Origin of the sequence: Burkholderia sp. SJZ089 (genome assembly GCF_007828315.1) — a bacterium.
Lineage (GTDB): Bacteria > Pseudomonadota > Gammaproteobacteria > Burkholderiales > Burkholderiaceae > Burkholderia > Burkholderia gladioli.
Genome location: NZ_VIUM01000005.1, coordinates 227718 through 341731, shown reverse-complemented (window position 1 = coordinate 341731; position 114014 = coordinate 227718). Strand labels below are relative to the sequence as shown.

Genomic DNA, 114014 nt, shown 5'->3' with positions numbered 1-114014 from the left:
TCAGCTCGGGATGGCGCGAGATCAGTTCGCTGGCTAGCTTGTCAGTCTCGCGCGAGGCGGTGCCGTTGCCGATGCTGATCAGCTCGGCCTGGGTCTGCGCGGCCAGGCGCGCGAGCTTGGCCAGCGAGCCGTCCCAGTCGCGGCGCGGCTCGTGCGGGTAGATCGTGTCGGTGGCGAGCAGCTTGCCGGTGCGATCGACCACCGCCACCTTGACGCCCGTGCGCAGGCCCGGATCCAGGCCGATCACGGCCTTCGGGCCGGCCGGCGCGGCCAGCAGCAGATCCTTGAGATTGCGCGCGAACACGCGGATCGCCTCGCTCTCGGCATCCTCGCGCAGCTTGGTCAGCAGCTCGGTTTCCAGGTGCGGCTGGACCTTGACGCGCCAGCACCAGCGGCACACGTCGGACAGCCATTTGTCGGCCGGGCGGCTCTGGTTGGCGATGCCGAAATGGCGCGCGATCATCGCCTCGCCCGGATGCGGCACCTGCGCGTCGAGTTCCTCGCCCAGGCCCAGCTTGACCGTCAGCACGCCGGCGTTGCGCCCGCGGAACAGGGCCAGCGCGCGGTGCGAAGGCACCGTCTTGAGCGTTTCCGAATACGTGTAGTAATCGCGGAATTTCTCGCCTTCCTCGTTCTCCTTGCCTTCCACCACGGCCGAGGAGACCACGCCCTGGCCGTGCAGGTAGTCGCGCAGCTTGCCGAGCAGCTCGGCCGTTTCGCCGAACTGTTCTGACAGGATGTCGCGTGCCCCGTCGAGCGCGGCCTTCACGTCGGCCACGCCCTTGTCGGCATCGACATAGGCGGCGGCCTCGGCCTGCGGATCGAGCAGCGGATTGGCCAGCAGCGCCTGGGCGAGCGGCTCGAGGCCGGCCTCGCGGGCGATCTGCGCGCGGGTGCGGCGCTTGGGCTTGTAGGGCAGGTAGAGGTCCTCGAGCACCTGCTTGCTGTCGGCGGTCTCGATGGCGCCGCGCAGCTCGTCGGTCAGCTTGCCCTGTTCCTCGATGCTGGCGAGGATGGTGGCGCGGCGTTCCTCGAGTTCGCGCAGGTACAGCAGGCGCTCCTCGAGCTGTCGCAGTTGCGTGTCGTCCAGATTGCCCGTCACTTCCTTGCGGTAGCGGGCGATGAACGGAACGGTGGAGCCTTCGTCGAGAAGTTGCACGGCTGCCGCGACCTGCCGCGGCTGGACCGCGAGTTCGGAGGCGATGCGTTGAACGATCTTGAGTGCTACGGTTTCCGTCATGGGTAGTGAGTGCGTCTACGGCCTGCTGGAACGCCCGTGGCCGGCGAACCGGGCCGGGCGGGTGAATGGAGCGGGGCATTTTGCCATAAATGCATCGGGGCGCCGCCGCGAGGGCGGCGGCGCGGTGTTAGAATTTGCCCCATGTCCCGCAGCTTTCCTACGACGTTGCCAATCTCCCGTTTACTCGTTGCCGCGCTGGCCCTCGCGCTCGGCGCCGCTTCGTCCGTGGCCGCCGCGCAGGCGGCCGCGTCCGATGCAGCCGTCACGAGCGACTCTGTCGCCGCGGCACAGGATCGCGATTTCGATGCCCGCCAAAAAGTGCTCAATCAGCGCACGGCGGAAAACAATTATCGTTATGGCGTGGCCCAGCATGACTGCTACAGCAAGTTCTTCGTCAACAATTGTCTGACCAAAGCGCGTGACACGATGCGTGAGGAGCGTTCGAGCATCAGCCAGCAGCAGCTCGCCCTGAACGACGAGCAGCGCGCGGTGCGCGCCAAGCGCCGTGACGACGAGCTCGCGCTGAAGGCCGCGCAGCAGCAGGCCGAAGCGCCGCAGCGCGCCGCCAGCGAGGCCGCGAGCGCGGCCGCCTATGCCGACAGGCAGCGCGAGAACGAGCTCAAGCGCGCGCAGCGCGATGCCGACGCGCCGCAGCGCGCGGCCAGCCAGCAGGCGTACGATCAGAAGCAGGCCGATTTCCAGAAGAAGCTCGACGATGCCCACGCACAGGCTGCGCAAAAGGCGCAGGAGCGGGCACAGAACGCCGAGCGTTACGCGGACAAGCAGCGCGAGGCCGAGCAGCACAAGGCCGATGTCGAGGAGCGGCAGCGCCAGGCGGCCGAGAAGGCCAAGGAAAAGCAGCAACAGCAGCAACAACAGCAGTAGGGCGTGCCGCGCACGTCGTCACGCCAGACAGCCAGGGGTGGGTATTTCGTTCGGACAGCCAACCCGGCGAATCGCGAGCGGCATCGAAAGGCCGCTGCGTCGAGCCGGTTCTTTTGAGGAGGCGAGCATGCAAACCCGTCAAGCAGAGCTGAAGCAGGAATTGCGCAACCGGCTGGTATCCCTGCAGGAGCAGCACAGTCAGCTGGCACGCGAGATCGAGCTCAAGGAAATGCGCTCTGACATCGACGATCTGGCGCTGCACCGGCTGAAGAAGGAAAAGCTGCTGGCCAAGGACAAAATCATCATGCTGCAATCGCAGCTCGAACCGGATCAGCGCGCCTGAGGGCGGCCTGGCAAGCGCCGGGGCCGCGTCAGGCACCGGAAATGAGGAACCGCTTGCCTTGAATTCACCGCTAGAAGCACCCGCTGACACGCGGCGCGACGAATCGTCCGCCGCGTCTTCGCGCGCGGGCGCCCCCCATCCCCTTGCCACCCCGAGCCGCAAGCGCGTCAATGAACTCGACGCGATCTTCGGCGAGGGCGGCCTGCTCGCGCGCGTGCTCGACGGCTACCGGCCGCGGGCTTCGCAGATCGACATGGCGCGCGCGGTGGCCGCCGCGATGGAGGCGTCGGCGCGCAAGCTGCCCGAGCCCGAGATCTTCGATGCGCGCAAGCGCCCGGCCCGCAAGCTGCAGGCGGGCGAGACCGCGCCGGCCGGCGACGATGCGCGCGGCGACAGCGCCGCCACCGCCGGGGACGACGGCGCCGACAACACCCTGATCGTCGAGGCCGGTACCGGCACCGGCAAGACCTATGCCTATCTCGTGCCGGCCATGCTGTGGGGCGGCAAGGTGATCGTCTCGACCGGCACCAAGCACCTCCAGGACCAGTTGTTCCAGCGCGACATCCCGACCGTGCGCGACGCGCTCGCCGTGCCCGTCACGATCGCGATGCTCAAGGGCCGCTCCAACTACCTCTGCCATTACTACCTGCAGCGCACGGCCGACAACGGCCGCCTGCCGACCCGGCAGGACACTGCCTACCTGCAGGAGATCGTTCGGTTCGCCAAGCTCACGCGCAGCGGCGACAAGGCCGAGTTGGCCAGCGTGCCCGAGACGGCGCAGGTCTGGTCGATGGTCACCTCGACGCGCGACAACTGTCTCGGCCAGGACTGCCCGCACTACAAGGAATGCTTCGTGATGCAGGCACGCCGCGAGGCGCAGCAGGCTGACGTGGTGGTGGTGAACCACCACCTGTTCTTCGCCGACATCATGCTGCGCGATACCGGCATGGCCGAGCTGCTGCCGAGCGCGAACACCATCATCTTCGACGAGGCGCACCAACTGCCGGAGACGGCCACGCTGTTCTTCGGCGAGACGCTGTCGACCACGCAGATGCTCGAGCTCGCGCGCGACACCGTGGTCGAGGGCCTGGCCCATGCGCGCGACGCGGTGGAGTGGGTCAAGCTCGGCGCCGCGCTGGAGCGCGCGGCGCGCGACGTGCGGCTCGCCTTCGCCGACGGCGGCATCGTGCGCGTCTCGCTGGCGCAGCTCGGCGAGGATCATCCCTTGTTCGCCGCGCTCGACGATGTCGATGCCGCGCTCGACGCGCTCGCCTCGGCGCTGGCCGGGCAGGCCGAGCGCGCCGAATCGCTGGGCGCCTGCCTGCGCCGCGCGCGCGAGCTGCAGGGCATCCTGGCCGGCTGGGTCGCGCCCGATGCGGCGGCGGCCAGCGCGGCGAAAACCGTGAAGGAGGTGGCGGCGGGTGGCGAGGCGGCCGAGGCGAAGCGCGACGACCCCGACGAGAAGGTGCGCTGGGTCGAGGTGTTCTCGCAGACGGTGCAACTGCACGAAACGCCGCTGTCGGTCGCGCCGATCTTCGCCAAGCAGCGCGCTGGCGTGCCGCGCGCCTGGATCTTCACCTCGGCGACGCTGTCGGTGCGCGGCGACTTCACCCACTACGCGGCGCAGATGGGGCTCAGCTCGCGTCGCTCGATGACGCTGCCCAGTCCCTTCGACTATCCGGCACAGGGCCTGCTCTATGTGCCGCGCGACATGCCGCAGCCGTCCTCGCCGATGTTCACCGACGCGGTGTTCGATGCGGCGCTGCCGGCCATCGAAGCCTCGGGCGGCGGCGTGTTCATGCTCTGCACCACCTTGCGCGCGGTCGACCGGATCGCCTCCAAGCTGCGCGAGACCATCGAGGCGCGCGGCTGGAACATGCCCCTGCTGGTGCAGGGTGACGCGAGCCGCACCGAATTGCTGGACCGCTTCCGCGCCTACGGCAATGCGATCCTGGTCGGCAGCCAGAGCTTCTGGGAGGGCGTGGACGTGCGCGGCGACGCGCTGTCGCTGGTGGTGATCGACAAGCTGCCGTTCGCGCCGCCCGACGATCCGGTGCTGGCCGCGCGGCTCGATGCGTTGACCAAGAAGGGCCTGAGCCCGTTCGCCGTGCACCAGCTGCCGCAGGCGGTGATCACGCTCAAGCAGGGCGCGGGCCGCCTGATCCGCGCCGAGACCGATCGCGGCGTGCTGATGATCTGCGACACGCGGCTGGTCGACAAGCCTTATGGCCGGCGCATCTGGCAGAGCCTGCCGCCCTTCAAGCGCACGCGCGAGATCGACGTGGTGCGCGAGTTCTTCGAGGAGGGCGGGCGCGGCATTCGTGCCTGAACTCGCTTCGGCAGGCGGTTGCCTCGCCATCAAATAAAAAACCCGGCCATGGCCGGGTTTTTTTAGTGGGTGCTCGCGGCAGGCCGCCCGCAGCGGGGCAGCCGAGCGAGCGGGCTCAGAACTGCCACCAGGACTTCTTCTTCGCGCCGGGACGGGCATGCCCCGTGATGTACGGGCTGTCCGGGAAGGTGCTGGCCAGCACGCGCTTGGTGTCGTCGGCCAGTTGCGGCTGGTTCAGCCTGCCGTAGGACAGCACCATGATGTGCAGCGCGTCCTCGATCGCCGGCGCGTTCTTGTACTGCGTGATCGCCAGCTGGGCGCGGTTGATCGCGGCGACATAGGCACCGCGGCGGTAGTAGTAGTCGGCGGCGTGCACCTCGTGCGAGGCCAGCGCGTTGACGATGTAGCGCATCCGCGCGGCGGCGTCGGGCGCGTACTTGCTCTTCGGGTAGCGGTCGACGACGATCTTGAACGCGTCATACGATTCGCGCAGCGCCTGCGGATCGCGCTCGCTCATGTCCTGACCCGAGAAGCGGCCGAACAGGCCGAGATCGTCGTTGAAGTGGATCATCCCCTTCAGGTAGTAGGCATAGGCGATGTCCGGGTGATCCGGGTGCAACTGGATGAAACGGTCGACGGCCTGGTCGGCGGCGCTTGCTTCGTTATCCTTCCAGTTGCAGTAGGCTACGTTGATCTGCGCCTGCTGGGCGAAATGGCCGAACGGATCGCGGCCTTGCAGCGCTTCGAAATATTTCGCGCACTTTCCCCAATCGCTGCCGTTCAGGGCATCCTGAGCCTCTGAGTATAATTTGTTGTTCGACCAGGTCGCCGTTTCGTCGGTCTTCTGCGGCAAGCCGTGGCAGCCGGCGATCAGCGCGGCGGCCGCGGCCAATGCAGCCCACGCGGCCACAGGTTTTGCCACGCGTTTGGTCGAATTCATCATGGTGAATGTGGCTCGCATGTCCTAGCTTTCAGTCTCGGTGACCCAGTCTAAATGACCCGTTCAAGTTCGTTCCGTGCCCGGCCGGGCACGGCAAATGGCGACGATTATAGCCCAAGCTCCACCCCGTCCGACGCATCGGCGGGCGATTCGCTCGACGATGATCTGTCCGGCGAGTCGCTTGCCGCGCCGGCCTGCGCCGCATCGGGCGACGAGGCCCCGCGGGTGGTGGTGGTGCCTGACTCGCTCGCCGGCGAGCGCCTCGACAAGGCGCTCGCCCAACTGTTCCCCGAATTCTCGCGCAGCCGCCTGCAGGGCTGGATCGACGAGCAGCGCGTGCGCGTCGACGGCGCGCCCGCCAAGGTGCGCCAGCCGGTGCCGCTGGGCGCGACCATCGAGCTGGTGCCCGACCTGTTGCCCGAGCAGCTCGCGTTCGCGCCCGAGCCGGTGCCGCTGTCGATCGTCTACGAGGACGAAGCCCTGGTGGTGATCGACAAGCCCGCCGGCCTGGTGGTGCATCCCGCCGCCGGCAACTGGAGCGGCACCCTGCTCAACGGCTTGCTGCATCGCTACGGCGAGGCGGCGGCCGGCCTGCCGCGCGCCGGTATCGTCCATCGCCTCGACAAGGAAACCTCCGGGCTGATGGTGGTGGCGCGCACGCTCGCGGCGCAGACCGACCTGGTCCGGCAGTTGCAGGCGCGCACCGTCAAGCGGCGTTATTTCGCGCTGGTGTGGGGGCGCATGCCCGAGAGCGGCACCATCGACGCGCCGATCGGCCGCGATCCGCGCGAGCGCACGCGCATGGCGGTCGTCACGGGCGCCTCGGGCAAGCCGGCCCGCACGCACTTTCGCTGCGTCGATACGGTGCTCTGGCAGAACCAGCCGGTGTCGGCGATCCACTGCGATCTCGAGACCGGCCGCACGCACCAGATCCGCGTGCATTGCGCGCATACCGGCCATCCGCTGCTCGGCGACCCCGTGTATGGCCGCGCACGCGGCAAGCGCTCGGTCGCGGCGCTGCCCGGCGGTTTCGCGCGCCAGGCCCTGCATGCCTGGCGGCTCGGCCTGGTGCACCCGCTCACGGGGCGCTCGATGCAGTGGCGCTGTCCGGTGCCCGACGACATCGCCGAGCTGGCCGCCGCGCTCGGCTTCGGTGCCGAGGACGCCGACTTCGACGACGAGGACGATTACGACGACGATGATTACGATGGCGAGATCATCTACGTACGCGACGATCCGGAAGAGGACTGAATGACCACCATCACGCTGCCCGAGCTGAGCCTCGACGATTGCCTGCAACCCGACTGGCGCGTCGCGCCGCGCGTGCGCGCGCTGGTTTCGACGCGTGACGGCGGCGTGAGCGCCGCGCCTTATGGCAGATGGTCGGCGGAGCAGGGCGATGCGCCCGGCGGCATGAACCTCGGCCTTCATACCGGCGACGATCCGGCCGCCGTCGAGGCGAATCGCGCGCGGCTGCTGGCCTTGGCCGGCCCGCCGCGCGCGGCCTGGCTCGAGCAGGTGCACGGCACCGAGGTCGTGCGTGCCGACGCGGTGCTGGCGGCCGGCCCGGCGGCGGACGCGCCGGTTCGCGCCGATGCCAGCGTGACCGACGTGCCCGGCGCCGTCTGCGTGGTGATGGTGGCCGATTGCCTGCCGGTGCTGTTCTGCGACGCGGCCGGCCGCGCGATCGGTGCCGCGCACGCGGGCTGGCGCGGCCTGGTGGCGGGCATCCTCGAGCACACCGCGGCCCAGGTGGCGGACCTGGCCGGCGTCGAGGCGAGCGGCCTGCATGCCTGGCTGGGCCCGGCGATCGGCCCGCGCGTCTTCGAGGTCGGCGCCGACGTGCACGCGGCATTCGCCGATGCGGCGCTGCCGGACGAGCGCGAAGCGACCGCCCGCGCCTTCGTGGCGATCGACGGCGCGGCGGGCAAGCACCACGCGGATCTCTACGCGCTGGCGCGCCTGCGCCTGGCGCGGCTCGGCATCATGCAGGCGACGGGCGGCACCGCCTGCACGGTGACCGAGCGTCATCGCTACTACTCCTACCGGCGCGATCGGGTCACGGGTCGCATGGCCGCGATGATCTGGATCAACGACTAGAAGCCTGAGGAGCGGGCCGGCAGCACGGGGGATCGCCCCTCCACGGCCCCTCGCTCATATCGATACGGGTATTTCTTGCCTGGCCCGGTACAAATGCCGGGGGCTTTTTGCTGCGGCGCGTGACATGATTCCCGTCACGGAACCCGGTTAGGCTGAACCGGCTCCAAGCCACTCGCACGTCGCCTCGGGCCGGGCCTCGTCGACGATGTTGCGACGGATTGCCGCATAGTCGCGGCCTCGCGCGTTTTCCCCCGCGGCAGCGCATGGGGGAAAACGATAATGATAAAACTACTGCACTGCGGCAGAATCGTGAAGCCACCTCCAGCGTATGACGGCCGGCAGGTCGCGTAGCCGGCAGGTCGTTGACGCAGGATGTCCAGATGCACAGCCAGGAATCACCGGTAAGGCAGGTATGACAGCACCGAAAAATTCGTCGACTTCCTCACAAGCGGACTTCAATCCGGGGCGCCAGACGGCCGATGCGTCCCAGCCGATTCAACAGATGTTCCAGCAGTGGCTCGACGCATGGGGCCGCTTCGCGGAGCCCCTGCGCGCCGCGGCCGGTCAGTCTGCGCAAGCGAATCCGGCTGCTTCCTTTCCCTTTCCGTTCGCCATGCCCAAGCTGCCCGAGTGGCCGGCCGCGGGTGGTGCACCGTTTGCAGCTCAATTCGGCAATCCGTTCAGCGGCCAGTTCGGCGCGGCCTTTCCCGGCGGCGCGGCGCTGCCGGGCATGTCGCTGCCGGTCGCCTCGGTGCCGCCGGCACGGTTGCAGCAGCTACAGGCCGACTATGCACGCGAGAGCGCCGAGCTGTTCCGCAAGGCGACCGCCTCGCAGCTCGAGGCGCCCGAGCTGAAGGACCGGCGCTTCAGCGCCGAGGCCTGGAAGGCTTCGCCCGCGCATGCCTTCACGGCTGCCTGGTACCTGCTCAACGCGCGCTACCTGCAGGCGCTCGCCGAGGCGGTCGAGACCGATGCCAAGACGCACGAGCGGATTCTGTTCGCGGTGCAGCAGTGGACCGCGGCACTGTCGCCGAGCAACTTCCTGGCGCTGAATCCCGAGGCGCAGAAGAGCGTGCTCGACACGCAGGGCGAAAGCCTGCGGCAGGGCATGATGAACCTGCTCGGTGATCTGCAACGCGGCAAGATTTCGCAGACCGACGAATCGCAATTCGTGGTCGGCAAGAACCTCGCGAACACGCCTGGCGCGGTGGTGTTCGAGAACGACCTGATCCAGCTGATCCAGTACCAGCCGGTCACGGCGACCGTCTACGAGCGGCCCCTTCTGATCGTGCCGCCCTGCATCAACAAGTTCTACATCCTCGACCTGCAGCCCGAGAATTCGCTGGTCGCGCATGCGCTGGCCAGTGGCCACCAGGTCTACCTGGTGTCGTGGCGCAATGCCGATGCGTCGATCGCGGCCAAGGGCTGGGACGACTACATGAACGAGGGCGTGCTGGCCGCGATCGACACGGTCCAGCAGATCAGCGGCCGCGAGCAGATCAACGCGCTCGGCTTCTGCGTGGGCGGCACCATGCTGGCCACCGCGCTCGCGGTGTTGGCCGCGCGCGGCGAACACCCGGTAGCCTCGATGACGCTGCTCACCGCGATGCTCGACTTCACCGATACCGGCGTGCTCGACGTGTTCGTCGACGAGGCGCACGTGCAGATGCGCGAGCAGTCGATCGGCGGCAAGCACGGCACGGCGCCGGGCCTGATGCATGGCGTGGAGTTCGCCAATACCTTCTCGTTTCTGCGGCCCAACGATCTGGTCTGGAACTACGTGGTCGACAACTACCTCAAGGGCCGCACGCCGGCGCCGTTCGACCTGTTGTACTGGAACAGCGACTCGACCAACCTGCCGGGCCCGATGTACGCCTGGTACCTGCGCCACACCTACCTAGAGAACAAGCTGCGCGAGCCCGGCGCGCTCACCGTGTGCGGCGAGCCGGTCGACCTCACGCGCATCGACGTGCCGACCTTCATCTACGGCTCGCGCGAGGATCACATCGTGCCCTGGCAGACCGCCTACGCCTCGACCTCGCTGCTGACCGGGCCGCTGCGCTTCGTGCTCGGCGCCTCGGGCCACATCGCGGGCGTGATCAATCCGCCGGCCAAGAACAAGCGCAGCTACTGGAGCTTCGACGCGCCCGACGCCAAAGAACTGCCGGAACAGGCGCAAGACTGGTTCGACGCGGCGACCGAGCACCCGGGCAGCTGGTGGCCGGAATGGATCGACTGGCTCGACCAATACGGCGGTCGCAAGACCAAGCCGCGCGCCTCGCTGGGTTCGGCGCAGTTCCCGGTGATCGAGCCGGCACCCGGGCGCTACGTCCTGGTAAGGAATTGAAGCAGGAGCATTGACGGATCGCGACAGGCGGCGCACGCTGGCCGTCTGTGCCCCGGCATTTTTTCAACGGAGCGGGTCGCGGTGCGGGCCTGGAGGATGAAGACATGACTGACGTAGTGATCGTATCGGCCGCGCGCACCGCGGTCGGCAAATTCGGTGGTTCGCTGGCCAAGATCGCCGCGCCGGAACTGGGCGCGAGCGTGATTCGCGCCGTGCTGGAACGCAGCGGCGTGGCGCCCGACCAGATCAGCGAAGTGATCATGGGCCAGGTGCTGACGGCCGCATCGGGTCAGAACCCGGCGCGCCAGGCCGTGATCAAGGCGGGCCTGCCCACCGCCGTGCCCGGCATGACCATCAACAAGGTCTGCGGCTCCGGCCTGAAGGCCGTGATGCTGGCCGCCAACGCGATCATCGCGGGCGACGCCGAGATCGTCATCGCGGGCGGCCAGGAGAACATGAGCGCGGCGCCGCACGTGCTGCCGGGCTCGCGCGACGGCTTCCGGATGGGCGACGCCAAGCTGGTCGACAGCATGATCGTGGACGGCCTCTGGGACGTCTACAACAACTACCACATGGGCATCACCGCCGAGAACGTGGCCAAGGAATACGGCATCACGCGCGAGGCCCAGGACGCCTTCGCGGCGCTCTCGCAGAACAAGGCCGAGGCCGCCCAGAAGTCGGGCCGCTTCGACGACGAGATCGTGCCGATCGAGATCCCGCAGCGCAAGGGCGAGCCGATCCGCTTCGCCAGCGACGAGTTCGTGCGCCACGGCGTGACGGCCGAGTCGCTGGCGGGCCTCAAGCCCGCCTTCTCGAAGGAAGGTTCGGTGACGGCGGCCAATGCCTCGGGCCTCAACGACGGCGCCGCCGCGGTGCTGGTGATGTCGGCCGAGAAGGCCAAGGCGCTCGGCCTCACACCGCTCGCGCGCATCAAGGCCTACGCCAATGCCGGCGTCGACCCGAAGGTGATGGGCATGGGCCCGGTGCCGGCCTCGCGCCGCTGCCTGGAGCGCGCCGGCTGGTCGGTCGGCGATCTCGACCTGATGGAGATCAACGAGGCCTTCGCGGCGCAGGCGCTCGCCGTGCACCAGCAGATGGGCTGGGATACCTCGAAGGTGAACGTGAACGGCGGTGCGATCGCGATCGGTCATCCGATCGGCGCATCCGGTTGCCGGATCCTGGTCACGCTGCTGCACGAGATGCAGAAGCGCGATGCGAAGCGCGGCCTCGCATCGCTGTGTATCGGCGGCGGGATGGGCGTGGCGCTGGCGGTCGAGCGCCCGTGACGCCGCCGCGCGGCGCGGTGGGAGCGCGCCGCGCTTGAACCAGGCAGACGACGAAGGAAGCGCCGTCCGGCGCTTCGACAACGATAAATGGAGTGTTCAGTATGACTCAGCGAGTGGCTTACGTAACGGGCGGCATGGGCGGCATCGGGACGGGCATTTGCCAGCGTCTGCACAAGGCGGGTTTCAAGGTGGTTGCCGGCTGCGGACCGAATTCGCCGCGCCGCGCGAAGTGGATCGAGGACCAGAAGGCCCTGGGCTTCGATTTCTACGCCTCCGAGGGTAACGTCGGCGACTGGGAATCGACCAAGCTCGCCTTCGACAAGGTCAAGGCCGAGGTGGGCGAGGTCGACGTGCTGGTCAACAACGCCGGCATCACGCGCGACGTGGTGTTCCGCAAGATGACGCTGGAAGACTGGCAGGCCGTGATCGACACGAACCTGACCAGCCTGTTCAACGTGACCAAGCAGGTGATCGACGGCATGGTCGAGCGCGGCTGGGGCCGGGTGATCAACATCTCGTCGGTGAACGGCCAGAAGGGCCAGTTCGGCCAGACCAACTACTCGACCGCCAAGGCCGGCATCCACGGCTTCACCATGTCGCTGGCGCAGGAAGTGGCGACCAAGGGCGTGACGGTCAACACCGTGTCGCCGGGCTATATCGGCACCGACATGGTCAAGGCGATCCGTCCCGACGTGCTCGAGAAGATCGTCGCGACGATTCCGGTGCGCCGACTCGGCTCGCCCGACGAGATCGCCTCGATCGTCTCCTGGCTCGCTTCGGACGAATCGGGCTTCGCCACGGGCGCCGACTTCTCGCTCAACGGCGGTCTGCACATGGGCTGAGCCTGCTGGTGCGGCCGCCGTGTGGGGCAGGCCGCGCCGCGGGCTCGACAGATTCCGAGTGCGTTCCGTCCGGCCGCGCGCCGTCGCGGCGGCGAGCGCTGTCATCGCGCCACCCCGGCGCTCACAGGTGTTCCATGACTACTACAAAGAAGACTGCCGAACGACTCATCAAGAAGTACCCGAATCGCCGGCTGTACGACACCGAAACGAGCACGTACATCACGCTGACCGATGTCAAGCAGCTCGTGCTCGAGCAGGAGGATTTCAAGGTCGTCGACGCGAAGAGCAACGAGGACCTCACGCGCAGCATCCTGCTGCAGATCATCCTGGAGGAGGAAAGCGGCGGCGTGCCGATGTTCTCCTCGTCGATGCTCTCGCAGATCATCCGCTTCTACGGCCATGCGATGCAGGGCATGATGGGCACCTACCTGGAAAAGAACATCCAGGCCTTCATCGACATCCAGAACAAGCTCGCCGACCAGTCGAAGAATCTCTACGACGGCAGCAACGCGATGAACCCCGAGGTCTGGTCGCAGTTCATGAACATGCAGGCGCCGATGATGCAGGGCATGATGACCAGCTACATCGAGCAGTCGAAGAACATGTTCGTGCAGATGCAGGAACAGATGCAGAGCCAGGCGAAATCGATGTTCAGTTCGTTCCCGTTCAAGCAGCCGACGCCGTCAGACGATCCGGACAAGAAATAAGCGGCAGGGGGGCCATCGGATGATGGCCCGGTATCGAAACGGCCCGCCTGGTGCGGGCCTTTGTCATGTGCGGCGCTCGCATGCGAGTGCCACGCCATGGCCGAACGCGCCGCCGGAGAGTCGTCTGCGGCGGCGCGTTCGCTTGGGTTCAGGCCAGATCCTCGCTGAAGTCGGCGTAGGCCTCCACCTCGTGATGCCGGCGCCCGTGTTGGCGCTTCAGCGCACGCAGCTCGAGCGTCGCCTCGCAGAACGCGTCGCGCAGCCGGCGGATCTGATCCTCGAAATCCTGTCGTTCCTTGAGCAGGTTGGCGACGTAGCGGTCGACCGGACGCCTGGCTTCGTGCAGCGACAGCGATGGTTCGCAAGCGACGTCGATCGGTGCCAGCGAGGTGTCGAGCGTCGCGAGCGGGCTCGCGACGCCGGGCAGGGCGATCGGGGCGGCGGCGGGCGGTGTCGGCTGCGGCGCCTCGCTGCCTGGCGTGCTCGCCGTGTCGGCGCGATTGAGCAGGCAGCGGTAGCCATAACCGTAGAGCGAGAGGATTTCGCAGCCGTGGCTGCCGTCGAGCTGCAGTTTCTTGCGGATCCGGCTCACGTGGGTCGCGACCGTGCGCGTGTCGATGTCGCTTTGCAATTTCCAGATCCGATTCAATAAGGTTTCATGTGAAATCAATTGATCCGGATGTCGGAAAAAATAGGCGGCCAATTCGAATTCCTTGCGAGTCAGATTGACCGATTCGCCATGCAGCCGAATCTTCGCGGTTTTCGTGTCGAGCGAATAAGCGCCGAAATCGGCACGGTCATTCGAATCGCTTGCATATCGCATGGCCGCGGTCATGATGCGTGACTGGACTTCGGCCTCTCGCATCGGACGGACCAGATAATCGTCGGCGCCGGCTTTCAGCGCCTCGGCGGCCGATTGGCAGGTGTCGCGCGCCGTCATCGCGACGATCGGCACGTGCCAGTCGAAGTGATGCCGGGCCCAGGCGATCAGATCGATGCCCGACAGATCGGGCAGCACCGCGTCGACCAGCAGGAGTTCGAAATCGTTGCGCCTGAGCGCGGCAAAAAAATTATTTCCAGTCTTGAAGAATTCAGGCTGATGACCGTCATTTCGCAACCACGACTCCAGTTGCTTGGTTTGATTGGCCGGACCGCCGAGAATGGCGACTTTCATCGTTTCTCGCCTCGTTCGGTATAGATGCGATTGAAGATAGGAGCCGTTTTTTGCAGTATCCCGTCATGCTAAATCGCTTCGATTGGTAATTTGTAACAAAAAGATACAGGCTGTTGCAGGCATCGGACCCTGAAAGAATCGATGGGAAAATTCATCGCAAAATCGGAGGAAAGGCGCGCAGGCCAATAAACCGAGCGATCCGGGACAGCACGAACGCCTCGGGCATGTCCGTTGCGATGCGGCATTTTTCGTGCGGCGGCCGGTATTGGCGGGTCGAACCCGCTGTAACGAATCGTTGCAGTCTGGCGGGGCGCGCATGCGGCGGCGCAAAAGCCGGTCCCGCGCCGCGAGAGGGAGGGCGAATCCATCGCGCGGCGGTAGTGTCCGCTCAGTCTTCCATCGAGGCGCGGCCGTCGTTCAGATGCACGCTGGCCCGATCGCTTTTCACCAGTTCGGCGAGCAGGCTTGCGCGCGCCTCGGGCGTGGCCGAGCGCAATTCGCCGGCAAGCGCGCCCGATTCGGGCAGCCTCACCCAGCCGACGATCGCCGAATCCGGCACGCGCGTGGCATTGACGGTCGCGCCGGTCGGATCATCGTGCCCGTCGGCGGCTTGCCCGGCCTGCAGATGACCGGCCTCGGCCAGCGTATGGGTCAGGTCGTAGGCGCGATCGGTTTCGGCGAAGCGCCGCGTGTCGATCAGGTAGACGTAGCCGCGTTCGCCGGCGCCGCCGCCAGCGGCCTGGGATAGCGCCGTGGACGCGACTTTCGAGGTGGCGACGCCGGATTGCCCGGGATTGCCCTTGTGCTCGCCGAGTCCCTGCGCTTCCAGCAGGTTCGCGTCCTCGTCGAGCGGGCGGGCGCTGCGAAAGCCGCCGTCCTGCCGCAACTGGTTCGGCGAACGCGTATCGCCGCGATAGACGAGGCCGCGATAGCCATACAGTGTTTCCTGCCCGGGAGATACCGTCGAGCGGCCGAGCGCGATGGTCTGGCCCGCGCGCCCCGTTTCGGTGATGAAGCGCCGCAGGTCGGCGAGGCTGTGAATTTCGTCGGTTGCCTGCGCCGAACTCGAGGCGGCGGCGCCGGTCGCGAGGCGCGAAGACGAGGCCGCGGCCTGCGTGGTGGGCGGCGCGGCGCGACTGACCGCCGAGGCGGGCAGCAGGGCCTCGCCATCGGGCAGGTCGATGCCGACCGAGCCGAGCAGGTCCTTCGAGAAGGAGCCGAATTCCAGCTCGGGCAGCCAGTCGCGAGGCTCGTCGTTACCCGTGACGACGGCGTTCGGATCCTGGCGACGGCGCCCCGCGCGCAGCGGCTGGTGCGTCGTGTCTCCCGGCACGGCATTGGGCACGCGCGCCGAGCCGTTGCCGTGCGAATGCGAACGAGCCGCGCGTGCATCGTCGCCGGGCGCGTCGGACGACGTGCTGCCGTCGGTCGACGAGCTCGTGCCCGGCGGTTGCCGATCGGCCGGTTGATGCGTCGCGCCGAGCTTTGCGGCGTCGCCGCCATGCAGCACGAAGCTGCGCCCGGTCTGCTGATCGTGAACCAGCACGGCGGCGATCCGCGAGGCATCGGCGATGCCATCGCCACCCGCGATCGTCGGATGCCCGCCGCCCGAGGCCTTGACGATTTTCGCGGTGGCGCCCGGTTTGCCGAAGGTGGCGGCCGCGATCCGCACGATCGTGTCGGCATCGCGCGTCACGTCGACGTGGCGATCGGCCTGGCCGGCGGTGACCTCGGCCAGCACGCGCCGGCGTGCTTCCATCACCTTGCGCGAGCTGGCGCTCGGCGAGGGCGCCGTGCTGCCCGACAACTGCTGGTGCAGGGCATGCAGCATCGAATCGAGCCCGGGCGAGCCGGCGTTATCGATCACATGCGCGCCGGCCTGCTCGAGGCCAAGGCGCCAGGTCAGCGGTTCCCGCGCGTTCGCGGCGTGCTGCGGCATGCGCTCGGCCAGCCTGGTGGCGGCAGCCACACCACGCGGGTCGAGCACGGCATTCGAGAAGCGTCGCCGCAGGTTCTCGCCGAACAGATGCGAGTTGAGCCAGTCGGCGGCCTCGGCCGGCGGTTTGGCGGCGAGTTCCTGGATCTCGGTTTCGCTCAAGCGGAAATCGCGCAAGGTATTGCGCGCGTCCGCCGGGCTGGCCGTGCCGTCGAGTCCGGCCAGTTGCGCGGCGAACAGGCGGGTCGCGTAGACGGGATTGTCCTGCGCGAAACGCGTGGCGAGCTGCTCGGCAATGCGCTCGGGAGCTTGGCCCTGGTAGGTGCGCGTATCGAAGCCGAGTTGCGCGTCGAGGGCCGCGGTATTGCCGCCCGCCGAAAGCCGTTGCGCCAGCGCCGGCAGCGACGCCTTGGGATTGAGCGCGGCGCCTTCGAGGAAATGCCGATTCAGTTGCGCATACACCTGATCCGCCGTGGCGTCGGCCGCGACCTGCGCCAGTTGCGGATTGCCGCTCGCGCGCGCCTCGTCCTGCAGGAAGGTGCGGGCGGCTGCCTGTTGCGCGGCGTTGCCGCTCGCGCCCGTGCTCTGCTCGGCGAGCACGCGCAGGGCGATTCGGGCATTGGCGTCGGGCGCGTGATCCTTGAGCAGGGCCTGGGCCGCTGCCGTGTCGCCCGAGCGCTGCAGCGCGTCGAGCTTGCCGATCTGCGCCGGCGAGAGTGCCAGCGTGTCCTTCATGAACTTCGCGGGATCGGCGAGCGTGGCCGGATCGGCCTGGCCTTCGGCGATCCGTGCGTGGATCGTCGGCATCGCGCGCAGCAGGGCTTCCTCGCGCATCGAGGCGTCGATCGGCCGGGCCTTGCGCGCGTTGATCTCGGCGACGACGCCGCGCCGTCCCGCGTAGGCGAGGTAGACCGGGCTCATGACCGCGCGCGAGGCGCTGATGCCGGCGCCCGCGGCCGGATTGACAGCGAGCTCGGCGATCGTCAGCGCGCCGATGGCGGTGCCGTAGCCCATCTGGATCTTCGCGTGCCGCTTCTCCTCCTTCAGCGAGTCGAGCTTGAGGTCCTGGTGCGCGAGGATATGCGCGCGCAGCGTATCCGGCACCGCCGGGCGCGCGTGCGTGCGACCCGTCTGCAGCGGCAGCACCTTCTCGTTGTAGCGCAGCTTCAGTGCGGCGAGGCGGTCGACGCTGGCGCCCTTCGCGAACTGCGAGACCAGCGCGGCGCGGATGTCGGCGCGTTGCGGCCTGGTGGTCGGCAGCGTCGCGTCGGCTTTCCAGAATCGCCACGAACCGAAGTGCAGGGCGGCGTGCAGCTTGCTCCTGTCCTCGGCCGGCAGGGCCTGGTAGTGCTGGATGAAGCCCGCCGCGTCGCCCGATGCCGCGATCGCGCGCAGGCTGCCCGGCGCGAATTCGGCCGTGTCGATCCCCGCCGCGCGCATCTGCGTCTCGACGGCCGCGACCGCCGGCGCCATCGGCCGGCCCAGCGCCTCGGCGCGCGCCGTCTTCAACTGGTCCATCACGGCCTCGGTGCGCCCCGGCCGCACCTCCATCCCGATGAAGGCGTCGATCACCGCCTCGCGCGCGCCGCGCCGCATGCTGGCGGTGTTGATGTTGCTGGTGCGGCCCAGGTTCAGCACCTGCATCATGTTGCGCTCGCCGCGAAAGTGCAGGAGCTGGCGCAGCTTCTGCTGGCCGGCCAGGCCGAGCGTGGCGTGATGCTCCAGGAAGCGCGCGATCTCGGGTTCGCTGCGCGTGCGCAGGATCGAGTAGACGTTGGCGTCGAGCTTGTCGCTCGCGAACAGCGCGTCGAGCTGGCGCGTCGCGGCGCTGCCGACATCCTGGCGGGCGCTGGGCGGGCGAGTGACGGCCGAGCGCAGCGCCTGCATGCGGTCCACCGATTGGTTGACGCCGCGGTTCTGCAGCGCGCCGGCGCCGATGTAGGCGGCGCCGCCGGCCAGGCCCAGGGCCCCGTCGGCCGTCAGGGCGCCGCTGCCGTAAAGCGATTTGCCGTGGTCCGCGGCGCTGTGGATGCGGCCAGCGAGGCCGGCGGCGCCGAGGCCGACATCGCGGATCGCGCCCGGGGTCGCCTTGGCCAGCGCCTCCTTGGCTTGCGCGTGCGCGCTCAGCGCATCGTTGCCGGCGAGGGTGCCGGGCCGGGCCTGCTTCGCGTCGGCGTGGGTCTGCGCGACCTTCAGTGTCTTGTTCGCGTAACCGACGCCGGTCGAGACGATATCGAGCGTCTGCGGCAGCATGCCGACGCCGTTGGCGGCGCTCGAAACGGCCTGGGTGGCCGGGTTGGCGCCGTGGAAGGTGCTGACTATCCCGTTGACGGCCGAAGTGGCGTTATTGGCGGCCCAGAGTTCGTAGCCGGCGGAGGCGGTCGGGCCGATCACCGCTTCGGTCTTGTCGAGCGCGGCGCGCGTGCGGTGCGGGTTTTCCTTGCTGCCGCGGTTTTCGTCACCGGCCGCCTTGCGGGTGCCCATGCGCGAGGCCAGGCTGGACAGTGCGTCGAGCGGGCCGCGGCGTGACTGCTGGCTTGGGGCGGGGGCGGCGGGAGTTGTCGACGAGCCCGGATGGGCGGTGCTTGCGGCGGGATCGCCAGGGGCGGTCGCCGACGGCGAAGACGGCAGGCGATTGACTGGCGGCGGCATCCGGGCTCTCAGATGGGCATCGATGTTGGTATGGGCGCCGGACTGGGCGGTGCCGTGCGCGTATCACCAGAGAGTGGCGCACGCCGAAAAACATGTCATCCGGATGACAGGAAGCCGTGTCGCGGGATGCGAAGCGGGAGGCGTCTGTGGATGGCCGGGATGCAGGCTGGTTGTAATCGGTGGTCGATTTGCCGTCTGGCCTCACCGGCTGGCGCCGATTTTGGCTCCCCGGACATAAATCGCTGTAAACTCTCGCTTTTGCCGCCACACCCCCACAGATTCCCGATGTCCCATACCCCTAAAGTAGGGTTCGTATCGCTCGGCTGCCCGAAGGCCCTGGTCGACTCCGAACAAATCATCACCCAGCTGCGTGCCGAGGGTTATGAAATCTCCGGCACCTATGACGGCGCCGACCTGGTCGTCGTCAACACCTGCGGCTTCATCGACGATGCCGTGCAGGAGAGCCTCGACGCGATCGGCGAGGCGCTGACCGAGAACGGCAAGGTGATCGTGACCGGCTGCCTGGGCGCCAAGAAAAGCGCGAGCGGCGCCGGCCTGATCGAGGAAGTGCACCCGAAGGTGCTGGCCGTCACCGGCCCGCATGCGCTGGGCGAGGTGATGCAGGCGGTGCACAGCCACCTGCCCAAGCCGCACGACCCGTTCACCGACCTGGTGCCGGCCGCCGGCATCAAGCTCACGCCGCGCCATTACGCCTACCTGAAGATTTCCGAAGGCTGCAACCACCGCTGCACCTTCTGCATCATCCCCTCGATGCGCGGCGACCTGGTCTCGCGCCCCGTCGCCGAGGTGATGCTGGAGGCGGAGAACCTGTTCAAGTCGGGCGTCAAGGAACTGCTGGTGATCTCGCAGGACACCAGCGCCTACGGGGTCGACGTCAAGTACCGCACCGGCTTCTGGAACGGCCGCCCGTTGAAGACGCGCATGACCGAGCTGGTCGCCGCGCTTGGCGAGCTGGCCGCGCAATACGGCGCCTGGGTGCGCCTGCATTACGTCTACCCGTATCCGCACGTCGACGAGGTGATCCCGCTGATGGCCGAGGGCGCCTCGCGCGGCCACGTGCTGCCTTATCTGGACGTGCCGTTCCAGCACGCCGACCCGGAAGTGCTCAAGCGCATGCGCCGCCCGGCGAATGCCGAGAAGGTGCTCGACCGGGTGCGCAAGTGGCGCGAGATCTGCCCGGACCTGACGATCCGCAGCACCTTCATCGCCGGTTTCCCCGGCGAGACGGAAGCTCAGTTCGAGACCCTGCTCGACTTCATTCGCGAGGCGGAACTCGATCGCGTCGGCTGCTTCGCCTATTCGCCGGTCGAGGGCGCCACCGCCAACGAACTGGACGGCGCGCTGCCCGACGAGGTGCGCGAGGAACGCCGCGCGCGCTTCATGGAAGTGGCCGAGGAAATCTCGGCGGCGCGCATCGAGCGCAAGGTCGGCCAGACGCTGAAGGTGCTGATCGACGAAGTCAACGCCGAAGGCGGGATCGGCCGCACCGCGGCCGACGCGCCGGAAATCGACGGCGTGGTCTATGTCGAGCCGGCGCAGGGCGCCAAGCGCTACAAGGTCGGCGATTTCGTGCCGGTGACGATCACCGGCGCCGATGGCCACGATCTGTGGGGCGAGGTCGGCGCGGCATGACGGAGTCGATGGCGCCGCGGTGCCCCGAAGTCCTTGCCTTCGGCGAGGCGATGGTCGAATTCAACCAGTCCCAGCCGGGGTCGCCGCAATACCTGCAGGGTTTCGGCGGCGATACCTCGAACTTCTGCATCGCGGCCGCGCGCCAGGGCGCGCGCACCGGTTTCGTGTCGGCGGTCGGCGACGACCATTTCGGCCGGCTCCTGCTCGAGCTGTGGCGGCTCGAGCAGGTCGACACCGCGATGGTGCGCGTCGATCGCTCGGCGCCGACCGGCGTCTATTTCGTCTCGCACGGCGAGCACGGCCACGCCTTCGACTACCTGCGCGCCGGCTCCGCGGCGAGCCGCTACGCGAGCGGCGAGCTGCCGCTCGAGGCGATCGCGGCGGCTCGCGTGATCCATCTGTCGGGCATCAGCTTCGCGATCAGCGCGAGCGCCTGCGACGCGGCCTTCGCGGCGATCGACCATGCGCGCGCGAACGGCGTGCGCGTGAGCTTCGACACCAACCTGCGGCTCAAGCTGTGGCCGCTCGCGCGGGCCCGCGCGGTGATGCTGGAGGCGCTGCGGCGCACCGACATCTGCCTGCCGAGCTGGGACGACGTGACCCTGCTGACCGGCCATGAGGAGCGCGACGCGATCGTCGATGCGCTGCTCGATTGCGGCCCGGCGGTGGTCGCGCTGAAGCTCGGCAAGGACGGCGCCTATGTCGCCACGCGCGACGAGCGGCGCCTGGTGCCGGGCTTCGCGGTCGAGGCGCTCGACGCGACCGGCGCGGGCGACTGCTTCGGCGGCGCTTTCATCGCACGAATCGTGGCCGGCGACGATCCGTTCACGGCCGCGCGCTACGCCAACGCGGCAGCCGCGCTGTCCACGCGCGGTTACGGCGCGGTGGCCCCGATCCCCGAGGCGGACGCGGTCCGCGCCTTGCTCGAGGGCTGATCGCGAGCGCCGCCGGCCGTCCCCGGCGGCGGTGGCCCGCTCGAAGGAATCCTCGATCGCCGCGCCCCGCATCCGTATTACCCTGCGGGTCACCAATCGATGACATCGGAGGCACTATGCAGCAGCGCGAAGTGGTGGTGGTCAGTGGTGTGCGCACCGCGATCGGCGGTTTCGGCGGCAGCCTGAAGGAATTCTCGCCGACCCAGCTCGGCGCGCGCGTGGTGCGCGAGGTGCTGGAGCGCGCGGGCGTGAACGGCGAGGAAGTCGGGCACGTGGTGTTCGGCAACGTGGTGCATACCGAGCCGCGCGACATGTACCTGGCACGCGTCGCCGCGATCGAGGGCGGCATCGCGCAGCACACGCCGGCGGTGACGGTGAACCGCCTGTGCGGCTCGGGCCTGCAGGCGATCGTCTCGGCCGCGCAGAGCGTGCTGCTCGGCGATGCCGACATCGCCGTGGCCGGCGGCGCCGAGAGCATGAGCCGCGCGCCGTACACGATGCCGGCGGCGCGTTTCGGGCAGCGCATGGGCGACGCGAAGATCGTCGACATGATGCTCGGCGCGCTGCACGACCCGTTCCAGTCGATCCACATGGGCGTGACGGCCGAGAACGTGGCCGCCAGGTACGGCATCACGCGCGAGGCGCAGGATGCGCTGGCGCTCGAATCGCATCGCCGCGCCTCGCACGCGAGCCGCGCCGGCTACTTCAGGACGCAGATCCTGCCGATCGAGATCGGCTCGAAGAAGGGCACCGTGCTCTTCGATAGCGACGAGCACGTGCGCCATGACGCGAGCGCCGAGGATTTCTCCAAGCTGCGCCCGGTGTTCGCGAAGGAAAACGGCACGGTCACGGCCGGCAATGCCTCGGGCATCAACGATGCGGCCGCGGCCGTCACGCTGATGGAGCGGCGCGTGGCCGAGGCGCGCGGGCTCAAGCCGCTGGCGCGGCTGCTGTCCTACGCGCATGCCGGCGTCGATCCGGCCTACATGGGGATCGGCCCCGTGCCGGCCTCCCGGAAGGCGCTGGAAAAAGCGGGCATCCAGGTTGCGGATCTCGACGTGATCGAGGCCAACGAGGCCTTCGCCGCGCAAGCCTGCGCCGTGTCGAACGAGCTCGGCTTCGATCCGGCCAAGGTCAATCCGAACGGCTCGGGCATCTCGCTGGGCCACCCGATCGGCGCGACCGGCGCGCTGATCACCGTGAAGGCGCTGTACGAACTGCACCGGATCTCGGGCCGCTACGCGCTCGTGACGATGTGCATCGGTGGCGGGCAGGGGATCGCCGCCGTGTTCGAGCGCATGGACTGATTGCCGACCCCTGGTAAAAAGGAGCAAGCCGACGTGGCAGCCGCAAGCCGAAACCGATCCCGCATCCGATCCCGACTCGCGACAGCGCTCGCCTGCGCGCTGGCGGCCGGCGCGCTGCACGCCCAGACGCATCCCCAGCAGCCGCCGGCGGCGGCTACCTCGGGCGCCTCGACCGCGCAGGCCGCCGCCGCCGCCGCCGCGGCCCCTCCCGAGCGCGACGACACGGCGCCCGCCAAGCCGCTGAAGCCGGATCCGGCGCTCGAGAAGCTGCCGCGCTACGACGGCACGCTGGGCGGCCGCGCGATCGTGGCCCATCTCGGCCCGAAGACGGACGAGCCGGGCGTGCACGGCGAATATCGCTACGCCGACACGGGCCAGGTGATCCTGCTGGCGGGCGATCGCGACGGCGATACGCTGGAGATCGAGGAGTCGAACGACGGCACCAATATCACCGGCGTCTGGGTCGGTCATTTCGATGCATCGGGCGCGCTGTCGGCCGATCGCATGAATGCCGACGAATCGGATCCGCAGCCGGTGGTGCTGCGCCCGGCCGGCGGCGCGAGCCACGCGGGGCAGAGGGGGCATGCACCGGCGCCGGCCGCGCCCGCTTCCGGTGCCGCGGGTAGCGGGGCGGCGCCGCGCGCGGGGCACGCGGTCGGCGGCGTCGGCAATCTCTCCACCTCGGACTGAGCCGGCGCCGACGCAATGCAGCGAGCGGCGCGCCCCGGCCCGGCCCGGCAATCGCCGAGCGGGCGGCCGCCGCGGTGAACACCGCCGGTTCGCCGCTGTGCCGACCTGTTTCGCGACGCCTTCGCGAACCGCATGACATCTCCACCCAGCCTCGCCGGCGCGCCCGCGCCGACCGGCTCGGCGACGTCGCCGGCGACTGTACCGGGCCAAGCTCCGCGAATCGGGCTACCCTGTGCGGATCGTTTCCCCTGCTTCCTCTCCCTCATATGACCGATACCTCTTCGCCGCGCGCCCTCCAGACCCGCATCGTCCAGCCCGAAGGCGAACTGCCCGCCGGCTGGGCCTCGTTCGTCACGCCGGTGGCGCGCGCCTCGACCGTGGTGTTCCCCGATCTGGCGACGATGCGCGCGCTCGACTGGCGCGAGGACGACAAGTGGCGCTACGGCCTGCACGCCACGCCCACCGCGCTCGAACTGGCGCGCCAACTGGCCGTGATCGAGGGCGGCGCGCACGCGCTGCTGCAGCCCTCGGGGCTGGCGTCGATCATGAACGTCTATTTCGGCATCGTGAAGAGCGGCGACGACGTGCTGGTCCCGCACAACGCCTACAGCCCCAACGCCGATCTCGGCAACTGGCTGGCGCGCGATTTCGGCATCAGCTTGCGCTTCTACGATCCGCTGATCGGCGCCGGCATCGCCGAGCTGATCCGCCCCGAAACCCGCCTGCTGTGGCTGGAGGCGCCGGGCTCGGTGACCATGGAAGTGCCCGACGTGCGGGCCATCGCGGCGGTGGCGCGCGAGCGCGGCGTGATCACCGCGATCGACAACACCTATTCGGCGGGCCTGGCGTTCAAGCCCTTCGAGCATGGCGTCGACATCTCGGTACAGGCGCTCACCAAGTACCAGTCGGGCGGCAGCGACGTGCTGATGGGCGCGACCATCACGGCCGAGCGCGCGATCCACGAGCGGCTCAAGCTGGCGCGCATGCGCACCGGCCTGGGCGTGTCGGCCGACGACTGCTCGCTGGTCCTGCGCAACCTGCCGAACATGCGGCTGCGCTTCGAGGCGCACAGCCGCAGCGCGCTGGCGCTGGCCAAGTGGCTGAAGACGCGTCCCGAGATCGCCTCGGTGCTGCATCCCGAGCTGCCCGACTGCCCGGGCCACGAAGCCTTCGCGCGCGACTTCACGGGCGCGGGCGGGCTGTTCTCGGTGGTGTTCGACGCGCGTTATCGTGCCGAGCAGATCGACCGATTCGTCGAGGCGCTCGAACTGTTCGCGATCGGCTGGAGCTGGGGCGGGGCGCGCAGTCTCGCGATGCCCTACGACATCGCCTCGATGCGGCCGAGCTGGTCGCAGGGCACCCTGGTGCGCTTCTACGTCGGCCTGGAGGAAGAGGCGGACCTGCGCGCGGACATTGAACGCGCGCTGGCCGCGACGCTCGGATAAACGGCGGCATCGCCGGCCCTTCGTCCGGCCGGCGCGCCGAAAAAAATGGCAGATCGGCCGGAGCCGATCTGCCATTTTTCATGGGCCTCGCGGCTTGCGCCGGAGCCGCGCGCGGCGCTTCAGAACAGGCGCAGCAGGCCGTCGAGGCCGATGTGGTCGAATGCGACGCTGGCCGCCTCGCGGACCACGGGCTTGGCGCGGAACGCCACCGAGAAGCCGGCGGTGGCCATCATCGCCAGGTCGTTCGAGCCGTCGCCCATCGCGATCGCGCGCGCGGGCTCGAAGCCGAGCGTCGCGCAGGTCTCGCGCACGGTGCGCGCCTTGACCTCGGCATTGACGATCTCGCCGAGCACCTTGCCGGTCAGCTTGCCGTCGACGATCTCGAGCGTGTTGGCCCGGGTGAAGTCGAGGCCGAGCTGTGCCTTGAGCCGCTCGGTGAAGAAGCTGAAGCCGCCCGACACCAGCAGGGTCTTGAGGCCGGCGGCGCGGGCGCCGGCCAGCATCGCCTCGGCGCCCGGCGACAGTTGCAGCCGCTCCTCGTAGACACGCTCCAGCGCGCTGGCCTCGAGCCCGGCCAGCAGCGCGACGCGGCGCGTCAGGCTCTCGTTGAAATCCTTGATCTCGCCGCGCATCGAGGCTTCGGTGATCGCGGCGACCTCGGCCTTGAGGCCGCAGAAATCGGCGATCTCGTCGATGCACTCGATGGTGATCAGCGTCGAATCCATGTCCATCGCGACCAGCCCGAAATCGCCGAGCCGGCGGCCCGCCTCGACGAAGGCGTAATCGAGGCCGTGGGTGCCGCAATAGACGGCGATGTCGGGTGCCTGCGCGCGGTGCGCGCCCTCGATGCGGATCGCCTGTTCGTCGATCGAGGCGAGGCCGGTGCCGCGTGCCAGCGCGAGCAGGGTTTTGTGGTGGACCGGGGACAGCGGCGCGGGGCTCTGGATGACGAGATTCGTGGTCATGACGGGTCGCGTGAGACGGGGACGGCGCGCCTCGCGCGCCGGGAAGGCCGCTATTGTAGCCGGTCGGCGCGGCCCGGCCGCCGGTTTCGGCGCGGCGCCGGGCAGGGCGGCGCCAAGGCCGTGCAGTGCGACGGCCCGGTGCGGATCGTCGGTTTCGTCATCCTGAGCGATTTCCGGTTTCGGCCGCGCTAGCGCGGCACCCGGGGCGCGACGCCGCCCTCGCGATCCCAGTAGGGCGGATCGCCGAAATGCGCGGCGATGAAATCAATGAAGGCGATCAGCTTCAAGGGCACGAAGGCGCGGCTCGGGTAGACCGCCCAGATCGCCGAGGGCTCGGCGAGCGGGTAGTCGGCCAGCACGGGCACCAGCGAGCCGTCGCGCAGGTTCGGGCCGACGTCCCAGGTGGACTTGATGGCGATGCCGAAGCCGTCCACCAGCGCCTCGCGGATCGCCTCGCCGTTGCTGGCCACCAGGCGCCCGCCGACGCGCACCGTGAGCGGGCCGGCCGGCGTCTCGAAAGCCCAGTCGCGCTGGTCGCCGAGCACCACGCATTCGTGGCGCGTCAGGTCGGCCGGATGATGGGGCGTGCCGTGTTCGGCCAGGTAGGCCGGCGAGGCGCAGACCACGCGGCGATTCACCGCCAGGCGCCGCGCCACCAGGCTCGAATCGCGCAGCGCGCCGAGCCGGATCGCCAGGTCGATGCCCTCGTCGACCAGGTCGACGATCTCGTCGGACAGGCGCAGGTCGATCGAGACTTGCGGGTAACGGCGCAGGAAGGCTGGGATCACCGGCGCCACATGTTGGCGGCCGAACGAGGAGGACATCGAGATGCGCAGGCGGCCATGCGGCTCGCCGCGCGCCCGACCGACCGCCGCTCGGGCCGAGTCGGCCGCATCGAGCAGCGTCTGGGCACGCGCGAGGAACAGCTCGCCGTCCTGGGTCAGTGTCACGCGCCGGGTGGTGCGATGCAGCAACCGCGCGCCGAGCTGGCGTTCGAGTTGGGCCAGCCGGCTGCTGGCCACCGTGGCCGACACGCCGAACTCGCGGCCGGCCGCCGAGACATTGGCCAGCAACGCGGCGCGCACGAACAGCGCGACGTCGAGCAGGTCGAGCGGTTTGTCGGCAGGCGTGGCCCGGGGATCGCGAGGCTCGCTCATTATCCGGATTTCCCAAAAAATGTTTCCGGCATTATGTCGGTTTTTCTCCAGGATCGGGCCGCGTAGGATGGCCTCCATCGAAGCATCCGTTTCCCCATCGAGGAGCAAGCACATGAAAGCGATTGGCCTGACCCGTTACCTCCCGATCGACGACCCGCAGTCGCTGGTCGACGTCGAGCTGCCCACTCCCGCGCCGAGCGGCCGCGACCTGCTGGTCAAGGTCGAGGCGGTGTCGGTCAACCCGGTCGACACCAAGGTGCGCGCGCCCAAGGACAAGGTGGAGTCCAGCCCGCGCGTGCTGGGCTGGGACGCGGCCGGCACGGTGGCCGCGGTCGGCCCCGAGGTCACGCTGTTCCGGGTCGGCGATCCGGTCTATTACGCCGGCAGCATCACGCGGCCCGGCGCGAACAGCGAGTACCACCTGGTCGACGAGCGGATCGTCGCGCTCAAGCCGGCCTCGCTCGACTTCGCGGCGGCCGCCGCGCTGCCCTTGACGGCGATCACCGCCTGGGAGGCCCTGTTCGACCGCCTGAAGGTGTCGCCGCAAGGCCGCGACGCAGGCAAGACCGTGCTGGTGATCGGCGGCGCGGGCGGGGTCGGCTCGATCGGCATCCAGCTCGCCAAGCAGCTCGGCCAGCTCACGGTGATCGCCACCGCCTCGCGTCCCGAGTCGGCCAAATGGGTGCTCGAGCTGGGTGCCGATCACGTGGTCGACCACTTCGGCGATCTGCCGGCGCAGATCCGCGCGGCCGGCTTCGAGTCGGTCGACTACGTGCTGGTGTTCAACGATACCGACCGCCATTTCCCGGCGGCCGCCGAGATCGTCAAGCCGCAGGGCGGCATCTGCACCATCGTCGAGAACGCCAAGCCGGTGCCCGTCGAGCAGCTCAAGGCGAAGAGCGCGGCCTTCCACTGGGAGTTCATGTTCACGCGCTCGATGTTCGGCACGCCCGACATGATCGAGCAGCACAAGCTGCTGACCGAGGTGGCGCGGCTGGTCGATGCGGGCACGCTGCGCGCCACGGTCGGCCAGCAGCTCGGCGCCATCAACGCCGCGAACCTGCGCGAGGCGCACCGCCTGCTCGAGGCCGGGCGCGCGATCGGCAAGCTGGTGCTGAGCGGGTTCTGACGCGGCGCGTGACGGGCGGCGAGGGCGGCGGGTTTGCGCCGGCCGATCCGCCCCGGCCATCTTGCGTTGCAACGACAAGGGCCGCCGCGCGATGCGTGGCGGCCCTTGTCGTCGAGCGTGGCTGCGCGACGGCGCGGCATGCTGCGGCGCGCCATCGGCGGCGCGCGCTCGCGCAGGGCGCCGGCGCCTCGTCGCGCCGTGCGCGTGACGCCACCACAACATGCTCCATACAAGCGTCACCGAAGCCGCCGCTTGCGATTAGACTGGATATCCGCGTGCATCGTGTCTTGCCATATAACCAGGCGCCGCCCGCTCGGCGGCGCAATATCAGGAGGACAGCATGAGCCTGCGTATTCCGTGCGTCGCCGTGTGCGCCGTCGCCTTCGCGGCGGCCCTCGCCAGCTCCGCCGCGAACGCGGCGCCGCCGATCAAGGGCAGCGCCAGCGGCGGCAACGACGGCCAGCTCCAGTACACGGTGAAGGTCGATTCGAAGCGCTTCGGCGCCTCCGAGGAAACGCGCAAGATCCGCTCGGGCGAAACCGACGACTTCAACTGGAAGTCGGTGCCGCCCTCGGGCGCGGTGGCGATGCCCGACGGTTGCCCCGATGCCGATTCCCTGCCGCGCGACGCGAACGGCGCGATGGTGCGGCAGACCCAGGTGCGGCTCGCGCCCTCGGTCGACGCCAAGGGCATGGCCACGGTGCAGATCAGTTTCCAGGCCAGCGCGCCCGACGGCACCATCTCGGTGAGCGCCGATGGCAAGACCCTGCAGTGCCCGAAGCCGGTTACCGTCAGCGAGGTCAAGCGCGTCTCGCTCTCGACGCGCGGGGGCTCGAAGACCATCGAGATGAGCGACGGCACGCGCGTGACGGTATCGATCCAGCCGTGAGTCGAGTGTCTCGCGCCGCCCGGCGCGAGCCGGCGCGGCGGCATTGATCGATGTGATGAAGCGCGACGCGCCGTGCCGGTTGGCGCGGCGCGTTTTTGCGCGTGTCGTGACCGCCTGTCGTAAGCCTCGCCTCGTCTTGTCTCTCCTCGGCCGCTCGCCGAGGCGCCGTTCAGCGCCGCTTCCTGCGCGGCTTGCGCTCGACCAGGCGCGAGGACAGGAAGCGGTGGTCGGCCGAGAACAGGCGCCGGTAGGTCTGCAGTACCGCGCCGACCGTGCCCAGCGCCGAGGCCGCCGCGATCAGGAACATGATCACGATCTGGTAGCGCACCGCCTGCAGCGGCGGCTGGCCGGCCAGCACCTGGCCCGTCATCATGCCCGGCAGGCTGACGATGCCGACCACCGCCATCTGGTTCAGGGTCGGCAGCATGCCGGCGCGCACGGCCTGGCGCGCGGCGTCCCGGGCTGCTTCCCAGCGCGTCGCGCCGAGCGCCAGCGCGGTCTCGATGCGGTCGCGCCGCGCGGTCAGCTCGCCCGTCATGCGTTCGACGCCGAGCCCGACGCCGGTCAGCGCATTGCCGAGGATCATGCCGAGGATCGGGATCGCATACTGCGGCTCGTACCAGGGATGGATGCGGATCACCACGAACAGCCCGACCGCGCCGACCGCCCAGGAACCCGCCCAGATCGACACGATGCTGTCGATGCGCTGGCCCGCGTAGGTGCGCTCGCCGCGCGCGGCGCCAGCGAAGCCGGCCACCAGCGTCATCAGAATCATCAGCGGCAGCACCACGGTCCAGCTCGGATGACCGAACACCCAGCCCAGCACGTAACCGATCGCGAGCAACTGCACCACGGTGCGCACCGCGGCGATCGCCAACTGGCGGCCCAGGCCCAGCGACAGCGCGAAGGACAGCGCGCCGTTGACCGCCACCAGCGCGGCGGCGATCGCCACGTCGCCGAGGCTCAGGTCCTGCAGTACCGGGCTCATCGCGCTGCCCCGTCTTGGCCCTGGCTGCCCGGCTGGTCGGCGTCGCCGAGCACGCCGGCGCGCATCCTCACCTGGCGCGAGCCGACTCGGGCCGCCTGCGCCGGATCGTGCGAGACCCACATATAGGCGCGCGCCTCGGGCGCGGCCTCGAACCACGCCGTCACCAGCGTCTCGACCGCGCGCGCCGATTCGGGATCGAGCGCGGCGGTCGGTTCGTCGAGCAGCAGCACCTCGGGTTCGAGCTGCAGCACGCGCAGCAGCGCGGCGATCTGCGCCTCGCCGCCCGACAGTTCGCTGGCGGCCTGGTCGAGAAAATCGTCGGCGCGGCCGGCGCGGGTCGCGAGCTCGGCCACGCGGGCGCGATCGAAGCGCAGGTCGCCATAGACGGCCAGCGAATACGGGTAGCGCAGCAGATCCTCGACGCTGCCGTCGTCGAAGGCGGCAGGGCGCTGGCGCAGATAGGCGACGCCGCGGCGGTAGCGCGTGATCGATGCGCGCGCAACCGGTGCGCCGCGCCAGAGCAGGGCGCCGCCGTCGATCGGATCGAGCAGGGCGAGCGCGCGCAGGAACACGCTCTTGCCCGATCCGGACGGACCGGTGACAGCAACGCGCATGCCCGGGGCGAGGAGAAAGTCGGTCGGCGCCACCAACACCCTTTGCGAGACTGGGTCGCGACGGGTCAGGCCGCGGGCTTCGATCAGGCCGGCTGCTGTCATAAATGCAAGAAATGGTAAAGGGAGAAGGACGCCTCGCGCGCGATGCCATAATACCGATAACCTGCTTGCAAGTCGTCTGGCGCGGCCTTGCGCCCGATGTCTTGTCTCGATAAGAAAAAACTGGAGCCCGGCATGACGCTTACCCGAGTCATCGGCAAATCGGCGGCCTGGATCGTCGGCATCATCCTGGTGCTGATCGCCGCGCTCGTCGTCTTCATCCTCACGTTCGACTGGAATCGCGCGAGGCCGTATATCAACGAACGCGTCAGCACCGAGATCGGCCGGCCGTTCGCGATCCAGGGCGACCTCAAGGTCGGCTGGCGCCGCCCTTCCGGCGAGACCGGCTGGCGCGCCTGGATACCCTGGCCGAGCTTCACCGCCAACAACATCGTGATCGGCAATCCCGATTGGACGAAATCCCCGCATTTCGCCACGCTCGACGCCGCGCATTTCGACCTCGCCGTGCTGCCGCTGCTCGCGCATCGCGTGGTGATCCCCTCGATCGACATCGTCAATCCCGCGCTCGACATCGAGCGGCTCGCCGACGGCCGCAACAACTGGACCTTTTCCTTCAAGCAGTCGGGCGAGCCGTCGACCTGGAAGGTCGAGCTTCACGATTTCGGTTTCGCCAAGGGCACGGTGAGCTATCGTGACGCGATCACCAAGGCCGACCTGAATGTCGCGATCGACACGCTCGGCCAGCCGATCCCGCTCGGCGAGGTGCTCAAGCAGCAGGAGGCCACCTCGCGCGCGGCCTCGGCGCAGCGCGTCGGCAAGGCCGGGGCCGCGCAACTGACGAGGAAGATCGAGGCGGCTTCGGCCGCCGCTGCGGCTTCCGCTGCTTCGGGTGCCTCGTCGGCTTCGACCGCGCCGGCTTCGTCGGCTCCGACGGCCTCGGCGGCGTCCGCCAGCGACGCGTCGACCACGTCCGGCTCGGCCGCGAGCAGCGCCTCGTCCGCCGCTGCCGCGGTGGCCGCCGCCTCGGCGGCCAGCGGTGCCGCCGCCACGCCGCCCGCGCCGACCTATGCCTTCGGCCTGGTGGTGAAGGGCCGCTACAAGAACGTGCCGATCGACGGCACCGGCAAGATCGGCGGCGTGCTCGCGGTGCGCGACGCCAGCCGCCCGTTCCCGCTGCAGGCCGACATCAAGGCCGGCGACACGCGCCTGGCGATCGTCGGCACGCTGACCGACCCGATGCAGCTCGCCGCCATCGACCTGCGGCTCTGGCTGCAGGGCACCAGCATGTCGCATCTGTACGCGCTGACGGGCGTCACCCTGCCCGATACGCCGCCCTATGCCACCGAAGGCCGGCTGATCGGCCAGTTCCGCCGCAACGGCAGCACCTTCCGCTACGAGAACTTCGACGGCCGGGTGGGCGGCAGCGACCTGCACGGCACGCTCAGCTATGCGCAGCGCGCGACGCGCCCGCTGCTCTCGGGCGAGCTGGTCTCGAACCTGCTGCAGTTCTCGGATCTCGCACCGGTGGTGGGCGCCGACAGCGCTTCGAGCAAGCGCGCGCGCGGCGACACCACCAGGCAGCCGGCCGATCGCGTGCTGCCGGTCGAGACCTTCCGCACCGATCGCTGGAAGGCGCTGGACGCCGACGTGAAGTTCACGGGCCGCAAGCTGGTCAAGAACAAGGACCTGCCGATCAGCGATCTCTACACCCATATCGTGATGCAGGACGGCGTGCTCTCGCTCACGCCGCTGCGCTTCGGTGTGGCCGGCGGCACGCTGTCCACCGAGGCGCGGCTCGACGGCAGCGGCACGCCGCTCAAGGGCCGCTTCTCGGTGGCCGCGCGGCACCTCAAGCTCAAGCAGTTGTTCCCGACCGCGAAGGTGATGCAATCGGCCTTCGGCGAGATCAACGGCGACGCCACGCTGGCGGCTTCCGGCAACTCGCCGGCCGCGCTGGCGGCCACCTCGACGGGCGAGGTCAAGGCGCTGGTCACCGACGGCGCGATCAGCCGGCTGCTGATGGAGGCGGCGGGGCTCAACGTCGCCAACGTGGTCTACGAGAAGCTGTTCGGCAATCGCGACGTGAAGATCAATTGCGCGGCGGTCGACTTCGTCGCCACCGACGGCATCCTGAACTCCAAGCTGTTCGCGCTCGATACCGACGACGCCGTGATCCGCGTCGACGGCAACGTGAACCTGCGCGACGAGGGCATGGACCTGCAGATCCATCCGCAGACCAAGGGTTTCCGCGTGTTCTCGCTGCGTTCACCGCTCTACGTGAAGGGTACCTTCAAGAACCCGAAAGTGGGCGTCAACGTCGGCGCGCTGGCCTTGCGGGCCGGCGCGGCGGTGGGCCTGGGCATCATCAACCCGTTCGCCGCGCTGATCCCGCTGATCGCGCCGAGCAACAACCGCGACGTGCCGTGCTCGGAGCTGTTCGCGCAGCTCAATGCCTCGCAGCAGATGAAGAAGGCCGCCGCCGAGGGAGCGAAGAAGCATTGAAGTGCCGGCGCCGGCGTCGCGCGAGGGGCCCTTGGCACCCTTGTCGGCGCGATGTCGGCGCGATGCCGGCCGCCCGCCGTCCCTCGCGTGCGCGGGATCTGGCGGTCGCGTCGCATGACACCAAATAGGGTCGAGGCCCCGGCCCATTCGCGCGATCCTTGCCTTGCCGCTTCCGAAACACCACGATCCCGCCCGATTTTCCTTCCATCGTTCCGCCCGCGGCACCGAGCACAGTGCGTCACCGAGACCTGCTAAAATGTCGGGTTTACGTCGATCTACCACTTAACAGGCCACGCTGTGCTTTCTACCGCCAACATCACGATGCAATTCGGGCCCAAGCCCCTGTTCGAGAACATCTCGGTCAAGTTCGGGGAGGGCAACCGCTACGGGCTGATCGGCGCGAACGGCTGCGGCAAGTCGACCTTCATGAAGATCCTCGGCGGCGATCTCGAGCCCAGCGGCGGCAATGTCGCGCTCGAGCCGAACATCCGCCTGGGCAAGCTGCGCCAGGACCAGTTCGCCTACGAGGACGTGCGCGTGCTCGACGTGGTGATGCAGGGCCACACGGAAATGTGGGCCGCCATGACCGAGCGCGACGCGATCTACGCGAACCCGGAAGCCACCGACGACGACTACATGCACGCGGCCGAGCTGGAGGCGAAGTTCGCCGAGTTCGGCGGCTACGATGCCGAGGCGCGCGCGGGTGCGCTGCTGCTGGGCATCGGCATCGACGAGAAGCTGCACAACGGCACCATGAGCGAGGTGGCCCCCGGCTGGAAGCTGCGCGTGCTGCTGGCGCAGGCGCTGTTCTCCAAGCCCGACGTGCTGCTGCTCGACGAGCCGACCAACAACCTGGACATCAACTCGATCCGTTGGCTGGAAGACACGCTCAACCAGTACAACTCGACGATGATCATCATCTCGCACGATCGTCACTTCCTGAACTCGGTCTGCACCCACATGGCCGACATGGACTTCGGCACGCTGAAGGTCTGGCCGGGCAACTACGATGACTACATGCTCGCCTCGGCGCAGGCGCGCGAGCGCCAGGCCAATGCCAACGCGCGTGCCAAGGAGCGCGTGGCCGAACTGCAGGACTTCGTGCGCCGCTTCTCGGCGAACAAGTCCAAGGCGCGCCAGGCCACCAGCCGGGCCAAGCAGATCGACAAGATCAAGATCGAGGAATTCAAGCCCTCGTCGCGCCAGAATCCGTTCATCCGCTTCGAGTTCGAGAAGAAGCTGCACAACATCGCGGTGGTGGCGGAAGAGGCGACCAAGAAGTACGAGCGCACCATCTTCAGCAATTTCAACCTGTCGGTGCAGCCGGGCGAGCGCATCGCCATCATCGGCGAGAACGGCGCGGGCAAGACCACGCTGCTGCGCGCGCTGCTCGGCAATCTCGAGCTCGACCACGGCAGCGTCAAGTGGGCCGAGAACGCGAACGTCGGCTACATGCCGCAGGACACCTACGAGGAGTTCCCGGACGACGTCACGCTGATGGAGTGGATCGACAACTACCGCAAGGAAGGCGACGACGAGACCATGGTGCGCGGCACGCTGGGCCGCCTGCTGTTCTCCTCCGACGACATCAAGAAGTCGGTGAAGGTGCTGTCGGGCGGCGAGAAGGGCCGCATGATCTGGGGCAAGCTGATGCTGGGCCGCCACAACGTGCTGCTGATGGACGAGCCGACCAACCACATGGACATGGAGTCGATCGAGTCGCTGCAGATCGCGCTCGAGCAGTTCGAGGGCACGCTGATCTTCGTGTCGCACGACCGCGAGTTCGTCAGCGGCCTGGCCAATCGCATCATCGAGGTGCGCACCGACGGCACGCTCAACGACTTCGGCGGCAACTACGAGGACTTCCTGGCGACGCAGGAAAAGGCCTGATCAAGCTGGCCGGGCTTGCACCGGCTCCGGCCTTTCACGCGAAACGCGGCGATCATCGATCGCCGCGTTTTCTTTTTTGGGGCGGCGCCGGGCGCCGGCGGTTCGCTTCAGTGGGTACCGCGCCGATACAGCGCCACCGATCCCGCCAGCAGCAACAGCATGCCGCCGCTGATGCGATTCATCCAGCGCACGCCGCGCTCGCGAAACAGCGCCACCGACCTGATGCCGATCAGCGCATAAGCCGTCATCACGGCCACGTCGAGCGCGCCGACCGTCAGCCCCAGCGCGAAGTACTGCGCGGCCACCGGCTGGCCGCGATCGACGAACTGCGGCAGCAGGGCCGTCATGAACAGGTAGTACTTGGGGTTGCTCATCGCGATGAAGAAACTGCGCAGGAACAGCGCGCGACGCGCCGGCGCGACGCGTTCGGGATCGGGCCCGGCAGCCTGGCCCGAGGCGCGCAGCAGCCGCCAGCCGACATAGGCGAGCCAGGCGGCACCGAGCCATTTGAGCGCCACGAACAGCGTCTCCGAGGCGGCCAGCACCGCGCCGAGCCCCAGCGCGACCAGGGTCACGAGCAGCAGGTCGGCGGCGAGCGCGCCGGCCATGCCGAAGCTGGCGCGGCGCAGGCCGAAATGCGAGGCGTTGCTGAGCGCGAGCAGCACGGTCGGCCCGGGCGTGGCGATGCCGGCCAGCATGACGAGGCTGAAGACCAGCAGGGCGGAAAACGTCATCGTGTGCTCCAGAGGAGGGGGCGAGGGTTTGCGGCACGAATCGGCACGAGCGGCACGTGGCGATATTAGCAAGCCGGCGGCTCGGCAACTGCGCGCGCGTCCTCGAGTCCAGCCAGCGCCGCTTGGCCCCATCGCAGCTTGCGCTTGACGCGCGTCAACCCCCGTATCCGCCATTCCCCGATCATCGAGCCTTCTTCGACGCTGCCCGCACGAGGCTCACCATGACGCTTGCCATTCCCTTCGCCCCGCTGACGATTCGCGGCCGTTCCCTGCTTCCCGTCGTGCAGGGCGGCATGGGCGTGGGCATATCCGCGCATCGGCTCGCCGGCAGTGTCGCGCGCGAGGGCGCGCTCGGCACCATCGCGAGCATCGACCTGCGCCATCACCATGCCGACCTGCTCGCGCGCTGCCGTGCCCGGCCCGATCGCGACACGCTCGAGGCGGCCAACCTCGAGGCGCTGCGCCGCGAGATCGAGCGCGCGCGTAGCTGGAGCGAGGGGCGCGGCATGATCGCCGTCAATGTCATGAAAGCGGTGCGCAGCCATGCCGACTATGTGCGCCTCGCCTGCGATGCCGGCGCCGACGCGATCGTGATGGGCGCCGGCCTGCCGCTGGACCTGCCCGAGCTGACCGAAGGGCACGATATTGCGCTGATCCCGATCCTGTCCGACGCGCGCGGCATCGCCCTGGTGCTGAAGAAGTGGATGAAGAAGGGGCGCCTGCCCGATGCGATCGTGATCGAGCATCCCGCGCATGCGGGCGGCCATCTCGGCGTGTCGCGCATCGAGGAGGCCAACGACGCGCGCTTCGATTTCGCGCGCGTGCTCGGCGAGACGCGCCAGACGATCGAGGCGCTGGGCCTCGCGCGCGAGGCGATCCCGCTGATCGTCGGCGGCGGCATCAATAGCCACCAGGCGGTGCGCGAGGCGCTCGGGCTCGGCGCCAGCGGCGTCCAGGTCGGCACGCCCTTCGCCGTCACCGAGGAGGGCGATGCGCATCCGGCCTTCAAGCAGGTGCTCGTGCAGGCGCGTCCCGAGGACATCGTCGATTTCATCAGCGTCACGGGCCTGCCGGCGCGCGCGGTGCGTACGCCCTGGCTCGAACGCTACCTGCGCCACGAGACGCGGATTCGCAGCAAGCTCGGCGCGCTGCGGCAGCGTTGCCCGACCGCGCTGGAATGCCTGTCAGTCTGCGGCCTGCGCGACGGCATCGAGCGCTTCGGGCATTTCTGCATCGATACGCGCCTGGCGGCCGCGCTACGCGGCGACGTCGCCAACGGGTTGTTCTTCCGCGGCCGCGAAGCGCTGCCGTTCGGCAATGCGATCCGCAGCGTGCGCGACCTGCTCGCGCTGCTGTTGACCGGCACCGCGCCCGAGCCTGCGACAAACCGTCCTACGTTTTCGCTGGCTTGATGGACGTCAACGCGTCGCCAGGTATGCCCCCGGACAATCGATACCGTTCTCAGGGGGCTCAAGTCATGAATGAAAAAATCCGTTGCATCGTTTCCGCGCTGGCCTGCGCAGGCGTGTTCGCGATGCTGCCGTCGGTCTCTCAGGCGGCGTCGCCGGGGCAGGGTATCGCGCAGGGCGATGTGCTGATGCGCTTGCGCGCCATCGAAATCATGCCGGCCGATCGCGGCAGCGGCACGCTGTCCGACATCAACGCCGGCGTGAACAACGCGCTGGTGCCGGAGCTCGATTTCACCTACATGATTCGTGACTATCTCGGCGTCGAGCTGATCCTCGGTACCTCGCGTCACCAGGTCAATTCGAATCTCGGCCCGCTCGGCGGCGTGAACGTGTTGCCGCCCACGCTGCTGCTGCAATACCACTTCAATCATGCGGGCCGGGTTCGCCCGTACATCGGCGCGGGCCTGAACTACACCTTCTTCTACAACGACGGGCTGCACGTGGGCAGCCAGGGCGTGGCGGTCCACAAGAGCAGCTTCGGGCCCGCGCTGCAGTTCGGCGTCGACGTCCAGGTCAGCAAGCAGTTCTTCGTCAACTTCGACATCAAGAAGCTCTGGATGCATACCGATGCCACGCTCGGCGGCCAATCGATCGGCCGCCTGCACATCGACCCGCTGATCGTCGGGGTCGGTGTCGGTATGAAGTTCTGATCGAACGGATTCAAGCGTTGGGGTTGGGCGGCACGGCGGTTCGCGTGCCGCCTTTTTTGCGTCCGGCGCTCGAAGGGCGAGCCGGCGGCGCGAGTGGGAGGCTCAGATCTTGTCGTACTTGAAGCGCATGGCCGTGCCGTCGAGCGTGATGCGCTCCCATACGGCGGCCTTTTCTTCCTCGCTCATGAAGACCCAATTGGCCACTTCGAAGGCGGTGCGGCCGCAGCCCTTGCAGACATCGTCGAACAGGGTCGAGCAGACGCCGATGCAGGGGCTGTCGGGCTTGTCGTGAAGATTGGAACTCATGATGCGTCGTTGGGTCCGGGCTGGTGCGGCAATGCGTAATGGTAAAGCATCAGCGCGCGATGCTCACGCCCACCCGCGCGATCCAGTGCTGGCGCTGGTTGTAGTCGAGCAGGTCCTCGCCGTAACCGTTGAAATAGCCGATCCAGACATAACCGCCCCAGGCATTGTCGAACAGCTTGGCGAGCGGGTACGACAGCTTGGTGTCAACGCTGCCGTACCAGTGGTGGGTGCCCTTGCGCAGCGTGGTCGACAACTGCCAGCCGTCGGGGCTGCCGTATTTGACGACCAGGTCCATGTAGCCGCGGTAGTCGGCGATATCGCGGTTGTCGCTGATGCCCAGGTAGTAATAAAGCATCGGCGAGACCTGCCAGTGGTAGCTCGTCAGATCGCCGAATTCCCAGGTGGGTTGCACGAACAGGATGTTGAGGCTGCGCGAATCCGGGCCGGCCTTGCCGTTCGACTCATGCCCGATCCCGGCCGCGAAGCCCATGCGCGTGAACCAGGGGCTGTGCAGGCCCGTGTCGGCGACGTAGTAGAACAGCCGCGGCTTGTAGCTGGTGTCGCGGAACGGCTTCGAATCGGCCGACAGATCCCAGATCGAGGTCTGCGTGTAGGCGAAATAGAGATTGTCCAGCAGCGAGCGCGAGGCCGGGTTGTCGGGCATGTGCAGCCGGTACTTGAAGCTGAACTGCAGCTTGGCGCTGACGTCGCCGTTGACGCCCACGCCGATGTACATCGGTTCGTAGTACGAGATTCTCGACAACAGGCCCCGCGCGCCGGTGGTCAGCGCGTCGCCGCTCGGCTGCGGCGTGCCGGCGGTGGCGGCCACGCCCGAGGCGGCCGCCGCCACGCCGGCGGGGCTGGCCTGATGCCCCTCGGCGGTTTCGGCGCGGGCCACGACGAACTGATTGGCGCTGCGGTTCAGCGAAACCACGGCCGCCGAGGCGTCGAAGCCCACCGGCGTGATGGTCACGGTGCCGCGCGCGCTGTCCGGCCAGGGCGCGGAAAATCTCACCTTGCGGTATTGGCCGGCCTTCAGCGTGAAGCGCTCGGGCACGCCGGCCTCGCGCACCAGCTTGACGGGCACCGGCGGTTGCTCGGCATTGGTCACGGTCACCTCGAGCGTGTCGGGCACGCTGACCGGCAGCGGTTTCGCGTCATCGTCCGAGTAGATCAGCGTGAGCGTGAGCGGCGCATCGGCCGCGGCTTCGCGCGCCGGTTGCACCAGGGCTACCGTGGCCTGCGCGGTATTGGCCGCGAAGGCCAGCACGACGGCGGAAGCCAGGATGCCGAGCGGGTGCCGGCTAGCGGCGGATGACGGGACGTGAGCGAAAGCGCGGGAAGCAGCGAAAACGGCGAAAGCGGGACGATGGCGCATGAGATCGATGGATTGACGAGGCACGGTGGAAAGTCGTGTCGCAACATGGATACTGCGCGGACACTGCGAAGAGTCGGCATATTGTAATTCAGTCGCAGGGTCGAATCGGATCGGTGGCGGGAGCCCGCCCGGCTTGGCCGCGAGCGAGGTGAGGGCGCGCCCCGTGGCGTTTGATCGCAAGCTTCGGTCGCGCCGCCATGGGCCCGGTGCCGCCCCGCATGCCAAGCTGGTTTTCGCGGAGTCGGGCAACGGGTCGAGCCCATCCTCGACCCGACATTTTTTCGGGTGGACAGCCGTCCATAACCCGATAAAATGCGCGCACTTCCCGATCCCGTTCGGGAGCGTGGGCGGCGCGGCGGCCCTGCCGGAAACCGGTGTTCCGTTTGCGCGACAGCGATGCGATTTTTTTGTGACACCACGGGATTAGTGTTACTTTTCGGGGTTTTGAGGGACGGGTTGCCGAGGCGACGCCGTCGTGACGACACAGTCGATACCGGTCGGAGCACGGCCGGACGGGAGAACGGGATGAAAGCAAAGGTGGCAGGCCGGTTGATGGCCCTCTCGCTGTGCGTGGCCGCAAGCGCGGCTTCGGCCAAGGACACGCAGCTCAATGTGTACAACTGGTCCGACTACATTGCCAAGGACACCATCCCGAACTTCGAGAAGCAAACGGGCGTCAAGGTCCGCTACGACAACTACGACAGCGACGATACGCTGCAGGCCAAGCTGCTGACCGGCAACTCGGGCTACGACATCGTGGTGCCGACCAGCAACTATGCCGGCAAGCAGATCGCCGCCGGCATCTTCGCGCCGCTCGACAAGTCGAAGCTGCCGAACCTGAAGAATCTCGATCCGCAACTGATGGCCCTGGTGGCCGGCGCGGATCCGGGCAACAAGTACGTGGTGCCCTGGGCCTACGGCACCACCGGCCTGGCCTACAACCTGAACAAGGCGCAGCAGATCCTCGGCAAGGTGCCGCTGGACAACTGGGACATCCTGTTCAAGCCGGAAAACATCTCCAAGCTGAAGGCCTGCGGCGTGTCGGTGCTCGACGCGCCGGACCAGATGTTCGCGGCCGCGCTGCACTACCTGGGCAAGGACCCGATGAGCACCTCGCCGGCCGACTACCAGGCCGCGATGGTGATGCTCAAGAAGATCCGCCCCTACATCACGCAGTTCAACTCCTCGGGCTACATCAACGACCTGGTCGGCGGCGACATCTGCTTCGCGTACGGCTGGTCGGGCGACGTGGTGATCGCCAAGCACCGCGCGCAGGAAGCGAAGAAGCCCTACAAGATCGAGTACTACATCCCGAAGGGCGGCGCACCGGTCTGGTTCGACGTGATGGCGATCCCCAAGGATGCGAAGAACAAGGAAGCGGCCCTCGAGTGGATCAACTACATCGAGGATCCGAAGGTCCATGCGGCGATCACCAACGCCGTCTACTACCCGAGCGCGAACGCGGCGGCACGCCAGTTCGTGAGCAAGGACGTGGCGAACGATCCGGCGGTCTACCCGCCGGCCGACGTGGTCAAGACGCTGTTCCTGCTCAAGCCGCTGCCGCCTGAAATCCAGCGTCTGCAGACGCGGCTCTGGACGGAGTTCAAGTCCGGACGCTGAGCCTCGGCCCGGAATCGAACCCGCCCCATCAAGCCCCTGGTACCCCCGGGGGCTTTGTTCGTCTTCAATCGCCTTTGTCTGGTAACACGCAGGAGTGATGCAGCAGATCATGAATAGCCAGTCGCGCATGCCGTCCGCCGGCGCGCCGTCCCCCGCCGCGCAGGCCGACCACGCCGCGAACTTCGTGCGGATCGTCGACGTGGTCAAGCAGTTCGGCGATACCACCGCGGTGCGCCAGGTCAATCTGTCGGTCGGCAAGGGCGAACTGTTCGCCTTGCTGGGCAGTTCCGGCTGCGGCAAATCCACCTTGCTGCGCATGCTGGCCGGGCTGGAGACCGTCACCTCGGGCAGGATCCTGATCGACGGCGAGGACCTCGCCCAGATGCCGCCCTACAAGCGGCCCGTGAACATGATGTTCCAGTCCTACGCGCTGTTCCCGCACATGACGGTCGAGGCGAACGTCGCCTACGGCCTCAAGCAGGAGGGCGTGCCCAGGGCCGAGTTGAAGGAACGCGTGCGCGACGCCCTCGAACTGGTGCAGATGAGCCGCTACGCGAGCCGCAAGCCGCACCAGTTGTCGGGCGGCCAGCAGCAGCGCGTGGCGCTGGCGCGCTCGCTGGTCAAGCGGCCCAAGCTGCTGCTGCTCGACGAGCCGATGTCGGCGCTCGACAAGCAGATCCGCCAGCGCACCCAGATCGAGCTGGTCAACATCCTCGACAAGGTCGGCGTCACCTGCATCATGGTCACCCACGACCAGGAGGAGGCGATGACGATGGCCAACCGGATCGCCGTGATGAGCGAGGGCGAGATCGTGCAGATCGGCGCGCCGCGCGAGGTCTACGAATACCCGAACAGCCGCTTCTCGGCCGAATTCATCGGCTCGACCAACCTGTTCGAGGGCAAGGTGGTGGAGGACGAGCCCGACTACGTCTACATCGAGTCGCCCGACCTGCCGTGCCGCATGCACGTGAGCCACGGCATCACCGGGCCGCTGGGCATGGCCGTGACCGTCTCGGTGCGCCCCGAGCGCATCGCGCTCACGCGCAAGCCGGCCGAGGGCGCCTACAACTGGGCGCATGGCGTGGTCGCCAACGTCGCCTACATGGGCGGCTACTCGCTTTACCACATCCGCCTCGACTCCGGGAAGACCGTGATCGCCAACGCCACCAGCCTGGCGCTGTCCGAGATCGACACGCCCGAATGGAACGACGAGATCTACGTGCGCTGGAGCGCCTCGGCCGGCGTGGTGCTGACCTCATGAGCGCGCTGTCGACGTTCCTCCGGTGGCCGGTGCGCAAGCTCGGCCTGAGCGGGCGCTCGGCCGTGATCGCCGGGCCGTTCCTGTGGCTGGTGCTGTTCTTCGCGGTGCCCTTCGTGCTGGTCGTGAAGATCAGTTTCGCGGAGCTCGAGCTCGGCATTCCGCCCTACACGGAGCTGACCTCGTTCGCCGACGGCGCGCTGACGATCAAGCTGAACCTCGCGCATTACGCCTTCCTGTTCACCGACAGCCTGTATTTCGCGACCTACGTGAATTCGGTGTGGGTGGCGGCGGTCACCACGCTGCTGTGCCTGCTCCTCGGCTACCCGATGGCGTACTACATCGCGCGCTCGAACCCGGCCTCGCGCAACCTGCTGATGATGGCGGTGATGCTGCCGTTCTGGACCTCGTTCCTGATCCGCGTCTACGCCTGGATCGGGATCCTGAAGAACAACGGCCTGCTCAACAACTTCCTGATCTGGATCGGGTTGATCCACGTGCCGATCGAGCTGTACCGCACCAACGTGGCGGTCTACATCGGCATGGTCTACACCTATCTGCCCTTCCTGGTGATGCCGCTCTACGCGCACCTGGTGAAGATGGACCTGCGCCTGCTGGAAGCCGCCTACGACCTCGGCGCCAAGCCCTGGAAGGCCTTCCTGACCATCACGCTGCCGCTGTCGAAAAACGGCATCATCGCGGGCTGCCTGCTGGTGTTCATCCCGGCGGTCGGCGAATACGTGATCCCGGAACTGCTCGGCGGCGCGAACACGCTGATGATCGGCCGCGTCATGTGGAACGAGTTCTTCAACAACGCGGACTGGCCGATGGCCTCGGCGGTGACCTGCGCGATGGTGCTGCTGCTGCTGGTGCCGATGGCGGCGTTCCAGCACTTCCAGGCGAAGGAACTGGAGGGCCGTCGCAAATGATGCCGAATCGTTATCTGCGCCTGGTCGCGCTGGCCCTCGGCTTCGGCTTTCTTTACATCCCGATCCTGAGCCTGATCGTCTACTCGTTCAACGAGTCGCAGCTGGTGACGGTCTGGTCCGGCTTCTCGACGCGCTGGTACTCGGCGCTGCTGAGCGACGACGAGCTGATCGCGGCCGCCTGGCTGTCGCTGAAGATCGGCGTGCTGACCGCCTGCGCCTCGGTGGTGATCGGCACCTGGGCCGGCTACGTGCTGGCGCGCATGGGGCGCTTTCGCGGCCACGCGCTCTACTCGGGCATGATCAACGCGCCGCTGGTGATTCCCGAGGTGATCCAGGGGATCTCGCTGCTGCTGCTGTTCATCGAGCTGGCCAAGTGGATCGGCTGGCCCGCGCAGCGCGGCATGTTCACGATCTGGCTCGGCCACGTGATGCTGTGCCTGTCCTACGTGGCGATCATCGTGCAGTCGCGCGTGCGCGAGCTCGATCCCTCGCTCGAGGAGGCCGCGCTCGATCTCGGCGCCACGCCGCTGAAGGTGTTCTTCACCGTCACGCTGCCGCTGATCTCGCAGGCGCTGGTATCGGGCTGGCTGCTGTCGTTTACGCTGTCGATCGACGACCTGGTGCTGTCGGCTTTCCTGTCCGGCCCCGGCTCGACCACGCTGCCGCTGGTGGTGTTCTCGCGCGTGCGGCTCGGCCTGAACCCCGAGATGAACGCGCTGGCCACCTTGTTCATCGCGGCGGTGACGATCGGCGTGGTGGCCGCCAACATGTTCATGCTGCGCAAGGAGCGGCGCCGGCTCGCGGCCGCCGTCTGATCCGTGCGAGGCGAGCGCCTCGCCCTTGCGCATGAGAAAGCCCGGCTTCGCCAAAGCGAAGCCGGGCTTTTCGTCGTTGACGAGGCTTGCGACGGGGGGCTCAGCCTTCGCTGATCGCCGGCCGCGCGAACCACTCGCGGCCCTTGAGCATGGCGTTCCAGTAGATCCTCGGCAGCAGGCTCTCCTTCAGGAACCAGGCCAGCCTGGAGGGCCGCGTGCCGTCGTTGAGCCAGCCCGGGAAGGTCGGCGCGAGCTTGCCGCCATAGAGGAACTCGGCCAGCACCACGCGGCCGCGTTCGACCGTCAGCGGGCAGGAGCCGTAGCCGTCGTAGCGCGCCACGCCGCGCGCGCGGCCGAGCGCGGCCAGCACGTTGTGGGCCACCACCGGCGCCTGCTTGCGCGCGGCCGCCGCGGTCTTGGCATTGCTGGTGTTGGTGGCGTCGCCGAGCGCGTGGATGTTCTCGTAGCGGCGATGGCGCAGCGTGGCCGGGTCGACGTCGACCCAGCCGCCCGCATCGGCCAGCGCGCTGTCGCGCACGAAGCCCGGCGCGCGCTGCGGCGGCACCACGTGCAGCAGGTCGAACTCGCGCTCGATCTCCTCGCTGCCGCCGCCCTCGGCCTCCGGGCGCGCGCGCCGGAAGCGCGCGAGCTGGGCCGGCCCGTCGACGGCGATCAACTGGTCGCCGAAACGCAGGTCGATGCCGTAGCCGCGCACCGAATCCATCAGCGCGGGCACATAGTCCGGCACGCCGAACAGCACGTTGCCGGCCAGGCGGAACTCGATCTCGATGTCCTTCAGGCGGCCGGCGCGGCGCCAGTGATCGGCCGACAGGTACATGGCCTTCTGCGGCGCGCCCGCGCATTTGATCGGCATCGGCGGTTGGGTGAAGATCGCGCGCCCGCGCGGCAGCGCCTGCACCAGTTGCCAGGTATAGGGCGCGAGGTCGTAGCGGTAGTTCGAGGTCACGCCGTGCTTGCCGAGCGTGTCCGCCAGCCCTTCGATGCCGGCCCAGTTCAGTTCCAGCCCGGGGCACACGATCAATTGCCGGTAGCCGATGCTCGCGCCGCCCTCCAGCGTGATACGGTCCTGCTCGGGCGAGAACGCGGCGACGGCCGCACGGATGCGCGTCACGCCGTGCGGCAGGACCGCTTCCATCGGCCGGGCGGTGGCCGGCGCCTCGAACACGCCGCCGCCGACCAGGGTCCAGCCCGGCTGGTAGTAATGGGTGCCGGCCGGATCGACCAGGGCGATGTCGAGCGAGCGCTCGCGCCTGAGCAGGCTGGCCGCGGTGGCGATGCCGGCGGCGCCGGCGCCGACGATCACGATGTCGTGGCGCGTGGCGGGCACGCCGGCGCCGCCGATCGTCGAAGACGTTACGGACATGGTTCGGACTCCTTTGGGGGAATGCAGGCTGGGGCGGCGCGGTTCACAGAGCGTCGATCGGCAGCTTCAGGTAGCGAATGCCGTTCGGCGCCGGCTCGGGCAGTTGCCCGGCGCGCATGTTGACCTGCACCGAGGGCAGGATCAGCACCGGCATCGCCAGCGTGGCATCGCGCGCGGTGCGCATCGCCACGAAGCTGTCCTCGTCGATGCCCTGGTGGACATGGATGTTGTCGCGCAGTTGCGCCGCGACGGTGGTCACCACGCACACGGGACGGCCGTCGGGCTGGTAGTCGTGGCACAGATAGAGGCGCGTGTCGGGCGGCAGGCTCAGCACCTTGCGGATCGAGCGATAGAGCGTGCGTGCGTCGCCGCCGGGGAAATCGCAGCGTGCCGTGCCGTAGTCGGGCATGAACAGCGTGTCGCCGACGAAGGCGGTCGTCTCGGCCGGCGCCGAGCCGCCGTCCGCGCGCGCGACCAGGTAGGTCATGCAGGCCGGCGTGTGGCCCGGCGTGTGGATGGCGCGGATCGCGAGCGTGCCCAGCTCGAGCGTGTCGCCTTCGTCGATCAGCCGGTCGAACGGGCGGCCGTCCGCGACGAAGCCGGGGCCGGCATCGAACAGCGCGCCGAACACCTTCTGCACCTGGGTGACGTCGCGCCCGATCGCGATCTCGCCGCCCAGGCGCGCCTGCAGCCAGGGCGCGGCCGACAGGTGGTCGGCATGCACATGGGTTTCCAGCAGCCAGCGCACGCGCGCGCCGAGCGATTCGACGTGCTCGGCGACGCGCTCGGCGCTGGCGTGGCTGGTGCGGCCCGACTTCGGGTCGAAATCGAGCACCGAGTCGATGATCGCGCACTCGTGCGAGCCCGTGTCGAGGACGACATGGGTGGCCGTGCTGGTGGCGGGATCGAAAAACGACTCGACGGTGAAGGCAGGGGCGGACATCGAACGGCACTCCGAAAGCGGAAAACGTGGAATCGAGACAAGATGCGTGCCAGCCCACCAAGGCTGGCGCGTGTTTTCCTTAATTATTTGATATGACGGCGATTTTTTCGAGCGCCGGGAAGCGCCGCGCCGGACGAAGGCGGCGGCGCGCGATGGATTGCTGCCATCGATGGCAGTGTCATGGCAGAATTGGCAGTCCCCGCCGTCGGCCTGCCGTGTTGATGCCGGCGGCGATTCGTTTGTCCCGTGTGCTTGTCCCTTCGCGGCCGCGGCCGCCCGAGCCTGTTTCCATGTCCACGCGTCGCCCCTCTCATCGCTCCATGCCCGCGCCCGATTTTGCCGAGGCTGCCGGCCAGCCTCGCGCCGAGCGCGTTGCCGATGCCCGGCGCACGATCCCGATCGTGCCGCTCGAGCCGCTCGAGCCGGCGGCGGCTGCCGCCGGTTCCTCTGACGCGAGCGCGCCGACCACCTCGCCGGCCGGCCTCGGCGCGCTGGTTTCCTACCTCGAGCACGATCCGCAGCCGATGATCGTGGTCGATCCCGACTACCGGATCCTCGCCGCGAACGGCGCCTACCAGCGGCAGTTCGGCGGCGCGGGCCGCGCGCACGTCGGGCGTCACTGCTATCGCGTCTCGCATCACTACGAGGTGCCTTGCGACCAGGCCGGCGAGCATTGCCCGATGCGCGCGGCGCTCGAGTCGGGCGCGGCCTCGCGCGTGCTGCATATCCATCACACGCCGCGCGGGCCCGAGCACGTGGATGTCGAGATGCGCCCGGTGTTCGACGGCGAGGGGGCGGTGGTGGCCTATGTCGAGCGGCTGACCACCGTGCGCAGCGCCTCCGCGCGGCCCAGCGCGGGCGGCCTGGTCGGCAGCTCGGATGCCTTCAACGGCGCCTTGTCGGCCCTGCAGCGCGTCGCGCCCTCGATGCTGCCGGTGCTGCTGCTCGGCGAATCGGGTACCGGCAAGGAACTGTTCGCGCGGGCCCTGCACGAGGCCAGCCCGCGCGCGGCGGGGCCCTTCGTGGTGGTCGATTGCTCGGGCATCGCCGAGTCGCTGTTCGAGAGCGAGCTGTTCGGCTACGAGAAGGGCGCCTTCACCGGCGCGAACCAGCGCAAGCCCGGGCTGGTCGAGACGGCCCAGGGCGGCACGCTGTTCGTCGACGAGATCGGCGACGTGCCGGCCTCGATGCAGGTCAAGCTGCTGCGGCTGATCGAGTCGGGCACGTTCCGGCGCGTGGGCGGCATCGAGGCCTTGCGCGCCGACTTCCGGCTGGTCGCGGCGACCCACCAGCCGCTGCGCGAGATGATCGGCGACGGCCGTTTCCGCCAGGATCTCTACTACCGGATCAGCGCCTTTCCGATCGAGCTGCCGCCGGTGCGCGAGCGGCCCGGCGATATCGGCCTGCTGGCCGAGTCGATCCTGCGCCGCATTGCAGACGGCCGGCCCGGCGCGCGTCCCTGGACGCTGCACGAAAGCGCGCGGGCCTGCCTCGAGGCCCATGCCTGGCCCGGCAATATCCGTGAATTGCGCAACGTGCTGGAGCGCGCCTGCCTGTTCGCCGACGACGGCGTGATCCGCGCCGAGCACCTGCCGCAGGCGCTGCAGGCGCCGCCCGAGGCGGGCCTCGCGCGCGGCGCGCCCGACGACGACACGCTGCGCCAGGTGGCGCGCAGCTTTCGCGGCTCGCGCAAGGCGCTGGCGGCGCGGCTCGGCATCAGCGAGCGCACGCTGTATCGTCGCATGCGCGCGCTCGGTCTCGCGGGCCGCGACCTCTGATTCCTCGCGGATACCATCGGCCGAGCGGGCCGCGCGCCGGCTTCAGGCGAGCGCCATCGGCGCGGCGGCGGGTACCGGGTCCAGCGAGGCGCACAGCGGGCGCTGCGCGAAACGCTCGGCCAGGAAGTCGACGAACGAGCGGCTGGTGGTGGAGGCGCGCGGGCTGGCCCCCAGCGTGGCATGGATCGACAGCCGGCGGGTGGGCGAGACGTCGCGCAGCAGCGGCACCAGATGACCGGCGTCGATGTCGTCGCCGGCCACGTCGGTGCCGAGCAGGGCGATGCCGGCGCCGTTGACCGCGGCGATCCGCAAGGCTTCCGGCTGGTTGACGCTGAGGTTGCTGTTCAGCGCGACGCGCGAGGCGATGGCGGCCTCGCGCGCGATCGAGTCGAGCGGCCCCGCGCCGTTGCTGTCCTGCAGGATGTTGTGCGCGGCCAGGTCGGTGAGGGTGGCCGGCGTGCCGTTCTCGGCGAGATACGCCGGCGAGGCGACGAACAGGATCTGCGCGGTGGCCAGCGGCCGCGCGAAGGGCGAGGCGGGCTTGGTGCTCGAAGGCGTGACCAGGATCGCGATGTCGTAGCGCTCGTCGGCCGGATCGAGCACGCGGTCGGAGATCGCCATGTCGACGTTCACTTCCGGGTAGCGCGCCGTGTAGTCGGTGACCGCGCCCACCAGGTGCCGCAACCCGAACGAGGAGGGCGATACCACGCGCAGCCGCCCGCGCGGCACGATCGCCTCGGTGTTGACCGACTGGCTGGCCTCGTCGATCTCGATCAGCGCCGGCACCACTCGTTCGTAGTACTCACGTCCGGCCTCGGTCAGGGAAACGCGTCGGGTGGTTCGATGCAGCAGCCGGGCGTCGAGCCGGCTTTCCAGATGCGCGACGTGCTTGCTCGCCATGGCCGATGACATGCCCATTCGTTCGGCTGCACCGACGAAGCTGCCGATTTCGACAATATGGCGGAATACCTGCATGCTGACGAGTGTGTCCATTGGAAGCTCGTTCGTATGGTTATTGAGGAAACGGAGTCAAACGGATGCGTTTGAATGGCCCGGAAAAACAATAACACGGCTAATCCACGGGAAAACACTAATCCTTTCGAAATCTCAGACTCTGAGGGTGTCGTGCGGAAAATCGGCGGCGATTACCGTTTGAACGAATCGGAATGTCGCGATCGAAAATTCGATTCACAATCCAGAGGAAGGGGCGGGATGAAAGGCGGAAAGTCGCGTGGGCCGGCCTGTTCGGCACTGAAAATCGCGATTGGATCCTGCCCGGGATGAATCGCGGCATCGGCAGGAACTCGCGGCGTTTTAGTAAAGTGTTGTTTAGTAAAGTTATTGGGAGTTTTATGTTCGAATCCGTCCATTTATTCATCGGGCGGAATGCGGGATTCCATTCACGAGACGAAATGATGATATGGAAATCCCGCAATGATGGTGTCGCGCGAGTATGCCGTCGAACGATGGATCCGGCGTGACGAGGCACGGGGCGCCTTCATGCGCCCCTGGGTTCAGGCGGCATGCAGATGTTCGAACGGGATGCCCACGCCGATGCCGATCAGCACCAGCCCGCCGGCCATTTCCGCGCGCTTGCCCGCCAGCTTGCCGAGCAGGCGGCCCAGCATCACGCCGATCGTCACCATCGCCATGGTGGTCAGGCCGATCGCGATCGCCGTGGCATAGATGTTGACCTCGACGAAGGCCAGGCCGGCGCCCACCGCCATTGCGTCGATGCTGGTGGCGAAACCGGTGGCGGCCAGCAGCCAGAACGAATGCGAGGCGGGTTTGTCCTCGTCGGCGCTATCCGCCGACAGACCGTTGCGGATCATGCGGGCGCCGAGCAGGCCCAGCAGGCCGAAGGCGATCCAGTGATCCCAGGCGGATACGTACCGGGCCGCGGCCCTGCCGAGGAACCAGCCCGCCAGCGGCGTGAGCGCCTCGATCACGCCGAACACGAGGCCGGCCTTGAGCGCCTCGCGCAGGCTCGGGCGATGGAGCGTGGCGCCCTTGCCGATGGCGGCGGCGAAGGCGTCGGTGGACATGGCGAAGGCCAGCAACAGGGTGGCGAAGGGATTCATGAGGATGGGGCTCGCGGTCGGGCAGTGACGACGACACATCACTGCGCCCGACCGGTAGCAGGATGTGTCGATGGTCTCGCCAACCGGGAGGTCGCCTGCACCACGGTCTGGAAGACCGATCGTGTTGATGCAGGCGCTTCTGGGAGGAAGCAGGCTACTCCCCAAGGACAGGGCGCAGCATAACACGACGAAAGGTTGTCGTAATGATTTCGTCGATACGGCGCGGCGTCCGACATGGCGCGTTCCTCGCGGCCGCCGCGCATCTCCTTCGTTTCGTCTATCGCGCCGCAGCCGTCGCGTCCGGCGCCGGCTGGGCCGCCAGTTTGCCCGCCGGATCCGGCGGCGTGCCCATCGCCTGGAACAGCCGCGCCGTGTCCGCGAGCCGCGAGCTGGTCGCGCGGATCGCATCGAGCTGCGCATTGCGATACTGCTGCTCGCTGGCGCGGCTGGTCGACGGCGGCAGCGCGCCCAGCCGCACGCGCGCCGCGGCGTCGTCGGCGGCGCCGCGCGCGGCCTCGGCCGCGCGGCTGGCGGCATCGAGCGCCTGGGCGTCGTTGTCGAGCGCGGCCAGCGAATCGGCCACGTTCTGGAACGCCGACAGCACCGTGGCCTTGTACTGCTCGACCGCGGCCGCGTAGCTGGCCTGCGCGGCGCGCCGCTGGGCCAGCAGGGCGCCGCCATGGAACAGCGGCTGGGTCAGCGAGGCGCCCACGCTCCAGATGCCGCCCGCGCCCGACAGCGCCAGCGGCCACTTGAAGCCGGCCTGGCCGAGCGAGGCCGACAGCGAGATCTGCGGGAACAACTGGGCGGTCGCCGCGCCGACGGCCGCCGCCGAGGCCTTCAGCGCCGCGTCGGCGGCGCGGATGTCGGGGCGCGTCTCGAGCAGGCGCGAGGGCACCACCACCGGCACGTCCTCGGGCAGGTGCAGTTCGGCCAGCGCGAGATCGTCGGGCGCCTGGTCGGGCGTGCGCCCGATCAGCACCGCCAGCGCGTGCCGCGCGCTCAGCCACTGCTGGCGCAGGGCCGGCAGCGAGGCTTCGAGCGAGGCGGCGCTCTGCTCGGCGCCGTAGCTGTCCGAACGCGAGGCCGAGCCGAGCCGGTAGCGGCTCGCGGTGTCGGCGGCCTGCTCCCTGGCGAGCGCGACCAGGCGCTCGGTGGTGCGCAGTTGTTCGCCGAGCGCGGCCGAGGTGATGGCGGCCGTGACGATGTTGGCGGCCAGCGCGCGCCGCGTCGATTCGAGCTGGAAGGCCGTGACGTCGACGCGCTGGCGCAACTCGCGGTTGGCGAAACGCGCGGCGCCGAACAGGTCGATCGTGTAGTTGGCCTGGAGCTGGCCGACGAACAGGTTGTAGAGCGCGGTCGGCGGGCCGAACGAGGGCACGCCCAGGCCGCGCTCGCGCGCCGTCTGGCCGCCGAGGTCGACGGTCGGCAGCAGCGAGCTGCCGATCTGCGCGCGCAGCTGCTCGCGCGCGGCCTGCAGCGATTGCTCGGCGGCGGCCAGGTTGGGGCTGGCGCGCAGCCCCTCGTCGACCAGCGCGTCGAGCCGGTCCGAGCGGTATTGCTTCCACCAGTCCGGCACCGGCTGGGCGCCGATCGCGAAGTGCTGGGCCACGCCCTGCGCGGCCACGGTGGATTCGGGCAGCGGCGCGGCGCCGTAATGGGCCGGCGACGGCATGGCGGGCGCCGCGTCGTTCGGCGCGAACAGCGAGCAGCCGCTCAGCGCGAGCGAGGCCGACAGCGCCGCGGCCACCGCCAGCGGGCGCGCCGCATGCAGCGCGGGCTGGCAACGATAGGTCAGGCGTTTCATCGTCAGGCTCCGTGGGACGTGGGTTCGGTCGGCGCTTGCTGCGCGTCGTCGCGCTCGCTCGGCTTGACGCGGAACCAGGTGGCATAGAGCGCCGGCAGGTAGAACAGCGTCAGCACCGTGGCGCTGGTGATGCCGCCCATCAGCGCGGTCGCCATCGGCCCGAAGAAGTTCGAGCGCAGCAGCGGGATCAGCGCCAGCACGGCCGCTGCCGCGGTCAGCGTGATGGGCCGGAAGCGCCGCACCGTGGCGCCGACGATCGCGTCGAAGCGGCCGTGGCCCGCGGCGATGTCCTGCTCGATCTGGTCGACCAGGATCACCGAGTTGCGCATGATGATGCCGAACATCGCGATCACCCCCAGCATCGCCACGAAGCCGAACGGCTGGCCGAACAGCAGCAGGGTGGCGGCCACCCCGATCAGGCCGAGCGGCGCGGTCAGCACCACCATCAGCACGCGCGAGAAACTCTGCAGCTGGATCATCAGCAGGGTCAGCACGGCGATCGCCAGCAGCGGCATCTGCGCGTTGATCGAGGCCTGGGCCTTGCCGCTTTCCTCGACCGAGCCGCCGATCTCGATCCGGTAGCCCACCGGCAGTTGCGCGCGCAGGCCGTCGAGTTGCTTGTCGATCGCGTGCGTGACGTCGATGCCTTGCGCGCCGCCCCGCACGTCGGCCTGTACCGTGATGGTCGGCTGGCGGTCGCGCTCCCAGATCACGCCGTACTCGAGCGTGTCCTTGAAGCGGCCGAGCGTGCCCAGCGGCACCGGGCCGCTCGGCGTGGGCATGGCCAGCGTGGCGAGTCGGGACGGGTCGACGCGATCGGCCTTCGGCGCGCGCAGGTCGACCGCGATCAGCTTGTCGCGCTCGCGATATTGCGTGACGGTGGTGCCCTGCAGGGTCATGGCGAGGAAGTTCGAGACGTCCTGCGAGCTGACGTTCAGCTCGCGCGCCTTCTTCTGGTCGAGCTCGAAGCGCACCGAGCGTTCGGCCGGCTCGTCCCAGTCGAACTGCACGTTCACCGAGCGCGAATCCTGGCGCACCTGGGCCGCCACCTTCTCGGCGATCGAGCGGACCATCGCGATGCTGTCGCCGCTGACGCGGAACTGCACCGGATAACCGACCGGCGGCCCATTCTCGAGCCGCGACAGGCGCCAGCGGATCGCCGGGAACTGCTCGCGCAGGGTCGGCGCGAGCCAGCTGGCGAGCTTCTCGCGCGCCTCCACCGACTTCGCCGTGACCACGAACTGCGCGAAGTTCGGCTGCGCCAGTTGCTGGTCCAGCGGCAGGTAGAAGCGCGGCGCGCCGGTGCCCACGAAGCTGACCGTGTGGTCGATCTCGGGCCGGTTCTCCAGCACCTTCTCCAGGCGTTTGGTCTGCTCCAGCGTGGCGGGGAACGAGGCGCCCTCGGGCAGCCGCACGTCGATCAGCAGCTCGGGGCGGTCCGAGCTCGGGAAGAACTGCTGCGGGATCATCGAGAAGCCGCCCAGCGCCACCACGAACAACGCGACGGTGATGATCAGCACCACGAAGCGGCGCTCGATGCACCAGCCGATCCAGCCACGCAGCCGCTTGTAGAAGCGCGTGTCGTAGATGTCGTGCGCCTCGTGGTGATCGTCGTGATGCGCGTTCAGCGGCCCCGCGTGGCCGTCGCGCTTGCGCTCGGGCAGCAGGTGGTAGCCGAGCAGCGGGATCAGCACCACCGCGGCGAACCAGGAGGCGATCAGCGCGATCGCCGAGACCTCGAAGATCGAGCGCGTGTATTCGCCGGTGCTCGATTGCGCCAGCGCGATCGGCAGGAAGCCCGAGACCGTCACCAGGGTGCCGGTCAGCATCGGGAAGGCCGTGCTGGTATAGGCGAAGGCCGCCGCGCGGGTGCGGCTGAAGCCCTGCTCGAGCTTCACCGCCATCATCTCGACGGCGATGATCGCGTCGTCCACCAGCAGGCCCAGCGCCAGCACCAGGGTGCCCAGCGAGACCTTGTGCAGGCCGATGCCGAACATGTTCATGAACAGCGCGGTGATGGCCAGCACGATCGGGATCGAGATCACCACCACCATGCCGGTGCGCAGTCCGAGCGACACCAGGCTCACCACCAGCACGATGCCGACCGCCTCGGCCACCGCCTCCAGGAAGTCGTCCACCGAATGCGAGACCGCCTGCGGCATGCTCGATACCTCGGCGAGCTTGAGGCCGGCGGGCAGTTGCGTCTGCAACTGCCGGGTGGTGGCCTCCAGCGCCTTGCCGAGCCGGATCACGTCGCCGCCGGGCTGCATGGTCACGCCGATGCCGAGCACGGCGCGGCCGTTCGAGCGCATCTGCGTGACGGGCGGGTCGTCGTAGCCGCGCTTGACGGTGGCGATGTCGCCCAGCCGGAAGGTGCGATCGTTGATGCGCACCACCATGTCGGCGAGCTGCTCGACCGAGTCGAACTGGCCGCTCGGGCGGATGTAGACGCGATCGTTGGAGGTGGTCAGCACGCCCGAGGAGGCTACCGCGTTCTGCGCGTTGATCGCCTGGCCGAGCTGGGTGGGCGAGATGCCCAGGCGCGTGAGCCGCGCGTTGTCGACCTCGATGAAGATGCGCTGGTCGGGGTCGCCGAAGTAGTCGACCTTGCCGACGCCCGGCACCCGCAGCAGCACGGTGCGCAACTGGTCCGCGTAGTCGTGCAGCTGGGCGGCCGAGTAGCCGTCGCCGTCGAGGGTCCAGATGTTGGTGTAGACGTCGCCGAACTCGTCGTTGAAGAACGGGCCCTGCACGCCTTGCGGCAGGGTCGAGCCGATGTCGCCGACCTTCTTGCGGATCTGGTACCAGGTTTCCGGCACGTCCTTGACCGGCGCCGAATCCTTCATGGTGAAGAAGATCATCGACTCGCCGGGGCGCGAATAGCTGCGCAGGAAATCGATGGCGGGGGTTTCCTGCAGCTTGCGGCCGATCCGGTCGGTGACCTGCTCCTGCACCTGCCGCGCGCTCGCGCCGGGCCAGAAGGTGCGGATCACCATCACGCGGAAGGTGAAGGGCGGATCCTCCGATTGCGCCAGGCGCGTATAGGCCAGGATGCCGGCCACGGTGGCCAGCACGATCAGGTAGACGACCAGCGCCTGGTGGCGCAGCGCCCAGGCCGACAGGTTGAAACGGCTTTCCTCGCGCTCGCTCATGACGCGCCGTCCTCCGCGTGCAGCGGCGCCACGGCGCGCACCTTCTCGCCGGCGCTGACGGCATGCACGCCTTGCTGGACCACCCGCTCGCCGGCCTGCAGGCCTTGCGACACGGTGATGGTGTTCTCGCCGTAGCGTGCGATGCCGACGCGGCGCAGCTCCAGCGTGTCGTCGCGGCGGATCACCCAGACCGCCGGGTTCGGGCCTTCGTGGAACAGGGCGGTGGAGGGCAGCGTGTAGCGCGCGCCGTCGGCGGCCGTGCCGGCCAGCGCGACGTTGGCGGTCATGCCGAGCCGCACGGCCGGATCCGGCTCGGCCAGCGTGAGACGCACGCGATAGGTGCGGCTTTGCGGATCGGCGGCCGGCGCGATCTCGCGCACGCGGGCCTGGAAGCTGCGCCCGGGCAGGGCCGGCAGCGTGACGCCCGCCTCGTGGCCCGGCTGCAGCAGCGCGAGGGTGGCCTCGGGCACGTCGGTCACCACGTCGACGTCGCCCGACCAGGCGAGCTGGTAGACGGCTTGCCCGGCCGAGACGTTCTGGCCGGTATCGGCCTGCTCGGCCGTGATGTAGCCGGCATGATCGGCCACCAGGCTGGTGTATTGCAGCTGGTTTTTCGCCAGCGCCAGTTGTTGCGCGGCCTGGTCGCGCTGCGCGCGCGCCGAGGCATAGGCGTTCTCGGTCTGTTCGAGCTGGGCCGGCGCGATCAGCTTCTCGCGCGCCTGCGCGCGGTCGCGCTCGACCTGCTGCTGGGCATAGGTCAGCGCGTGGCTGGCCGCGTCGAGCTGGGCCTGGGCGCTGGCCGCGTTCTTTTCGGGATCCGAAGGATCGAGATGGGCCAGCACCTGGCCCTTCTTCACGGTATCGCCGAGCCGCACGCTGCGCTCGATGATCTTGCCGCCGATCCGGAACGACAGCGGCGTGGCGTAGCGGGGCTCGATATCGCCGGGCAGGATGGCGGCCGCCGTCGTGCCGTCGGCGGCGATCGGCGTGGCCACCACCGGGCGGGCGGCGGGCGGCGGCCCGTTGTCCTTGGGATGACACGCGGCGACGAGCAGCGCGGCGCCCAGAAGGACGACTGCGCGGGGTCCGGATGCATTCACGGCAACCTCATGAGGAAAGGCGGGCGGAGCCGGCGGGCCTGGCTGGCTCCACCGGGGAACGGCGACGAAAGCTTTCGTTTCCATCTCTGAAACAGCGATGGATTCTAATACACAGTTGTATCTGGATGCAAAGATGAATCGATCGCCGATTGGTGCTAGACTGCGCGCCATGAAACCGAAGCGCTTGACCCGCGAGCAGAGCAAGGACCAGACGCGCGAGCGCCTGCTCAACTCCGCGAACAGCATATTTACGAAGAAGGGGTATGTCGCCGCGAGCGTCGAGGACATCGCGGCAGCGGCCGGCTACACGCGCGGCGCGTTCTATTCGAACTTCGGCGGCAAGGCCGAACTGCTGCTCGAGCTGCTGCGGCGCGATCATGAGACGATGCGCGCCGAGCTGCAACGGATCTTCGACGCGGGCGGCACGCGCGAGGAGATGGAATCGCGCGCGCTGAACTTCTACAGCCGCTTCATCCGCCTGAACCCGGCCTTCATGCTGTGGTGCGAGGCCAAGCTGCAGGCCGCGCGCGACGCCAAGTTCCGCGCCCGCTACACCGCCTTCATGCGCGAGAAGCTGGAGGACATGGCCCATACCATCGCCATGTTCGCCGAGCAGGCCGGCACGCCGCTGCTGCTGCCGCCCGAGCAGCTCGCGGTGGGCCTGATGGGGTTGTGCGACGGCGTGCAGGCGATCCACATCGCCGATCCGAACTACGTCTCGCTCGACATGACCGAGGCGACCCTGGGCGGTTTCTTCGCGCGCGTGGTGCTGGGGCGCGGCGCCGACTGAGCCCGCCCGTTCTCATTCCTTCGATTTCCTGACCCTCTTCCCGACCGTCCCGCGCGCGGCCATCGCGCGCCGCGCTCAGCGATTGCCGTTGAGCCGGTGATAGGCGTCGAGCAGCGACGTCTTGTACACCACGCCGGCCAGCACCGGCGCCTGCGTCGACTCCACCACCGGCAGCCGCTCCCCCTGGAAGCACATGAAATGGCCCAGCGCCGTGCCCAGCGACATGTCGGGCGTGAGCAGCGGAAACGGCGTATGCGCGTAGTCGGCCGCGCTCTTGTGCTGCGTGTCGCGGCCCTCGAGCAGGTCGGAGGTGATGTCCTTGAGCGCGACCGCGCCGCGGAAATGTCCCGCCTCGTCACTCACGTAGAGATACTTCACCGGATATTCGAGGAACACACGCGTCATCTCGGCGACGCTGGCCTCGGGCCGCACCACGGTCTGCGCGGGCTGGATCAGCGCGCGCATCTGGGTCGCCTTCAGGCGCAGCCGCTCCTCCTCCTCGCGATGGCGGCGCAGCGTGATCTCGTACATCGAGGTCTGGCCCAGCGCGCGCGCCGCGAAATAAGCGACCACGCAGGACACCATCAGCGGCAGCACCACCTGGTAGCTCAGCGTCATCTCGAAGATCATGATGATCGCCATCAGCGGTGCCTGCGTGGCGCCGGCCAGGAAGGCGCCCATGCCGACGATCGCATAGGCGTAGGCGGCCGACACGTGGCCCGGCAGCAGCGCCTGCATGCCCAGGCCGAACAGCGCGCCGCCGGCCGCGCCGACGAACAGGGTCGGCGTGAAGATCCCGCCGATCGCGCCCGAGCCCGAGGTGGCCGCGGTGGCCAGCAGCTTGCAGAGCAGCACGATCACCAGCGCCTGCCAGGTCCAGGACGAATGCAGGATCGAGTTCACCACGCTGTAGCCGTTGCCCCAGACGTCGGGCACCCACACCGAGATGATGCCGACCGCCAGCCCGCCGAGCGCGAGCCGCACCGGCACGGGCACCGGCAACCGGCGGAAGCGCGATTTCGAGGCGGCCAGCAGGCGCAGGAACTGCGGCGCGGCCGCGCCGCACAACAGCCCGAGCGCGACGAAGGCCAGCACCTCGAAACCGGTCACGGCGGGGAACACCGGCATCTCGTAAGGCGGCTTGTAGCCGGCGAACTCGCGCATCGTGATGTTGGCCACCACGGAGGCGACCAGCATCGGCCCGAAGCTCTCCATCGAGATCGCGCCGAGCACGATCTCGCCGACGAAGAAGGCGCCGGCGATCGGCGCGTTGTAGGCCGAGGTGATGCCGGCCGCGGCGCCGCAGGCCACCAGCAGGCGCAGCCGGGGCGGGTCGAAGCGCGCCAGGCGGCCGACCAGCGAGGCGGCCAGCGCGGCGAGCTGCACCATCGGGCCCTCGCGGCCGATCGAGCCGCCGCTGCCGATCGTCAGCAATGAGGAGGCGCTGCGCCAGAGGCTCTGCCTGACCGGCACGACGCCGTCGCCGAGCGCCACCGCTTCCATGTAGTCGGCGCCGCCCGCCTGTTTCGCGCTGCCGCGCTGCGCGGCCAGCAGCACGCAGCCGGCCAGGAAACCGCCCGCGGCCGGCATCCAGATCCGCATGTGCCAGGGCAGGCGCCTGGCCATCTCCACGAAGCTGCCGCTGGCGCCGGAGAACAGCCGCTGGATGGTGTCGATGCCTTCGCGGAACAGGATCGTGGCGAACGCGCCGCTGATCCCGGCGATCACCGACCAGATCAGCATGGTGTGCGCGTCGGACAGGCGGAACAGCGTTTGCGCGCGCGTGCGCAGCTTGAGCAGGAAGGACAGCACGAGGTCGAGGGGAGCGCGTAGGAAGGCGAGCGCCAGCATAGCACCGCGCCGCGCCGGCCGGACGGGGCCGGCGGGCGCGGCGCGGTTCGCCGGGCGAGGGGAGGAGGCGGGACGTTCAGCCAAGCCAGTGCTCGACCAGCCAGGTGATGCCGAAGCCGCCGCCGATCAGCCACACATAGAGCACCAGGCCGGCGCCCAGGGCGCGCGGGCCGGCGGCGCGGATCTGGGCGAGCCGCGTCTCGATGCCCAGCGCCGTCATGGCCATGGTCAGGGCGAAGGTGTCGAGCGTGTTCAGCGTGTGGATGGTGGCGTCCGGCAGCGCGCCGAGCGAGTTGACGATCACGAAGCCGAGGAAGCCGAGCGCGAACCAGGGCACCGCCAGCCGGCGCTTGCCGTGGCCGGCCGCGGCGCCGTCGGCCGCGCGCGACTGGCGCGCCGAGTGGGCCAGCCAGGCGCCGAGCGCGAGCAGCACCGGCACCAGCAGCATCACGCGGGTCATCTTGACGATGGTCGCGGTATGCGTGACCTGCGGGCTCACGTCGCTGGCCGCGCCGACCACCTGGGCGACCTCGTGGATGGTGCCGCCGAAGAACAGGCCCAGGCCCTGGGCGTCGAGCGGAATCCAGCCGGCGTGATAGGCGAGCGGGTAGGCGAACATCGAGAGCGTGCCGAACAGCACCACGCTGCCGACCGCCATCGCGCTCTGGTGCGGCTTCGATTGCAGGGTCGATTCGAAGGCCAGCACCGCGGCCGCGCCGCAGATGGCGCTGCCGGCCGCGGTCAGCAGCGCCGTGTCGCGATCGAGCTTGAACAGGCGCGTGCCGACCCAGGTGCCGATCAGCAGGGTGCTGACCACCATCAGCGCCGAGACCGCCAGCCCCGGCAGGCCCACCTGGGCGATTTCCTGCAGGCTCACGCGCAGCCCGAAGAAGGCCACCGCGATGCGCAGCAGCTTGCGCGCCGAGAAGTTGACGCCGGCCGCCCAACTGGCGGGCATGCCGTCGCGCAGCGCGTTGCCGTAGACGGTGCCGGCGATGATGCCGACGATCAGCGGCGAAAGGCCGAGCCGGGCGATGGCCGGCAGCGAGGACAGGCTGGTGACCGCGGCGGCGAACAGCGCGACGAACAGCACGCCGTTGAGCTGGCCGCGCACCGAGGGCGCGGCGGCATGCGGCAGGGCGGGGTTGGCGGTGGACATGGGGTGGTTTCCACGTGTGATTCGATGGTGCCAATCCTAATTTGGATATATCGATATAAAAAATTGTGATTAGTGACATCAATTATCGGGAAATCTGATATTTTCTCGGCATGACCCCGGATCAACTGATAACGTTCGCGACCGTCGCCGAGCTGCGCAACATCAGCCGCGCGGCCGAGCTGCTGCACCTGTCGCAGCCTGCCGTGTCGGGCCAGCTGCGCCAGTTGCAGGACGAGTTCGGCGAGCCGCTCTACCTGCGCGACGGGCGCGGCGTGCGGCTCACGCCGGTCGGCGAGGCGCTGGCGCCGCTGGCCGCCCAGGTGCGCGACGCCTATGCGCAGGCGCGTGCCTATCGCGATGCCGTGCGCGGCGTCGAGCGCGGCACGCTGCGCATCGGCGCGAGCACCACGCCGGCGAGCTACCTGCTGCCCTACCTGATCGCCGAGTTCCGGCCGCTCGCGCCCGGCGTGGCGATCCAGACCATGACCGGCAACACCGCCGACGTGGTGGCCGCGCTCGGCACGCTCGACCTGGCCCTGATCGAGGGGCCGCCCGGCGACGCGCTGCCTTCGGGCACCGCGGTCCACCCCTGGCGCGAGGACGAGATCGTCGCGATCGTGCCGGCCACCCATGCGCTGGCGGCCGCGCCCGGCGAGGCGGTGTCGCTGGAGGCGCTGGCCGGCTCGCCGCTGGTGCTGCGCGAGGCCGGCTCGGGCGTACGCCAACTGGTCGAGCGCGCCTTCGCGCGGGCCGGCGTGCCGGTGCGCGTGGCGCTCGAGATCGCCGGCGTGGAAGCGGTGAAGGAGGCGGTGCGGGCCGGGATGGGGGTGGGTTTCGTCTCGGCCATGTCGTTGCGCGACGACGCGGCGCTGGTGAAGCGCTCGATCGCGCCGCGACCGCTGGTGCGGCGCTTTTCGATCCTGGTGCCGCATGCCGCCACGCCTTCGCGCGTGGCCGCGCGCTTCCTGGCGATGAGCCTGGGATAGCCGGGCGCCTGGCGGCGCGCGCTGGATTTCATTGATAGCTGAGCGTGAAGGTGGCGCGCGCATTGGCGCTGCCCGCGCCGACCTTCGTGCCGGTCTGCACGTAGCGCGCGGTGAGCGGTACCCGCAGGCCTGCCTGTCCCTGGGCGATATTGCCCATGTACCACTGGTTGGTATTGCCGACCGCGGCCGAATCGGGCCCGAAGCCGATCACGGTGTCGTCGCGGTGGATCTCGATGCCGATGCCCGAGGCGGTCGACTCGCGGGTCAGCGACAGGGCGTTCGAGGTGTTGCCGGGCTGGCTGGCGTCGGTCAGCGTCACCCAGGCGTTGGTCGAGGTGGCGGGATCGCCCCCGGAGCAGCGCAGCGCGATCTCGAAGTGCCGCGCGAAGGTGCGGCTGCCGATGCCCGTGAACATCGAGGTGCTCATGGTGCCCATTGCCACCGTCACCAGGGGCGTGGCCACCTGGCAGGTCGGCACCCGCGGCTGGACCCGGACCGGCGAGGCGAAGCGGTACTCGACCAGGATCTCGCCGTTGTCGTTGTCCGCGCGGTATCGCGCGTAGGCACCGCTCAGGTAGCCGCCGGCGGTGATCTCGCCGGTCTTGATCAGCTCGACCGTCATCGAATATTGCTCGTTCCAGCTCGAGCCGATGCTTGGCCAGGGGGATAGATTCGGCAGCACGCCCTTGGAGCTGATGATGCGCATTCCGATGTTGGGGATCGACGTCGGATAGATCTTGTCGCTCGGCATGCCGACGCCCGTCGTGTAGACGGCGATCGGCGTCTTGCATCGGTAGCTGGGCGACTCGCCGCTTTTCTTGTTGATGAAGCTCAGGCCGCGGCCCTTGGCGCTGTAGATGACACCGCCGATCGGAATCGCGCCGGGCGCGAATTCCGGTGGATCGAAACCCACCATGTGTACGACGAAATAATCCGATCCATCACTGGTATTGGAGGTGCAGTTGGCTGACCAGGCGGGGTTCATGAGGCAGGTCAGCACCGCGCCGAGGAAAAGGAGTTGTTTCATCGATTTCATGCGTTCTGGGATGGCGCTTCACGCCGGGTCCTGGCTGCAGCCGCGCAGCCGCCCGCCGGAAGCAGCGAGGTAGGCGCTGTGGGCCGGTGCCAGCCTGGTCCGGCCCAACCCGGCGCGCGATCGTCGTCTCGCCCGCGTGCTACTGGTAACTGAGCGTGAAGGTCGCGCGTGCATTCGCGCTGCCCGCGCCGACCTTTGCGCCGGTCTGCACGTAGCGCGCGGTGAGCGGCACCCGGATCTCGGCCATGCCCTGGGCGATCCTGCCCAGGAACCACTGGTTGGTATTGCCGACCGTTGCCGAATCGGGTCCGAAGCCGAGCACGGTGTCGTCGTGGCGGATCTGGATGCCGATGCCCGATGCGCTCGAATTCTGCGTGAGCGACAGCGTGGTGGAGGTGTTTCCGGGCTGGCTGGCGTCGGTCAGCGTCACCCAGGCATTGGTGGCGGTGCCTGGGTTGCCGCCCGAGCAAGCCAGCGCGATTTCGAAGCGCCGGGCGAAGGTGGTGCTGCCGATACCCGTGAACATCGCCGTGGTCATGGTGCCCATCGGCACCGCGACCTGAGGCGTCGCGACCCGGCAGGTCGGTATGCGCGGCTGTACCTTGACCGGCGCCGCGAAACGGAACTCGACCATGAGCTGTCCATCGACGGTGTTGGCCCGATACTGCGCGTAGGCGCCGCTCAGGTAGCCGCCGGCGGTGATTTCACCGGTCTTGATCAATTCGATCGTGATCGAGAAACTCTCGTTCCAGGCGCTGTGAGTGCTGTTGATGACCGCGGTACCCGGGAAGTTTGAAATACGCATGCCGATATTGGGTATGGACGTGGGGTAGATCCGGTTGTTCGGCACACCGATGCCCGTCTTGTAAACGAAAGCGAGCGGCTCGGTGCATTGGAAGCTTGCCGACGCGTATTGCTTGTTGATGAAGTTCAGGCCGAGATCCTGGGAGCGATAGATGACGCCGCCTATCGGGACCGCGCCGGGATCGAAATCCGGAGGGGTGAATCCGCTGACGTGAGCGATGTAGTAGTTCAGCGAGCTATTGGTATCCGAGGTGCAGCGTATGGCCCACGTCGGGCTCGACATGCCGGCCAGCAGGCAGGCAAGGAGAAGCTGTTTTTTCATCGGACCGTTCCTTGTGTGGGCTGGGGGGCGACGGCGCCATCGCCGCCGGTGATGTCTCGGCTCGAGCTGTCTGGCGATTCCCGCCTCGATCGTCGCGGTGCGAAATCGGCGGCACCGCTTTCCAGGCAAGGCGCCTCGATGCTTTGCAGCGGCTGGTATCCCGCGACGCGCGTACGCATCGGCAGCGAATACGACAGTCGGCACGCCGTCGCGTCCGCGTCGTTTTCCCACCGCGCCGTCAACTGGCCGCGTTCGGCCAGCCCTCGGGCCAACAGTTTGCCGCCTTGCCCGATCACGCCCACCTCCTTGCCGGTCGCGTCGGTGACCATCGCGCCGAACGGCACCGGCGAGCCGTCCGCCTGCCGCGCGCGGATCACCGCCGAGCGGCCGTATTCGGTCTTGAACACCAGCAGCGGCACGGCCCCCGCGAGCGGCGCGACGCGCTGGCTGGTCTCCTTCAACTGGACATCGGTCGACAGGCCCTTCGGATCGAGCGAGACGTCGTTCATCGAGAACGGCGTGAGGTGCGGCACCACCGCGTAACCATTGCTGCCCACGCGCACGCCCGAGGCATTGGTCACGCGCGCGCCCTCGGCGTGCTTCGCCTCGACGATCGCGAAGGTTTCCGACAGCGGCTGCGAAAGCGAGATGCCGCCGCGATGCGCGACCACCGCGCCGCGCGCGCCGAGCGAGAGCTGCTGGTAGTCGGCGCTGGCGCCGATACTGCCGCTCAGTTCGCCCCGCGCGCCGCGATGCATGAGGTTGGCGCCGCCGCTGGTGCGCGTGCCGTCGCGCCCGCTGCCGTGATCCACGTTGAGGCCGTAGGAGAGGTTGCCGTCGACGCCGGCCGCGCCGCTCAGGCTGGTGGCCACCTGGGTGGAACCCCGCGAGTCGCGGTTCAGGCTGGTGGACAGCGTGGCCGGCTGCGTGCGGCCGAGCGGAATCGACAGCCCGGCGTAGATCAGCGTGCCGGCCTTGCCCCAGGCGTCGCGCTGACGGCTCGCCGAGACGTTGTAGGCCAGGCTGCGGAAGCTGTTGCTGTAGCCGATCGTGAAATCGAGATCCGAGCCGCGGCGGTTCCAGTAGGTTGCCGTCGAGGCCGTGAGGTTGAGGCTGCCGCCGCGCCGGCCCAGCTGCTGGCTCAGGGTCAGCGAGGCGCGGTTGCGCTGGCGGTAGAGCGCGGTGGTGCGAATCTCGAGCCTGGCCTGGTCGCGTGCGGCCATCGCATCGTTCAGGCCGAAGAAGCCATTGGTCGAATAGCGGTAGGCGGCGATCGCGATATTGGTGCCGGTGGCCGCCACCGTTTTCGCGTAGCTCAGGCGCAGACTCTGCCCGGCATGGCCACGCTCGCCAGGAATGCGGGTGCTGGCATGCGTGAGATCGAGGCCGAAGGCGCCCCAGCCCGTGGTGAGCACCGCGCCGGCCATCACCGACAGGTAGCCCTGCGCCAGGGTGGCGCCGCCGTAGCCGGTCAGCGTATTGGTCAGGCCCTGCTGCCAGGTCGCCTGGGTGAACAGCGGCCTGCTGTTCGGCAGGTGGCGCAGCGCGCCGGCCGTGAAGCTGTAACGGTGCTGGCCGGGGCGCAGGGACATCGGCACGGCGGCGTAGGGCACCGAAAAGGAATGCTCGCTGCCGTCCGCCTCGGTGACGAGCACCTTCAGGTCGCCGCCGTAGCCGGTGGGGTAGAGATCGTCGATCTGGAAACCGCCCGGCGCCACGGTGGTCTCGTAGAGCTTCACGCCGTTCTGGGAAATCGTCACCTTCGCGTTGGTGCTGGCCACGCCGCGCACCACGGGCGCGTAACCGCGCTGCGATTCGGGCAGCATGCGGTCGTCGGTGGCCACGCGCAGACCGCGGAACGCGCTGGTGTCGAACAGCTCGCCGGGCGTATAGGCGTCACCGATCACGAGCTGCGAGGACCAGGCCGAGAGATCGCGCTGCACGTAGGTCGCGATGTTCTGGTAGCGGCGGTGGCCGCGATCGTCCCAGTTGAACGAACCGCCGTGCCGGAAGTGCCAGCGCTGGAGGTTGAACCCGGCGTCGATGCCGAGATAGCCCTGGGTGGCGGCCCGAGCGTCGCGGGCGCGCGAATGGTAGACGTTGAGGTTGTAGCCGAGCATGGCCACCGGCACACCCGCGCTCCATTGCTTGGGATTGACGTAGCCGCGGGCCTGGCGCCGCATCGAGATCTGCGGGATGCCGAGGTCGAGCCGCAGATCGTTGAAGTCGAAGCTGAACGAGGCTTCGTCGACGGCCTGACCGATGCGCAGGCAGGCGCCGTCATGCGCCAGCGAGGCGAGCCGGCTCGGCCGCAGGCTGGCCAGGTCGATGCCGAGCCGCTCCAGCAGGGCCTGGTCGAAGCAGGGCTGCGCATCGAGCATGCCGGGCGCGGCGCGGAATGGCACCTCGATGCGGCCGGCCCATTGGCCGTTCACGTAGATGTCAGGGCGATACATGCCGGGCCGGACCACGTTGCGCTGCGCGTAGCGCGACACGTCGATCGCGCCGCCGCCGTGGTTCAGGAAGCCGCCTTCGAATTCGACGCGGGCGAATTGCGCCTGGGCGACCTGCACGGTGGCGCCGTCGGCCATGTCGGCGGTCCCCGCTGCCCGCGCATCGGCTTCCCAGGCGGAGAAGATCGAGAGCAGCAGCGCGCATGTCGGTTTCAGTCGGGGAACGGTTTCCGCCTGCAATACCCGCATCATCTTGTAGCGTTTCCCGAGGTGGACACGTGAGGCCGCGCGGAACGCAGCGCGCGGCAGACGCGCGGGCGCCGGGTTGCCTGCGGCGGATTCATTGGCTGACCGCCGCGCGGTGGCCATGCGTCGACCCCCAGTCGTCGACGCTGCTGTACAGGACCGTCGCGTTCGGCAGCGCCGTCGCATCCGCGCCGACCAAGGGGAACGAAGCGGTGTCGCCGGGCAGCACGTGACCGAAGCCCGCCGAGTAGGTCTTGCCGCCGGATTGCAGCTCGACGCCGGCGAGGTTGACCACATAGGCGCTCGGATTGCGGGCCTGCAGCACCGGGCGTTGCGATGCGTCGGTGGCGAGCGTCCATCGCAGGCCGGCCGGTGCGTCGTCCGGGGTGCCGGGCAGGCCGGCGGGGCGATACATCATCTTGATGCGGGTGCGGAACGCGAATTGCAGGCGATTCACCTCGTCGCCGCCGCTGGCCTTGGGCGGCACGTCCAGCACGTTCAGCCAGAACAGCGATTCGCGATTCGACGGCAGGGGCTCGCCGGTGTGGATGATGCGCAGCGCCTGGCCCTTGCCCGGTTCGATGCGGAACAGGGTGGGCGTGACCACGAAGGGCACCTCGATCCGTTCCGGCTCGGCCCGCTCGTCGCCGGTGTCGAGCCAGGCCTGGATCAGCGCCGGCTGCTTGCCCTGGTTGCTGAGCTGGATCGTCACCTCCGGCTCGCTCGCGTCGAATACCACGCGTGTGCCGGACAAGGTCACGCTGGCCTGGGCGCAGGCGCAGCAGAGCAGCGCGATGAGTGCCAGCCAGCTCCGGGCGATCGGGCTCGATTTCGTTCTCGACATGGATTTGATTCGCAGTGCAAATTTAAGTGCGCCGGTTGCCGTACCTCACGGATTGGTATGCCGATCACCCGAAGGTGGCCGACACGCTCAACCGGCGCAGCGCAGGCTCAGGGATAGACGAGCGAGTAGGTGACGAAGGAGTTGGCGGGGCCGCCCGTCACCTTGTCGCCGGTGGCCACGTACTGGGCCGCGAATTGCAGCGTCGCGGTGCCGGTGCCGCCTTCTGCGGCGTCGATGTCGACGACCTGGGTGCCCTGCGTCGAGCTTTCCGCGCCGATCTTGATCGGCGTGTACTTGTCGTTGAGGATCTCGATCTCGACGCCGGTGGCCGCGTTCTCGCCGGTCGGCACCAGGCGGCCGGTGGCGAGATTGACGTTCGGCCCCGGCTCGAAGGCCACCGACACCTTGCGCACGGGTGCCGGGACGCTGTTGCCGCCTTCCTTGCGATCGGTCGTGCAACCCGACAGCGACAGCGTGAACGGGGTCCGGCCGGCGGTGGCGCCCACCGTCGCGAGCTGGCTGGCGGCGGCCGTCGGCAGCGGCACGGTCAGGTCGTTGGTGCCGCCGTTGATCTTGCAGGTCGAGGCGACCACCGAGCCGGTGAAGTTGATGGTGCCGTCCGAGGCGTGGGCAGCCTGCGTGGCGGTGAGCGCCAGCGCGGCGGCCGACATGAGCAGCGGGAAATATTTGATGTTCATGGAAGTCGATCGTGAAATCGTGAAAAGGCAATGGATAACGTGTGCGAAGGATCTATGTCGTGGGTTGACCTCCCGAGTGGTCGAGTGGGGAATTCATGGGTTTGGGGGAAACGGGCGGGAATCGGGAATCGGGCGGGCGTGTCGTTGCTGATGTCGCGGGTAATGGATATGACGATGAAGCTGCCGTTCGCATGTCATGTGGCCGGACGCGAACGGGTGAAAATTTATCAAGACGGGTTGGGTGCATGAAGCTGACTCGTCTGATTCTGTAAACCATTCCCGGCATATTTGCGATTTGCGCCTCGATCCTGGCTGCCAGGGCCTGATCGGACGCTGTTTTCTCGATTCGACCCATCTCTCAGGGATTTCCTCTATGGCCTGCGACAGACACGAAGCGCACCATTCGCTCCATTGAATGGAACCGGTTCCAATCGCCTGATTCGGAGCCAGCATGGAGAGAAGGGCAGACATGGCAGATATCGTGATCGTCGCCAGCGCATACGGGACGGAGGCGATTCGCCGCGACGGGCACCGGGCCTATGTCGCGCAGGCGGCCGAGGCGGGCGCCGCCGGCTTCGAGGTGCGTCGCGAACTGTTCGCCGCCGACGAGGACTGCGCGCCGGCCGCGCTCGCGGCGCTGGGCATGGCGGTTGCGGCCGCGGGAATGTGGGCCGTCTACTCGACGCCGGCCGCGCTCTACCGCGAGGACGGCGCGCTCGATCGCGAGGCGCTCGCGCAGTCGCTGCGCGAGGCCGAGGCGCTCGGCGCGCATTTCCTGAAATTCCAGCTCGGCGGGTTCGCCGGCACCACGCACGCGGCCGAGATCGCCGCCGCCGCGCAGGGCAGCCGCGCGCGGATCCTGGTCGAGAACGGCCAGCTCGCGATGGGCGGCACGCTGGCGCAATTCACCGCGCTGTTCGCCGCGCTGGTCGAGGAAGGCGCGGCCGGCACGCTCGGCATGACCTTCGACATCGGCAACTGGCTGTGGCCCGGCGAGCTGCCGCTGGCGGCCGCCCGGGCCCTCGCGCCGCACGTCGAGTACATCCATTGCAAGGCCGTGACGGGCGAGGGCGCGCGCCGTTTCGCGGTGGCCCCGCAGGCGGCCGACCCGCTCTGCCTGCCGGTGCTCGCGACGCTGCCGCGCGAGGTGCCGCGCGGCATCGAGTTCCCGTTCGACCCGGCCGATCTCGCCGCCGACGCGCGCCGTCGCGTCGCCTGGCTCGAGACCGCCTGATCCCGTATTCCGAAGGAGCTTTCATCATGTCGCAGTCCCCCGTCGAAATCCTCACCTACGGCGAAGCCATGACGCTGTTCGTCGCCAATGCGCCGGGTCCGCTCGCGCAGGCCGAGCAGTTCACCAGGCGGATCGCCGGCGCCGACCTGAACGTCGCGATCGGCCTGGCCCGGCTCGGCTTCCGGGTCGGCTACCTGAGCCGCGTCGGCAAGGATTCGTTCGGCCGCCACGTGCTCGACACGCTGGCCCACGAGGGCATCGATGCGTCCTGCGTGACGATCGATGCGCGTTATCGCACCGGCTTCCAGTTGAAGGCGCGCAGCGACGACGGCAGCGACCCGGACATCGAATACTTCCGCAAGGGCTCGGCCGCCAGCCACCTGTCGCTGGACGACTATGTCGCCGACTACGCGCTGGGCGCGCGCCACCTGCACCTGACGGGCGTGGCGCCGGCGATCTCGTCGACGTCCTGCGAGCTGGCCTTCCACCTGGCCCGCGAGATGCGCGCGGCCGGCAAGACGATTTCCTTCGATCCGAACCTGCGCCCCACCCTGTGGCCGTCGGCCGAGGCGATGGCGCGCACGCTCAACGAGCTGGCCTCGCATGCCGACTGGGTGCTGCCGGGCCTGGCCGAGGGGCGCCAGTTGACCGGCCTCGACACGCCGGCCGAGATCGCGCGCTTCTACCTCGCCAACGGCGCGCGCGCCGGCGTGGTGATCAAGCTCGGCGAGGCCGGCGCCTACTACCTGACGGTCGACGGCCGCGAGGGAACGGTGGCCGGCGAGCGCGTCGAGCGTGTGGTGGACACGGTGGGCGCCGGCGACGGCTTCGCGGTCGGCGTGATCAGCGGCCTGCTCGAAGGCCGCACGGTGGCCGAGGCGGTGGCGCGCGGCAACCGCATCGGCGCGCTGGCGATCCAGGTGATCGGCGATTCCGAGGGCCTGCCGAGCCGCGAACAGCTCGACCGGCTCGAAGCGGCCGCCGCGCGTGCCGCCCAGGCGGCACCGGCCGCCGCCGCCGAGGCACTCGCGCGATAATTGCCCGCGCGGCGCGTGACGCGCCGCGACGAACCCGATACGGCGCCGCACGCCGAAGGAGACAAGCCCCATGTCCGCAACGCTTCCGATCCGCCGCTGGTGGAAGATCATGCCGATCGTGTTCATCACGTACAGCCTCGCGTACCTCGATCGCGCGAACTTCGGCTTCGCCTCGGCGGCCGGCATCAACCAGGATCTCGGCATCGGCAAGGGCCTGGCCTCGCTGATCGGCGCGCTGTTCTTCCTCGGCTACTTCTTCTTCCAGATCCCCGGCGCGATCTACGCCGAGCGGCGCAGCGTCAAGCGCCTGGTGTTCTGGAGCCTGGTGCTGTGGGGCGGCTGCGCGGCGCTGACCGGCCTGGTCAGCAACATCCCCTCGCTGATGGCGATTCGCTTCGCGCTGGGCGTGGTGGAGGCGGCCGTCATGCCGGCCATGCTGATCTACATCAGCAACTGGTTCACCAAGCACGAGCGCTCGCGCGCCAACACCTTCCTGATCCTCGGCAACCCGGTCACGGTGCTGTGGATGTCGGTGGTGTCGGGCTACCTGGTGCACGAATTCGGCTGGCGCCATATGTTCGTCGCCGAGGGCGTGCCGGCCATCGTCTGGGCGATCTGCTGGTGGGTGCTGGTGCAGGACAAGCCGGCCGAGGCCAGGTGGCTGTCGGCCGACGAGAAGCGCGACATCGAGCGCGCGCTGGCCAGCGAGCAGGCCGCCCTCAAGCCGGTGCGCAACTATCGCGAGGCGTTCCGCCAGCCGGCCGTGCTGCTGCTCTGTGCCCAGTACTTCTGCTGGAGCATCGGCGTCTACGGCTTCGTGCTGTGGCTGCCCTCGATCGTCAAGAACGGCTCCTCGTTCGGCATGGTCGAGACCGGCTGGCTGTCGGCGCTGCCCTACCTGGCCGCCACCATCGCGATGCTGGTCGTGTCCTGGGCCTCGGACAAGCTCGACACGCGCAAGGCCTTCGTCTGGCCGTTCCTGCTGGTCGGCGCGATCGCCTTCGCGGGCTCCTACGCGCTCGGCTCGACCCACTTCTGGCTGTCCTACGCGATGCTGGTGATCGCCGGCGCCGCCATGTACGCGCCTTACGGGCCGTTCTTCGCGATCGTGCCCGAGCTGCTGCCGAGGAACGTCGCCGGCGGCGCGATGGCCCTGATCAACAGCATGGGCGCGCTGGGCTCCTTCGTCGGCTCCTATGTCGTCGGTTATCTGAACGGCGCGACCGGCTCGCCCTCGGCTTCCTATGCGTTCATGAGCGTGGCGCTGGTCGCCTCGGTCGTGCTGACGCTGGTGGTCAGGCCGCATCCCGACGGGGCCTTGCCGCTCGCGCACTCCACCACAGGAAAATGAATCGCATGAGCTACCGTATCGTCGCCTACAAGACCCTGCCCGATGACGTGCTCGCCTACCTGCGCGAGCACGCCGAGGTGATCCAGGCCGAGGGCGCCGAGGCGCTCGCCGAGGCGCTGGCCGATGCCGACGGCGCGATCGGCGCGAGCGTGCCGGTGACCGCCGCGATGCTCGATCGCGCGCCGCGGCTGCGCGCCTGGTCGACCATCTCGGTCGGCTACGACAACTTCGACGTGGCCGACCTCACGCGCCGCGGCATCCTGCTCGCGCATACCCCCGACGTGCTGACCGAGTCGACCGCCGACACGGTGTTCGCGCTGATCCTGTCGAGCGCGCGGCGGGTGGTCGAGCTGGCCGAGTTCGTCAAGGCCGGGCAGTGGAAGAAGAGCATCGGCGAGCCACTCTACGGCACCGACGTGCAGGGCAAGACGCTCGGCATCGTCGGGCTGGGCCGGATCGGCGCGGCGGTGGCGCGGCGTGCCGCGCTCGGCTTCCGGATGCGCGTGCAGTACACCAATCGCAGCGCGAACGCCGAGGCCGAGGCGCAGTTCGGCGCGCGCCGCGTGCCGCTCGACGAGCTGCTCGCCACCTCCGATTTCGTCTGCCTGCAGGTGCCGCTGAGCGAGGCGACGCGCCACCTGATCGGCGCGCCCGAGCTGGCGAGGATGAAGCCGGGCGCGATCCTGATCAACGCCGCGCGCGGGCCGGTGGTCGACGAGGCGGCGCTGATCGAGGCGCTGCGCGTCGGCACCATCCGCGGCGCGGGGCTCGACGTGTTCGAGCAGGAGCCGCTGGCGGCCGATTCGCCGCTGCTGACGATGAAGAACGTGGTGGCGCTGCCGCATATCGGCTCGGCCACGCACGAGACGCGTCACGCCATGGCGCGCAACGCCGCCGAGAACCTGATCGGCGCGCTCGACGGCACGCTGCGCGGCAACCTCGTCAACCGCGAACTGCTCGCGCGCTGAGTGCCGGATTCCGGCGGCGTGCCACCGCCGGAATCGGGGCAGGTGCAGGGCGCGCAAGGGCGCGGTCGCGCGAGCCTGCTGCCTGCTTGAAATCATCGCCGCCGCATGGTCGGTATCGGATAGTCGCTATCGGCGCGCCGCGCCGCGATAGGTTGCGCAGCGCACCAGAAACCCGTCGAAACGCGGCGAGCCGCGATGTTCGGGGCTCGCCGGCTGACGGCGCGGTGCCTGGTTACCGTGCACCGGCGCGCTCGCCGCAAGCCGCCCGCCGGCCGTCGCGGGCGAACCGAACGGACCCTCGTATCGCCTGACGTCCGGCTGCGTTATGATCCCGCGCTGACTGAGGTCTCGCGTGCCCGGACCCGCGCCGATCCTGGCGAACCCGTCGGGTACTCGAGGGCCAGCCGCGTTCGTGAACTGGCTGGATATGCCGGGCCAGCCCGGTGTCGATCGGCCGGCAGTCTGCCCAGGCGCCTCGGCTCGAGGCCGTCGCGCAGCAGCCGGCGCTGCCGGCCTCGCCACATGGAGAAACGATCAGTTGAACTGCGTATCCAGATCCACCCTCGGATCCCCCCGCCGATTCCGCCCGCGCGTCGCGCACGGCGTTCGCCAGCAGGCGCCGCGATGAGCGAAACCCGTTCCCCGGCCGGCGCGCGCCCGGCCACCATCAGCGATGTCGCGCGCGAGGCCGGCACCGGCAAGACCAGCGTGTCGCGCTACCTGAACGGCGAGACCAACGTGCTGTCGGCGGACCTGCGCACCCGCATCGAGGCCGCGATCCAGCGCCTGAACTACCGGCCGAACCAGATGGCGCGCGGCCTCAAGCGCGGCCGCAACCGGCTGCTCGGGCTGCTCGCGGCCGACCTCACCAATCCTTATACGGTCGAGGTGCTGCAGGGCGTCGAGGCGGCCTGCCATGCGCTCGGCTACATGCCGCTGATCTGCCATGCCGCCAACGAGGCCGACATGGAGCGCCGCTACCTGCAACTGCTGACCACCTATCGCGTCGAGGGCATGATCGTCAACGCGCTGGGCGCGCGCGAGGATGCGCTGATGCCGCTGCGCGGCTGCGGAATCCCGACCGTGCTGGTCGATCGGCGCGTGGAGGGTTTCGACGCCGACCTGGTCGGCCTGGACAATAGCGCCGCGGTGCGCGCGGGGCTCGCGCATCTGTTCGCGCAGGGTTTCGCCGAGGTCTGTTTCGTGGTGCAGCCGTTCGAGCAGGTGAGTTCACGGCGCCTGCGCGAGGCCGCGTTCCGCGCGGCGCTGGCCGAGCTGGGCCGCGACCGCGAGGCGGCGCCCACGATCGTCGCCGACCTGGCCGATTGCGAGGCACTGGCCGTCGCGCTGGCCGGGCTCGACGCGCGGCTCGACGCCGCCGCGTCGGCTGGCCGCCGGGTCGCGCTGTTCGCCGCCAACGCGCCGGTGGCGCTGGCGCTCGCGCGTCACCTGCACGCGCGTCACGGCGCCGGCTGGCAGGCCAGGGTGGCGCTGCTGTCGATCGACGATCCCGAATGGGCCGAGCTGCTCGGCATCACCACGATCCGTCAGCCCACCTATGAAATCGGCTATCGCGCGGTCGAATTCGTGCACGACCGGATCGACGGCGCCACCGACGCGGCGCGCGAGGCGCTGCTGCCCGGCGAGCTGGTGGTGCGCACATCGACCGCAAGCTGAGTATCATGCGGGGTCGCGCGCCGCTCCGGTGCGCCTGACCGACCAAGGATCGTCATGACTGTTGCCCCCGCCACCCTGGTGGCGCTGATCATCGGCACGCTGATCGTCGCGCTGTTGCCGATCGTTGCGTTCCGCTTGCTGAAATCCCCGATGAAACTGGATCGTCGCGACGCCATCGTCGGCATCGCGGCCTTCATGCTGTTCGCCACCCTGATCGAGCGCGGCGTCTACGCGCTCGCGCCGATGCTGCCCGGCGCCGTGCAATGGCTCTCGCAGCCGGTGGTCTTCGTCGCCTTCGGCATCGCGGTGGCCGCGGTGATCGAGGAGGGCGGCCGCTACCTCGGCCTGCGTTTCGTCGAGCGCCGCTACGGCGCCTCCTCGGGCGACGCGCGCGGGCTCGGCTACGGGATCGGCTTCGGCGGCGCGCAGGCCTGGTTCGTCGGCGTGATCGTGCTGGGCCAGTGGGTCTGGCTGGTGTGGCTCGCGCAGCGCGGTCAGCTCAACCAGCAGCTCTCGACCATGCCGCCCGATCTCGCGCTGCGCATCCAGATGATGCTGATCACCATGTCGGCCTCGACCATCGTGGTGCGCGTGCTCGAATGCCTGGCCGCCTTCACCTTCCAGCTCGCCATGTCGGTGCTGGTATGGCGCGGGGTGCAGGCGCGCAAGCGCTGGATCCTGCCGCTGGCGATCGTGCTGCACCCGATCGGCGACCTGCCGCTGATGGCTTTCAATGCCGGCGCGATTCCCGTGTCGACGATGGTCACGGCCTACGGCCTGATGACCCTGATCCTGATTGCCGCGCTGGTCCGCTGGTTCCGGCCGGCCACGCGCACCGCCTGAGCCCGACCACCATGGACGACTACCACTACGACTGCGCCAGCGCCGAGTTCGACGCGCTCGCGCATGTGATCTGCGACCTGTTCCCGGAGCAGACGAGTTTTGCCGAGCGCGGCGACGAAGGCGGGCGCTTCCTGTACGTGCAATGGCTGGGGATGCGTTTCGGCTCGGCGCCCAAGCGCATGACGCTGGCGCTGCGCATCGAGTCGGCGGCCTTCGCGCGCTACCTGGCGATGCGGCCGATGCAGCGCGCGCGCAGCCACGCCGTGCTGCGCGCCTATGTCGAGGCCTTCATCGGCTCGCTGGAAGAGCGGCACGCGCAAGGCCAGGCGATCGAGCGCGATACCGAGCTGGTGCTGGGCGAGGAATTCGCCTGAGCGGGGGCTGTCGCCGCGGTCGAAGTGATTCCGGGGCGGCGGCGTAAATCGCCGGCGGCCTTGCGCCGCCGGTGCCTTCCAAGGATCGCCGCGCTTACTGCGTGACGCGATAGACCTGCGCGAAACGCTGCGCCTGCACCACGCCGTAGTCGCCGGGCGCGTACTGCATGACCCAGTCGCCGGCCGCGCCGCGCAGCACGTCGCCGTTTTCGGAACGCGCGATCGAGAACGCTGCCTCCATCCGTTTCGCCAGCACCACCGCCGGCCGGTTCCGGTACGGGCCGGCGTCGCCGTGCGCGAGCCCCTCGGCGGCCGGCAGGTACTTGTCGTCGAAACGCTGGCGGGACACCACCCAGCGATCGCCGGTCGAGCCCGTCACGATTGCGTCGCCGGCCGCGTAGCGGTTCGGCCCTTCCAGGCTCATCAGTTCGCCCGCCTCGGCGGCGAAGGCCACCTCCACGGTTTCGTCCTTGACGACGCGTTGCGCGGCGGGATCCGTGCGCAGGTCGATTTGCTTCAGTTCGATCATGGTTCGCGTGCCTGGCTGAGAAAAGCCCGAACTGTAGCTTGAAACCGGCCGGCCGTGGGGCTGGCGGCCTTGGCGCGCCGTCCGGCTCGCCAGGTCGCGCGGGTTGGCGGCGAGGCTTCTCCGGGCCGCATCGAGCTGCCTCAGGGCTGCTTCGAGGCCGCTTCGAGATCACGTCACGGCCACGTCAGGACTGCCCCAGGACCGCTTCAGGGCCGGCAACCCAGACGCCGGTATTCGGCTTCCGGCGAGGCGCGCCGGTCGTATTCGCCGAGCTCGTTGCGCAACTGGCCATCCGGGCCCATGCGGCGCACCACCACGTTGCGGCGATCCGGCTCGGCGATGGCCTGGCCGACCATGCCGGCGAGCTCCTGGCAGCGCGCCGAGGCGGGTGTCGCGGCCGTCGCGCCGCCCTGCAGGTTGCGGGCGAGCGGCGAGGCGAAGCGGGTGGCGGAGGCCGGCGCGGGCGCGTCGGCGCCTCGATGTGCGGCCGGTTGCGCCCAGGCGGGCGGCGCCGCGATCAGCAGCAAGGGGAGCAGGCGGGACAGGAACAGGCGAGCGCGCATGGCATGAGTGTCGGTATTTTGTAAGGAGTCTTCAGACCCGGCTCTCCCGAATCGGTTCACTCCCGCGACATCGGCTCTCGCCGCCAATGAAAAAAACGGCCCGCCGCTGTGAAGCGGCGGGCCGGTTCGATGCCCTGCGAGGGCGGGGCGCCAAGGCCCCGCCCAAGGCTTACTGCGCGGCCGGGGCGCTGGCCGCGTCGGCTGCCGGGGCGGCCGGCTTCTTGGCCGCGCCCTTGTGCGGCGCATGCTTGCCGCCTTGCGGGCCGCGATGGTTCCAGCGCTCGCGGAAAGTCTTGTCGGCAATCGCCTTCTGCTCCGGCGAGAGCGCCTCGTACAGCGGGCCGAAGGTGTCGACCAGCTTCTTGGCGCCATCGGCGTTCGCCTGGGCGATTTCCGCGTACTGCTTCACGTCGTCGAGGGCCGTCGCCGAGCTCTTGCCGTCGGCGCGCTCGCCATAGAGGCGGCCCATGGTTTCACCGTTCTCGCGCATCGTGTCGGCGAACGGTTGCCATTGGGCTTCCTGGGCCTGCGTGATCTTCAACTGCTGGTGCAGGTAGGTGATCCGTTCCTCGACGCGGGCCTCGTGACGCGCGGCATGCGCGGCGCCCGGCGTCGAGGCGGCTGCCGCCGCAGCGGAGGCGGGCGTCTGGGCGTGGGCGGCGAGCGAGCCGGTAAGCGCGAACAGCGCGGCGAGAGTCAGCGAGATCTTTTTCATTGGAACTCCTGTGTGGTCGTCAAACGGTATCCGGTGGTGCCTGCGGCCACCTGGTGTCAGGTCGGGCATAGCAAGTCGCGAGCCGGAGACGCGCGCTATTAGTAGCATGCGCAAGGGCAAATGTGCAGCGCGGCGACATCTGCTTACAACCGAAACGAAATCGAAATCGCCGGCGCGGCGGCCCCGCGCGCGGCCGGAATCGCGTGGAAAAGCCCGTTGCGGCGGGCTCCGCGTTTGGGCCGGCGCCGCTTCGGCGCTATCATCGCGACACCTTGTCACGGAATCCGTCATGCGCCCACCTCGACTCGACCAGCTCGACGAACTCGACCGCAACCTCGTCTCGCTGCTGCAGGCGAACGCGCGCGCGAGCGTCGCGGAACTGGCGCGTCAGCTCGGCGTGGCGCGCACCACGGTGATCGCGCGCATCGAGCGCCTGGAGCGCACCCAGGTGATCGCCGGCTACGGCGCGCGGCTCGGCCAGGACGTGCTCGACGCGAGCCTGGTGGCCTATGTCGGCATCATCCTGGCGCCCAAGTTCGGGCAGGACGTGCTCAAGCGGCTCGACCGCATGCCCGAGCTGCAACTGCTGTGCGCGGTGAGCGGCGAATACGACTACGTGGCCTGGCTGCGCGCCGATTCGCCGGGCCGGCTCAACGACCTGCTCGACGAGATCGGCGCGCTCGACGGCGTGGAGCGCACCACCACCTCGATCATCCTCGCGCGCAAGATCGATCGCGGCACCATCAGCGTCTGAACGCGGCACGGCGCGCGAATCCCGTGCGCCAAGGCAGTCTCCCGGCACAAGCACAAACAAGGAAATCGACCACAGGAGCGCAGCGGCCATGAAGACCAGTCAGGCATTTTCCCGTCCCGAACGCTGGTTGCGGCTCGCCTCCTGGGCGCTCGCGATCGTGTTCGCGCTGTTCCTCAACATGCTCGGCAGCCTGGTGATCCGCGACCTGATGTTCGCGCCGCGCGGCGGCCCGCCCGAGGCCGCACAGTTCGCCGACACGGCGCGCGACGCGGCCCTGCGCGACGAGCGGCGCGCGCTGGAGGGCGAGCGCGCCAGCCTGTCGACGCGGCAGGACGCCGCCAACGCGGGCGCCACGCGCGCCCGGCGCGACTACGACAATGCCCGCGAGGCGTTCCGCAACTGGGTGGCCACGCGCACCGCGACCGGCGACAGCAGCCGCAACCCCGAGCTGCTCGCGCGCACCCAGGAACTCGACAAGCTGCAGGCGGCGCTGGCGGGCTGGCAGAAGCAGCAGGACACGCTGGCCGACCAGGCGAGCGCGCTGGAACAGCGCTCCAGCGCGCTCGAGACGCGCGCCGAGCAGGCCGGCGGCGAGGCGGATCAGCGCTACCAGGCCGCGCTGCGCCGCTATTCGCTGGCCGTGTTCGGCTGGCGCCTGGCCTTCACGCTGCCGGTGCTGCTGCTCGCCGTGTGGCTGTTCCTGCGCTACCGCCGCGCGCGCTACTGGCCCTTCGTCCATGGCTTCGGGTTGTTCGCGCTGTCGGCCTTCTTCGTCGAGCTGGTGCCCTACCTGCCCGACTTCGGCGGTTATGTGCGGGTGGCGGTCGGCATCGCGCTGACGATCTTCGCCGGCATTTACATGCTGCGGGCCTTCCAGCGCTACGTCGAGCGCAAGCGCGAGGAGATGCAGCGCAGCCAGGACGAACGGGCCCAGTCGATCGGCTACGAGAAGGCGATCGCCTCGTTCCAGAAGAAGATGTGCCCGTCCTGCGACAAGCCCTGGAGCCTCGGCGGCGAGCAGTCGACCTTCTGCATCCACTGCGGCCTGAAGCTGTTCCAGTCCTGCGCCTGCGGCACGCGCAATTTCGCCTTCTTCCCGTTCTGCAGCGGCTGCGGGGCGGCGGTGCAGCGCGAGGAGCCGCCGGCGGCCTCGTGAGGCCCGGCGGCGCGACGAAGCTTGCGCGCGCAACGACCCGCGAGCCGCTTCGCGGGCGGGCGTCTCAATCGTGCAGCGCGTGCACGTGCCGCATCTTGCCGAACAACCAGTCGAACAGGGAATGACCGTGTTCCTGCTCGGCGGGCAGCGCCGCGGTCAGCTTGCCGAGCTTGTCCTGCCGGTAGGCCAGCAACTGGCACAGCTTCTCGGCCACTTCCGGATGCGCCTTCAGGAACGCGCTCATGTCGTCCTTGCCGAGCTGGAACAGGACCGCGGGCGTCAGCGTGGTGATCGACACCCGCATCGGCAGGCCGGCCAGCAAGCCCGCCTCCCCGAAGGCCTCGCCCGGGCCGACCCGGGCCAGCTCGCGTTCTCCCGAGGCTTCGCGGAACACCACCGACAACACCCCGGTATCGACGATCGCCAGGCTGTCCGGCACCGTGTCCGGCGCGAGGATTTCCTGGTTGGCCCGGTATTCGTGCCGCGAAAGACGCTTCGCGAGCTGCGCCACCTCGGCGGCGTCGAGGCTTTCGAACAAAGACACGCGCTTGAGCAGCGCCTGCCTGGCGTCGCCGGCCTCGGCCGCCGGCGCCGGCACGCCCAGCGCGCGCAAGGGCACGCCCAGCGCGCGCAAGGGCACCCCGGCGGCGGCCAGGTGCCGGTAGCACAGGTCGAACAGCTCGTTGGAGGCGGCGCGCTTGAGCGCCATGTCGTCGACGAAGCCCACCACCTCGTAATGGATCGAGTTGAGCGTCGCGCGCTGCACGCGCGCATGGGCGGCGGGCGAGCGCAGTATCGCGTGGCAGCCGGTCAGCGCCCGCTCCAGCGCGTCCAGTACGGTCCTGGGGCGCGCCTCGGGGGCGATCTCGAGCACCAGCGAGAGACCATGGACCTTGGCCGGGCGGCTGTTGTTCGAGATCTTCGCCTTGGCGGTCAGCGCGTTCGGCACGACCAGGGTATTGCCCTGGCCGGTGAGCAGGTGCGTGGCGCGCCAGTTCATCTCGACGACCATGCCCTCCACGTCGTCGATGACGACCCAGTCGCCCACCGAATAGGGCTCGGTGGTGCTGAGCACGATGCCCGCGAACACGTCGCTGAGCGTGCTCTGGATCGCCAGGCCGAGCACGATGGCCAGCGCGCCCGAGGTGGCGACCAGGCCGCGCACCGGCAGCTCGAGCACGAAGGCCAGCGCCGCCACCGTCGCGGCGAGAAACACGATGGCGCCGAACACGTCCGAGAACAGCCGCTGCTTGCGCCAACTGCGCGGCAGCAGGAGCAGGTCGAGCGAGAGCGTCAGCAGGCGCGCGCCCATCAGCCACCAGATGATCTCGAGGATCTGCGCGAGCCAGTGCAGCCCCGCGGCGTCGCGATACGGCGGCTCGCCGAACGGGCTCATGTCCGCGCTGAACAGCAGCCAGCTCAGGGCCGCGAACAGCGCGAGCCGGATGAACAGGCGGGTGCGTTCGTAGGGGGGAAGCCGGGCGCGCCACACGAGGATATCGGCCGCGACGATGCTCGAGGCCACAATCAGCGGATATTTCACGGGTCGCTCCGGAACCGGGCTTGTCGGAAGTACGGGGGCGCCGCCGAACCCGGTATCTCCCGGTGTCTCGGCCGAAAACACGGGCTGGGGCGCAGCCGCTAGCATGCCCGACTCGCCTGGACTCGTCGACTCGATCCGCGCGAAAATCGATCCGCGAAAACACCGGCGATCGCGCGGTGCCGCCGGGGCCTGTTGCCCTGGATCCCGCGACGCGTTACGGGGCCAATTCCGACATAAAGTCGAAACGCTTCGTCATATCGACGAAAATCGGTGTCGGATCGCATCACTTTCCGTCTATCAACTGTTTTTGCTCGTTCGTACACTCTCCTGCAGGCAGCCGAATCGCCTTCGAACACAACAAACACACGTCAGGAGAGTCACCATGAAGATCGCCATCGTCGGCGCCGGCCTGATCGGCCACACCATTGCCCACCTGCTGCGCGAAACGGGCGACTACCAGGTGGTCGCCTTCGACCGCGACGCCGAGGCGCTGGCCAAGCTCGCCGAGGCCGGCATCGAGACGCGCCGCGTCGATTCGGCCGACGCCAACGCGATTCGCGACGCGCTCAAGGGCTTCGACGCGCTGGTCAACGCGCTGCCGTACTACCTGGCCGTGAACGTGGCCGCGGCGGCCAAGGCGGCCGGCGTCCACTACTTCGACCTGACCGAGGACGTGCGCGCCACCCATGCGATCCGCAGCCTGGCCGAGGGCGCCGAGCATGCCTTCATGCCGCAATGCGGGCTCGCGCCGGGCTTCATCGGCATCGCCGCGCATTCGCTGGTGGAGGGCTTCAGCGAGATCCGCGACGTCAAGATGCGGGTCGGCGCGCTGCCCGAGTACCCGACCAACGCGCTGAAGTACAACCTGACCTGGAGCGTGGATGGCCTGATCAACGAATACTGCCAGCCCTGCGAGGCGATCCGCGACGGCCAGCGCCAATGGGTGCAGCCGCTCGAAGGCCTCGAGCACTTCTCGCTGGACGGCATCGAATACGAGGCCTTCAACACCTCGGGCGGCCTCGGCACGCTGTGCGAGACGCTGGCCGACAAGGTCGGCACGCTCGACTACAAGTCGGTGCGCTATCCGGGCCACCGAGACCTGATGCAGTTCCTGCTGGAAGACATGCGCCTGGCCAGCGACCGCGACGCGCTCAAGGCGATGATGCGGCGCGCGGTGCCCTCCACCAAGCAGGACGTGGTGCTGGTGTTCGTGACCGTGACGGGCGTGAAGAACGGCCAACTGGTGCAGGACGTGTTCACGCGCAAGATCTTCGCCAACGAGATCGGCGGCATGCCGATGAGCGCGATCCAGATCACCACGGCCGGCGCGATGTGCGCGGTGCTCGACCTGTTCCGCGAAGGCCGGCTGCCGCAACGCGGCTTCGTGCGCCAGGAGCAGGTGCCCCTCGAGGCCTTCCTGAAGAACCGCTTCGGCCGGCTCTACGAAGGCGCGATGACGGTGCCCTCGCACGCCATGGCATGAGCGGGCAGGGCAGCAGGCCCGGATAGGAAAAACGGCCGACGCGGGTGGAAACCACCCGCGTCGGCCGTTTGTATTTCAGGCGCCTTCGCGTGCCGCGCGCCGCGGCTCAGGCGGGCAGCGGCGGCACCATCGCGCTCGGCGCGGGCGGCACGATCGCGTGCAGCAGCGCCTCCACGTCGGCCGCGCCCGGCGCGGTGTTGTCGAACCTCAGCAGTCCTTCGCAGGCCTCGCCGCTCGGCACGAAACGGCGCGCGCGATACTCGTCCCAGTGCGCGAGCTTGTAGGCGTCGTTGGGATTGCCGCGCGCGACGATGCGCTCGCGCGCCATCTCCTCCGAGGTATGCACCCAGACCACGCGCAACCCCACGTCGTGGCCGATGCCCAGCCACTGCCGGTTGAACAGCCGCCCGTCGCGGATCTCGCGCGACAGCGGGCCGACCACCAGCACGCTGATGCCCAGCTCCAGGTTCTCGCGCGCGGTATCGAGCAGGCCCTGGTATTCCGGATCGCGCAGGTGCTGCAGGTAGAGCGGGCTGTCGCGATCGTTCGGGTCCTGCGTGAGCGCGCCCATCGCGGCGGCGCTGTAGCGGCCGTAGAGCGTGTCCTTGTCGAGCAGGCAGAAGGCCTCGCCGGTGCTGCGCATCAGCGGGCCGATCAACTGCTTGGCGAGGGTGGTCTTGCCGGTGCCGGCATGACCGCAGAAAAACACCAGGTACTTCACGGGCGTGAGCCTCCGGGGCGGGGTGAGAAGACGATGCCGGGCGCGCGGCCGGGGAGTCGTAGCAAGCCGGCGGAAGGCCGCCGGAAAGGCGATCGTCGGCCGCGCGCGACTGCACGATGATGAGCGCGAAGCCCGGGCCGCGCAAGGCCGGCGAGGCCGGGCGACCTGCTGCTTGGAGCGGGGCGGAACGGCTACACTAGCGGATCGACTCATCGACAGAAACGGACGTTTCCCCCCGACACAATGTTGATCAACTGCGTTGCCTACCAGAACGGCCAGAAGCTGGCCGACATCGACATCGACGACATCAGCGACTACGTGGCCCGCCCCGAATGCTTCGTCTGGGTCGCGCTGAAGGAACCCGAGCCTGCGGAGCTGGAGCGCATGGGCGAGGAGTTCGGCCTGCACGAGCTGGCGCTCGAGGATGCGCGCAACGGCCACCAGCGGCCGAAGATCGAGGAATACGGCGACTCGCTGTTCGCGGTGCTGCACACGGTCGAGCTCGATGCCGACGACGAGTTCGAGATCGGCGAGCTGAACGTGTTCGTCGGGCCCAACTACATCCTGTCGATCCGCAACCACACCTCGCACGGCTTCCAGGACGTGCGCGTGCGCTGCGAGCGCGAGCCGCACCTGCTCAAGGAAGGCGCGGCCTTCGTGTTCTACGCGCTGATGGACCAGATCGTCGATCGCTACTTCCCGACCGTGGAGGCGCTGGGCGCCGAGCTGGAGGAACTCGAGGACCGCATCTTCGAGAAATCGACGCCGGCCACCGCGCGCGCGATCATCCAGGATCTCTATTCGCTCAAGCGCCGGCTGATGATCGTCTACCAGCACACGGCGCCGCTGCTCGAACCGCTCTCGAAGCTGGTCGGCGGGCGCACGCCGCAGGTCTGCAGCGGCATGGAGCATTACTTCCGCGACGTCTACGACCACCTGCTGCGCATCACCAAGACCCTGGAGGCGCGCCGCGAAATGGTGGTGACCGCCGTGCAGGTCGACCTCGGCATGATCTCGCTGGCCGAGAGCGAGGTGACCAAGCGGCTCGGCTCCTTCGCCGCCTTGTTCGCGATCCCGACCATGATCGCCGGGATCTACGGCATGAACTTCAACAACATCCCCGAGCTGCACTGGCGCTTCGGCTTCTATGTCTGCCTGGGCGTGATGGCGATCGGCGATCTCGCGCTCTGGTGGCGCTTCAAGCGCGCCGGCTGGCTCTGAGCGCGGCGGCGCGCGGCGCGTGTCAGGTCTTCGCGTAGTGGCCGGCGGCGACGTTCCACTGGCGCACCTGCCAATGGCGCACCAGTTTGTTCTTCACATAGGGATCGGCATTCGCGAAGGCCTCGGCCGCGGCCGGCGAGGCGCCGGTGAACACCAGCACCGCGCAGTCGGCCGGATCGGCCAGCGCGCCGGCCAGCAGCAACTCGCCGCGCTCGGTGGCGGCCTGGGCCAGCGCCAGGTGTTCGTCGCGATACGGGCCGCGCCGCTCGAGGTAGTTGTCGACCAGGTCGTAGGTCAGCAGGTAGTACATCGTGTCTCCTCCGTTCGGGCTCGGGCGCCGGCTCGGACGCGGCGCGAAAGGTCCAGTATAGGCGCGCCCCCGGGCCGCGCGAACAAATGCTTACGATTCGATACGGTCGCGCCGCGCGCTTCGCGGCACACTGCGCGCGCGCCTGCCCGGGCGCGTCGCGAGGGGCGACGCGCGGGCGGGGCGAGAAGGAAATCCGGATGACGTTTCGAACCTTGTTGCTTGCCGGCGCGCTCGCGCCGGTGCTGGCCGCCTGCGGGTGGTTCCACGACGGCCCCGCGCCGGCCGAGATCGATGCCGCCGTGCGGCAGGCGCTGGACGACGAGAACCACGGCGCGCTCAACAGCTTCCTCGGCCAGCCCTTGCTGGTGGCGGCCGATGTCGCCTCGATCCGCGAGGAGGGCCCGTGCCGCAAGACGGCCGAGCATGCCTATACCTGCGACGTGGTGATCGCCTGGCATTCCGGCAAGTCGGAGGATGCGTCTTCCTCGCGCGCCTCGCTGGTGTTCTCGCGCGACGGGCAGGACCAGTGGCGCACCGAGGGCGTGGACGCGGCGCTGGTGACCGGCGCCGCGCATTCGATGGTCGACGATATCCGCCGCGCGTTGCCGGGTAGCGCGGCGTCGACGGCGCGGCAGCCGTGAGACGTCGCCTCCGTCGCGCGTGAGGACGGATGAACGACAAGGGCGGCGCGGACCTGATGGCCCGTGCCGCCCTTTCTTCATGCCGCGCCGCGTTCGGCACCCCGGCAATCGCTCGCCGGTGTGCCGCGAGCCGGCTTACCAGGGGTGGTCGTCGTGATGGTCGTCGCCGCGGTGGTCGCGATCGTCGTAGTGGCGATCTCCCGGCGGGTGGGCGCGGTTCCAGTCGTCACGCGCCCAGTAGCGGCGGCCGTCCCAGTAGCGGTCGCCGTGCCAGCCGATATTGACGTCGACCGCCACGCCCGGCTGCGCATAGGCGGGCTGCGCGGCGTAGCCGCCGCCATATCCACCGCCATAACCACCGCCGTAGCCCGGATTGGCCGGGTAGGCCACGCAGCCCGTGAGCAGCGAGCCGGCCAGCAGGGCCGGTGCCAGCAAGGCGATCGTCTTGATGTTCTTCATGTCTTTCCCCCAAGCGGTTGGTGTGATGAGGGCAAGCATAGGGGGAGCGATCGTCACATGCGGTAAAGGATTGCAACCGTTGATGACGAACCCGAAACACCGCGCCGGCCGCCTCAGCCGGCGGGTTTCGTCCCCGTCACGGCGGGCAGGGCCGCGGCGCCCGCCTCGGGCGCGTTCTGGATCATCAGCATCTGCGGGCTGGCCAGCGTGATCGAGGCCGCGCGCAGTTGTTTCAGGATCTCGAACAGCAGGTCGCTCTTGGTGGACGCGGTGATGCGCGGGCTGCTCACGTAGCCCGTCACGCTCAGGGTGATGCCGTCCGGCGTGAGCTGGCTGAAGGTGACCGAGGGCGCGGGCTTCTCCAGGATCGCCGGATGCGCCTGGTAGGCGTTCAGCAGCAGGTCGCGCACCTGTTCCGGGTCGGTGTTGAGCGGGAAGGTCAGCATCAGGGTGGCCACGCCCTGGGTGCTGTTGCCCATCGTGACGTTGCGCAGGTTCTGCGAGATCAGCTGCGAGTTCGGCACGATCACGGTCGAGCGGTCGCTCAGCTGGATCTCGGTGGCGCGCACGTTGATGCGGCGGATGTCGCCCTCCACGCCGCTGATGCTGACCATGTCGCCCACCTTCACCGGCCGCTCGGTCAGCAGGATCAGGCCCGACACGAAGTTCTTGACGATCTCCTGCAGGCCGAAGCCGATCCCCACCGACAGCGCGCTGACGATCCAGGCCAGGCTGCTCCACTGCACGCCGAGCAGGGACAGCGTCATCAGCACCAGCAGCACGTAGCCGAGGTTGCTGAACAGCGTGACCAGCGAGGCGCGCATGCCGGGGTCCATGCCCAGGGTCGGCAGGAATTCGTTGTCGAGCCAGCGGCGCACCGAGCGCAGCAGCCAGAAGCCCACCGCCAGCGCCAGCACCGCGTTGACGATGCGGTCCGGCACGATGTTGAGGCTGCGCAGCTTGGTGCCGCCGAGCATGGTCAGCAGGCTGTCGAACAGGTCGCTCGGGGTGGTGCCGAAACCGCCGGTCAGCAGCGACAGCGCGGCCAGCAGCACCAGCACCGCGACGCCGACGCCCGACAGCAGGGTCGAGGCCTGCTCCAGATGGCTGTCGTCCAGCCCGAACAGGTGCTTGATGGTGTTGCCGCTGCGGTACTGCGTCGAGAACAGGCTGGCGAAGGCGTCGCGCGTGATCTGGGTGAGCATGTAGAAGCTGCACAGCACGATCTCGAACCAGACCAGCTCGTAGGTGATGAAGCGCGCCACCGTGATGTAGCCGATCAGCAGCGCGGCCAGCGAGGCGATCACCGCCAGCGACACGCCGGCGTGGATCAGCCCGGCCAGGGTCGAGCGCGCCTCGGGCTGCTCGCCGGCCGCGGCCAGCTCGGCGCGCGCGCGGTTGGCGCGCAGCAGGGTGGCGCCGATCGTCAGCGCCACCACCAGGGCCACGAGGCCGCGTCCGAAGATGGTTACCTGCAGGCTGGTGTCGGCGATCCGGTTCAGTTGCTCGAGCGTGCCCGAGACCAGCAGCAGCGCGGCCAGGATGGTCGGGAAGCGGCGCATCGCGAGCGCCACCGGATCGGCGATCGCTGGCAGCCGCCAGCTCGGGTGGCGGGTGCAGAGCAGGGCGCGGCCGAGGCCCGCGATCAGCGCGCAGGTCATCGCCAGTTCGCTGAACTTGGCGGCGAAATCGTCGAGCGCGGGCGTGAGCGCCTCGCCGCGCGTCACCGCGAGATAGAGCAACTGCACCGCGATGCCGGTCGAGATCACGGTGGCCAGCGCGGTGCTCAGCGCCAGCGCGCTGCGGCGCAGCCGCGTGGCCGGCAGGCGGTTCAGGCAGAACCAGGCGAAGCCGCGTTCAAGCAGGCGCCGCCCGCCGCTCCAGATCGCGATCGCCAGGCCGAGCAGCAGCACCGTGCCCAGGCGCCGGCCGTCCTCCCAGGCGAACGAGAACTGCGCGGCGATCTGGCCGAAGAACTTGTGCAGCCGGTCGATATCCTCCTGCTGCGGCGAGTGGAACGGCGCCCAGAAGCTCGGGCCGAGCAGGCTGCCCGAGCGCAGCGCGAGCTGGTTGCGCAACAATCCGCGGCGCAGTTTCGCGTACTGCTGGTCCAGGTTGGCGAGGTCGTCCTTCTGGGCCACGGCCTGTTTCAGCGCCGCGTCGAACTGGTCGCGGCGCGCGTCGAGATCGCTGCGCTGGCGAGCTACCGCCGGCGTCTCGGGCGGCGCGCCGGCCGCCGGCGGCGGCCCGAGCACGTCGAGCTGGGCCTGGATCTGCGCGCGCTGTGGCTTGAGCGCGTCGATCAGCTTGTCGACGTCGCCGCTGAGCGCCTCGGTGGCGGTATCGGCGGTGTCGATCTGGGTGTTGCTGGTGGCCGTCGAGGTCTGCTGCTTGATGCGGTCCTGCTCGGCCTGCAACTGCTTGAGCGAGGCGATCGCGTCGGCGTAGGAGATCGCCGGCGCGGCGGAGGCGGCGCTGGCGGCCGAGGCCACCAGCGGCTGCGCCTGCGCGGCCGGCATGCCGGTGCCGAGCAGGACCGCCGAGAGCAGCAAGAGCGGCAGCATGAGGTGCCGCACGCGCGCGGCCGGCAGCGGCGCGAGCGGGCGGCTTGCGGCCGGGCGCGGGGCCGAGGGTGCGGCCGGCGGCGAGGTCCGCGGCAGCAGCGAGGGCAGCGAGGGCAGCGACGCGCGCGCGCGCGCCAGTCGGGCGGAGAAGGGCATGGAAAACCTTTGTTATCGGCTGGATCGACGGCGTCGGCCACGGCGGCCAGCGGCGTGGCTGGCGTCCAGGCCCTCAGCATGCCATCGAGCGCGGGAACGAGATGTTACCGGCTGCCTGTGCGCCGTGCGCGGCGGACGACGCGGCGCCGGCATGTCGCCCCGGGCCGGCGCCCGGCGGCGAGCCGCGCGGCGCGGGGCTGCCCGGGCTGGCGGGGCGCTTCCGGCGTCACAGATCGTTACGCGCGTTACACCCCCGCGCGGGGTGCCGCCGGTGCCGGCCGCGCGCCCCGGATCGCCCGCCGGGCCTGGTTTTGCGGCCGCCCGACGGGGCCCGGCGGCGAATCGGCCACTGTGGCGTGATCCGCAAACACCCGCTGTTCAGGCGGCGCGATTGTGCGTGACAATCCGCGCACCGGACCCGTGTATCGCGCCCGGCCATGTGCCGGGCCTGCCAAGAACAAAGCATTCGATTGCGAGGCGCCATCATGAGCTTTCCGCAACGCCCGGTCGCGTTCATGCTTGCCGCGACCAACCACGGCACGATGATCGTGAACCGCCACGATCACAACACCACCGAGACCGGCGACGACTACGGCGTCGGCCACCAGTTGCTGCAGAACGGCTGCTTCGACACCAGCGAGGTCGGCTTCACGCTGGCCATGCTGACGCGCCGCCACGAGCTGCACGGCGACGGCGTGGTGGCGATCGACGGCGGCGCGAACATCGGCGTGCATACCATCGAATGGGCGCGCCACATGCACGGCTGGGGCCGGGTGCTGAGCTTCGAGGCGCAGGAGGTGGTGTTCTACGCGCTGGCCGGCAACCTGGTGCTGAACAACTGCCTGAACGCGCGCGCCAAGCTGGCCGCGCTCGGCGAGCGTTGCGGCGAGCTCTCGGTGCCGCAGCCCGACTACCTCTCGCATGCCAGCTTCGGCAGCCTCGAGCTGCGTCCGCGCGAGAACGGCGAGTTCATCGGGCAGCCGATCTCCTACGACACCGCGGTGGGCAGCACGGTGCCGATGATCAGCATCGATTCGCTGGCGCTGCCGCGCGTCGACCTGGTCAAGCTCGACATCGAGGGCATGGAGATGGAGGCGCTGACCGGCGCGCGCGACACGCTGCGGCGTTGCCGCCCGATGCTGACGGTCGAGGTGCTGAAGACCGACGCGGCGCTGGTGGAGGGTTTCCTGGCCGAATTCGGCTATCGCTGCGTGCCGGCCGGGCTGAACCTGATCGCCGTGCATCGCGAGGATCCGGTATCTGCCCATCTGCAGGTGGGCGATGGCGTGCTCTATCTGCGCTGAGCGGGCGGGGCGGTTCCGGAACGCGCGGCTTTCGACTACCCCAATGGCGAACAGGGTTGAAATGCCGATGTCGATTATTCGAAATATTCCAGTAAGCTTGGTGCCGCAAACGCTTGCGCTTCGGATTCCTGCGAATCCCTGGATGGTTCGGAACCCGAAACGCCGCCGTTGCTATCGCCGGCCATTTCGCCGGTTCCGTGAAAACCCGCTAGGGGCTTGCCTTTACGTAGTTGCCGCGAGGTTTTTCGCGGCGCTTTTCCAGTATCATGCGCAATCTCCTGACGACAGACGTGCGATGGGGTTCGCGCGTGCCGAAGCGGTTTTCGGAGCATCGTCAGAAGCCTGGCGGCTGCGGCGAACCATTTTGTAATGTCGCTCCGGTAGACTGCCGGGCCCTGATACCGGCCTGGCCGGCCATCACGGCAAGCGAAGTCCGCGTTCGGGGCGCGGCCGCAACACGATGGTAACGACGGTAGCGTCAAACTCGCGACAGGTTCCAGCCTGATCCTCAGATTTCATGTCTTCTAGTGATTTACCGCGGCGCGCGGCGCAGGCTTTCGCGCGCGTTCGCCAGACCTTGCGGCTCGACCGCCTCATGTCGCCGCTGCTCGCGCTCGGCATCGGCATCGCCTTGCTGTTCGTGTTCCAGCACCTGTCGGAGACCGTCGACTACAAGTCGGTGATCCGCAACCTGCGCCACCTCACGCTCGGCGAATGGGCCGGCGCGCTCGGCGCCACCGCGCTCAGCTACGTGGCCCTGGTCGCGCGCGACGCGATCGGGCTGCGCTACGTCGGCGCCTCGGTGCCGCGCATCCCGCTGTGGATCGGCACCATCGCCGGCACCGCGCTGGGCAACGCCACCGGCTTCGGCGCGCTGACCGGCGGCGCGGTGCGGGTGCGCGTGTACGGCGCCTCGGGCGTGAGCGCCGCCCAGATCGGCCGCATGACCGTCTTCATGGGCGCCACCCTGGCGCTGGGCATCGTCGGCATGACGGCGCTCGGCATGCTGGGCGGCTCGACGGCGCTGGCCGCGATGCTGCCGGTCGGGCCCGGCTGGCTGCGCGCCGGCGGCGCGCTGGTGCTGGTGCTGCTGGCCGCGCTGGTGGCGCTTTGCGGCAAGGCCCCGCGCGAGATCCGCTCGCGCTGGCGCTGGCTCTCCTTCGACATCCCGGCGCGTCGCGACCTGCTCGGCCAGCTGCTGTTCGCGGTGATCGACGTGGTGGCCGCCGGCCTCGCGCTGTGGTCGCTGCTGCCGCACGGCCATATCGGCTTCGTCACCTTCATCACCGTCTACTCGGGCGCGCTGCTGCTCGGCATGATCGGCCATACGCCGGGCGGGATCGGCGTGTTCGAGGCGGCGATGGCCTTCACGCTCGGCAGCGCGGTGCCGCCCACCTCGATGCTGGCCGCCCTGATCGCCTATCGCGCGATCTATTTCGGCGTGCCGCTGGTGCTGTCGGCCGGGCTGCTGACCGTGTTCGAGGGGCGCGCGATCGGCCATCGCTTCGTGTCGGCCCAGGCCGCCCAGGTCTCGCAGCTCGCGCCGCTGTTCCTCGGCCTGGTCACCTTCGCGGTGGGCGGCATGCTGGTGATCTCGGGCGCCACGCCGGCCTTCTGGCAGCGCATCGCGGTGCTGCGCAACGTGGTGCCGCTGTGGGTGATGGAAGGCTCGCAGGTGCTTTGCAGCGTGCTCGGCGTGTCGCTGCTGTTCGTCGCGCGCGGCCTGCTGCGCCGCCTCGACGCGGCCTGGTGGATGGCGCTGGGCCTCACGCTGGCGAGCCTCGCGCTGTCCTTCTCCAAGGGCCTGGCCTTCGTCGAGGCCGGCGTGCTGGTCGCGCTGCTGGTGCTGCTGCTGGTGTCGCGGCGCCGCTTCAACCGTCATTCCTCGCTGTTCGCCGAGCCCTTCACGATCGGCTGGTTCATGTCGGTCGCGCTGGTGCTGATGCTGGCCGTCTGGGTGCTGCTGTTCGCGTTCCGCGACGTGCCCTACACGCGCGAGATCTGGTCGACCTTCTCGTTCGACGAGCGCGCCTCGCGGGCGCTGCGCGCCACCCTCGCGGCCGGCGTGTTCGCCGCGATGGCCTCGCTCTGGCAGTTGCTGCGCCCGGCCGCCGGCCGCTTCGTGATGCCCGAGCCGCAGGACCTGGCCGACGCGGCGCGCATCATCCGCTCCCAGGACCGCAGCGACGTGGGCCTGGCGCTGATGGGCGACAAGAGCTTCCTGTTCTCGCCCTCGCGCGAGGCCTTCCTGATGTACGCCAAGCACGGCCGCACCTGGGCCGCGCTCTACGACCCGGTTGGCCCGCGCGACGAATGGGCCGGGCTGATCAACGACTTCATCCTGCGCGCGCACGCGCACGGCGGGCGCGCGGCCTTCTACCAGGTGCGCGCCGAGGCGCTGCCGCTCTATCTCGACGCCGGCCTCACCCTGGTCAAGCTCGGCGAGGAGGCGCACATCGCGCTCGATCGTTTCGACCTGAAGGGCTCGAACCGCTCGCACCTGCGCTACGCCCTGCGGCGCGCCGATCGCGACGCGATGTCGGTCGAGGTGATCCCGCCACAGGCGGTGCCCGGGATGCTGCCGCTGTTGCGCGAAATCTCCGACGACTGGCTCGACAGCCGCGACGCGCGCGAGAAGAGCTTCTCGATCGCCGCCTTCCACGACGGCTACCTGGCCACCCAGTCGGTGATGCTGGTGCGCCAGAACGACGAACCGGTGGCCTTCGTCACCTTCATGACCACCGATCTCAATACCGACGCGACGGTGGGCGTGATGCGCCACGTGCCCGAGGCCTCGCCCTACGCGATGGAGTACCTGTTCACGCAGCTCGCCCTGCACCTGAAGGAGGCCGGCTTCCGGCGCCTGAGCCTCGGCATGGCGCCGTTCTCGGGCATGGGCTCGGCGCCGATGTCCTCGCTCTGGCACCGCCTGGGCCGCATCGTCTGGCGCTTCGGCGGGCGTTTCTACAATTTCCGCGGCTTGCGCGCCTTCAAGAGCAAGTTCGAGCCGCAATGGGAGCCGCGTTATCTGGCGGCTTCCGGTTCGGTCGGCGTGTTCGTCACGCTGGCCGATCTGTCCTTGCTGGCAGGAGGTCGGCGTTCATGAAGTGGAATGGTTGGGGCCGGGCGGCGGTGGCCGCCGGCATGATGCTGGTGCAGGTCGCGGGCGCCGGTGCGGCGGAATCGGGCAAGGCGGGCGGCAAGCTCGCCGGCAAGGCCACGGCGGCGAGCGCCGCCTCGCAGCCGGCCACCCTGGTCGGCAGGATGGGCAGGATGCCCGGCGGGCGCTACGGCGAGGTGAGCGTGGTGCGGCCCGAGGGCGACGTGCATGGTTTCGTGGTGCTGTATTCGGCGGCGGGCGGCTGGAGCGCGGCCGACCAGGCCACCGCCGAGGCGCTGGCCAAGGCCGGCGCGCTGACGGTCGGCGTCGATACCGCGCGTTATGCCGCGAATCTCGCCAGGGACAAGGAAAGCTGCCATCAACTGGTGGGCGACGCCGAGGCGGTCAGCCACCAGCTCGAACGGCAGTTGAAGACCTCGCGCTACTTCGCGCCGATCGTGGCCGGCATCGGCCAGGGCGGCGCGCTGGCGCGCCAGGTGCTGGCGCAGGCGCCGGAGAACACCATCTCGGGCGCGGTGACGGTGGCGCCTGCCGCCACGCTCGACGCGCGCTTCAGGATGTGCCCGCCGGACCCGACCGTGAGCCGCCGCAAGACGCCGGGCTTCGTCGACAGCGCCGCGACGGGCGACGCCGCGCGCCTGGTGTCGCTGCTCGCGCCGCATTTGCGCGACGGCAGCGCCGACGAGCTCGACGTGTCCGACCTGCCGCTGGTCGAGTTGCCCGCCAGGCAGGGCGGCATGGCCGCCGGCGAGGGCCTGCTGGCGATTGTGATCTCGGGCGACGGCGGCTGGCGCGATCTCGACAAGACCATCGCCGAGGCGCTGCAGAAGGACGGCGTGTCGGTGGTCGGCTGGGACAGTCTGCGTTACTTCTGGAGCGAGAAGACGCCGGCCCAGACCAGCCACGACCTGGCGCGCGTGATGCAGACCTACCTGGCGCGCTGGCACGCCTCGCATGTCGCGCTGATCGGCTATTCGTTCGGCGCCGACGTGATGCCGTTCGCCTACAACCGCCTGGCGCAGCCGCTCAAGGACAAGGTTTCGGTGATCTCGCTGCTCGGTTTCGCGCCCTCGGCCGACTTCCAGATCCGCGTGACGGGCTGGCTCGGCATGCCGGCCAGCGACCAGGCCCTGCAGGTGCGGCCGGAGTTCAACAAGCTGCCGCTCAAGCAGGTGCAGTGCTTCTATGGCGCGACCGAGCAGGACACGCTGTGCCCGGCGCTGGCCGGCAGCGGCGCCCAGGTCATCAAGACCGGCGGCGATCACCACTTCGGCGGCGACTACCTGGCGCTGGAGCGGCAGATCCTCGACGCGCTGCGCAGGAACGCGGCGGGGCGCTGAGCGCGAAAACGCATGTCGATGGTCGCGCTCGGCGGCCGTCGACGCGCCGCCCCGGCGCCTGAACCGCGAGGCTCGCGGGCATCCCGCTTGCCGTCGCGCGGCGGCTCTCCTTCCGATCCGGGTTCCCGCGGCGCTTCGGTGCCGCGCCCATCCTGTCTTTTCCCCGATTGTTGAAGCCCGTTCACCATCTTGTGCGGTGACGGCGCCTTCAGGCGCGCCTCCCCCTTTGCTAGATTTCCCGGCTGACGTCCCATCCAGGCCGCCGGTGCCCGTTCCACCGGGGAATCGAACATGTCCCAATCCATTCAGATCGAGAACAGGGTCTTGGTCGTCACCGGCGCCAGCAGCGGCCCGGGCGAGGCGGCCGCGCGCCGGCTCGTCGCCGACAGCGCGCGCGTGGTGCTCGGCGCTCGGCGCTCGGCGTATCGAACGGCTCGAGGCGCTGGCGGTGGCCACCGATGTGATGCGCGGCGAGGATGTGCAACGCCTGGTCGATACAGGGCGATCGTAGGTCGCGCCCGAATGGCGTGAGCCGAATGGGCGACAGGTGGGCAGGGGGCGAACGAAGCGCGGGTTCTTGTCGTGATTGCGTGACGGGGAGCTCGGGCCGCAGGCGCGCTCGACACCTGCGGCTCAATCGGCCGCGGCCAGCGGCGGCAACTCCGCCGCGTATTTCCCCGGCGTGACGCCCAGCACGCGACGGAACATCTCGATGAAGGCGCTGACATTGTCGTAGCCGAGCTCGAGCGCGATGGTGGTGACCGGCGTGCCCACCGCGAGCCGCTCCAGCGCGCGCAGCACGCGCGCCTGCTGGCGCCACTGCGCGAAGCTCATGCCGGTTTCCTCCAGGAAGCGCCGGCTCAGCGTGCGCGGCGCGATGCCGGCCCAGTGCGCCCAGTCCTCGGCTCGGCGCGTGTCCGACAGGTCGGCCGCGAGCGCGTCGGCGATCCTCGCCAGGCGCGCGTCGAGCGGTCGGGGCAGGCCCAGCGCCTGCGCCGGCGAGGCCGCGATCTCGGCCAGGATCAATTCCGCGATGCGGATCTCGTTGTGGTCGAGCGAGCCGCCCGACCAGGTCGCCGCGCGTCGCACCGCCTCGCGCAGCAGCGGGTTGGTGCGGATCGCGCGCGGCGCGGTCGGCAGCGCCGCGCAGGCCGCCTCCTGGACGAACACGCTCCAGCCCGAGAACGGCCCGTAGGAGCGCAGCGAATGCATGTGATGGGGCGGCACCCAGATCGCGTGCGTGGCCGGCACGACCCACTGCTGCGCTTCCAGCCCGACCGACAGCAGCCCGCTCAGCGCACCCACCAACTGGCCGCGCGCATGCCGATGCGCCTCGGTCTCCCGCGCCACGGATTGCGTCAACTCCGCAGCCGCAACTAACGGTCCGCCCGATTCGAGTACGAGAGGTGGGGGGAGCAGGGGATCACGCATGGCCGAAATTCCGTATCGATTGGCTTCCATGCCGGAGCTCGGCCGATTGTATCTCGATAAACTGCCTTTCATCGATGACCAGATCCGCAGCGATCAGACAGGAGAAACCCGATGCGAGCCGAACAATTGTTGCCCGACGAGCAAAACGAAACCAAGCTGGCTGGCGTGATGGTGCGCAAGGGCACCGTTGGCGCGTTCCTGGCCAACGCGCGCGTGCTGGGCACGCCGGATGCGAGCGGGGCGGAACGTGCCGAGGCGCGCGCCGACATCCTCGCCGCGTTGCCGGCGCTGCGCGCGCTGGGCCTGTTCGAGGTGCTCGAGATTCGTGATCCGGCGCTGCGCGCCTGGGTCGAGGCCAACTGAAGCGCATTCAAGCAAACTGGGCCGGTGCCGCATCCGGCGCGGTCCGGAACGAACGGAGGAATTTCCCATGAAAGCAGCAATCGTGAAAACGGCCGGCAAGGCGCCCGAGTATGGCGACTTCGAGGCACCGCGCGCGAGCGCCGGCTGCCGCGAGATCCGCGTCGCCGCCTCGGCGCTGAGCCACGTCACGCGCTCGCGCGCGGCCGGCGTGCATTACACCTCGGATACCGCGGGGCGGGGCCTGCCCTTCGTTGCCGGGGTCGACGGCACGGGCGTCGACCCCGACGGGCGACGCGTCTATTTCTTCGGTCCGGTCGCGCCGCACGGCGCGATGGCCGAGCGCACCCTGGTGAGCGACGCGCATTGCCTGCCGCTGCCCGACGCGCTCGACGACGTGACGGCCGCCGCACTGGCGATCCCCGCGATGTCCTCCTGGGCCGCGCTGAAGGAGCGCGCGCGGCTCGAATTCGGCGAGACGGTGCTGGTCAATGGCGCGACGGGCTCGTCGGGCCGGCTGGCGGTGCAGATCGCCAAGTACCTCGGCGCGGGCAAGGTGATCGCCACCGGCCGCGACGCCACCGCGCTCGGCGAGCTGTCGGCGCTGGGCGCCGACGTGCTGGTGCCGCTGGGCCAGGACGAGACGCTCGGCGAGGCGTTGCGCGAGCAGTTCGCGGGTGGCGTCGACATCGTGCTCGACTATCTCTGGGGGCCGAGCGCGCATGCGTTGCTGGGCGCGGCGGCGCGCGCGCTGCCGGACCTGGCCGCGCTGCGCTACGTGCAGATCGGCGCGATCGGCGGCGGCGAGATCTCCTTGCCGGCGGCGGTGCTGCGCTCCACCGCGATCACGTTGATGGGCAGCGGCATGGGCAGCGTGCCGATGCCGATGTTGCTGGAGGCGCTGCGCATGGTGCTCGATATCGCGCCGCGAGCGGGGCTGAGGATCGACACGCGGGCGGTGCCGCTCGCGCAGCTCGGCGAGGTTTGGGCGAAGGCGGATAGCCGCACGCGCACGGTGTTCACGATCGGGGCGTGAGGGGGCGTGCATGGCTTCGTGATCGGCGCGATTCGCGATGGGCGAGTTTTGAGGTTGGATCGTGACGTTGAGATAAGAAAAGTTATCTGAGCGGGAACATATTGGATCCGATGGCTGGCGCTTGATGGATCACGAGCGATTGCATTCTCGCCCCGGCCCGCTACGATAGTCACGGGCGGCACTCCCGCCGCCCGAGCCCGACGCAGGAGGCGGCGATACCAGCATGATGGACTACGACGTGGCTTGGGATGCCGGCGAAATCGGCTGCGGGGAACTGCTGCTGAAGCTGCGCGTGCGCCTGCGCGACATGCCGGGCCAGGTGATCCGCCTGACCGCGCGCGATCGCGGGGCGATCGAGGATATTCCGTCATACTGCCGAATCACCGGGCACCGGCTGCTGCAGGCCGACCCGGAGCAGGGCGTGTTCTTCATCCGGGCGAAGTCGGCCGGCGCCAGCGCCTGAGCGCCGCCGGTCCCGCCCGGTTTCTCCATCGACGTGCATCAGCAGGAGCCTATCGTGTCTGGAAAATTCGTGGTCAGTCTGACTCGTGCCAAGGACGATACCGACCGCGCGACGGTCGCCTTCGTGGTCGCCAACGCGGCGATCGCCAGCGAGAAGGAAGCGGTCGTGTTCCTCAACATCGAGGGCACGCGGCTCTCGCAAGCCGGTTATGCCGACGAGATCCACGAGCCCGGCTTCGCGCCGCTCAAGGAGCTGATGACGAGCTTCGTCGAGGCGGGCGGCAAGATCTACGTCTGCTCGCCCTGCTTCAAGAAGCGCGCGCTCGACGAGGACCAGTTGATCCCCGGCGCTAGGATCGTCGGCGGCGCGATGCTGGTGGAATTCATGGGCGAGGCCTGCCCGAGCCTCAGCTACTGAGGTTTCCCGTGCGACCCCGGGCGCGCCGGCGATTCCCGCCGGCGCGGCCCATCGATCCGGATTGCACGCGATGGAAGCCAGCGAGCGTCACACCCACGCGCCGGCCGTCAGCTTCGACGGCGGCGACCTCGATTGCGGCAACGGCCTGTTGCTGCTGATCCGCAAGCATATCGACCCGCTCGAACGCGGCCAGTTGCTGGAGATCCGCTCGACCGAAACCTCGGTCGAGGGCGACCTGCCGGCCTGGTGCCGCATGACGGGCAACCAGCTGGTGTCATGGACGCGGCAGGGCAGGCTGCGCAGTTTCCTGGTCAGCAAGGGCGCGTTCGCGGCCGGGGCGGGGCAGGTGGCGCGGGCCACTTCGCCCACTTCGCCGGCTCGCGACGCGCAACGCGAACCGCCGCCGCGCGCGCCGATCGAGATCGTGCCGGTCAGCATCCCAGCCTCGCTGCCGGCGCCATCCCCGGCGCCGTCGATTGCGCCGCTGTCGGTGATGGGCATCGGCAGTTGGCCTCGGCCGCGCTGGATGCTGCAGGCGCTGCACGAGCATCTCGAGGGCCGGCTCGACGAGGCGGCCTTCGAGGCCAGCGCCGACGATGCCGTGCAGCTCGCGCTGGCCGCGCAACTGCGTGCCGGCGTCGATGTCGTCACGGACGGCGAGCAGCGGCGCGACAGCTACGCGAGCTTCGTCGGCGGCCGGCTCGACAACTGCCAGTTGATACCGCTGACCGACCTGCTGCCCTACGTCGATGATCCGCTCGCCTTCGAGCAGGAGCTGCGCGCGCTCGACGTGCCGGCCGGCGAAGTGCGCCATCCGGCCGTGTTCGGTCCGCTCGGGCGCAGCCGGCCGCTGGCTGTGCACGAGCTGACGAGCCTGCGCGAGCTGAGCGATCGCCCCGCCAAGATCGCCTTGCCCGGTCCCTATCTGTTGACGCGCACCATGTGGCTCGAATGCGTGTCGGACCGCGCCTACGCCAGCCGCGAGGCGCTCGCGGCCGACGTGGTGCGGGTGCTGCGCGAGGAGCTGGCGGCGCTGCTCGCCAACGGCGCGGCGCTGGTGCAGTTCGACGAGCCGGTGTTGTCGGAGGTCGTGTATGCCGGCGTCACCGGCCAGCGCAGCTTCATGTGCGGCGCCTTGTCGGAGAAGGGCGATCCGCGCGCCGAGCTGGCCTTCGCGCGCGAGCTGCTCAACGCGGTGGTGCGGGGCTTTCCGGCGGACCGGCTGGCGATGCACATGTGCCGCGGCAACTGGAGCACCGACGAGAGCAAGGCGATGACGGGCGATTACGCGCCGCTGGTGGAGACGCTGGCCGCGCTCGAGGTCGGCACGCTGTTCCTCGAACTCTGCACGCCGCGCGCGGGCGAGATGGCGGTGCTGAGGCGCCTGCCCGATCATCAGCGCATCGGGGTGGGCCTCTGCAACCAGAAGCACGCGCATGTCGAATCGCTCGATGAGGTGCTGGGCAAGGCCGAAACGGCGATCGCGCTGTTCGGTGCCCAGCGCGTGCTGTTCAATCCCGATTGCGGCTTCGCGACCTTCGCCGATGCGCCGGTGAACAGCGGCCGGATCGCCGAGGCCAAGCTGCGCGTGCTGGTGGAGGCCTCGCGACGGCTGCGCGAGCGGCACGGCGTCTAGCCGAAGGCGAGGGCGGGCGGGTTCGAACCCGCCCGCCGGCTCAATGCTGATGGTCGATATCGAGCCCGTTGAAGCTCACCTGGCTGCCGCCGGCCGGATCCTGGCAGTAGTTGCCGGCCTTGAAGTAGAGGTTGGCGTTGTCGAAGCTCGGGTCCATCTTGACGGTCTTGCTCTGGCCGGCCGCCGAGATGTTCAGCTCGCCGTTCGGCGCCATGCTCATGCTGTACGAGAACTTCTCGCCGGGCTTCACGTCCTTGGCGATCACCACGTCGTGGCGGCCGGCGCTCAGCGAATTCGAATCCATGATGCTGGCCACGATATTGCCCTTGTCGTAATGCAGCTCGACGGGCGGGCGCGGCTTGCCGCTGTCCACGCGCTGGTGGATCTGGCCGATCACCACGTCGCCGTTCGGCGGCAGCTTGTCGACCGAGAGCGTTGCGCTCAGCGTGGACTTGCCGTCGCCCATCTTCCAGGAACTGCCCTCGGCCAGCTCGGAGCGCGGGAAGTTCGAGTGCGCGGTGTGGGCGCCGCCGCCCGGCGGCACGCTGAAGGTCAGCGAGCCGTCGCCGTTGTGCTTGAAGAAGTCGCTGTCGTAGCGCTTGAGCTGGCCGGCGCCGATCGTGTCGACATGGCCGTTGCTGCCGCTCGGCAACTGCAGGCTGCCGAAGCCGTTCAGGTTGACGGCGCCGGGGCCGTTGCCGGGCGCCGGGCCGGAGCTGGCCGCGACACCGCCCGCCGATGCGCCGCCCGTCGAGGCGGGCGTGCCGACGCCGCCCTGGCCGCCGCTGTCGAGCGCGCCAGCCACGGGCATGCCGCTGCCGCCACCGCTGCCGCCCATCGAAGGCATCGCCGGCGCACCGCCGCCACCGCTTCCGCCACCGTTTGCGCCTCCACTACCGCCGCCGGACGACGCACCGTTGCCGTTCGGATCCTGCAGCATCTGCATCAGCTCGATCAGCATCTGCTGGATCAGCTGCATGATCGACTGCTGCAGGCTGTTCGCGCTGCCGCTGCCATCGGCGGCGCCGGAGCCGCTCGGATACGCCGTCGAATTCACCGCGTAGTTGTTCTGGATGCCAACCGACATGAATGCTTCTCCGGATCGTGTGACGGAAGTACACGCGCCCTTTGCCGTCGATACGTCATCGAACGTCAGGGGGCAGCTAATCGATTGTAAGAAGCGCGCGGCGCGTGATTGTCTTCCGGAGGAATTGATGTCTCGCGATGCGAAGCGGTCGAGTCACGCGCTTCGGACGGCCGCGAGTCGGGCGGACATGTCATATGACGACTGTTCCAAATCCGCCTCGCTGCGCGAACTCGTCGATCCCGCGCGTGTCCGGCTCATTTCGTGTCACACTCGCGCGCATGACTTCCCGCCTGCCGTCCCCGCCGAACCCCGCCGATTCGAATTCACCCGGCGACGCCGCCCGCCGGGCTGCGCCCGCCAGCTTCCCCGATGCCGACGAACTCGCGATGCTGCGCGCCTGGTACGAGGGCATGTCGGTGCGCGGCGCGGCCGAGCGCTATCTGGGCACGCGCCTGGGCGACGGTCGTTCGGCGCGCGGCCTGCTCGGCACGATCCGCCGGCAACTGGTGGCCGTGGCGACGTGGGCTGGGCGGCGCGACCTGGCGGCCTTGCTGGCACATGCGCCGGCCGAGCGCGCCAGGCACGCGCGGGCCGTCGCCGAGGCGATCGGGATGCTGCGACACGCGCGGCCGCCCGAGCCGCAGATCGCCGACGAGATCGACCCCTGGTTGCCCGCGCGCGCGGTGGCCGCGCTGCGTGCGCACGGCATCGCCACGCTGGCCGATCTCACCGTGCGGATTCCGCGCCGTCGTCAATGGTGGAAGGCGATCGCCGGCCTCGGCCCGGCCAATGCCCGCCACATCGAAGCCTTCTTCCGCGCGCATCCGGCGCTGACCGAACGCGCGCGGGCGCTGATCGCCGCCGCCGGCCCCGGCCTGATCGTGCCTTGGGAGCAACTGCGCCTGCCGCACGAGGTGGACGGCACGGCCGGCACCTTCCGCGCGCCGCGCGAGACCTGCACGCTCGACGCCGACAACGACTACAGCGCCGTGCAGGCCTGGCTCTCGCTGCACGAATCCGAGGCCACGCGGCGCACCTATCGCAAGGAAGCCGAGCGGCTGATCCTGTGGGCGATCGTCGAGCGCGGCCGCGCGCTGTCCTCGCTCACCACCGAGGACGCGCTCGCCTATCGCGCCTTCCTGCGCCGCCCCGCGCCGGCCGAACGCTGGACCGGCCCGATCCGGCCGCGCCGTGCCGCCGACTGGCGGCCCTTCACCGGCGCCTTGTCGGCGCGCTCGGCCGCGCATGCGCTGTCGGTGCTCGGCGCGCTGTTTCGCTGGCTGGTCGAGCAGCGCTACCTGCTGGCCAATCCGTTCTCGGGCGTGAAGGTGCGCGGCGGCACGCGTGCGGCCGCGCTCGACAGCTCGCGCGTGTTCAGCGACGGCGAATGGCAGATCCTGCGCGCGATCGCCGACGGCCTCGAATGGTCCCTTGGCTGGGAGCCGGCCGCCGCGCAGCGGCTGCGCTTCCTGCTCGATTTCTCCTATGCCACCGGGCTGCGCGCCAGCGAACTGGTCGGGCTCAGGCTCGGCGCGATCCGCAGCGACGCGCGCGAGGATCGCTGGATCCACCTGGTGGGCAAGGGCGGCAAGGCCGCGCGCGTGGCGCTGCCGCCGCTGGCCTGGCAGGCGCTCACGCGTTACGCGCTGGAACGCGGCCTGTCGGCCGTGCCCACGCAATGGCGGCCTGATCTGCCGGTGATCGGCGGCCTCGGCGAGGACGGCGCGGCCGGCATCGGCGGCGTGCGGCTCTGGAAGGTGCTCAAGCGCTTCTTCGGCCAGGTGGCCGATATGCTCGCCGCCGAGCATCCGCCGCTGGCCGACAAGCTGCGTCGCGCCAGCCCGCACTGGATGCGTCACACGCACGCCACCCACGCGCTCGCGCGCGGCGCCGAGCTGACCACGGTGCGCGACAACCTGCGTCACGCCTCGATCTCGACCACCTCGATCTACCTGCACGGCGACGAGATGAAACGCGCCAGACAACTGGCCGATGCGTTCGGCGCCAAGTCCTGAGGCCTCGATCCGGCGCGATCCTCTCGCGGCGCCTGGTGCAAATACCTGAATCGCGCCCGGCGTTTCGACTGTTTCCCGCTGCCTCGCGCAGGTAGAATGCGTCGCGATACCGGCCGCCCTGCGACGGTGACCAACAACGACGAATCCATGACAATCACCAGCGGTTTCCTGCGGGGGACGATCGCGCTCGCCGGCGCGCTCGCACTCGTTTGCGCGTCGGCCGCCACGGCTTGCGCCGCGCCTTCCACGATCGTCATCGATACCGGCCACACGCCGGCGCACCCGGGTGCCACCGGTGCCAGCGGCCGCGTCGAATACCGCTACAACCTCGATCTGTCGGCGGCGGTTGCCGCCGAACTCGGCGCGCATGGCGAGCATGTGCTGCGCACCTCGGCCGACGGCCGCGAGATCGCCCTGAGCGCGCGCTCGGCCCGGGCGAACGACGCGCACGCGGACCTGTTCGTCTCGATCCATCACGACTCGATCCAGCGGGCCTACCTGGATGCGGGGCGCCAGCGCGAATTCCACGGCTACGCGATCTTCGTGTCCGAACGCAACCCACGCTACGCGGCGAGCCTGCGCTGCGCGCGCGAGATCGGCGAAACGCCCTCGCTCTATCACGCCGATCCGATTCGCGGCGAGAACCGGCCGCTGATCGACGCGCGCCTGGGCATCCATCGTTTCGACGACCTGGTGGTGCTGCGCACGGCACGCGTGCCTGCGCTGCTGATCGAGGCCGGCGTGATCGTCAATCCGCAAGAGGAGGCGCGGCTTGCCCAGGCGGACACGATCCGGCGCCTGGGCGCCGCGATCGCCGCGGGCATCGAGGCCTGCACGGCGGCCTGATGCGTACCACCGTCATCCCGTCGAGCGGGAGCGTGCCGCACACATGAAGTTCGGGACATTCCTCGGCCTCGCCTGCCTGGCGCCGGCCCTGTTCGGCGCGACCACGGCGCGCGCCGACGGCGGTTGCGGCTACCCGGCCCGGCCGTTCGACACGCTGGGCTGCGAGGCAAGCCGCTACGAGCAGCTCGAGCGCCAGATGAGTTCGCGCTATCGCAACATCCAGACGGCGCTGCGCAGGCGCTTTGCCGAGCATGACCGGCTCGACGCGGGCCAGCGCGACTGGCTCGACCGCCTCGGCCGAAACTGCAGCACGCGCATGTCCAGCGGAACCTATCTGAATCTGGCCTGCGCAAACGATATGCTGGCCCGGCGGCTCGCGTTCATGCGCGATCGCGAGCAGGAGTGCTACAGCCAGCACGGTTGCGTGCCCGCCAGATTCCGCGAATAGCGGCCTGTCTTGCCCGCTGTTTTTTCGCGGCATGCGAGCCCGATTCGCTTACTATCTGATGTTCGCGGCGACGGAATTTTCCGTCGCCGTTTTCTCGACCGATCTTTCGCCATGCAACGACCGGAGACGCGCCTGACCGAACCGTTCGCGGCGCCCGACGAATCCGCCGATCCGGTGCCGCGTCGCTCCGATGCCACGCGCATCGAGCGCGCGATTTCGCAGGCCGCGCAGCCTGTCTGCCTGTGCTCGGCCGACGGTACGCTGACCTGGACCAATGCCGCTTTCGAGCGCCTGACGGGACGCCGTGCCGGCGTGCCCGGCACCGTGTTGCGCCTGCAATCGATGCTGGCCGCGCCCGGCGACAACTGGGCGCCGCCCAGTATCGACGCGCTGCTGCGCGGCGGCGCGATCTGGCTGCTGCAGCGGCCCGCCGGCGACGGCGTGCCGGTACGCATCGTGCTCTCGCCGCTGCTGGCCGGCGAAGGGGGCGGCGGTGCCGCCGCGCCGGCGCTCGAGGCCCCGCGCCGCGCCAAGCGCGAGGCCGCGCAGGGCGATCACGCGGGCGCCGATGTTGCCGGTACCACGCGCTCGCGAGCGCCGTCGCGCGTGGCCGCGGCGGCTGCTGCCGCCGCCGTGCCGGCCACCGTTTCCGCCGCCAATCGGCGCGAGCCGGCCGGCGACGCCTGGGTGGTGTTCATGAGCCGCGCGAACAGCGATCCGCCGACCGGCGGCGAGCTCTGGTACGCCGCCAACTACGACGACACCACGCGCCTGCCGAACCGCAAGCTGTTCGCCGAGCGGCTCGACCTGCGCATCGCGCGCGCGCGTGCCACCGACGGCCGTTTCAGCATCGTGCTGCTGGAGATCGGCGGCCTCAGCACGATCCGCAATGCGCTCGGGCTGCCCGGCGTCGAGCTGGCCGTGCGCGTGACGGGCGAGCGCCTGCGCACCAAGGTGCCGCATCTGTATGGCGTGGCGAGCATGGGCGACGGCAAGTTCGCGCTGCTCTGCGACGAGGCGGAGCCGGTGGTGCGGCGGCTGGTGGAGACCATCGTCGCGGTGGCCGGCGAGCCGATCGAATTCGCCGGCGCCGCGCTCAACGTGATCGCCAATGCCGGCACGGCCGCCTATCCCGAGCAGGGCGAGGACACCGATACGCTGATCCGGCGCGCCAACGTGGCCTTGTCCGCGGCGCTGGAAGCCGGCGACGGCATCGCCGTGCCGTTCTCCAGCGCGCTCGAGTTGCGCGCCACGCGCCGCTTCGAGCTGGAGGCGGCGCTCGCGCGCGGCATCGACCGCCAGCAGTTCTGGCTCGCCTACCAGCCGCAGGTCACGCTCGAGACCGGCCGCATCGCGCAGGTCGAGGCGCTGCTCAGATGGCGTCATCCACGCTCGGGCGAGGTCAGCCCGAACGAGTTCATACCGATCGCCGAGGAGAGCGGCCTGATCGACCGCATCGGCGAATGGGCGATCCGCACCGCCTGCCGCGAGATCAGCCGCCTGCATCGCGACAGCGAGGACGCGCCGCGCGTGTGCGTGAACGTCTCGCCGCAGCAGTTCCGGCGCGGCAACCTGCTGGCCATCATCGAGCAGGCGCTCGACGACAGCGGGCTCGCGCCGCACCAGCTCGAGATCGAGATCACCGAGGGCGTGCTGTTCGGCGATACCGAGGCGGCGCTCGACACCGTCTCGTCGATCCGCCAGCTCGGCGTGGAGATCGCCGTCGACGATTTCGGCACCGGCTATTCGAGCCTGTCCTACCTGACGCGCTTCCCGGTCAATCGTGTGAAGATCGACCGTGCCTTCGTCGCGCCGCTGCCCAGCGACGCGCGCAGCGCCGAGCTGGTGGCCGCCATCATCGCGATGGCGCATGCGCTGAAGATGCGCGTGACGGCCGAGGGCGTCGAGACCATCGAGCAGGCCAACCAGTTGCTCGCGCTCGGTTGTGATGAGGCGCAGGGTTTCTGGTATGCGCGGCCGCATACTTTCGGCTCGCTGCGGACCTTGATCGGGATGTAGGCGATGCACATGCCCGTGAACCGGGCATGGATACGCTTTTCTGGCTGCGTGGTGGATTTGCTTTCAATGAATCAAGTCCGGATGCAGCCGTTAGCATCGGCATGTGCATCTATCATCCGGAAGTCGATTCAGTATCGGCTATACGACAATAACGCAGCCCCGGTGCTTGCTGCGTTTGGTCCGGAACGCAGTCAATCATCCAGCGCATCCCGATCGGGGAAGATCTAGATATTTGGATCGCTGCGTCGACGTTGGTTTTGTGTGGCTAGATCTGCGACGAGCGTAATGGTTCGTCTGATATGTCTGGTCTGACAAATTCATGTGCGCCCAGTCGTAAATGGGGTGCGAAGTGGTCGTGCACACGCATTAATTAATTTTTTTGCGAAATATATTGGTTGATGGTTTGTGTCGATCGATATGTTAATTGTTTGCGTCAACGCGCCTCAGGTGCGGAGGTGACTCGTGTGATAGATTGTTGTCGCGCGTGAAGTACGATTTTCAAAAAAAATAACTGAAGTTATAGTCCGTGCTGGGGGGGTAAATTTATTTTGAAAAGGAAAAAGAATTGCGACGTCTGATGATTGTGCGGTTCTGCCTGTTGAGATCGGTAGCAGTATGATTGTTGATATTTCCGATGGTCTATCAGAGTTGACTGCTGAGGAGTTGCTGCTTGTTGCGGCTAGCGGAAATCTTGCTGGTGCGATTCTTTGCGGCCTGCGCGGTGTGGTGTTTGGTGGTATTGGCGAGGCATTGGTCGGTGCGTATGCAGGAGGACCAATCGGGCTCAGCGGTGTTGGGGGCATGATTACGGCTGGTATCGGTGATGCTGGTGCCGGCTGGTTCAATAAATAAGTATCCGGGTCAAAAGAGATAGGGCGTTTAGGCGAATCATTTTTCCTGTTTCGGTATCTTGAACATGCTTGATCGAGTTGCGCCGAACTGTCGCCATCCTGCTCAGACTCTCGGTAGTTGCACGGCTGACTTATGGAACATCGATACGTCGCCGTGGGGCGTAGTATCTTGTCGCAGTGGTCATATTTCTCACATCCCAGTAGAGCGAGTTGTCCGTGCCCAGCGGCATTGGGCTGCGTCTTGAACAGGACTTCGGGTTGCGTCAACGGTCGTCCAATGGGAAACGACGGTGCTTCGGAGCATTAAGTCGCATATTGATAATAAAAATATCCGATGTGATTTTTGTGAATCTCGATTGTCGGCGAATCCTAGTCAGTGGGGTGGGTTGATTTTGCGTGAAAATGAAGCGTGATGGTCAAGATTGTTTGGCTTGGCATGCCGCTCGATGGGTGATATTTGTATTCATTCCTGGTTGGTTGGTCGGTGTGTGAGTTTATGAAAATGATGTTTTGTGTTGGTGATTTTGAAATTGGTGGATTTTTATTTGATTGATGTTCGTGGTGAGTCGAGTGAGTTTAAGAAGTTAACATTGCGAGGTATCTTGAGGAAAATTATATTTGAATTTATTTGCCCCGTTGCATCGATGGCTGCCCTTTATGTCGTGATATATGTTGTTTTTACCCGCGCGGGGGTTTATGAGGATCTAAAAATCACCAGTTATAGTAGTGCTGTCAGTGCTGTGATGGCGGTATTTTTATTTTGGGTTTTGAAATTTTTAATTAAAAATGGAGTTTGTAAAAAATGAATGAAATATATCAGGTGTTACCTCGGCAAGTAAGCTATGGCCTGATCGGGGAAATTTCTGATGAGCTGTCGGAGTTGAACGAGGATGAGTTGATGCTGGTCGCCGCTTGTGGGCTCGGGGCTGCAATTATAGGGGGGCTGCAAGGTGCAGTAATGGGGGGGCTCGCTAACGCGTTCGGGGCGTTATCTATCGGCGCCCCCTTTGGTCAAGCCGGTATTGCGGGTATGGTGTCCGGGGGATTTGTTGGTGCGGTGGGTGGTTTTAGAAGTGTTTAATTAATAAATTGGTATTTCGGAGGGGCGAAGGAGGTGGCATCGGGTCAGGAATGTCTGTTGTCGGAACATAGCCATTATTATGAAAAACGATTTTGCGTGTTTAGATATCAAACACTTGTTTGTTCCTTTTACTGCCGAACCGGTCGACCGAGCCGTGGTTGTGGCGAGGCATCCGAGTTGCGAGGAATTGGATAGCGTCCTCCTGACCCATTACGCCTATGCCGTGCCGAGCGAGGATACCGGGCGTGGCAAGGTGTTTTACGCGGAGCGTTATGGTGGTGACGGCATCTCTTTCCATGGAGGAGGAGCGCGGTGCGGATACGACGGGCGATTCCAGTTGAAGGGTATTGGGCCGAATTCGTTGCTGGGCGACAAGGCCGACCCTCATCATAGCGACGGGAAACTGACGCTGAAGTCAGCGCTGTCCGAGTTCACTTGGAGCCAGGCCCTGCAGGAGATTCTGCCGTTCGGTGCGGTGCAATGCTTGGCCGTGATCAGCATAGGTCCGATGCAAGCGGCGGACAGCGCTGATGTGCGTCACACGCGCGCGCTGCTTGTGCGCGAGAGCGCGCTCAGGCCGGCACATTTCGATCGCGCCGCCTATTTCAGGCCGCGGTTTGATTTGCGGGGGCATCGACGGGAAGACGTCGCAAGGGTCAAGGAAATGATAGCTCTGTTGCCGGAGCTATTGCCGCGAGCACCCGACGTGTCAACTGATCAGTGGTACCGCTTAGATGTCCGCGAACGCTTCGAGCGCGGAATCCATGAATTCATACGACGCGCGGCCGTCCAATGTGCCGCCGCAAAATCACGGCTGCTCCTGCATAACCTCTCGCTTTCTAACATCGCGCTCGACGGCCGCTGGCTGGACCTTGCGTCCGTGGCCTCGCTGCATCCCGGTGAGAGTTACGGAGACAAGAATTTCGACATCGCCTGGAACGAGCTGAAATGGCAAGCCGCTCCCATTCTTCGCGGACTTTTGTCGATCTGTTTCCAGGCGGAGAAGTACATATTCGGAGGCAAGGGCGCAATGATCTCCCTGTGCACCGGTGCTGTAGGCCGTTTCGAGCGCGAGTACGCCCATGCCGGGTGCCGCGACCTGCTGGTATTCGCTGGCATTCCCATGATCGTAGCCGACAAAATGCATAGCAATCCTCTCTGCCTGGAATGGGCGACTCGGCTGTCCGCCCACATCGATGCCGCGCTGGCCAGTCATGTTGTCAACGCACGCTATTTGGCGGACATTGCGCAGGCTCCGTCCAAACCTGCCGCCAACCTTCTGCATTACACGTTTGCTAGAGAGTTCAGCGTGGATTGGGTGCGCCTTGGCAACCTTGGTCGAGACATCGATCTGGCATTGCAACGATTGTTTCCGAAGGTGTTGGCGCTGGCTTTCGCCTCAGCGGGCGAGATCGGTATCGCACGGCAGCCACTGTTATTCGCCATCGCGGTGAATGCGCAGAAGTACGCATCGGAGCGCGTGGGACTTGACTTCGATAGCATCGATGCTGATCTCCAGGCGTGGTGCGACGATCATGCTTGGGCTTATGTGCAGGCTGACGGCACGCTCCAGGTTCATGTGGACCGTTTGCGGAGCAGGATTGTCGAGCGGCTGGCCTGTGATCCGGACACCATGTTGACGATTGTGGCTGGCGGCGGACCACGGCATCTTCGCTACGACTTGACCGGCAATTGCTTGATCGAGATTAGAGGCGGCAATGTCATTGAGTTCCCTGATTTCATTAATGAGCGAAATTGCACCGATTTCGTGTTCTTGAAAACTCTCGGATGCTTGGGCCTACAGCATGAAATTCAAGAATGATGAAATGATGCTGGGCTTCCAGAAGCTGGGTTGCCTAGCTCACCTGATGTCTATCAGCCCGGTCCACAGGCAACAAAAGTTATACAGCTTAGCTCTATGGGCCACGCACGCAATTGCGCACGACAACGTGGAGATATTCTTCCGAAATGGGGAGCCGGTCGGCTACCTCATCTGGGCCCTACTGACGCCAGAGACGCTCAGTAAGCTGCTCGATCAGGCTTATGTGCTGCATCCCTCGGAATGGAACGAGGGCGAACTGCTATGCATTCTCGACCTCATGCTGCCGCGCGGCTCGATGACTTCGCATGTTGACGCGATCAAGTCTCGGCTCGCGCCGGCGAGTGATCATATTGTCTGGGTTCGCAAGCGAAAGACCGGGATGTTCGCCGTCTACGGAAGGAATCTTTGCAACCGACGCTCGATGATATCGACTCCGGAGTCTCTGGTCGAAAAACTTGAAGTATTCGTGGCAGATGAGTTCATCGCGTGACGACGGCGGCAGACTGCGGTTTCTCGTCCGAAATATCGTTGTTCCCACCGACTCCCGATGCCCACCCGATCCCTGTTCCGAAGCGCTGCACAGGATGCGCAGCGAGTGCCCATGCTGGGCACCATCCTGCTGATTCGTCCTGTGTCGATCAGCGTCCTGGTTGCGCTGTCGGTGGCCTCGGCCGTTGCCCTGGTCCTGTTTTTCTCGCTGGGCAGTTATACGCGCCGCATCACGGTGGAAGGCACGGTGATGCCCGATGTTGGCCTCGTGAAGGTCTATGCGCCACTATCGGGAACGGTGTTGCGCAAACTGGTGGACGAAGAAGAACACGTCAGTCGGGGGATGGTGCTCTACACGCTGTCCGCCGACGTGCAGAGCGCCGCCGCAGGCGGGACGCAGGCCGCGCTGATCGAGCAAGACCGCCGCCGCAGAGCATCCCTGCTCGATGAAATCGACAAGACGCGGCAACTTCAGCAGGATGACCGCAGGAGCCTGGAGGAGAAGCGCACGAGCTTGCGCTCGGCGCTGGCGCGGCTTGATCAGCAACTGGGCGAGCAGCGCGAGCGCGCTGCAATTGCCGCGGACGGCGTGGCGCGTTATCGGCGCCTGTCCGCGCAGGACTACATCTCAACCGACCAGCTCCAGCAACGCGAGGCAGACCTGCTCGACCAGCGATCGAGGCTGCTGGGCCTGCAGCGCGATCGCGAGGATATCGCGCAGACGCTCCGGGAGAGCGAAAACGCCTTGTCCGGTCTCGCGCTCAAGCAGCAGAACCAACTGGCGCAGATGCATCGCGCGGTGATGGATGTCGAGCAGAGCGCTATCGCGAACGAAGCGCGACGCGAATTCGTTGTGACCGCGCCGGAAGCCGGCACTGCCACCGCGCTGGTCGCCGAGGCGGGGCAGGCGGTCGGCACGCAACATCCCATATTAAGCATCGTGCCCGACGGGGCGCGCTGGCGCCTGCATCTGCTGGTGCCGAGTTCGGCCATCGGGTTCGTCCACGTCGGCGATACCGTAAAGATTCGCTACCGCGCGTATCCCTATCAGAAATTCGGCCAATACACCGGGCATGTGCGGAGCATCGCCCTGACCGCGCTGTCGGCCGCGGAACTCGGCGCGGGCAGCGAGGCGGGGGCGTCCAGCGCGGGAACCTTCTATCGCATCGTGGTCGCGCTCGACTCGCAGACCGTCATGGCCTACGGCAAGCCGCGTCCCCTGCAGGCCGGCATGACCGTGCAGGCGGACATCCTCCAGGAGCGTCGGCGCCTCTACGAGTGGGTGCTGGAGCCGCTCTACAGCGTCACCGGGAAATACTGATTCCAATCGCCATGCCCATCCTCGATTCACTCTCCTTCGGTGCTCGCCGCAGGCTACCCTCCGTACTGCAGACGGAGGCGGCTGAATGCGGGCTGGCCTGTCTCGCCATGATCGCCGGCTACCATGGCCATCACGTCGATCTCGCCACTTTGCGAGGCCGGTTTCCCGTCTCGCTCAAGGGTGTCCACCTGGTTCGCCTGATCCGGATCGCGCAGGCGCTCCAACTGGAAACGCGCGCGCTCAAGCTCGACCTCGACCGGATTGATCAGTTGCGCACCCCCTGCATCCTGCACTGGAATTTCAATCACTTCGTGGTGCTCAAGGAGATCGACAGCAAGCGTGCCGTAATCCATGATCCGGCCCAGGGCGTGCGGCAGGTTGCGTTCGACGAGTTGTCGCGCTGTTTCACCGGCGTGGCGGTCGAGTCGTGGCCGGCAAGCAGCTTCGAGCCGCGCAAGGAGAAGCCGGCGGTCCGCCTGCGTGCGCTACTGGGCGAGGTGTCCGGCCTGAAGCGCTCGGTCGGGCAGGTGCTGGCGCTCGCGCTGGTGCTCGAGGTGTTTTCCCTAATGCATCCGTTCTTCCTGCAATGGATCATCGACAATGCGATTGTCGGTGAGGATCGCGACTTGCTGGGTGTTCTGGCGATCGGCTTCGGGCTGCTGCTGCTGATCCAGCAGGCGACCAGCGTGATTCGCGCGGTGGCGCTGATGTATTTCGGCACCATGCTCGGCGTGCAGTGGCGCGCGAACGTGTTCACCCATCTGCTCAGGCTGCCGATGCGCTATTTCGAGCAGCGCCATCTCGGCGATATCGTCTCTCGCTTCAACTCGATCGACACGATCCAACAGATCCTGACCACGTCCTTCCTGAGTGCCGTCATCGACGGGCTCATGACGGTGGTCACGCTGACGATGATGTTCGTGTACAGCCGCGCGCTGGGCGCGGTCGCCCTGGGCGCGCTGACCTGTTATGCGTTGTGGCGGGCGCTCTGGTACCGGCCCTTGCAACTGGCCACCGAAGCCCGCATCGTGTGCGCTGCCAAGCAGCAGAGCCACTTCCTGGAGACGGTCCGCGGCGTCAAGACCATCAAGCTGTTCAACCGGCAGGTGCAGCGTAAGGGCGGTTGGCAGTCGTTGATGATCGACGAGGTCAACGCCGGCCTGACGGTACAGAAACTGCAACTGGTCTACCAGCAGTTGAGCGCGCTGATATTCGGTATCGGCGAGATCCTCGTGATGTGGCTCGGCGCGCGCATGGTGATGGACGGGCACTTCTCGGTCGGTGCCCTGATGGCATTCAATGCCTATCGCGGGCAATTCAACGATCGGGTCGGCAGCCTGGTCGACAAGTATTTCGACATGCGCATGCTGAGGCTGCAGGGCGAGCGACTCGCCGACATCGTGTTCACGCCCCCGGAATCCGAAGCGAATCTTCGACTGGTGCCCGATGAAATGCAGGACCTCACGGCCGGCATCGAGTTCGATGGCGTGCGCTTCGGCTATGCCGAGGGCGAACCGCTGGTGCTCGACGGTGTGTCGCTGGCCATCGCTCCCGGCGAATCGGTGGCGATCGTGGGGTCGTCGGGATGCGGCAAGAGCACCCTGGTCAACGTGCTGATCGGCGCGGTGGCGCCGAGCGCCGGCGAAGTGCGTATCGGCGGCGTCGCCATCGAGCGGCTCGGCCAGGAACGATTGCGCGACCTGGTCGGGACGGTGCTGCAGGACGACGTGCTGTTCGCCGGTTCGATTGCCGACAACATCAGTTTCTTCGACCCCACTGCGGATCTGGCGTGGATCGCCGAATGCGCGCGCGTGGCCGCCGTCCATGACGATATCGGCGCGATGCCGATGGGCTACAACACGTTGGTCGGCGATATGGGCACGGTCTTGTCCGGCGGCCAGAAGCAGCGCGTGCTGCTGGCCCGCGCGCTCTACAAGCGGCCGCGGATCCTGGTGCTCGACGAGGCCACCAGCCATCTCGACATCGAGCGCGAACGACAGGTGAATGCCTCGATCAGCGCGCTGCGGATGACGCGCGTGATCGTCGCGCACCGGCCGGAAACCATCGCCGCGGCCAGCCGGGCTATCGTGCTCGACGGCGGGCGGGTAGTGCTCGACCAGGCGATCCCGCCGGCCTTCGCGAACCGTGGCGAGGAGACCACGCAGCCCGCGGCGCCTGCCGATGCCGGGCCCGGCCGATGAGGCGCCATGCCAGCTTGATCGTGTCGATCGCACTACTGATGATGACAGCACACGGCATGGCACAGCAGCTCGATGTATTCGGCACGCGAGCGCAGGTGTCCACGACGCCGGGCGCCGCGATGATCGGCGAGACCGGATGCCGTCTGCCACCCGACGGGCAGCCGATCGAGCTCGCCGAGGCGATCCTGCAAGCCCTTTGCGCGAGTCCCCAGGCACGAGGCGCCTGGGCCGATGCGCGTGCGCAGGCAGCCGCGCTCGGCATCGCCGACGCAGCCTATCTGCCTCGGTTGAGCGCGACGGCGGGTATCGAGCGCGATACGCTGTCGAGCACCTACGACGGCAGCGCATTCGGCGAGAGTGCGATTCGTCACTCGCAGAACGCCTCGAGCCGATATGGCAGCCTGAGCCTGAATTGGGTGGTGTTCGATTTCGGCAAGCGCGCCGCTGCGCGGCGCCAGGCGGGTGCCTTGCTCGCCGCGGCCAATGCCACGCAGAGTGAGGTGCTCGAAAGCGTGATGCTCGACACCGCCCTGGCCTTCTATGCGCTCGCCGATGCCCTGGCCTTGCTCGAGGCCGCTCATCGCACCGAGGATATCGCCCGCCTGAGCCTGGAAGCGGCTCGGGCGCGGCATGATGCCGGCGTGGGCACGCTCGGTGACGAGTTGCGGGCCCGCACCAGCTACCAGCGCAGTCGGCTCGATCGCGTGAGCGCGCAGGGCGACGCGCAGGTGGCGGATGGCACCTTGGCGGTGGCGATGGGGCTTGACGCGAATACGCCGGTGAGGATCGCACCCGCGTCAAGCGACGAGGACACGGATCGCGAGACCCT

93 protein-coding genes, 1 pseudogene and 1 riboswitch (2 of these 95 cut by a window edge) are annotated in these 114014 nt (G+C 68.4%); of the genes and pseudogenes, 59 read left to right on the top strand and 35 right to left on the bottom strand.

The annotated features are described in order from the left end of the window. Nucleotides 1–1240: the 5' portion of a Tex family protein gene (locus FB600_RS11875; protein WP_145756779.1), read on the bottom strand. Its footprint begins 1094 nt before the window's first position; 1240 of the gene's 2334 nt are visible here — the first part of the coding sequence; it begins with the start codon at nucleotides 1238–1240; its stop codon lies off the left edge, out of view. 141 nt (nucleotides 1241–1381) lie between these two features. Between FB600_RS11875 and FB600_RS11870 the strand changes: the two genes are divergently transcribed. The 3 genes from FB600_RS11870 (at nucleotide 1382) to FB600_RS11860 (ending at nucleotide 4797) form a co-directional block, all read left to right on the top strand. Next, nucleotides 1382–2125: a colicin transporter gene (locus FB600_RS11870; RefSeq protein WP_105819843.1), complete on the top strand. Its 744-nt coding sequence runs from the start codon at nucleotides 1382–1384 to the stop codon at nucleotides 2123–2125. 127 nt (nucleotides 2126–2252) lie between these two features. Further along, on the top strand, nucleotides 2253–2468 hold the full coding sequence (locus tag FB600_RS11865; RefSeq protein ID WP_013698231.1) for a YdcH family protein: 216 nt from the start codon (nucleotides 2253–2255) through the stop codon (nucleotides 2466–2468). A 58-nt stretch (nucleotides 2469–2526) separates the two neighbouring features. Next, complete coding sequence (locus FB600_RS11860; protein ID WP_098181876.1) at nucleotides 2527–4797, top strand: ATP-dependent DNA helicase; 2271 nt, start codon at nucleotides 2527–2529, stop codon at nucleotides 4795–4797. Nucleotides 4798–4912: 115 nt separating this feature from the next. Here the strand turns inward: FB600_RS11860 and FB600_RS11855 are convergent, their stop codons facing one another. Next, nucleotides 4913–5740: an outer membrane protein assembly factor BamD gene (locus tag FB600_RS11855; protein ID WP_036039581.1), complete on the bottom strand. Its 828-nt coding sequence runs from the start codon at nucleotides 5738–5740 to the stop codon at nucleotides 4913–4915. Between the two features lie 51 nt (nucleotides 5741–5791). Between FB600_RS11855 and FB600_RS11850 the strand changes: the two genes are divergently transcribed. The 6 genes from FB600_RS11850 to phaR all read left to right on the top strand — a co-directional run bounded on the left by FB600_RS11850 (nucleotide 5792) and on the right by phaR (nucleotide 13019). After that, nucleotides 5792–6988: an RluA family pseudouridine synthase gene (locus FB600_RS11850; RefSeq protein WP_013698228.1), complete on the top strand. Its 1197-nt coding sequence runs from the start codon at nucleotides 5792–5794 to the stop codon at nucleotides 6986–6988. Beyond that, nucleotides 6989–7837: a peptidoglycan editing factor PgeF gene (gene pgeF / locus FB600_RS11845; RefSeq protein WP_096748755.1), complete on the top strand. Its 849-nt coding sequence runs from the start codon at nucleotides 6989–6991 to the stop codon at nucleotides 7835–7837. Nucleotides 7838–8249: 412 nt separating this feature from the next. After that, entirely contained in the window at nucleotides 8250–10184 is a 1935-nt protein-coding gene (gene phaC, locus FB600_RS11840) for a class I poly(R)-hydroxyalkanoic acid synthase (protein WP_096748756.1), read from the top strand. A gap of 104 nt (nucleotides 10185–10288) precedes the next feature. Continuing rightward, on the top strand, nucleotides 10289–11470 hold the full coding sequence (locus FB600_RS11835; protein WP_025097675.1) for an acetyl-CoA C-acetyltransferase: 1182 nt from the start codon (nucleotides 10289–10291) through the stop codon (nucleotides 11468–11470). Nucleotides 11471–11571: 101 nt separating this feature from the next. Beyond that, the gene (locus FB600_RS11830) at nucleotides 11572–12312 is read left to right on the top strand and encodes a 3-ketoacyl-ACP reductase (protein WP_096748758.1); all 741 of its coding nucleotides are present in this window, start codon (nucleotides 11572–11574) and stop codon (nucleotides 12310–12312) included. Nucleotides 12313–12446: 134 nt separating this feature from the next. Continuing rightward, on the top strand, nucleotides 12447–13019 hold the full coding sequence (gene phaR / locus FB600_RS11825) for a polyhydroxyalkanoate synthesis repressor PhaR (RefSeq protein ID WP_013698223.1): 573 nt from the start codon (nucleotides 12447–12449) through the stop codon (nucleotides 13017–13019). Between the two features lie 148 nt (nucleotides 13020–13167). Here phaR and FB600_RS11820 read toward each other — a convergent pair whose 3' ends face one another. Together FB600_RS11820 and FB600_RS11815 are read right to left on the bottom strand one after the other, a co-directional pair. After that, nucleotides 13168–14193, bottom strand: a complete 1026-nt coding sequence (locus tag FB600_RS11820) for a response regulator transcription factor (protein WP_096748759.1) — start codon at nucleotides 14191–14193, stop codon at nucleotides 13168–13170. 388 nt (nucleotides 14194–14581) lie between these two features. Next, complete coding sequence (locus FB600_RS11815) at nucleotides 14582–18613, bottom strand: hypothetical protein (RefSeq protein WP_145756780.1); 4032 nt, start codon at nucleotides 18611–18613, stop codon at nucleotides 14582–14584. 453 nt (nucleotides 18614–19066) lie between these two features. On the opposite strand from FB600_RS11815, the gene rimO reads away from it, so the two are divergent. From rimO to FB600_RS11790, 5 genes are all read left to right on the top strand, one after another. After that, nucleotides 19067–20434, top strand: a complete 1368-nt coding sequence (rimO, locus tag FB600_RS11810) for a 30S ribosomal protein S12 methylthiotransferase RimO (protein WP_098153955.1) — start codon at nucleotides 19067–19069, stop codon at nucleotides 20432–20434. 8 nt (nucleotides 20435–20442) lie between these two features. Next, entirely contained in the window at nucleotides 20443–21369 is a 927-nt protein-coding gene (locus FB600_RS11805; protein WP_098154768.1) for a sugar kinase, read from the top strand. 116 nt (nucleotides 21370–21485) lie between these two features. Continuing rightward, a complete protein-coding gene (bktB, locus tag FB600_RS11800) occupies nucleotides 21486–22676 on the top strand; it encodes a beta-ketothiolase BktB (RefSeq protein ID WP_105819845.1) in 1191 nt (396 codons plus the stop codon). 33 nt (nucleotides 22677–22709) lie between these two features. Next, nucleotides 22710–23366, top strand: a complete 657-nt coding sequence (locus tag FB600_RS11795) for a hypothetical protein (protein ID WP_098181879.1) — start codon at nucleotides 22710–22712, stop codon at nucleotides 23364–23366. Between the two features lie 266 nt (nucleotides 23367–23632). Further along, entirely contained in the window at nucleotides 23633–24811 is a 1179-nt protein-coding gene (locus FB600_RS11790; protein ID WP_098153958.1) for a cystathionine beta-lyase, read from the top strand. A gap of 119 nt (nucleotides 24812–24930) precedes the next feature. Here the strand turns inward: FB600_RS11790 and serB are convergent, their stop codons facing one another. Both serB and FB600_RS11780 read right to left on the bottom strand, forming a co-directional pair. Next, a complete protein-coding gene (gene serB / locus FB600_RS11785) occupies nucleotides 24931–25776 on the bottom strand; it encodes a phosphoserine phosphatase SerB (RefSeq protein WP_145756781.1) in 846 nt (281 codons plus the stop codon). A gap of 188 nt (nucleotides 25777–25964) precedes the next feature. Next, complete coding sequence (locus FB600_RS11780; protein ID WP_098153960.1) at nucleotides 25965–26933, bottom strand: LysR family transcriptional regulator; 969 nt, start codon at nucleotides 26931–26933, stop codon at nucleotides 25965–25967. A 112-nt stretch (nucleotides 26934–27045) separates the two neighbouring features. On the opposite strand from FB600_RS11780, the gene FB600_RS11775 reads away from it, so the two are divergent. Further along, entirely contained in the window at nucleotides 27046–28062 is a 1017-nt protein-coding gene (locus FB600_RS11775) for a zinc-binding alcohol dehydrogenase family protein (RefSeq protein WP_036051334.1), read from the top strand. A 340-nt stretch (nucleotides 28063–28402) separates the two neighbouring features. Then, nucleotides 28403–28951 carry a DUF6013 family protein gene (locus tag FB600_RS11770; RefSeq protein WP_096748764.1) on the top strand — a complete coding sequence of 183 codons (549 nt, stop codon included), beginning with the start codon at nucleotides 28403–28405 and terminating at the stop codon, nucleotides 28949–28951. Between the two features lie 169 nt (nucleotides 28952–29120). On the opposite strand, the gene FB600_RS11765 is transcribed toward FB600_RS11770, so the two are convergent. Further along, nucleotides 29121–29939 (bottom strand): ABC transporter permease, encoded by an 819-nt coding sequence (locus FB600_RS11765; protein ID WP_013698212.1) that lies wholly within the window; start codon nucleotides 29937–29939, stop codon nucleotides 29121–29123. Beyond that, a complete protein-coding gene (locus FB600_RS11760) occupies nucleotides 29936–30655 on the bottom strand; it encodes an ATP-binding cassette domain-containing protein (protein ID WP_145756782.1) in 720 nt (239 codons plus the stop codon). Before FB600_RS11760 ends, FB600_RS11765 begins: the two co-directional genes overlap by 4 nt. Nucleotides 30656–30787: 132 nt before the next feature. Between FB600_RS11760 and FB600_RS11755 the strand changes: the two genes are divergently transcribed. Beyond that, nucleotides 30788–33115, top strand: a complete 2328-nt coding sequence (locus tag FB600_RS11755; RefSeq protein WP_145756783.1) for an AsmA family protein — start codon at nucleotides 30788–30790, stop codon at nucleotides 33113–33115. Nucleotides 33116–33412: 297 nt separating this feature from the next. Next, a complete protein-coding gene (locus FB600_RS11750; protein ID WP_047836476.1) occupies nucleotides 33413–35005 on the top strand; it encodes an ABC-F family ATPase in 1593 nt (530 codons plus the stop codon). Nucleotides 35006–35112: 107 nt separating this feature from the next. Here FB600_RS11750 and FB600_RS11745 read toward each other — a convergent pair whose 3' ends face one another. Beyond that, nucleotides 35113–35739, bottom strand: coding sequence for a LysE family translocator (locus FB600_RS11745; RefSeq protein ID WP_145756784.1), 627 nt, complete (start codon nucleotides 35737–35739; stop codon nucleotides 35113–35115). Between the two features lie 221 nt (nucleotides 35740–35960). Here FB600_RS11745 and FB600_RS11740 point away from each other — a divergent pair, with 221 nt between their 5' ends. Next, nucleotides 35961–37151, top strand: a complete 1191-nt coding sequence (locus FB600_RS11740; protein WP_098181883.1) for an NAD(P)H-dependent flavin oxidoreductase — start codon at nucleotides 35961–35963, stop codon at nucleotides 37149–37151. A 65-nt stretch (nucleotides 37152–37216) separates the two neighbouring features. Beyond that, nucleotides 37217–37858, top strand: a complete 642-nt coding sequence (locus FB600_RS11735) for an OmpW/AlkL family protein (RefSeq protein ID WP_096748770.1) — start codon at nucleotides 37217–37219, stop codon at nucleotides 37856–37858. A gap of 102 nt (nucleotides 37859–37960) precedes the next feature. On the opposite strand, the gene FB600_RS11730 is transcribed toward FB600_RS11735, so the two are convergent. Then, complete coding sequence (locus FB600_RS11730; protein ID WP_013698205.1) at nucleotides 37961–38164, bottom strand: DUF1289 domain-containing protein; 204 nt, start codon at nucleotides 38162–38164, stop codon at nucleotides 37961–37963. A 49-nt stretch (nucleotides 38165–38213) separates the two neighbouring features. Beyond that, nucleotides 38214–39542, bottom strand: a complete 1329-nt coding sequence (locus FB600_RS11725; protein WP_145756851.1) for a phospholipase A — start codon at nucleotides 39540–39542, stop codon at nucleotides 38214–38216. Between the two features lie 525 nt (nucleotides 39543–40067). Between FB600_RS11725 and FB600_RS11720 the strand changes: the two genes are divergently transcribed. The 4 genes from FB600_RS11720 (at nucleotide 40068) to FB600_RS11705 (ending at nucleotide 44164) form a co-directional block, all read left to right on the top strand. Beyond that, nucleotides 40068–41162: a polyamine ABC transporter substrate-binding protein gene (locus tag FB600_RS11720; RefSeq protein WP_096748772.1), complete on the top strand. Its 1095-nt coding sequence runs from the start codon at nucleotides 40068–40070 to the stop codon at nucleotides 41160–41162. A 109-nt stretch (nucleotides 41163–41271) separates the two neighbouring features. After that, nucleotides 41272–42423 (top strand): ABC transporter ATP-binding protein, encoded by a 1152-nt coding sequence (locus FB600_RS11715; RefSeq protein ID WP_047836582.1) that lies wholly within the window; start codon nucleotides 41272–41274, stop codon nucleotides 42421–42423. Then, the gene (locus tag FB600_RS11710) at nucleotides 42420–43349 is read left to right on the top strand and encodes an ABC transporter permease subunit (protein WP_096748773.1); all 930 of its coding nucleotides are present in this window, start codon (nucleotides 42420–42422) and stop codon (nucleotides 43347–43349) included. Before FB600_RS11715 ends, FB600_RS11710 begins: the two co-directional genes overlap by 4 nt. Continuing rightward, complete coding sequence (locus tag FB600_RS11705) at nucleotides 43346–44164, top strand: ABC transporter permease subunit (protein WP_013698200.1); 819 nt, start codon at nucleotides 43346–43348, stop codon at nucleotides 44162–44164. Before FB600_RS11710 ends, FB600_RS11705 begins: the two co-directional genes overlap by 4 nt. A 100-nt stretch (nucleotides 44165–44264) precedes the next feature. Here FB600_RS11705 and FB600_RS11700 read toward each other — a convergent pair. Further along, nucleotides 44265–45497 (bottom strand): annotated as a pseudogene (locus FB600_RS11700) (FAD/NAD(P)-binding oxidoreductase); the annotation flags it as partial. Between the two features lie 94 nt (nucleotides 45498–45591). Beyond that, nucleotides 45592–46491, bottom strand: coding sequence for an MBL fold metallo-hydrolase (locus FB600_RS11695; RefSeq protein ID WP_145756785.1), 900 nt, complete (start codon nucleotides 46489–46491; stop codon nucleotides 45592–45594). A 290-nt stretch (nucleotides 46492–46781) separates the two neighbouring features. Here FB600_RS11695 and FB600_RS11690 point away from each other — a divergent pair, with 290 nt between their 5' ends. After that, nucleotides 46782–48269 (top strand): sigma-54 interaction domain-containing protein, encoded by a 1488-nt coding sequence (locus tag FB600_RS11690; RefSeq protein WP_227742969.1) that lies wholly within the window; start codon nucleotides 46782–46784, stop codon nucleotides 48267–48269. A gap of 42 nt (nucleotides 48270–48311) precedes the next feature. Here FB600_RS11690 and FB600_RS11685 read toward each other — a convergent pair whose 3' ends face one another. The 5 genes from FB600_RS11685 to FB600_RS11665 all read right to left on the bottom strand — a co-directional run bounded on the left by FB600_RS11685 (nucleotide 48312) and on the right by FB600_RS11665 (nucleotide 56409). Beyond that, entirely contained in the window at nucleotides 48312–49262 is a 951-nt protein-coding gene (locus FB600_RS11685) for a LysR family transcriptional regulator (RefSeq protein ID WP_096748776.1), read from the bottom strand. Between the two features lie 521 nt (nucleotides 49263–49783). Further along, nucleotides 49784–50350 carry a manganese efflux pump MntP gene (gene mntP, locus FB600_RS11680; protein ID WP_098153965.1) on the bottom strand — a complete coding sequence of 189 codons (567 nt, stop codon included), beginning with the start codon at nucleotides 50348–50350 and terminating at the stop codon, nucleotides 49784–49786. Nucleotides 50351–50360: 10 nt separating this feature from the next. Then, a riboswitch (yybP-ykoY riboswitch) is annotated at nucleotides 50361–50525 on the bottom strand. A 102-nt stretch (nucleotides 50526–50627) separates the two neighbouring features. Beyond that, entirely contained in the window at nucleotides 50628–52157 is a 1530-nt protein-coding gene (locus tag FB600_RS11675; RefSeq protein ID WP_145756786.1) for an efflux transporter outer membrane subunit, read from the bottom strand. 2 nt (nucleotides 52158–52159) lie between these two features. Beyond that, nucleotides 52160–55309 (bottom strand): efflux RND transporter permease subunit, encoded by a 3150-nt coding sequence (locus FB600_RS11670; RefSeq protein ID WP_096748779.1) that lies wholly within the window; start codon nucleotides 55307–55309, stop codon nucleotides 52160–52162. Further along, nucleotides 55306–56409 (bottom strand): efflux RND transporter periplasmic adaptor subunit, encoded by a 1104-nt coding sequence (locus FB600_RS11665; RefSeq protein WP_046579957.1) that lies wholly within the window; start codon nucleotides 56407–56409, stop codon nucleotides 55306–55308. Before FB600_RS11665 ends, FB600_RS11670 begins: the two co-directional genes overlap by 4 nt. Before the next feature lie 169 nt (nucleotides 56410–56578). On the opposite strand from FB600_RS11665, the gene FB600_RS11660 reads away from it, so the two are divergent. Beyond that, nucleotides 56579–57199, top strand: coding sequence for a TetR/AcrR family transcriptional regulator (locus FB600_RS11660; protein ID WP_145756787.1), 621 nt, complete (start codon nucleotides 56579–56581; stop codon nucleotides 57197–57199). Nucleotides 57200–57274: 75 nt separating this feature from the next. Here the strand turns inward: FB600_RS11660 and FB600_RS11655 are convergent, their stop codons facing one another. Both FB600_RS11655 and FB600_RS11650 read right to left on the bottom strand, forming a co-directional pair. After that, on the bottom strand, nucleotides 57275–59011 hold the full coding sequence (locus FB600_RS11655; RefSeq protein ID WP_098154769.1) for a ClcB-like voltage-gated chloride channel protein: 1737 nt from the start codon (nucleotides 59009–59011) through the stop codon (nucleotides 57275–57277). Between the two features lie 115 nt (nucleotides 59012–59126). After that, nucleotides 59127–60209 (bottom strand): YeiH family protein, encoded by a 1083-nt coding sequence (locus FB600_RS11650; RefSeq protein ID WP_145756788.1) that lies wholly within the window; start codon nucleotides 60207–60209, stop codon nucleotides 59127–59129. A gap of 110 nt (nucleotides 60210–60319) precedes the next feature. On the opposite strand from FB600_RS11650, the gene FB600_RS11645 reads away from it, so the two are divergent. After that, nucleotides 60320–61195, top strand: a complete 876-nt coding sequence (locus tag FB600_RS11645) for a LysR family transcriptional regulator (RefSeq protein ID WP_025101532.1) — start codon at nucleotides 60320–60322, stop codon at nucleotides 61193–61195. A 28-nt stretch (nucleotides 61196–61223) separates the two neighbouring features. On the opposite strand, the gene FB600_RS11640 is transcribed toward FB600_RS11645, so the two are convergent. The 5 genes from FB600_RS11640 to FB600_RS11620 all read right to left on the bottom strand — a co-directional run bounded on the left by FB600_RS11640 (nucleotide 61224) and on the right by FB600_RS11620 (nucleotide 67598). Next, nucleotides 61224–62222, bottom strand: coding sequence for a fimbrial protein (locus tag FB600_RS11640; RefSeq protein WP_052747460.1), 999 nt, complete (start codon nucleotides 62220–62222; stop codon nucleotides 61224–61226). A gap of 148 nt (nucleotides 62223–62370) precedes the next feature. Beyond that, entirely contained in the window at nucleotides 62371–63357 is a 987-nt protein-coding gene (locus FB600_RS11635; protein WP_145756789.1) for a fimbrial protein, read from the bottom strand. Then, the gene (locus tag FB600_RS11630; protein WP_261383370.1) at nucleotides 63354–66062 is read right to left on the bottom strand and encodes a fimbria/pilus outer membrane usher protein; all 2709 of its coding nucleotides are present in this window, start codon (nucleotides 66060–66062) and stop codon (nucleotides 63354–63356) included. The genes FB600_RS11635 and FB600_RS11630 overlap by 4 nt, the downstream gene beginning before the upstream one ends. Nucleotides 66063–66150: 88 nt before the next feature. After that, nucleotides 66151–66900, bottom strand: coding sequence for a molecular chaperone (locus FB600_RS11625; protein WP_145756790.1), 750 nt, complete (start codon nucleotides 66898–66900; stop codon nucleotides 66151–66153). 107 nt (nucleotides 66901–67007) lie between these two features. Beyond that, the gene (locus FB600_RS11620) at nucleotides 67008–67598 is read right to left on the bottom strand and encodes a fimbrial protein (protein WP_013698183.1); all 591 of its coding nucleotides are present in this window, start codon (nucleotides 67596–67598) and stop codon (nucleotides 67008–67010) included. A gap of 469 nt (nucleotides 67599–68067) precedes the next feature. Between FB600_RS11620 and FB600_RS11615 the strand changes: the two genes are divergently transcribed. From FB600_RS11615 to FB600_RS11585, 7 genes are all read left to right on the top strand, one after another. After that, nucleotides 68068–68832, top strand: a complete 765-nt coding sequence (locus FB600_RS11615; protein ID WP_145756791.1) for a TIM barrel protein — start codon at nucleotides 68068–68070, stop codon at nucleotides 68830–68832. Between the two features lie 26 nt (nucleotides 68833–68858). Beyond that, nucleotides 68859–69869: a sugar kinase gene (locus FB600_RS11610; protein WP_145756792.1), complete on the top strand. Its 1011-nt coding sequence runs from the start codon at nucleotides 68859–68861 to the stop codon at nucleotides 69867–69869. Nucleotides 69870–69939: 70 nt separating this feature from the next. After that, complete coding sequence (locus FB600_RS11605) at nucleotides 69940–71220, top strand: MFS transporter (protein ID WP_013698180.1); 1281 nt, start codon at nucleotides 69940–69942, stop codon at nucleotides 71218–71220. A 5-nt stretch (nucleotides 71221–71225) separates the two neighbouring features. Then, on the top strand, nucleotides 71226–72188 hold the full coding sequence (locus tag FB600_RS11600; protein ID WP_145756793.1) for a 2-hydroxyacid dehydrogenase: 963 nt from the start codon (nucleotides 71226–71228) through the stop codon (nucleotides 72186–72188). A gap of 624 nt (nucleotides 72189–72812) precedes the next feature. Further along, a complete protein-coding gene (locus FB600_RS11595; RefSeq protein WP_096748787.1) occupies nucleotides 72813–73865 on the top strand; it encodes a LacI family DNA-binding transcriptional regulator in 1053 nt (350 codons plus the stop codon). A 54-nt stretch (nucleotides 73866–73919) separates the two neighbouring features. Beyond that, nucleotides 73920–74708, top strand: a complete 789-nt coding sequence (locus tag FB600_RS11590; RefSeq protein WP_098153972.1) for a YhfC family glutamic-type intramembrane protease — start codon at nucleotides 73920–73922, stop codon at nucleotides 74706–74708. 11 nt (nucleotides 74709–74719) lie between these two features. Continuing rightward, on the top strand, nucleotides 74720–75082 hold the full coding sequence (locus tag FB600_RS11585) for a DUF3022 domain-containing protein (RefSeq protein WP_096748789.1): 363 nt from the start codon (nucleotides 74720–74722) through the stop codon (nucleotides 75080–75082). Nucleotides 75083–75176: 94 nt separating this feature from the next. On the opposite strand, the gene FB600_RS11580 is transcribed toward FB600_RS11585, so the two are convergent. From FB600_RS11580 to FB600_RS11570, 3 genes are all read right to left on the bottom strand, one after another. Continuing rightward, on the bottom strand, nucleotides 75177–75611 hold the full coding sequence (locus tag FB600_RS11580) for a PGDYG domain-containing protein (RefSeq protein ID WP_025100463.1): 435 nt from the start codon (nucleotides 75609–75611) through the stop codon (nucleotides 75177–75179). Between the two features lie 206 nt (nucleotides 75612–75817). After that, nucleotides 75818–76174 (bottom strand): hypothetical protein, encoded by a 357-nt coding sequence (locus tag FB600_RS11575; RefSeq protein ID WP_096748790.1) that lies wholly within the window; start codon nucleotides 76172–76174, stop codon nucleotides 75818–75820. 169 nt (nucleotides 76175–76343) lie between these two features. Continuing rightward, nucleotides 76344–76889, bottom strand: a complete 546-nt coding sequence (locus FB600_RS11570) for a Spy/CpxP family protein refolding chaperone (protein ID WP_036051370.1) — start codon at nucleotides 76887–76889, stop codon at nucleotides 76344–76346. 289 nt (nucleotides 76890–77178) lie between these two features. On the opposite strand from FB600_RS11570, the gene FB600_RS11565 reads away from it, so the two are divergent. Together FB600_RS11565 and FB600_RS11560 are read left to right on the top strand one after the other, a co-directional pair. After that, the gene (locus FB600_RS11565) at nucleotides 77179–77643 is read left to right on the top strand and encodes an Lrp/AsnC family transcriptional regulator (RefSeq protein WP_013698172.1); all 465 of its coding nucleotides are present in this window, start codon (nucleotides 77179–77181) and stop codon (nucleotides 77641–77643) included. A gap of 88 nt (nucleotides 77644–77731) precedes the next feature. Further along, on the top strand, nucleotides 77732–78799 hold the full coding sequence (locus FB600_RS11560; protein ID WP_096748791.1) for a zinc ribbon domain-containing protein: 1068 nt from the start codon (nucleotides 77732–77734) through the stop codon (nucleotides 78797–78799). 64 nt (nucleotides 78800–78863) lie between these two features. Here FB600_RS11560 and FB600_RS11555 read toward each other — a convergent pair whose 3' ends face one another. Continuing rightward, nucleotides 78864–80342 (bottom strand): mechanosensitive ion channel domain-containing protein, encoded by a 1479-nt coding sequence (locus FB600_RS11555; RefSeq protein WP_145756794.1) that lies wholly within the window; start codon nucleotides 80340–80342, stop codon nucleotides 78864–78866. Between the two features lie 382 nt (nucleotides 80343–80724). Here FB600_RS11555 and FB600_RS11550 point away from each other — a divergent pair, with 382 nt between their 5' ends. Continuing rightward, a complete protein-coding gene (locus FB600_RS11550; RefSeq protein ID WP_013698170.1) occupies nucleotides 80725–81825 on the top strand; it encodes a saccharopine dehydrogenase family protein in 1101 nt (366 codons plus the stop codon). Between the two features lie 106 nt (nucleotides 81826–81931). Here FB600_RS11550 and FB600_RS11545 read toward each other — a convergent pair whose 3' ends face one another. Continuing rightward, on the bottom strand, nucleotides 81932–82546 hold the full coding sequence (locus FB600_RS11545; protein WP_145756795.1) for an AAA family ATPase: 615 nt from the start codon (nucleotides 82544–82546) through the stop codon (nucleotides 81932–81934). A gap of 243 nt (nucleotides 82547–82789) precedes the next feature. On the opposite strand from FB600_RS11545, the gene corA reads away from it, so the two are divergent. Continuing rightward, entirely contained in the window at nucleotides 82790–83767 is a 978-nt protein-coding gene (corA, locus tag FB600_RS11540) for a magnesium/cobalt transporter CorA (RefSeq protein ID WP_017921436.1), read from the top strand. 22 nt (nucleotides 83768–83789) lie between these two features. Here the strand turns inward: corA and FB600_RS11535 are convergent, their stop codons facing one another. After that, entirely contained in the window at nucleotides 83790–84077 is a 288-nt protein-coding gene (locus FB600_RS11535; protein WP_017921437.1) for a YciI-like protein, read from the bottom strand. Nucleotides 84078–84274: 197 nt separating this feature from the next. Here FB600_RS11535 and FB600_RS11530 point away from each other — a divergent pair, with 197 nt between their 5' ends. Next, complete coding sequence (locus tag FB600_RS11530; RefSeq protein ID WP_145756796.1) at nucleotides 84275–84718, top strand: hypothetical protein; 444 nt, start codon at nucleotides 84275–84277, stop codon at nucleotides 84716–84718. Nucleotides 84719–84853: 135 nt separating this feature from the next. Here FB600_RS11530 and FB600_RS11525 read toward each other — a convergent pair whose 3' ends face one another. Together FB600_RS11525 and FB600_RS11520 are read right to left on the bottom strand one after the other, a co-directional pair. Continuing rightward, a complete protein-coding gene (locus FB600_RS11525; protein ID WP_145756797.1) occupies nucleotides 84854–85177 on the bottom strand; it encodes a hypothetical protein in 324 nt (107 codons plus the stop codon). 113 nt (nucleotides 85178–85290) lie between these two features. Continuing rightward, nucleotides 85291–87741: a DUF3772 domain-containing protein gene (locus FB600_RS11520; RefSeq protein WP_369072898.1), complete on the bottom strand. Its 2451-nt coding sequence runs from the start codon at nucleotides 87739–87741 to the stop codon at nucleotides 85291–85293. A 641-nt stretch (nucleotides 87742–88382) separates the two neighbouring features. Here FB600_RS11520 and FB600_RS11510 point away from each other — a divergent pair. From FB600_RS11510 to FB600_RS11500, 3 genes are all read left to right on the top strand, one after another. Beyond that, on the top strand, nucleotides 88383–89201 hold the full coding sequence (locus FB600_RS11510; RefSeq protein WP_096748796.1) for an FkbM family methyltransferase: 819 nt from the start codon (nucleotides 88383–88385) through the stop codon (nucleotides 89199–89201). 517 nt (nucleotides 89202–89718) lie between these two features. After that, nucleotides 89719–92307 carry a bifunctional lysylphosphatidylglycerol flippase/synthetase MprF gene (gene mprF / locus FB600_RS11505; RefSeq protein ID WP_145756798.1) on the top strand — a complete coding sequence of 863 codons (2589 nt, stop codon included), beginning with the start codon at nucleotides 89719–89721 and terminating at the stop codon, nucleotides 92305–92307. Nucleotides 92308–92345: 38 nt separating this feature from the next. Next, nucleotides 92346–93662 (top strand): AcvB/VirJ family lysyl-phosphatidylglycerol hydrolase, encoded by a 1317-nt coding sequence (locus FB600_RS11500; protein ID WP_392387826.1) that lies wholly within the window; start codon nucleotides 92346–92348, stop codon nucleotides 93660–93662. A 633-nt stretch (nucleotides 93663–94295) separates the two neighbouring features. On the opposite strand, the gene FB600_RS11490 is transcribed toward FB600_RS11500, so the two are convergent. Beyond that, entirely contained in the window at nucleotides 94296–95093 is a 798-nt protein-coding gene (locus FB600_RS11490) for an AraC family transcriptional regulator (RefSeq protein ID WP_098153979.1), read from the bottom strand. A 111-nt stretch (nucleotides 95094–95204) separates the two neighbouring features. On the opposite strand from FB600_RS11490, the gene FB600_RS11485 reads away from it, so the two are divergent. From FB600_RS11485 to FB600_RS11465, 5 genes are all read left to right on the top strand, one after another. Further along, nucleotides 95205–95456, top strand: coding sequence for a hypothetical protein (locus FB600_RS11485; RefSeq protein WP_145756799.1), 252 nt, complete (start codon nucleotides 95205–95207; stop codon nucleotides 95454–95456). Nucleotides 95457–95523: 67 nt separating this feature from the next. Further along, nucleotides 95524–96489 (top strand): zinc-binding alcohol dehydrogenase family protein, encoded by a 966-nt coding sequence (locus FB600_RS11480; protein WP_145756800.1) that lies wholly within the window; start codon nucleotides 95524–95526, stop codon nucleotides 96487–96489. Nucleotides 96490–96712: 223 nt separating this feature from the next. Next, complete coding sequence (locus FB600_RS11475; RefSeq protein WP_096748801.1) at nucleotides 96713–96952, top strand: sulfurtransferase TusA family protein; 240 nt, start codon at nucleotides 96713–96715, stop codon at nucleotides 96950–96952. A 54-nt stretch (nucleotides 96953–97006) separates the two neighbouring features. Continuing rightward, nucleotides 97007–97369, top strand: a complete 363-nt coding sequence (locus tag FB600_RS11470; protein WP_096750581.1) for a DsrE family protein — start codon at nucleotides 97007–97009, stop codon at nucleotides 97367–97369. A gap of 70 nt (nucleotides 97370–97439) precedes the next feature. Next, complete coding sequence (locus FB600_RS11465) at nucleotides 97440–99005, top strand: 5-methyltetrahydropteroyltriglutamate--homocysteine methyltransferase (RefSeq protein WP_145756801.1); 1566 nt, start codon at nucleotides 97440–97442, stop codon at nucleotides 99003–99005. Between the two features lie 40 nt (nucleotides 99006–99045). On the opposite strand, the gene FB600_RS11460 is transcribed toward FB600_RS11465, so the two are convergent. Next, nucleotides 99046–100092 carry a polysaccharide lyase family 7 protein gene (locus FB600_RS11460; protein WP_098181892.1) on the bottom strand — a complete coding sequence of 349 codons (1047 nt, stop codon included), beginning with the start codon at nucleotides 100090–100092 and terminating at the stop codon, nucleotides 99046–99048. Nucleotides 100093–100370: 278 nt separating this feature from the next. Here FB600_RS11460 and FB600_RS11455 point away from each other — a divergent pair, with 278 nt between their 5' ends. The 12 genes from FB600_RS11455 to FB600_RS11400 all read left to right on the top strand — a co-directional run. Then, nucleotides 100371–102107 (top strand): site-specific integrase, encoded by a 1737-nt coding sequence (locus FB600_RS11455; RefSeq protein ID WP_186016003.1) that lies wholly within the window; start codon nucleotides 100371–100373, stop codon nucleotides 102105–102107. Nucleotides 102108–102254: 147 nt separating this feature from the next. Beyond that, the gene (locus FB600_RS11450) at nucleotides 102255–102953 is read left to right on the top strand and encodes an N-acetylmuramoyl-L-alanine amidase (RefSeq protein ID WP_261383369.1); all 699 of its coding nucleotides are present in this window, start codon (nucleotides 102255–102257) and stop codon (nucleotides 102951–102953) included. A gap of 43 nt (nucleotides 102954–102996) precedes the next feature. Further along, complete coding sequence (locus FB600_RS11445) at nucleotides 102997–103401, top strand: lysozyme inhibitor LprI family protein (protein ID WP_145756803.1); 405 nt, start codon at nucleotides 102997–102999, stop codon at nucleotides 103399–103401. Between the two features lie 111 nt (nucleotides 103402–103512). Next, complete coding sequence (locus tag FB600_RS11440) at nucleotides 103513–105420, top strand: putative bifunctional diguanylate cyclase/phosphodiesterase (RefSeq protein ID WP_096748806.1); 1908 nt, start codon at nucleotides 103513–103515, stop codon at nucleotides 105418–105420. Between the two features lie 615 nt (nucleotides 105421–106035). After that, nucleotides 106036–106272: an ABC transporter permease gene (locus FB600_RS11435; RefSeq protein WP_145756804.1), complete on the top strand. Its 237-nt coding sequence runs from the start codon at nucleotides 106036–106038 to the stop codon at nucleotides 106270–106272. Nucleotides 106273–106786: 514 nt separating this feature from the next. Continuing rightward, complete coding sequence (locus FB600_RS11430; protein WP_127837694.1) at nucleotides 106787–107077, top strand: hypothetical protein; 291 nt, start codon at nucleotides 106787–106789, stop codon at nucleotides 107075–107077. Further along, complete coding sequence (locus FB600_RS11425) at nucleotides 107074–107352, top strand: hypothetical protein (protein WP_227742974.1); 279 nt, start codon at nucleotides 107074–107076, stop codon at nucleotides 107350–107352. The genes FB600_RS11430 and FB600_RS11425 overlap by 4 nt, the downstream gene beginning before the upstream one ends. Nucleotides 107353–107431: 79 nt before the next feature. Next, nucleotides 107432–109174: a hypothetical protein gene (locus FB600_RS11420; RefSeq protein WP_127837695.1), complete on the top strand. Its 1743-nt coding sequence runs from the start codon at nucleotides 107432–107434 to the stop codon at nucleotides 109172–109174. Further along, complete coding sequence (locus tag FB600_RS11415) at nucleotides 109158–109664, top strand: toxin-activating lysine-acyltransferase (protein WP_096748809.1); 507 nt, start codon at nucleotides 109158–109160, stop codon at nucleotides 109662–109664. The genes FB600_RS11420 and FB600_RS11415 overlap by 17 nt, the downstream gene beginning before the upstream one ends. Before the next feature lie 57 nt (nucleotides 109665–109721). After that, nucleotides 109722–110984, top strand: coding sequence for an HlyD family secretion protein (locus FB600_RS11410; protein ID WP_096748810.1), 1263 nt, complete (start codon nucleotides 109722–109724; stop codon nucleotides 110982–110984). 11 nt (nucleotides 110985–110995) lie between these two features. Continuing rightward, nucleotides 110996–113185, top strand: a complete 2190-nt coding sequence (locus tag FB600_RS11405; protein WP_098181895.1) for a peptidase domain-containing ABC transporter — start codon at nucleotides 110996–110998, stop codon at nucleotides 113183–113185. Continuing rightward, a protein-coding gene (locus FB600_RS11400; RefSeq protein WP_145756805.1) for a TolC family protein crosses the window boundary here: on the top strand, nucleotides 113182–114014 show its 5' portion. 607 nt of this gene lie beyond the right edge of the window; 833 of the gene's 1440 nt are visible here — the first part of the coding sequence; it begins with the start codon at nucleotides 113182–113184; its stop codon lies beyond the right edge, outside the window. The genes FB600_RS11405 and FB600_RS11400 overlap by 4 nt, the downstream gene beginning before the upstream one ends.

What these genes read in the sequence shown, in the direction of transcription:
- FB600_RS11870 (WP_105819843.1), top strand. Translation starts at nt 1,382, where the DNA reads ATGTCCCGCAGCTTTCCTACGACGTTGCCAATCTCCCGTTTACTCGTT.
- FB600_RS11865 (WP_013698231.1), top strand. Translation starts at nt 2,253, where the DNA reads ATGCAAACCCGTCAAGCAGAGCTGAAGCAGGAATTGCGCAACCGGCTG.
- FB600_RS11855 (WP_036039581.1), bottom strand. Translation starts at nt 5,740, where the DNA reads ATGATGAATTCGACCAAACGCGTGGCAAAACCTGTGGCCGCGTGGGCT.
- FB600_RS11850 (WP_013698228.1), top strand. Translation starts at nt 5,792, where the DNA reads ATGACCCGTTCAAGTTCGTTCCGTGCCCGGCCGGGCACGGCAAATGGC.
- pgeF (WP_096748755.1), top strand. Translation starts at nt 6,989, where the DNA reads ATGACCACCATCACGCTGCCCGAGCTGAGCCTCGACGATTGCCTGCAA.
- phaC (WP_096748756.1), top strand. Translation starts at nt 8,250, where the DNA reads ATGACAGCACCGAAAAATTCGTCGACTTCCTCACAAGCGGACTTCAAT.
- FB600_RS11835 (WP_025097675.1), top strand. Translation starts at nt 10,289, where the DNA reads ATGACTGACGTAGTGATCGTATCGGCCGCGCGCACCGCGGTCGGCAAA.
- FB600_RS11830 (WP_096748758.1), top strand. Translation starts at nt 11,572, where the DNA reads ATGACTCAGCGAGTGGCTTACGTAACGGGCGGCATGGGCGGCATCGGG.
- phaR (WP_013698223.1), top strand. Translation starts at nt 12,447, where the DNA reads ATGACTACTACAAAGAAGACTGCCGAACGACTCATCAAGAAGTACCCG.
- FB600_RS11820 (WP_096748759.1), bottom strand. Translation starts at nt 14,193, where the DNA reads ATGAAAGTCGCCATTCTCGGCGGTCCGGCCAATCAAACCAAGCAACTG.
- FB600_RS11815 (WP_145756780.1), bottom strand. Translation starts at nt 18,613, where the DNA reads ATGGGCACCCGCAAGGCGGCCGGTGACGAAAACCGCGGCAGCAAGGAA.
- rimO (WP_098153955.1), top strand. Translation starts at nt 19,067, where the DNA reads ATGTCCCATACCCCTAAAGTAGGGTTCGTATCGCTCGGCTGCCCGAAG.
- FB600_RS11805 (WP_098154768.1), top strand. Translation starts at nt 20,443, where the DNA reads ATGGCGCCGCGGTGCCCCGAAGTCCTTGCCTTCGGCGAGGCGATGGTC.
- bktB (WP_105819845.1), top strand. Translation starts at nt 21,486, where the DNA reads ATGCAGCAGCGCGAAGTGGTGGTGGTCAGTGGTGTGCGCACCGCGATC.
- FB600_RS11790 (WP_098153958.1), top strand. Translation starts at nt 23,633, where the DNA reads ATGACCGATACCTCTTCGCCGCGCGCCCTCCAGACCCGCATCGTCCAG.
- serB (WP_145756781.1), bottom strand. Translation starts at nt 25,776, where the DNA reads ATGACCACGAATCTCGTCATCCAGAGCCCCGCGCCGCTGTCCCCGGTC.
- FB600_RS11780 (WP_098153960.1), bottom strand. Translation starts at nt 26,933, where the DNA reads ATGAGCGAGCCTCGCGATCCCCGGGCCACGCCTGCCGACAAACCGCTC.
- FB600_RS11775 (WP_036051334.1), top strand. Translation starts at nt 27,046, where the DNA reads ATGAAAGCGATTGGCCTGACCCGTTACCTCCCGATCGACGACCCGCAG.
- FB600_RS11770 (WP_096748764.1), top strand. Translation starts at nt 28,403, where the DNA reads ATGAGCCTGCGTATTCCGTGCGTCGCCGTGTGCGCCGTCGCCTTCGCG.
- FB600_RS11765 (WP_013698212.1), bottom strand. Translation starts at nt 29,939, where the DNA reads ATGAGCCCGGTACTGCAGGACCTGAGCCTCGGCGACGTGGCGATCGCC.
- FB600_RS11760 (WP_145756782.1), bottom strand. Translation starts at nt 30,655, where the DNA reads ATGACAGCAGCCGGCCTGATCGAAGCCCGCGGCCTGACCCGTCGCGAC.
- FB600_RS11755 (WP_145756783.1), top strand. Translation starts at nt 30,788, where the DNA reads ATGACGCTTACCCGAGTCATCGGCAAATCGGCGGCCTGGATCGTCGGC.
- FB600_RS11745 (WP_145756784.1), bottom strand. Translation starts at nt 35,739, where the DNA reads ATGACGTTTTCCGCCCTGCTGGTCTTCAGCCTCGTCATGCTGGCCGGC.
- FB600_RS11740 (WP_098181883.1), top strand. Translation starts at nt 35,961, where the DNA reads ATGACGCTTGCCATTCCCTTCGCCCCGCTGACGATTCGCGGCCGTTCC.
- FB600_RS11735 (WP_096748770.1), top strand. Translation starts at nt 37,217, where the DNA reads ATGAATGAAAAAATCCGTTGCATCGTTTCCGCGCTGGCCTGCGCAGGC.
- FB600_RS11730 (WP_013698205.1), bottom strand. Translation starts at nt 38,164, where the DNA reads ATGAGTTCCAATCTTCACGACAAGCCCGACAGCCCCTGCATCGGCGTC.
- FB600_RS11725 (WP_145756851.1), bottom strand. Translation starts at nt 39,542, where the DNA reads ATGCGCCATCGTCCCGCTTTCGCCGTTTTCGCTGCTTCCCGCGCTTTC.
- FB600_RS11720 (WP_096748772.1), top strand. Translation starts at nt 40,068, where the DNA reads ATGAAAGCAAAGGTGGCAGGCCGGTTGATGGCCCTCTCGCTGTGCGTG.
- FB600_RS11715 (WP_047836582.1), top strand. Translation starts at nt 41,272, where the DNA reads ATGAATAGCCAGTCGCGCATGCCGTCCGCCGGCGCGCCGTCCCCCGCC.
- FB600_RS11710 (WP_096748773.1), top strand. Translation starts at nt 42,420, where the DNA reads ATGAGCGCGCTGTCGACGTTCCTCCGGTGGCCGGTGCGCAAGCTCGGC.
- FB600_RS11705 (WP_013698200.1), top strand. Translation starts at nt 43,346, where the DNA reads ATGATGCCGAATCGTTATCTGCGCCTGGTCGCGCTGGCCCTCGGCTTC.
- FB600_RS11695 (WP_145756785.1), bottom strand. Translation starts at nt 46,491, where the DNA reads ATGTCCGCCCCTGCCTTCACCGTCGAGTCGTTTTTCGATCCCGCCACC.
- FB600_RS11690 (WP_227742969.1), top strand. Translation starts at nt 46,782, where the DNA reads ATGTCCACGCGTCGCCCCTCTCATCGCTCCATGCCCGCGCCCGATTTT.
- FB600_RS11685 (WP_096748776.1), bottom strand. Translation starts at nt 49,262, where the DNA reads ATGGACACACTCGTCAGCATGCAGGTATTCCGCCATATTGTCGAAATC.
- mntP (WP_098153965.1), bottom strand. Translation starts at nt 50,350, where the DNA reads ATGAATCCCTTCGCCACCCTGTTGCTGGCCTTCGCCATGTCCACCGAC.
- FB600_RS11675 (WP_145756786.1), bottom strand. Translation starts at nt 52,157, where the DNA reads ATGAAACGCCTGACCTATCGTTGCCAGCCCGCGCTGCATGCGGCGCGC.
- FB600_RS11670 (WP_096748779.1), bottom strand. Translation starts at nt 55,309, where the DNA reads ATGAGCGAGCGCGAGGAAAGCCGTTTCAACCTGTCGGCCTGGGCGCTG.
- FB600_RS11660 (WP_145756787.1), top strand. Translation starts at nt 56,579, where the DNA reads ATGAAACCGAAGCGCTTGACCCGCGAGCAGAGCAAGGACCAGACGCGC.
- FB600_RS11650 (WP_145756788.1), bottom strand. Translation starts at nt 60,209, where the DNA reads ATGTCCACCGCCAACCCCGCCCTGCCGCATGCCGCCGCGCCCTCGGTG.
- FB600_RS11645 (WP_025101532.1), top strand. Translation starts at nt 60,320, where the DNA reads ATGACCCCGGATCAACTGATAACGTTCGCGACCGTCGCCGAGCTGCGC.
- FB600_RS11640 (WP_052747460.1), bottom strand. Translation starts at nt 62,222, where the DNA reads ATGAAACAACTCCTTTTCCTCGGCGCGGTGCTGACCTGCCTCATGAAC.
- FB600_RS11635 (WP_145756789.1), bottom strand. Translation starts at nt 63,357, where the DNA reads ATGAAAAAACAGCTTCTCCTTGCCTGCCTGCTGGCCGGCATGTCGAGC.
- FB600_RS11630 (WP_261383370.1), bottom strand. Translation starts at nt 66,062, where the DNA reads ATGATGCGGGTATTGCAGGCGGAAACCGTTCCCCGACTGAAACCGACA.
- FB600_RS11625 (WP_145756790.1), bottom strand. Translation starts at nt 66,900, where the DNA reads ATGTCGAGAACGAAATCGAGCCCGATCGCCCGGAGCTGGCTGGCACTC.
- FB600_RS11620 (WP_013698183.1), bottom strand. Translation starts at nt 67,598, where the DNA reads ATGAACATCAAATATTTCCCGCTGCTCATGTCGGCCGCCGCGCTGGCG.
- FB600_RS11615 (WP_145756791.1), top strand. Translation starts at nt 68,068, where the DNA reads ATGGCAGATATCGTGATCGTCGCCAGCGCATACGGGACGGAGGCGATT.
- FB600_RS11610 (WP_145756792.1), top strand. Translation starts at nt 68,859, where the DNA reads ATGTCGCAGTCCCCCGTCGAAATCCTCACCTACGGCGAAGCCATGACG.
- FB600_RS11605 (WP_013698180.1), top strand. Translation starts at nt 69,940, where the DNA reads ATGTCCGCAACGCTTCCGATCCGCCGCTGGTGGAAGATCATGCCGATC.
- FB600_RS11600 (WP_145756793.1), top strand. Translation starts at nt 71,226, where the DNA reads ATGAGCTACCGTATCGTCGCCTACAAGACCCTGCCCGATGACGTGCTC.
- FB600_RS11595 (WP_096748787.1), top strand. Translation starts at nt 72,813, where the DNA reads ATGAGCGAAACCCGTTCCCCGGCCGGCGCGCGCCCGGCCACCATCAGC.
- FB600_RS11590 (WP_098153972.1), top strand. Translation starts at nt 73,920, where the DNA reads ATGACTGTTGCCCCCGCCACCCTGGTGGCGCTGATCATCGGCACGCTG.
- FB600_RS11585 (WP_096748789.1), top strand. Translation starts at nt 74,720, where the DNA reads ATGGACGACTACCACTACGACTGCGCCAGCGCCGAGTTCGACGCGCTC.
- FB600_RS11580 (WP_025100463.1), bottom strand. Translation starts at nt 75,611, where the DNA reads ATGATCGAACTGAAGCAAATCGACCTGCGCACGGATCCCGCCGCGCAA.
- FB600_RS11575 (WP_096748790.1), bottom strand. Translation starts at nt 76,174, where the DNA reads ATGCGCGCTCGCCTGTTCCTGTCCCGCCTGCTCCCCTTGCTGCTGATC.
- FB600_RS11570 (WP_036051370.1), bottom strand. Translation starts at nt 76,889, where the DNA reads ATGAAAAAGATCTCGCTGACTCTCGCCGCGCTGTTCGCGCTTACCGGC.
- FB600_RS11565 (WP_013698172.1), top strand. Translation starts at nt 77,179, where the DNA reads ATGCGCCCACCTCGACTCGACCAGCTCGACGAACTCGACCGCAACCTC.
- FB600_RS11560 (WP_096748791.1), top strand. Translation starts at nt 77,732, where the DNA reads ATGAAGACCAGTCAGGCATTTTCCCGTCCCGAACGCTGGTTGCGGCTC.
- FB600_RS11550 (WP_013698170.1), top strand. Translation starts at nt 80,725, where the DNA reads ATGAAGATCGCCATCGTCGGCGCCGGCCTGATCGGCCACACCATTGCC.
- corA (WP_017921436.1), top strand. Translation starts at nt 82,790, where the DNA reads ATGTTGATCAACTGCGTTGCCTACCAGAACGGCCAGAAGCTGGCCGAC.
- FB600_RS11535 (WP_017921437.1), bottom strand. Translation starts at nt 84,077, where the DNA reads ATGTACTACCTGCTGACCTACGACCTGGTCGACAACTACCTCGAGCGG.
- FB600_RS11530 (WP_145756796.1), top strand. Translation starts at nt 84,275, where the DNA reads ATGACGTTTCGAACCTTGTTGCTTGCCGGCGCGCTCGCGCCGGTGCTG.
- FB600_RS11525 (WP_145756797.1), bottom strand. Translation starts at nt 85,177, where the DNA reads ATGAAGAACATCAAGACGATCGCCTTGCTGGCACCGGCCCTGCTGGCC.
- FB600_RS11520 (WP_369072898.1), bottom strand. Translation starts at nt 87,741, where the DNA reads ATGCTGCCGCTCTTGCTGCTCTCGGCGGTCCTGCTCGGCACCGGCATG.
- FB600_RS11510 (WP_096748796.1), top strand. Translation starts at nt 88,383, where the DNA reads ATGAGCTTTCCGCAACGCCCGGTCGCGTTCATGCTTGCCGCGACCAAC.
- mprF (WP_145756798.1), top strand. Translation starts at nt 89,719, where the DNA reads ATGTCTTCTAGTGATTTACCGCGGCGCGCGGCGCAGGCTTTCGCGCGC.
- FB600_RS11500 (WP_392387826.1), top strand. Translation starts at nt 92,346, where the DNA reads ATGATGCTGGTGCAGGTCGCGGGCGCCGGTGCGGCGGAATCGGGCAAG.
- FB600_RS11490 (WP_098153979.1), bottom strand. Translation starts at nt 95,093, where the DNA reads ATGCGTGATCCCCTGCTCCCCCCACCTCTCGTACTCGAATCGGGCGGA.
- FB600_RS11485 (WP_145756799.1), top strand. Translation starts at nt 95,205, where the DNA reads ATGCGAGCCGAACAATTGTTGCCCGACGAGCAAAACGAAACCAAGCTG.
- FB600_RS11480 (WP_145756800.1), top strand. Translation starts at nt 95,524, where the DNA reads ATGAAAGCAGCAATCGTGAAAACGGCCGGCAAGGCGCCCGAGTATGGC.
- FB600_RS11475 (WP_096748801.1), top strand. Translation starts at nt 96,713, where the DNA reads ATGATGGACTACGACGTGGCTTGGGATGCCGGCGAAATCGGCTGCGGG.
- FB600_RS11465 (WP_145756801.1), top strand. Translation starts at nt 97,440, where the DNA reads ATGGAAGCCAGCGAGCGTCACACCCACGCGCCGGCCGTCAGCTTCGAC.
- FB600_RS11460 (WP_098181892.1), bottom strand. Translation starts at nt 100,092, where the DNA reads ATGTCGGTTGGCATCCAGAACAACTACGCGGTGAATTCGACGGCGTAT.
- FB600_RS11455 (WP_186016003.1), top strand. Translation starts at nt 100,371, where the DNA reads ATGACTTCCCGCCTGCCGTCCCCGCCGAACCCCGCCGATTCGAATTCA.
- FB600_RS11450 (WP_261383369.1), top strand. Translation starts at nt 102,255, where the DNA reads ATGACAATCACCAGCGGTTTCCTGCGGGGGACGATCGCGCTCGCCGGC.
- FB600_RS11445 (WP_145756803.1), top strand. Translation starts at nt 102,997, where the DNA reads ATGAAGTTCGGGACATTCCTCGGCCTCGCCTGCCTGGCGCCGGCCCTG.
- FB600_RS11440 (WP_096748806.1), top strand. Translation starts at nt 103,513, where the DNA reads ATGCAACGACCGGAGACGCGCCTGACCGAACCGTTCGCGGCGCCCGAC.
- FB600_RS11435 (WP_145756804.1), top strand. Translation starts at nt 106,036, where the DNA reads ATGATTGTTGATATTTCCGATGGTCTATCAGAGTTGACTGCTGAGGAG.
- FB600_RS11425 (WP_227742974.1), top strand. Translation starts at nt 107,074, where the DNA reads ATGAATGAAATATATCAGGTGTTACCTCGGCAAGTAAGCTATGGCCTG.
- FB600_RS11420 (WP_127837695.1), top strand. Translation starts at nt 107,432, where the DNA reads ATGAAAAACGATTTTGCGTGTTTAGATATCAAACACTTGTTTGTTCCT.
- FB600_RS11415 (WP_096748809.1), top strand. Translation starts at nt 109,158, where the DNA reads ATGAAATTCAAGAATGATGAAATGATGCTGGGCTTCCAGAAGCTGGGT.
- FB600_RS11410 (WP_096748810.1), top strand. Translation starts at nt 109,722, where the DNA reads ATGCCCACCCGATCCCTGTTCCGAAGCGCTGCACAGGATGCGCAGCGA.
- FB600_RS11405 (WP_098181895.1), top strand. Translation starts at nt 110,996, where the DNA reads ATGCCCATCCTCGATTCACTCTCCTTCGGTGCTCGCCGCAGGCTACCC.